The organism is Aeromonas sp. s11 (assembly GCF_040907945.1).
In the GTDB taxonomy this organism is placed as follows: Bacteria; Pseudomonadota; Gammaproteobacteria; order Enterobacterales; family Aeromonadaceae; genus Aeromonas; species Aeromonas veronii.
In genome coordinates, this window is sequence record NZ_JBFOCU010000023.1 from 1 (window position 1) to 112,994 (window position 112,994).

At 59.1% G+C, this 112,994-nt stretch carries 100 protein-coding genes and 7 tRNA genes; 58 read left to right on the forward strand and 49 right to left on the reverse strand.

Going from position 1 to position 112,994, the window contains the following annotated elements; all coding sequences use genetic code 11:
• Positions 1–108: 108 nt before the first annotated feature.
• From AB5Y84_RS04925 to AB5Y84_RS04955, 7 genes are all read left to right on the forward strand, one after another.
• Positions 109–1,140, forward strand: coding sequence for an IS630-like element ISAhy2 family transposase (locus AB5Y84_RS04925; RefSeq protein WP_001809438.1), 1,032 nt, complete (start codon positions 109–111; stop codon positions 1,138–1,140).
• 83 nt (positions 1,141–1,223) lie between these two features.
• Positions 1,224–3,536, forward strand: a complete 2,313-nt coding sequence (gene arcB, locus AB5Y84_RS04930; RefSeq protein WP_005339096.1) for an aerobic respiration two-component sensor histidine kinase ArcB — start codon at positions 1,224–1,226, stop codon at positions 3,534–3,536.
• Positions 3,537–3,587: 51 nt separating this feature from the next.
• On the forward strand, positions 3,588–4,952 hold the full coding sequence (gene dgt, locus AB5Y84_RS04935) for a dGTPase (protein ID WP_236296099.1): 1,365 nt from the start codon (positions 3,588–3,590) through the stop codon (positions 4,950–4,952).
• 315 nt (positions 4,953–5,267) lie between these two features.
• A complete protein-coding gene (locus tag AB5Y84_RS04940) occupies positions 5,268–5,471 on the forward strand; it encodes a hypothetical protein (RefSeq protein ID WP_005349248.1) in 204 nt (67 codons plus the stop codon).
• A 223-nt stretch (positions 5,472–5,694) separates the two neighbouring features.
• On the forward strand, positions 5,695–9,936 hold the full coding sequence (locus AB5Y84_RS04945) for a transporter substrate-binding domain-containing protein (protein WP_368176485.1): 4,242 nt from the start codon (positions 5,695–5,697) through the stop codon (positions 9,934–9,936).
• A complete protein-coding gene (locus AB5Y84_RS04950) occupies positions 9,917–11,128 on the forward strand; it encodes an EAL domain-containing protein (RefSeq protein WP_304520197.1) in 1,212 nt (403 codons plus the stop codon). Before AB5Y84_RS04945 ends, AB5Y84_RS04950 begins: the two co-directional genes overlap by 20 nt.
• 39 nt (positions 11,129–11,167) lie before the next feature.
• Positions 11,168–13,144 carry a methyl-accepting chemotaxis protein gene (locus tag AB5Y84_RS04955; protein ID WP_368176486.1) on the forward strand — a complete coding sequence of 659 codons (1,977 nt, stop codon included), beginning with the start codon at positions 11,168–11,170 and terminating at the stop codon, positions 13,142–13,144.
• 59 nt (positions 13,145–13,203) lie between these two features.
• On the opposite strand, the gene rfaH is transcribed toward AB5Y84_RS04955, so the two are convergent.
• The 4 genes from rfaH to metN form a co-directional block, all read right to left on the reverse strand.
• A complete protein-coding gene (gene rfaH, locus AB5Y84_RS04960) occupies positions 13,204–13,704 on the reverse strand; it encodes a transcription/translation regulatory transformer protein RfaH (RefSeq protein WP_005339074.1) in 501 nt (166 codons plus the stop codon).
• 96 nt (positions 13,705–13,800) lie between these two features.
• Complete coding sequence (gene metQ / locus AB5Y84_RS04965; RefSeq protein ID WP_005339072.1) at positions 13,801–14,601, reverse strand: methionine ABC transporter substrate-binding lipoprotein MetQ; 801 nt, start codon at positions 14,599–14,601, stop codon at positions 13,801–13,803.
• Between the two features lie 25 nt (positions 14,602–14,626).
• Positions 14,627–15,280, reverse strand: a complete 654-nt coding sequence (locus tag AB5Y84_RS04970; protein WP_005339070.1) for a methionine ABC transporter permease — start codon at positions 15,278–15,280, stop codon at positions 14,627–14,629.
• A complete protein-coding gene (metN, locus tag AB5Y84_RS04975; RefSeq protein WP_368176487.1) occupies positions 15,261–16,304 on the reverse strand; it encodes a methionine ABC transporter ATP-binding protein MetN in 1,044 nt (347 codons plus the stop codon). The genes AB5Y84_RS04970 and metN overlap by 20 nt, the downstream gene beginning before the upstream one ends.
• Positions 16,305–16,808: 504 nt before the next feature.
• Between metN and AB5Y84_RS04980 the strand changes: the two genes are divergently transcribed.
• The gene (locus tag AB5Y84_RS04980; protein WP_005339064.1) at positions 16,809–17,264 is read left to right on the forward strand and encodes a hypothetical protein; all 456 of its coding nucleotides are present in this window, start codon (positions 16,809–16,811) and stop codon (positions 17,262–17,264) included.
• Between the two features lie 104 nt (positions 17,265–17,368).
• On the opposite strand, the gene ppgK is transcribed toward AB5Y84_RS04980, so the two are convergent.
• Complete coding sequence (gene ppgK, locus AB5Y84_RS04985; protein ID WP_005339062.1) at positions 17,369–18,109, reverse strand: polyphosphate--glucose phosphotransferase; 741 nt, start codon at positions 18,107–18,109, stop codon at positions 17,369–17,371.
• 111 nt (positions 18,110–18,220) lie between these two features.
• Entirely contained in the window at positions 18,221–19,375 is a 1,155-nt protein-coding gene (queG, locus tag AB5Y84_RS04990) for a tRNA epoxyqueuosine(34) reductase QueG (protein WP_368176488.1), read from the reverse strand.
• Between the two features lie 60 nt (positions 19,376–19,435).
• On the opposite strand from queG, the gene AB5Y84_RS04995 reads away from it, so the two are divergent.
• The 11 genes from AB5Y84_RS04995 (at position 19,436) to AB5Y84_RS05045 (ending at position 30,241) form a co-directional block, all read left to right on the forward strand.
• Positions 19,436–20,947 (forward strand): NAD(P)H-hydrate dehydratase, encoded by a 1,512-nt coding sequence (locus tag AB5Y84_RS04995; protein ID WP_368176489.1) that lies wholly within the window; start codon positions 19,436–19,438, stop codon positions 20,945–20,947.
• A gap of 10 nt (positions 20,948–20,957) precedes the next feature.
• Positions 20,958–21,431 carry a tRNA (adenosine(37)-N6)-threonylcarbamoyltransferase complex ATPase subunit type 1 TsaE gene (gene tsaE / locus AB5Y84_RS05000; RefSeq protein ID WP_368176490.1) on the forward strand — a complete coding sequence of 158 codons (474 nt, stop codon included), beginning with the start codon at positions 20,958–20,960 and terminating at the stop codon, positions 21,429–21,431.
• 23 nt (positions 21,432–21,454) lie between these two features.
• Entirely contained in the window at positions 21,455–23,146 is a 1,692-nt protein-coding gene (locus AB5Y84_RS05005) for an N-acetylmuramoyl-L-alanine amidase (protein WP_368176491.1), read from the forward strand.
• 16 nt (positions 23,147–23,162) lie between these two features.
• Positions 23,163–23,342: a hypothetical protein gene (locus tag AB5Y84_RS05010; RefSeq protein ID WP_368176492.1), complete on the forward strand. Its 180-nt coding sequence runs from the start codon at positions 23,163–23,165 to the stop codon at positions 23,340–23,342.
• A gap of 3 nt (positions 23,343–23,345) precedes the next feature.
• Positions 23,346–25,211, forward strand: coding sequence for a DNA mismatch repair endonuclease MutL (gene mutL / locus AB5Y84_RS05015; RefSeq protein ID WP_368176493.1), 1,866 nt, complete (start codon positions 23,346–23,348; stop codon positions 25,209–25,211).
• Positions 25,201–26,130 (forward strand): tRNA (adenosine(37)-N6)-dimethylallyltransferase MiaA, encoded by a 930-nt coding sequence (gene miaA, locus AB5Y84_RS05020; protein WP_201906629.1) that lies wholly within the window; start codon positions 25,201–25,203, stop codon positions 26,128–26,130. The genes mutL and miaA overlap by 11 nt, the downstream gene beginning before the upstream one ends.
• A 72-nt stretch (positions 26,131–26,202) precedes the next feature.
• The gene (gene hfq, locus AB5Y84_RS05025) at positions 26,203–26,466 is read left to right on the forward strand and encodes an RNA chaperone Hfq (RefSeq protein ID WP_005339045.1); all 264 of its coding nucleotides are present in this window, start codon (positions 26,203–26,205) and stop codon (positions 26,464–26,466) included.
• Positions 26,467–26,529: 63 nt separating this feature from the next.
• The gene (gene hflX / locus AB5Y84_RS05030; RefSeq protein WP_368176494.1) at positions 26,530–27,816 is read left to right on the forward strand and encodes a ribosome rescue GTPase HflX; all 1,287 of its coding nucleotides are present in this window, start codon (positions 26,530–26,532) and stop codon (positions 27,814–27,816) included.
• Between the two features lie 91 nt (positions 27,817–27,907).
• The gene (hflK, locus tag AB5Y84_RS05035; RefSeq protein ID WP_005339041.1) at positions 27,908–29,059 is read left to right on the forward strand and encodes an FtsH protease activity modulator HflK; all 1,152 of its coding nucleotides are present in this window, start codon (positions 27,908–27,910) and stop codon (positions 29,057–29,059) included.
• Positions 29,060–29,062: 3 nt separating this feature from the next.
• Positions 29,063–29,947, forward strand: coding sequence for a protease modulator HflC (gene hflC, locus AB5Y84_RS05040; protein WP_005339038.1), 885 nt, complete (start codon positions 29,063–29,065; stop codon positions 29,945–29,947).
• Positions 29,948–30,052: 105 nt separating this feature from the next.
• Entirely contained in the window at positions 30,053–30,241 is a 189-nt protein-coding gene (locus AB5Y84_RS05045; protein ID WP_257691895.1) for a DUF2065 family protein, read from the forward strand.
• A gap of 81 nt (positions 30,242–30,322) precedes the next feature.
• Here the strand turns inward: AB5Y84_RS05045 and ispB are convergent, their stop codons facing one another.
• Positions 30,323–31,294: an octaprenyl diphosphate synthase gene (gene ispB, locus AB5Y84_RS05050; protein ID WP_368176495.1), complete on the reverse strand. Its 972-nt coding sequence runs from the start codon at positions 31,292–31,294 to the stop codon at positions 30,323–30,325.
• 242 nt (positions 31,295–31,536) lie between these two features.
• Here ispB and rplU point away from each other — a divergent pair, with 242 nt between their 5' ends.
• From rplU to AB5Y84_RS05070, 4 genes are all read left to right on the forward strand, one after another.
• Positions 31,537–31,848 carry a 50S ribosomal protein L21 gene (gene rplU / locus AB5Y84_RS05055; protein WP_005304210.1) on the forward strand — a complete coding sequence of 104 codons (312 nt, stop codon included), beginning with the start codon at positions 31,537–31,539 and terminating at the stop codon, positions 31,846–31,848.
• Positions 31,849–31,865: 17 nt separating this feature from the next.
• Positions 31,866–32,123, forward strand: a complete 258-nt coding sequence (gene rpmA / locus AB5Y84_RS05060; RefSeq protein WP_005339028.1) for a 50S ribosomal protein L27 — start codon at positions 31,866–31,868, stop codon at positions 32,121–32,123.
• A 200-nt stretch (positions 32,124–32,323) separates the two neighbouring features.
• Positions 32,324–33,526 carry an Obg family GTPase CgtA gene (gene cgtA / locus AB5Y84_RS05065; protein ID WP_005339026.1) on the forward strand — a complete coding sequence of 401 codons (1,203 nt, stop codon included), beginning with the start codon at positions 32,324–32,326 and terminating at the stop codon, positions 33,524–33,526.
• 366 nt (positions 33,527–33,892) lie between these two features.
• A complete protein-coding gene (locus AB5Y84_RS05070; RefSeq protein WP_368176496.1) occupies positions 33,893–35,263 on the forward strand; it encodes a YjiH family protein in 1,371 nt (456 codons plus the stop codon).
• An 84-nt stretch (positions 35,264–35,347) separates the two neighbouring features.
• Here the strand turns inward: AB5Y84_RS05070 and AB5Y84_RS05075 are convergent, their stop codons facing one another.
• Positions 35,348–35,686: a hypothetical protein gene (locus tag AB5Y84_RS05075; RefSeq protein ID WP_368176497.1), complete on the reverse strand. Its 339-nt coding sequence runs from the start codon at positions 35,684–35,686 to the stop codon at positions 35,348–35,350.
• Between the two features lie 305 nt (positions 35,687–35,991).
• On the opposite strand from AB5Y84_RS05075, the gene AB5Y84_RS05080 reads away from it, so the two are divergent.
• From AB5Y84_RS05080 to AB5Y84_RS05090, 3 genes are all read left to right on the forward strand, one after another.
• Positions 35,992–36,981: a luciferase-like monooxygenase gene (locus tag AB5Y84_RS05080; protein WP_368176498.1), complete on the forward strand. Its 990-nt coding sequence runs from the start codon at positions 35,992–35,994 to the stop codon at positions 36,979–36,981.
• A 3-nt stretch (positions 36,982–36,984) separates the two neighbouring features.
• Positions 36,985–37,431 carry a VOC family protein gene (locus AB5Y84_RS05085; RefSeq protein WP_323930780.1) on the forward strand — a complete coding sequence of 149 codons (447 nt, stop codon included), beginning with the start codon at positions 36,985–36,987 and terminating at the stop codon, positions 37,429–37,431.
• 123 nt (positions 37,432–37,554) lie between these two features.
• The gene (locus AB5Y84_RS05090) at positions 37,555–38,055 is read left to right on the forward strand and encodes a 2TM domain-containing protein (protein WP_064338711.1); all 501 of its coding nucleotides are present in this window, start codon (positions 37,555–37,557) and stop codon (positions 38,053–38,055) included.
• 119 nt (positions 38,056–38,174) lie between these two features.
• Here AB5Y84_RS05090 and AB5Y84_RS05095 read toward each other — a convergent pair whose 3' ends face one another.
• The 6 genes from AB5Y84_RS05095 to lptD are packed head-to-tail and all read right to left on the reverse strand — an operon-like array spanning position 38,175 to position 44,936.
• Entirely contained in the window at positions 38,175–38,996 is an 822-nt protein-coding gene (locus tag AB5Y84_RS05095; protein ID WP_005358331.1) for a symmetrical bis(5'-nucleosyl)-tetraphosphatase, read from the reverse strand.
• Between the two features lie 6 nt (positions 38,997–39,002).
• Complete coding sequence (gene apaG, locus AB5Y84_RS05100) at positions 39,003–39,365, reverse strand: Co2+/Mg2+ efflux protein ApaG (protein ID WP_368176499.1); 363 nt, start codon at positions 39,363–39,365, stop codon at positions 39,003–39,005.
• A gap of 4 nt (positions 39,366–39,369) precedes the next feature.
• Positions 39,370–40,182: a 16S rRNA (adenine(1518)-N(6)/adenine(1519)-N(6))-dimethyltransferase RsmA gene (gene rsmA, locus AB5Y84_RS05105; RefSeq protein WP_005339016.1), complete on the reverse strand. Its 813-nt coding sequence runs from the start codon at positions 40,180–40,182 to the stop codon at positions 39,370–39,372.
• Positions 40,172–41,167: a 4-hydroxythreonine-4-phosphate dehydrogenase PdxA gene (pdxA, locus tag AB5Y84_RS05110; RefSeq protein WP_368176500.1), complete on the reverse strand. Its 996-nt coding sequence runs from the start codon at positions 41,165–41,167 to the stop codon at positions 40,172–40,174. Before pdxA ends, rsmA begins: the two co-directional genes overlap by 11 nt.
• Positions 41,167–42,465: a peptidylprolyl isomerase SurA gene (surA, locus tag AB5Y84_RS05115; RefSeq protein ID WP_005349338.1), complete on the reverse strand. Its 1,299-nt coding sequence runs from the start codon at positions 42,463–42,465 to the stop codon at positions 41,167–41,169. Before surA ends, pdxA begins: the two co-directional genes overlap by 1 nt.
• Positions 42,466–42,491: 26 nt before the next feature.
• Positions 42,492–44,936, reverse strand: coding sequence for an LPS assembly protein LptD (gene lptD, locus AB5Y84_RS05120; RefSeq protein ID WP_368176501.1), 2,445 nt, complete (start codon positions 44,934–44,936; stop codon positions 42,492–42,494).
• Positions 44,937–45,110: 174 nt separating this feature from the next.
• On the opposite strand from lptD, the gene AB5Y84_RS05125 reads away from it, so the two are divergent.
• Genes AB5Y84_RS05125 through djlA form a run of 3 tightly spaced genes read left to right on the forward strand, consistent with a single transcriptional unit; the run spans position 45,111 to position 47,639 of the window.
• Complete coding sequence (locus tag AB5Y84_RS05125) at positions 45,111–46,121, forward strand: aminoglycoside phosphotransferase family protein (protein WP_368176502.1); 1,011 nt, start codon at positions 45,111–45,113, stop codon at positions 46,119–46,121.
• Positions 46,118–46,786, forward strand: coding sequence for an N-acetylmuramate alpha-1-phosphate uridylyltransferase MurU (gene murU, locus AB5Y84_RS05130; protein WP_368176503.1), 669 nt, complete (start codon positions 46,118–46,120; stop codon positions 46,784–46,786). Before AB5Y84_RS05125 ends, murU begins: the two co-directional genes overlap by 4 nt.
• Before the next feature lie 19 nt (positions 46,787–46,805).
• Positions 46,806–47,639, forward strand: a complete 834-nt coding sequence (gene djlA / locus AB5Y84_RS05135) for a co-chaperone DjlA (protein WP_108542563.1) — start codon at positions 46,806–46,808, stop codon at positions 47,637–47,639.
• Between the two features lie 81 nt (positions 47,640–47,720).
• On the opposite strand, the gene AB5Y84_RS05140 is transcribed toward djlA, so the two are convergent.
• On the reverse strand, positions 47,721–49,172 hold the full coding sequence (locus AB5Y84_RS05140; RefSeq protein ID WP_265774649.1) for an aminoacyl-histidine dipeptidase: 1,452 nt from the start codon (positions 49,170–49,172) through the stop codon (positions 47,721–47,723).
• Between the two features lie 947 nt (positions 49,173–50,119).
• On the opposite strand from AB5Y84_RS05140, the gene gpt reads away from it, so the two are divergent.
• The 5 genes from gpt (at position 50,120) to AB5Y84_RS05165 (ending at position 55,055) form a co-directional block, all read left to right on the forward strand.
• On the forward strand, positions 50,120–50,587 hold the full coding sequence (gpt, locus tag AB5Y84_RS05145; RefSeq protein ID WP_005339007.1) for a xanthine phosphoribosyltransferase: 468 nt from the start codon (positions 50,120–50,122) through the stop codon (positions 50,585–50,587).
• 172 nt (positions 50,588–50,759) lie between these two features.
• Positions 50,760–52,028 (forward strand): esterase FrsA, encoded by a 1,269-nt coding sequence (frsA, locus tag AB5Y84_RS05150; protein WP_368176504.1) that lies wholly within the window; start codon positions 50,760–50,762, stop codon positions 52,026–52,028.
• A gap of 62 nt (positions 52,029–52,090) precedes the next feature.
• A complete protein-coding gene (gene crl, locus AB5Y84_RS05155; RefSeq protein WP_005339003.1) occupies positions 52,091–52,483 on the forward strand; it encodes a sigma factor-binding protein Crl in 393 nt (130 codons plus the stop codon).
• A 180-nt stretch (positions 52,484–52,663) separates the two neighbouring features.
• A complete protein-coding gene (proB, locus tag AB5Y84_RS05160) occupies positions 52,664–53,767 on the forward strand; it encodes a glutamate 5-kinase (protein WP_279497509.1) in 1,104 nt (367 codons plus the stop codon).
• 34 nt (positions 53,768–53,801) lie between these two features.
• Positions 53,802–55,055 carry a glutamate-5-semialdehyde dehydrogenase gene (locus AB5Y84_RS05165; RefSeq protein WP_368176505.1) on the forward strand — a complete coding sequence of 418 codons (1,254 nt, stop codon included), beginning with the start codon at positions 53,802–53,804 and terminating at the stop codon, positions 55,053–55,055.
• A gap of 97 nt (positions 55,056–55,152) precedes the next feature.
• Here the strand turns inward: AB5Y84_RS05165 and AB5Y84_RS05170 are convergent, their stop codons facing one another.
• The 5 genes from AB5Y84_RS05170 to rsgA are packed head-to-tail and all read right to left on the reverse strand — an operon-like array spanning position 55,153 to position 57,987.
• A complete protein-coding gene (locus AB5Y84_RS05170) occupies positions 55,153–55,542 on the reverse strand; it encodes a hypothetical protein (RefSeq protein WP_368176506.1) in 390 nt (129 codons plus the stop codon).
• 2 nt (positions 55,543–55,544) lie between these two features.
• A complete protein-coding gene (locus AB5Y84_RS05175; RefSeq protein ID WP_005338984.1) occupies positions 55,545–55,796 on the reverse strand; it encodes a DUF2960 domain-containing protein in 252 nt (83 codons plus the stop codon).
• Positions 55,786–56,055: a VF530 family DNA-binding protein gene (locus AB5Y84_RS05180; RefSeq protein WP_005349372.1), complete on the reverse strand. Its 270-nt coding sequence runs from the start codon at positions 56,053–56,055 to the stop codon at positions 55,786–55,788. The genes AB5Y84_RS05175 and AB5Y84_RS05180 overlap by 11 nt, the downstream gene beginning before the upstream one ends.
• Complete coding sequence (gene asd, locus AB5Y84_RS05185) at positions 56,052–56,924, reverse strand: archaetidylserine decarboxylase (protein ID WP_368176507.1); 873 nt, start codon at positions 56,922–56,924, stop codon at positions 56,052–56,054. The genes AB5Y84_RS05180 and asd overlap by 4 nt, the downstream gene beginning before the upstream one ends.
• 28 nt (positions 56,925–56,952) lie before the next feature.
• A complete protein-coding gene (rsgA, locus tag AB5Y84_RS05190; protein WP_041202348.1) occupies positions 56,953–57,987 on the reverse strand; it encodes a small ribosomal subunit biogenesis GTPase RsgA in 1,035 nt (344 codons plus the stop codon).
• A gap of 91 nt (positions 57,988–58,078) precedes the next feature.
• Here rsgA and orn point away from each other — a divergent pair, with 91 nt between their 5' ends.
• From orn to AB5Y84_RS05230, 8 genes are all read left to right on the forward strand, one after another.
• Positions 58,079–58,624, forward strand: a complete 546-nt coding sequence (orn, locus tag AB5Y84_RS05195; RefSeq protein ID WP_042080584.1) for an oligoribonuclease — start codon at positions 58,079–58,081, stop codon at positions 58,622–58,624.
• A 178-nt stretch (positions 58,625–58,802) separates the two neighbouring features.
• A tRNA-Gly gene (locus AB5Y84_RS05200) sits at positions 58,803–58,878 on the forward strand.
• Between the two features lie 37 nt (positions 58,879–58,915).
• Positions 58,916–58,991 (forward strand) — tRNA-Gly (locus AB5Y84_RS05205).
• A gap of 33 nt (positions 58,992–59,024) precedes the next feature.
• Positions 59,025–59,100, forward strand: a tRNA-Gly gene (locus AB5Y84_RS05210).
• A gap of 25 nt (positions 59,101–59,125) precedes the next feature.
• Positions 59,126–59,201: transfer RNA gene (locus tag AB5Y84_RS05215), tRNA-Gly, on the forward strand.
• A gap of 24 nt (positions 59,202–59,225) precedes the next feature.
• Positions 59,226–59,301, forward strand: a tRNA-Gly gene (locus tag AB5Y84_RS05220).
• A gap of 24 nt (positions 59,302–59,325) precedes the next feature.
• Positions 59,326–59,401, forward strand: a tRNA-Gly gene (locus AB5Y84_RS05225).
• Positions 59,402–59,425: 24 nt separating this feature from the next.
• A tRNA-Gly gene (locus AB5Y84_RS05230) sits at positions 59,426–59,501 on the forward strand.
• A 239-nt stretch (positions 59,502–59,740) separates the two neighbouring features.
• Here the strand turns inward: AB5Y84_RS05230 and AB5Y84_RS05235 are convergent.
• From AB5Y84_RS05235 to AB5Y84_RS05245, 3 genes are all read right to left on the reverse strand, one after another.
• Positions 59,741–59,950 (reverse strand): cold-shock protein, encoded by a 210-nt coding sequence (locus AB5Y84_RS05235; RefSeq protein ID WP_005338972.1) that lies wholly within the window; start codon positions 59,948–59,950, stop codon positions 59,741–59,743.
• Between the two features lie 273 nt (positions 59,951–60,223).
• Positions 60,224–60,892, reverse strand: a complete 669-nt coding sequence (locus AB5Y84_RS05240; protein ID WP_368176508.1) for a LysM-like peptidoglycan-binding domain-containing protein — start codon at positions 60,890–60,892, stop codon at positions 60,224–60,226.
• A 99-nt stretch (positions 60,893–60,991) separates the two neighbouring features.
• Positions 60,992–63,094: a methyl-accepting chemotaxis protein gene (locus AB5Y84_RS05245; RefSeq protein WP_368176509.1), complete on the reverse strand. Its 2,103-nt coding sequence runs from the start codon at positions 63,092–63,094 to the stop codon at positions 60,992–60,994.
• 252 nt (positions 63,095–63,346) lie between these two features.
• Here AB5Y84_RS05245 and gltX point away from each other — a divergent pair, with 252 nt between their 5' ends.
• Positions 63,347–64,762: a glutamate--tRNA ligase gene (gltX, locus tag AB5Y84_RS05250; RefSeq protein WP_368176510.1), complete on the forward strand. Its 1,416-nt coding sequence runs from the start codon at positions 63,347–63,349 to the stop codon at positions 64,760–64,762.
• A gap of 168 nt (positions 64,763–64,930) precedes the next feature.
• Here the strand turns inward: gltX and AB5Y84_RS05255 are convergent, their stop codons facing one another.
• The 3 genes from AB5Y84_RS05255 to ettA form a co-directional block, all read right to left on the reverse strand.
• Positions 64,931–66,274 (reverse strand): NCS2 family permease, encoded by a 1,344-nt coding sequence (locus tag AB5Y84_RS05255; RefSeq protein WP_368176511.1) that lies wholly within the window; start codon positions 66,272–66,274, stop codon positions 64,931–64,933.
• 264 nt (positions 66,275–66,538) lie between these two features.
• The gene (locus AB5Y84_RS05260) at positions 66,539–66,868 is read right to left on the reverse strand and encodes a hypothetical protein (RefSeq protein ID WP_150390315.1); all 330 of its coding nucleotides are present in this window, start codon (positions 66,866–66,868) and stop codon (positions 66,539–66,541) included.
• Positions 66,869–66,961: 93 nt separating this feature from the next.
• The gene (ettA, locus tag AB5Y84_RS05265; RefSeq protein ID WP_368176512.1) at positions 66,962–68,629 is read right to left on the reverse strand and encodes an energy-dependent translational throttle protein EttA; all 1,668 of its coding nucleotides are present in this window, start codon (positions 68,627–68,629) and stop codon (positions 66,962–66,964) included.
• Between the two features lie 242 nt (positions 68,630–68,871).
• Between ettA and AB5Y84_RS05270 the strand changes: the two genes are divergently transcribed.
• Together AB5Y84_RS05270 and AB5Y84_RS05275 are read left to right on the forward strand one after the other, a co-directional pair.
• On the forward strand, positions 68,872–69,447 hold the full coding sequence (locus AB5Y84_RS05270) for a Crp/Fnr family transcriptional regulator (RefSeq protein ID WP_368176513.1): 576 nt from the start codon (positions 68,872–68,874) through the stop codon (positions 69,445–69,447).
• A 57-nt stretch (positions 69,448–69,504) separates the two neighbouring features.
• The gene (locus AB5Y84_RS05275; RefSeq protein WP_368176514.1) at positions 69,505–70,068 is read left to right on the forward strand and encodes a YgjV family protein; all 564 of its coding nucleotides are present in this window, start codon (positions 69,505–69,507) and stop codon (positions 70,066–70,068) included.
• 8 nt (positions 70,069–70,076) lie between these two features.
• On the opposite strand, the gene AB5Y84_RS05280 is transcribed toward AB5Y84_RS05275, so the two are convergent.
• The 5 genes from AB5Y84_RS05280 to AB5Y84_RS05300 form a co-directional block, all read right to left on the reverse strand.
• Complete coding sequence (locus tag AB5Y84_RS05280; RefSeq protein WP_368176515.1) at positions 70,077–70,931, reverse strand: lytic transglycosylase domain-containing protein; 855 nt, start codon at positions 70,929–70,931, stop codon at positions 70,077–70,079.
• A gap of 155 nt (positions 70,932–71,086) precedes the next feature.
• Positions 71,087–71,275 (reverse strand): hypothetical protein, encoded by a 189-nt coding sequence (locus tag AB5Y84_RS05285; RefSeq protein ID WP_043822919.1) that lies wholly within the window; start codon positions 71,273–71,275, stop codon positions 71,087–71,089.
• 204 nt (positions 71,276–71,479) lie between these two features.
• Positions 71,480–72,085 carry a DUF2076 domain-containing protein gene (locus AB5Y84_RS05290; RefSeq protein WP_368176516.1) on the reverse strand — a complete coding sequence of 202 codons (606 nt, stop codon included), beginning with the start codon at positions 72,083–72,085 and terminating at the stop codon, positions 71,480–71,482.
• 110 nt (positions 72,086–72,195) lie between these two features.
• Positions 72,196–73,209, reverse strand: a complete 1,014-nt coding sequence (locus AB5Y84_RS05295) for an NAD-dependent epimerase (RefSeq protein ID WP_368176517.1) — start codon at positions 73,207–73,209, stop codon at positions 72,196–72,198.
• Positions 73,206–74,585, reverse strand: a complete 1,380-nt coding sequence (locus tag AB5Y84_RS05300; protein ID WP_368176518.1) for a UDP-glucose/GDP-mannose dehydrogenase family protein — start codon at positions 74,583–74,585, stop codon at positions 73,206–73,208. Before AB5Y84_RS05300 ends, AB5Y84_RS05295 begins: the two co-directional genes overlap by 4 nt.
• 243 nt (positions 74,586–74,828) lie before the next feature.
• Between AB5Y84_RS05300 and AB5Y84_RS05305 the strand changes: the two genes are divergently transcribed.
• The gene (locus AB5Y84_RS05305; protein ID WP_005349421.1) at positions 74,829–75,440 is read left to right on the forward strand and encodes a YitT family protein; all 612 of its coding nucleotides are present in this window, start codon (positions 74,829–74,831) and stop codon (positions 75,438–75,440) included.
• A gap of 101 nt (positions 75,441–75,541) precedes the next feature.
• On the opposite strand, the gene AB5Y84_RS05310 is transcribed toward AB5Y84_RS05305, so the two are convergent.
• From AB5Y84_RS05310 to AB5Y84_RS05330, 5 genes are all read right to left on the reverse strand, one after another.
• On the reverse strand, positions 75,542–76,573 hold the full coding sequence (locus AB5Y84_RS05310) for an ABC transporter ATP-binding protein (RefSeq protein WP_368176519.1): 1,032 nt from the start codon (positions 76,571–76,573) through the stop codon (positions 75,542–75,544).
• On the reverse strand, positions 76,570–77,628 hold the full coding sequence (locus tag AB5Y84_RS05315; protein WP_368176520.1) for an ABC transporter ATP-binding protein: 1,059 nt from the start codon (positions 77,626–77,628) through the stop codon (positions 76,570–76,572). Before AB5Y84_RS05315 ends, AB5Y84_RS05310 begins: the two co-directional genes overlap by 4 nt.
• A 31-nt stretch (positions 77,629–77,659) precedes the next feature.
• The gene (locus tag AB5Y84_RS05320; RefSeq protein ID WP_064338688.1) at positions 77,660–79,477 is read right to left on the reverse strand and encodes an extracellular solute-binding protein; all 1,818 of its coding nucleotides are present in this window, start codon (positions 79,475–79,477) and stop codon (positions 77,660–77,662) included.
• A gap of 149 nt (positions 79,478–79,626) precedes the next feature.
• A complete protein-coding gene (locus AB5Y84_RS05325) occupies positions 79,627–80,670 on the reverse strand; it encodes an ABC transporter permease (protein WP_013724081.1) in 1,044 nt (347 codons plus the stop codon).
• Positions 80,671–80,672: 2 nt separating this feature from the next.
• Positions 80,673–81,698, reverse strand: coding sequence for an ABC transporter permease subunit (locus AB5Y84_RS05330; RefSeq protein ID WP_031227629.1), 1,026 nt, complete (start codon positions 81,696–81,698; stop codon positions 80,673–80,675).
• 739 nt (positions 81,699–82,437) lie between these two features.
• Between AB5Y84_RS05330 and AB5Y84_RS05335 the strand changes: the two genes are divergently transcribed.
• From AB5Y84_RS05335 to AB5Y84_RS05370, 8 genes are all read left to right on the forward strand, one after another.
• Positions 82,438–84,993, forward strand: coding sequence for a TonB-dependent receptor (locus AB5Y84_RS05335; RefSeq protein WP_368176521.1), 2,556 nt, complete (start codon positions 82,438–82,440; stop codon positions 84,991–84,993).
• A 108-nt stretch (positions 84,994–85,101) separates the two neighbouring features.
• Entirely contained in the window at positions 85,102–85,866 is a 765-nt protein-coding gene (locus AB5Y84_RS05340; RefSeq protein WP_076492826.1) for a DUF3450 domain-containing protein, read from the forward strand.
• On the forward strand, positions 85,863–87,236 hold the full coding sequence (locus tag AB5Y84_RS05345; RefSeq protein ID WP_005338937.1) for a MotA/TolQ/ExbB proton channel family protein: 1,374 nt from the start codon (positions 85,863–85,865) through the stop codon (positions 87,234–87,236). The genes AB5Y84_RS05340 and AB5Y84_RS05345 overlap by 4 nt, the downstream gene beginning before the upstream one ends.
• 10 nt (positions 87,237–87,246) lie before the next feature.
• On the forward strand, positions 87,247–87,774 hold the full coding sequence (locus tag AB5Y84_RS05350) for a MotA/TolQ/ExbB proton channel family protein (RefSeq protein WP_005338936.1): 528 nt from the start codon (positions 87,247–87,249) through the stop codon (positions 87,772–87,774).
• Positions 87,775–87,840: 66 nt separating this feature from the next.
• Positions 87,841–88,248, forward strand: coding sequence for a biopolymer transporter ExbD (locus AB5Y84_RS05355; RefSeq protein ID WP_005338933.1), 408 nt, complete (start codon positions 87,841–87,843; stop codon positions 88,246–88,248).
• A 16-nt stretch (positions 88,249–88,264) separates the two neighbouring features.
• Positions 88,265–88,900, forward strand: coding sequence for an energy transducer TonB (locus AB5Y84_RS05360; RefSeq protein WP_005343441.1), 636 nt, complete (start codon positions 88,265–88,267; stop codon positions 88,898–88,900).
• An 11-nt stretch (positions 88,901–88,911) separates the two neighbouring features.
• The gene (locus AB5Y84_RS05365; RefSeq protein ID WP_368176522.1) at positions 88,912–90,153 is read left to right on the forward strand and encodes a tetratricopeptide repeat protein; all 1,242 of its coding nucleotides are present in this window, start codon (positions 88,912–88,914) and stop codon (positions 90,151–90,153) included.
• A gap of 511 nt (positions 90,154–90,664) precedes the next feature.
• Complete coding sequence (locus AB5Y84_RS05370; RefSeq protein WP_005338927.1) at positions 90,665–91,585, forward strand: L,D-transpeptidase family protein; 921 nt, start codon at positions 90,665–90,667, stop codon at positions 91,583–91,585.
• Between the two features lie 91 nt (positions 91,586–91,676).
• Here the strand turns inward: AB5Y84_RS05370 and sppA are convergent, their stop codons facing one another.
• Positions 91,677–93,521, reverse strand: a complete 1,845-nt coding sequence (gene sppA, locus AB5Y84_RS05375) for a signal peptide peptidase SppA (RefSeq protein WP_368176523.1) — start codon at positions 93,519–93,521, stop codon at positions 91,677–91,679.
• Between the two features lie 208 nt (positions 93,522–93,729).
• Between sppA and AB5Y84_RS05380 the strand changes: the two genes are divergently transcribed.
• On the forward strand, positions 93,730–95,757 hold the full coding sequence (locus AB5Y84_RS05380; protein ID WP_368176524.1) for an FAD-dependent oxidoreductase: 2,028 nt from the start codon (positions 93,730–93,732) through the stop codon (positions 95,755–95,757).
• Between the two features lie 114 nt (positions 95,758–95,871).
• Positions 95,872–96,420, forward strand: a complete 549-nt coding sequence (locus AB5Y84_RS05385; RefSeq protein WP_236284857.1) for an NAD(P)H nitroreductase — start codon at positions 95,872–95,874, stop codon at positions 96,418–96,420.
• 381 nt (positions 96,421–96,801) lie between these two features.
• Here AB5Y84_RS05385 and AB5Y84_RS05390 read toward each other — a convergent pair whose 3' ends face one another.
• From AB5Y84_RS05390 to AB5Y84_RS05405, 4 genes are all read right to left on the reverse strand, one after another.
• A complete protein-coding gene (locus AB5Y84_RS05390; protein WP_368176525.1) occupies positions 96,802–97,356 on the reverse strand; it encodes a sugar O-acetyltransferase in 555 nt (184 codons plus the stop codon).
• 66 nt (positions 97,357–97,422) lie between these two features.
• Positions 97,423–98,400, reverse strand: a complete 978-nt coding sequence (locus tag AB5Y84_RS05395) for a D-2-hydroxyacid dehydrogenase family protein (RefSeq protein WP_368176526.1) — start codon at positions 98,398–98,400, stop codon at positions 97,423–97,425.
• Between the two features lie 202 nt (positions 98,401–98,602).
• A complete protein-coding gene (prmA, locus tag AB5Y84_RS05400) occupies positions 98,603–99,481 on the reverse strand; it encodes a 50S ribosomal protein L11 methyltransferase (RefSeq protein WP_368176527.1) in 879 nt (292 codons plus the stop codon).
• A gap of 537 nt (positions 99,482–100,018) precedes the next feature.
• Positions 100,019–101,035, reverse strand: a complete 1,017-nt coding sequence (locus tag AB5Y84_RS05405) for a zinc-binding alcohol dehydrogenase family protein (protein ID WP_368176528.1) — start codon at positions 101,033–101,035, stop codon at positions 100,019–100,021.
• Between the two features lie 100 nt (positions 101,036–101,135).
• Between AB5Y84_RS05405 and AB5Y84_RS05410 the strand changes: the two genes are divergently transcribed.
• Entirely contained in the window at positions 101,136–102,008 is an 873-nt protein-coding gene (locus AB5Y84_RS05410) for a LysR family transcriptional regulator (protein WP_005338917.1), read from the forward strand.
• Between the two features lies 1 nt (position 102,009).
• Here AB5Y84_RS05410 and AB5Y84_RS05415 read toward each other — a convergent pair whose 3' ends face one another.
• From AB5Y84_RS05415 to acs, 7 genes are all read right to left on the reverse strand, one after another.
• Positions 102,010–103,437 (reverse strand): PTS transporter subunit EIIC, encoded by a 1,428-nt coding sequence (locus AB5Y84_RS05415; protein WP_368176529.1) that lies wholly within the window; start codon positions 103,435–103,437, stop codon positions 102,010–102,012.
• Between the two features lie 89 nt (positions 103,438–103,526).
• Entirely contained in the window at positions 103,527–104,984 is a 1,458-nt protein-coding gene (panF, locus tag AB5Y84_RS05420) for a sodium/pantothenate symporter (RefSeq protein ID WP_368176530.1), read from the reverse strand.
• A complete protein-coding gene (locus AB5Y84_RS05425; RefSeq protein ID WP_005349483.1) occupies positions 104,974–105,237 on the reverse strand; it encodes a YhdT family protein in 264 nt (87 codons plus the stop codon). Before AB5Y84_RS05425 ends, panF begins: the two co-directional genes overlap by 11 nt.
• 207 nt (positions 105,238–105,444) lie before the next feature.
• Entirely contained in the window at positions 105,445–106,785 is a 1,341-nt protein-coding gene (gene accC / locus AB5Y84_RS05430) for an acetyl-CoA carboxylase biotin carboxylase subunit (protein ID WP_005338910.1), read from the reverse strand.
• A gap of 15 nt (positions 106,786–106,800) precedes the next feature.
• Positions 106,801–107,259, reverse strand: coding sequence for an acetyl-CoA carboxylase biotin carboxyl carrier protein (gene accB, locus AB5Y84_RS05435; protein WP_005338908.1), 459 nt, complete (start codon positions 107,257–107,259; stop codon positions 106,801–106,803).
• Positions 107,260–107,295: 36 nt separating this feature from the next.
• The gene (gene aroQ, locus AB5Y84_RS05440; protein ID WP_179903226.1) at positions 107,296–107,745 is read right to left on the reverse strand and encodes a type II 3-dehydroquinate dehydratase; all 450 of its coding nucleotides are present in this window, start codon (positions 107,743–107,745) and stop codon (positions 107,296–107,298) included.
• A 288-nt stretch (positions 107,746–108,033) separates the two neighbouring features.
• Positions 108,034–109,980 (reverse strand): acetate--CoA ligase, encoded by a 1,947-nt coding sequence (gene acs, locus AB5Y84_RS05445; protein WP_167556681.1) that lies wholly within the window; start codon positions 109,978–109,980, stop codon positions 108,034–108,036.
• Positions 109,981–110,147: 167 nt separating this feature from the next.
• Between acs and AB5Y84_RS05450 the strand changes: the two genes are divergently transcribed.
• Entirely contained in the window at positions 110,148–110,429 is a 282-nt protein-coding gene (locus AB5Y84_RS05450) for a hypothetical protein (protein ID WP_225315392.1), read from the forward strand.
• A gap of 57 nt (positions 110,430–110,486) precedes the next feature.
• Here the strand turns inward: AB5Y84_RS05450 and AB5Y84_RS05455 are convergent, their stop codons facing one another.
• Positions 110,487–112,895 carry an EAL domain-containing protein gene (locus AB5Y84_RS05455; RefSeq protein ID WP_227016222.1) on the reverse strand — a complete coding sequence of 803 codons (2,409 nt, stop codon included), beginning with the start codon at positions 112,893–112,895 and terminating at the stop codon, positions 110,487–110,489.
• Positions 112,896–112,994 lie beyond the last annotated feature (99 nt).

The following is a 112,994-nucleotide window of genomic DNA, read 5'->3' on the forward strand; positions in this document are numbered from 1 at the left end:
TAAATAGCTGTTCCGAATAGTAGATCACCGGAGGAAGGGAACTCAGTCCAGTTTGTGCGATCTGATTAGTCGCTAAACAAAACAAGCCACACCCAAAGGACTGAGTTGATGCCTATCCTACCACCTCTGCCACGACCACAACGGCGCCGCATTCACAAAATCATCCATGCCACCCGTGATAAAGGACATGCTCGTCGCTTGATGGCCATCTTGCTGTTACATGAAGGACGCACGATCACCGATGTTCATCACCTTACCGGCGCTGCGCGCTCGACCATCGGTCGTTGGCTTCGGTGGTATCGAGATGAAGGCATAGATGCGCTAGAAGCCTTACCGGCTGGCCGTGCCCCAGTCTTACCTATCGCCAAGATTGTCACCTTACTGGTGCTGCTCATGCAGTTTTCTCCGCAAGATTTTGGTTATCAGCGCAGCCGTTGGTGTACTGAACTATTGGCTATAAAAATCAATCGGTTAACAGGGCTCAATGTGGCAGCCTCCACGCTCCGCCGATGGTTACCTCGTATGGGCATTGTCTGGCGCAGGCCCGTGCCGACCTTGCGGATAAAAGACCCAGCCTATCAGGAAAAAATGGCGAATATCGACGCCGCGCTGGCCCGCTGTGATGCCGATAATCCGGTGTTTTATGAGGATGAAGTCGATATAGACCTCAATCCCAAATTAGGAGCCGACTGGATGTTCAGAGCGCAGCAAAAGCGGGTTGTCACACCGGGGCAGAATGCCAAGCATTATCTGGCAGGCGTTCTCCACGCAGGCAACGGAAGGGTACTTTACGTCAGCGGGATCAAGAAAAACTCATCGCTGTTTATTGCCATGCTGGAAAAGCTGCGCCACCACTACCGACGAGCCAAAACCATCACGTTGATCCTCGATAACTACATCATTCACAAAAGCAAACAGACCGAGCGATGGTTGAAGAAGAATCCCAAGTTCTGCCTGGTGTTCCAGCCAGTTTACAGCCCTTGGGTTAATCACATAGAACGGCTATGGCACAAGTTACATGAAACCATCACGCGCAATCATCAATGCAGAGGGATGGCAAACCTGCTGGCCCGAGTGAAACACTTCATGGATACCGTGTCTCCTTTCCCGGGGAATGGCTATGGCACAGCGAAGGTGTAGCACTATTGGGATCAGTTATTTAAGAAGAGTTCACTCGGTTGTGCTGGTATTCTGTACCGCGAATATCGGGGGAAAACAATAAGATGAAACAGATTAAATCCTGGGCGCAATATTATGTCGATCTGATGACCAAGCTGGGACTGGTGCGCTTTAGCATGTTCCTGGCGGCGGGCATTATCGTGCTGGCGGTCGCCATCCAGATGGGGGTGACCCTGTTCCTGCGCGGCAATATCGATGTGATCGACTTCGTTCGCTCGGTCTTTTTTGGCCTGCTGGTGACCCCCTGGGCGGTCTATTTTCTCTCCATCGTGGTGGATCAGCTGGAGGATTCCCGTCAGCGACTGAGCCGGATGGTGCGCAAGCTGCAAGATATGCGCGAGCGGGATCTGGAGCTCAATACCCAGCTGCAGGAGAACATCAGCCGCCTCAATGCCCAGATTGCCGAGACCAACCGGGCCGAGAGCCTGCGTCTGCAGGCCATCGAGGATCTCGAGAACGAGGTGTTCCAGCGAGAGAAAGCCCAGCTTCATCTGGGGGAGCGTACTGCCCTGCTGCGCTCCTTTATCGACTGCTCCCCCGATCTGGTCTACTACCGCAACGAGGATGAGCAGTTTTCCGGTTGCAACCGCGCCATGGAGGAGCTGACCGGCAAGGTGGAGGCCGAGCTGATCGGTCTGACCCCGTTCGATGTCTACAAGCAGGAGATCGCCAACAAGGTGGTGGAGACCGACAAGCAGGTCTTTGCCAGCAACGAGCCGCTCACCTACGAGCAGTGGCTAGAGTATCCCGATGGCCGCAAGGCTTACTTCGAGCTGCGCAAGGTGCCCTTCTTCGACCGCTTCGGCAAGCGACTCGGCCTGCTTGGTTTTGGCCGCGACATCACCGAGCGCAAGCAGTATCAGGACAAGCTTGAGAAGGCGAGTCGCGACAAGACGACCTTTATCTCCACCATCAGCCACGAGTTGCGCACCCCGCTCAACGGCATCGTGGGCTTAAGCCGGATGCTGATGGATACCCCCCTCGATCCCAAGCAGCATCAGCAGCTCAAGACCATTCACCTGAGTGCGGTGACCCTTGGCAATATCTTCAACGACATCATCGACTTGGACAAACTGGATCGCCGTCGTCTCGAAATTGCACCGACCCGTATCGACCTGCCTGCCTTCCTCGACGAGCTGGAGACCCTGTCGCGCATTCAGGCGGAGCAGAAGGGGCTCTATCTCCATTTCGATCGGGATGGTGACATGCCGCAATTTGTGATGGCTGACGGTACCCGCCTGCGTCAGGTGCTGTGGAATCTGGTGGGCAACGCGGTCAAGTTTACCGATGAGGGGGGCGTCACCGTGCGTTGTCTCTCCCATCCCGCCGATGAGCCGGGCAAGCTGGCCCTGCACTTTGAGGTGGAGGATACCGGTATCGGCATCCCGCGCGCCCAGCAGGAGAAGATCTTCGCCATGTACTATCAGGTGCAGGGCAAGAAACACGCCACCGGCACCGGCATTGGCCTCGCGGTCTCCCGTCAGCTGGTGCAGGCGATGGGCGGGCAGCTCTATGTGGACAGCGATCCGGGCGAAGGCTCCTGCTTCACCGCCGAGCTGGAGGTAGCTTGCGCCGAGCCAGTGTTGCCAGAGCAGGAGGAGGAGATGCCTTCCCTTGATATCCTGCTGGTGGAGGATGTGGAGCTTAACGTGACGGTGGCCTGCGCCCTGCTGGGCAAGCTGGGTCATCAGGTGCAGGTGGCACGGGACGGCACCCAGGCGTTGGCGATGGCCAATCCGGATGATTTCGACCTCATTTTGCTCGATATCCAGCTGCCGGACATGACCGGCTTCGATGTGGCGAAAACCCTGCTGGAGCGTTATGGCGACAGCCTGCCACCCATGGTGGCGCTCACCGCCAACTCCACCGGCGATCGCCAGTACTACCGAGATCACGGCATGCAGGATGTGATCAACAAGCCGCTTGGCTCCAAAGCGGTGCGGGAGGTGATTGGTCACCTGTTTGCCGATCTGGCCGAGGATGAAGCGGACGAGCAGGCTGATGCGGGCAATCAGGATGCCCTGCTGGATATCCCCTTCCTCACCGATTACGCCGATACCGTGGGTAAGCCGGTGCTGCTCTCCAGCGTCGATCTGTTCGAGAAGATGATGCCGGACTACATGGCAGTGCTCGACTCCAACATGATTGCCAAGGATCAAGCTGGGGTGGTGGAAGAGGCACACAAGATAAAAGGGGCGGCAGGCTCCATTGGCCTGCGCCGATTGCAGCAGACGGCACAGCTGATCCAGAGCCCGGATCATCCCGCCTGGTGGGAAAACGTGGAAGACTGGATTGAGACGCTGCGCCGGGAATATCCGGGCGATATTGCCCGTCTGCGGCGCTGGTTGCTGTCTTGAGGCTGGAGGTTGTCTTGAGTCTGATGGAAGTTGCTGGCAAGGAGCTGCGAGATGTATAGCCGTTTGATTACCCCCGTGCGCATCCACCCCTGGGGGGACGAGGAGCTGCTGGAGGCGACCGAGCAGGATCGCGCCCGTATCGTGCAGGCCGCGCCGGTGCGCCGGTTGCAGCAGAAGACCCAGGTCTTTCCGCTCGATGTGAAGGCCTCGGTGCGCAGTCGCCTTACCCACTCGCTGGAGGTGCAGGAGACCGGTCGCCAGATCAGCCGTCGTATTCTGGCCGCCTTGCCTGCCGGGATGGTCTGTGAAGGGGCCTTTATCAATCTGGTGGAGATGTCCTGCCTGCTTCATGACGTGGGCAACCCGCCGTTTGGCCACTTTGGCGAGCAGGTGATGAGCCAGTGGCTCGGCGAGATGCTCGATCTCCTCTATCAGCAGGCGCTGGCGCAGCCCCCCTCGGCCCAGTGGGCGGAATTGCGTCAGGACCTGCAACTGTTTGATGGCAACGCCCAGAGTCTGCGGCTGGTGCACAGCTTGCACGAGCTCAACCTGACGCTCGGACAACTGGCGGCGCTCTGCAAATACCCGCAGCAGCCGCAACCCGGGGTGAGCTATGGCCAGCATCATGGCTGGAGCAGCAAACGAGGCATCTTCTTTAGCGAGCAGCCGCTCTACAGTGCCCTCGGCCAGAGTCTGGGATTGGCCCCCGGCTGTCGCCATCCGCTGGTCTACATCATGGAGGCGGCCGATGACATCTCTTACTGCATCGCCGATCTGGAAGATGCGGTAGATCGGAGGATCCTGACTCAGGGTGAACTGCTGGCGGCACTGCGGGCCGCTGACCAGAGTGACTACATGGGCACCTTGCTGGATGAGGCGCTTGCCAGTGGTCGGGGCTTTTTCCCCCATTTTCGCCAGCAACTGACCCGGGATCTGGTGGCGTTGGCGGCGCAGAGCTATGTCAGCGAACATCAGGCCATTTTGCAGGGATCCTATCCGCAAGCGCTGCTGCATGGCCAGGCGCCGGCGGCGCGGGTGCTCGATATCCTCAAGCGGGTGGCCCGTGAGCTGGTCTTTATGCGCCCCGAGGTGGAAGCGCTTGAGCTGGAGGGGTATGCGGCGCTGCGCGGGGTGCTGACCAGTTATGCCTGTCTGTTGGCGCTGCCAGCGCCACAGTTTGCTCGTCTGCTGGCCGGGGAGGGGAGTCAGACGCTTTTCTTTGCGCGCCGCCTCTATCACCGCCTCTCGGCCCGCCATCTCAAGGCCTATCGATTGGCGATCGCCACCCCGGATCCGCGTTTTGCCTGCCAGAACGAGCAGGAGTGGTATTACCGGGTGCGGCTGCTGCTCGATTATGTCAGCGGCATGACGGATACCTATGTACTGGAAGAGTACCGGCTACTCTCGGGGATCTGATGCCCCAAGATCCCTGTCGGGCAGCATAAAATGCCGTAAAAACGTTTAAAAAGGAGTCGCAAGAGGCTTGTTTTAAATTCGGATATTTTTTAGACTTCTGCAACCTGTTCAACTTTTACCCGGTAAGGAGACGAAAATGCAACATCTGATGCTCAATATTGCATTCTCTCGCGGCACTGCGTGCGGCGTGAAATCTCGTGCTCTTTTACCGCGTGGCGTAAACAGGTAACCCCTGTCTTTTTATCACCCGCGGTTCGTCCCGCAGGGTGATATCCACTTTCTCCGGGAGAACCGCATGTTCAACTGGAGAATGTCATGTCTATCGAACTGGTTTTACTGCGCAGTGTTGAATCCCTGGTCCAGAGAAGGATTGCCCGAGTCGAGCGTCGTCTCGTGCAGGTCAATCTGTCGCCCGCCCTGCTCAGGGATATCGGGCTGGAAGGATATCAGGGTCAAATCGCCCTCGTTCGCGAGCGGGAGTATCAAACCGGCTTCCGCCTCGGGAATCGAATAACCTGATCGCGAAGGGGAGAATAAGATCCCCCTCGCTAGTGAAATGGCAGGCTGAATGCCTGCCATTTTTCCATCTTATGGTTGATTCCAAGTTCACATGTTGGTGACTCAGTATTATCCTCTCCGCCCTCTTTGTAACAGCTGCGATTGTTTTCTCGCCTTGCGTCGTCAGGATCTGCAAGATTAGAGGTGGCAGCCCTATCTGTTTTACTCATCAGGACAAGACCTTATGCCACTCCTTCGTCAGCTTTTTCTTCCCATTTTGCTGTTGTTTTCAGGCATGTTGGCTGTTGCGGCTCCCCAGCCGCAAGATGAGAGCACAAGTAACGAAATCTCTGCACAAAAGGAGCTGCTGGTCGGGGTTCCCCGTGGTGGTTATCCCCCTTTCATCTATCAACTCCCCAACCAGCGTTATGCCGGTCCGCTCAAGGAGTTGGCCTCGCGCATTGCAGCCGAAATGAGCGTGTCCCTGCGCTATATATCCTACAACTCCTACGTAGATGCCCAGATTGCTCTCCAAGGCGGCCAGATCGATGCATTAATCGGAGTCGAACGTAATGCTCTTGAGCTGAAGGGGATAAACCATATCGGCAGTATCGGTTCATATGCCCGCTCCATTTTAATGCATACCCCGGAGCAGCAATTGACCCTGGAGCAGGCGCGCAAGTTACGCTGGGTCTGTATTCGTGGTTTTGGCAGTTGTAATGAATTGGCTCGTTTGGGGATCTCTGATGTAACTGAGCTGGAGAGCCGCACTGAGGCGACCTATATGGTCAAGCTGGGCGCTGTCGATGCATATCTTGAGTTGGGTCCAATTGTTACCCTCAAGATGGAGAGAATGCCCGCGTCAATGGGGGTTGTCGCTCCAGGGTGGCTTTCTGGCAGCACGCTGACGATGGCGACCAGCTCCCGCCAGCCAGAGCTGAGCGAGAAGCTTTGGCATGCATATCAACAGATACCCGTTGCAGACTCACGATTACGGTTGCATCAGAAAGATGAACGCGCCAACGCTGGCCTTTTGCTGGAACCAGATGAAGCTAGTTGGCTGAAGCAGAGAAACAAGGTGATCAAGTTCGCCGTTGCCCCCGGATTTGCCGGCATCAGCGAAATCGATGACGAAGGTGAATTGCATGGCTATACGGCAGACCTGATGAAGTTGTTGAGTCTGCGCTCCGGGATCCGCTTTGAGCTGGTGTCGACAAATACCTGGCAGGAGTCACTTAAACTGCTGAAAGAGCACAAAGTGGACCTTATTCCCTTGATGACACCGCTCAAGGATCGTCAGTCCTTTGCCTCTTTTACCTCCTCCTATCTGAAGTTCGACAGCTATGTTGTAGCCAGACACGGTGCTCGCCCGCTGAAGTCGTTGGTCGAGCTGAAAGGGCGTCTGATTGGTGGTGTGACGGGTTCTTACGAAGCCTCTCTCATTCACGCGCTGGGCGCCAATATTATCGAAGTAGGCAAAGATGCCGATTTACTGACCTTGCTTGACACTGGGCGAGCCGAATATGTGCTGTTGACCATGACCAATCTGGGACAGCAGGCGATGAAGGGTTTCAATGATAAGTATCAGGTAGTGCTGAGCTCTCCCGAATTTTCCGTACCTATCAGTATGGCCGTCGACAATGCTCAGCCCGAGTTGCTCCGCATCATGGACAAGTTGCTGCTGACCATCACGGATGAGGAGTGGCAGCTGCTGGAGCGACGCTGGCTCAATGTGTCGGTCAATATCGAGTCTGATTACACCCTGATTTACAAGTGGTTGGCTATAGGGGGGGGCGCCTTGCTCGTCAGCGGTTTGCTGGTGATGCTCTGGGCTCGCAGTTTGCGTCGCCAGATTGCGCAGCGGAAAATCGCAGAGGACAAGCTGAACGAACAGTTGCTGTTTGTGCAGACCTTGCTCAACTCACTGCCAACCATGGTGGCGCTACGTGATAGCGAGCAGCGGATCACCTTGTGCAATCAGGCCTATCGCGATGCTTTCCTTGGTGCTGGCAGTAGCAGTGAGGAGCTGCAAAACATGCCAGAGACACTCAGAAACAGTGTGTTGGAAGAAGAGCGCCGGGTGTGGCAGACCGGACAGGATCTGGAGGGGGCAGGGAGCAACCTGCGAGCAGATGGCACGCCCTGCCATGTTATCTATGCCAAACGTCCTTATCGCGATCCCGATGGCAATATGCTGGGGGTGTTGACAGTACTGACCGATGTCAGCCGGATCAAAGAGGCGGAGGAGCGCGCCCGTCAGGCTGAAAATCGCCTTACCCAGATTACCGACAGCATGCCTGGGGTGGTCTATCAGTATTTGTGGCAAGGACCCGGCAAGGGGCGGTTTTTGTATGCTTCTCAGGGGGCCAGCGAGATCCTCGGGGCTTCCCGGCAGGATCTGTTCAATGCCGAATCGGGTGGTGAGGTGTTCGGCTTTACCGAAGAGGCGCTGCAGGATTTTGTCAGCAAGGTGGCCAATCATGCCGAGACTCTGGCGCCCCTCGATCTGGAGGTCAAGGTAGAGCGACCTGATGGAGATCGCTATCTGCAAGTGCGTGGCAACTTTGTCAGACAGGAGCAGCAGGCACTGATCCTTAACGGGGTGATTCAGGACATCACTGCCCTCAAGCAACAGGAATATGAGCTGCGCGAAGCTCGCGCCTATGCCGAGCAGGCGATGCAGGCTCGCAGCCGCTTTTTGGCAACCATGAGCCATGAGCTGCGCACTCCCATTTCAGGCATGCATGGCATGCTCGAATTGCTGCAAATGAGCGAGCTCAACGACGACCAGCGTTTTATGGTGCGCAATGTGGTCACCTCGACCAATAACCTGCTCTATCTGGTCAATGACATCCTCGATTTTTCCAAGATAGAAGCGGGTCAGTTGCAGTTGAATTACCAGAGCAGCCGGTTGCAAACGGTGATCTGCGATGCCATTCGTGGCCACGCGGCACTGGCTCATAACAAGGGGCTCAACGTGGTGCTTGAGTGGGAGCATCATGTGCCGGATTGGGCCGACATCGATGGGGTGCGTATCGGTCAGGTCATCTCCAACCTGCTCAATAATGCGGTGAAGTTTACCGAACAAGGGGGGATTACTATCCAGGTCAGCTACCTGAGCGAGCAACTGACCATCAGTGTCAGTGACACCGGTATCGGGATCGCCGAAGAGAAGCAGGCGCTGCTGTTCACGCCTTTTGAGCAGGTGGAGTCAGATATCAACCGTCGTTTTGGTGGCACCGGCTTGGGGTTGGCAATCTGTGAGCAGCTGGTATGCAAAATGGGGGGGGCACTGACACTGACCAGCAAGGCAGGGGAGGGCTCCTGCTTCCGCTTCACCGTGCCGCTAACCAATCCGCAGTGGGATCCCCCAGCTCTGGCTGACACAGAATGGTGGTTTTTCAGCGATGACACCAACCTCGAAGCGGCCATGGTACGGCAGGGGGCCAAGCTCAGGTACTTGGGGGCCAATGAGCTCAGTCGCTCACTGGAAGGGTTGCTGTTGGCCGATCAACGGTGGCTTGAGCAAGCGCTTGGGGGGGAATGGCAAAGCTGGCTGCAACACTCTGCGCTGAAGGGGATCATAGCGTCACCCGATGAGGCGTTACGGGGTCGGATTGGTGAACAGAAATGGTGGCGCCTGGGTCTATCCCCTCTCTATCCGGATCTTCTGCTGGAGAGCTGCCACGAATTGCTACAGGAGCGGGTCACACCAATCCTCCCTGCGCTTGCAGAGAAGCTGGGTGGCAAAGTATTGGTGGCTGATGATCATCCGGTCAATCGTGCCTTGCTGGCACGGCAGTTGGCCATTCTTGGTATCGAGGCTCAGGTTGTGGAAGATGGCGAGAAGGCTCTGCGGGCCTGGCAGGGACAGCAATTCTCCCTGCTGTTGACTGATTGCCATATGCCGGTGATGGATGGTTATGCCCTGACCAAGGCGCTGCGGGCTGCGGGAGTGACGGCCCCTATCATAGGGGTAACGGCAGATACGTCGGAAGAGGCGAGTGCTCGTATGGTAGAGGCAGGCATGAGTGACATGTTACTGAAGCCCTACCCGCTGGATATCTTGCGCCAGATGCTGGCCCATTGGCTGGCAGAGAAGACGCCAACCAGAAGCGCGGTTGCGCCCGTTGATAGGGCTACAGGCATGCAGGCTGAGCGCTGGTTGGCGCTGTTTGGTGACGAGCTGACCGCGCGAGTCATGGCGGTGGAGTATCTCGATTCCAACCGGCAGGATGGCGAGGCCATGATGGCAGCACTGATTTGTCATGATGCCAGCGCCTTGGTAGAGACCGCCCACCGGGTCAAGGGGGCTGCCCGAATGGTCGGGTTGGAGGAGCTTGCCAGCCAGGCCGCCATACTGGAATCGGCAGCGCGATTGAAGCGGCTCGACGAGCTCGACGATCTGGTCAGCACTGTGCAGAGGTTGATGACGGCGATTGCCCACGACATTGGATTATGGCTCGATGAAAAAAGCACAACATGAGTTGGTCATCATGGTCGTGGAAGACCATGGATTTCAGCGCAAGGCGCTGCTGCACCAGATCCGCAGCCTGGGTTACCCGAATCTGCTGGAAGCGGTCGATGGTGTCGAGGCGTTGGCGCTTAGCCAGCAACACAACGTCGATATCCTGTTTTGCGATCTGCGAATGCCCGGAATGGATGGCATGGCGCTGTTGCGCCGCCTGTCGCTGGGTGGTTTTCAGGGCGGCATTATCCTCTCCAGCGCGCTTGAGGGGGATGTGGTGGAAGCCGTATTGCGTATGAGTACCGCTTATGGCTTGCAGGTGCTCGGTCGCATAGAGAAACCCTCAACGCCGCAGCAGCTCCAGCGGCTTATCCAGGCTTGGTCACCCCGGCAGGAACCAGTCAGAGAAGAAGAGGGGCACAGAATAGGACTCGATGAGTTGCGTCGGGCGATCGAGCAAGATCAACTGCTGCCCTGGTATCAGCCCAAGGTGAGTTTTGCATCTGGCGAGTGGGTCGGGATGGAGGCGTTGGCCCGCTGGCAACACCCCGAGTTTGGCCTGATCCCGCCCGGGCGTTTTATTTCACTGGCGGAGAGCAACGGACTTATCGATCCGTTGACCGAGGTGATCATCAGCAAATCTCTGAGTGATGGCCATTTATGGGAGGAAACCGGGTTGTCACTCAATCTGTCGATGAACCTCTCCACCACCTCACTCATTGAAGGGGATCTTTGCAACTTATTGATTGATCAGTGCAAGCGCTGGAGTATCAATCCTGAGCTCATCACCCTCGAGGTGACTGAGAGCGCATTCGTGCAGGATCTGGGCAAGTCTCTGGAGGTGCTGACCCGGCTAAGGATGCATGGTTTTGGTCTCTCCATCGATGATTTTGGTACCGGCTACTCCTCGATGCAGCAGCTGGCACTGTTGCCGTTCACCGAACTCAAACTGGATCGCTCTTTCGTCGATCGCTGCCATGCCGATCCGTCACGTTTGGCTATCATCGAGTCCAGTATTGAGTTGGCCCGCAAGCTGGGGCTGAAGTCGGTGGCGGAAGGGGTAGAGGATGAGGCGACCTGGCGAGTGCTGGCTCAGCTCGGTTGTGACCTCTGTCAGGGATTTTTCTCTGCCCGCCCGATGCCGCGCAGTGAATTGGCTAATTGGCACCGGACTTGGCAAGATAGATTGCCTACACTGATATCTATCTGATTCTGTTGGCTGGATCCCTCCGTTTGAACAAGGATGTTCATGAAAATCTCAAGCAAGTTGCTGCTCAGCTTCGGTTTTATCAACCTGCTGATCCTGCTCTCCTCCACGCTGGTCTATTACCGGCTGACCCAGATCAATCAGGCCCAACACACCCTGCTGGAGCAGGCGCTGCCCGCTTTGCAGCGGGATGAGGCGAGCCAGAAGGCGCTGGTTACCACCGTTTCTGCCTTGCGTGGCTATCTGATCCTCGGCAAGGATCCGGCTCAGGCTTCCCGCCTCAAGCAGGAGTGGGAGTCGGCCTGGCAGGCCATTGCCCATCAGGCCTTCAGTCCGGCGCTCGCCAAGTCTCTCGAGACCTTCAAAAGCCATCAGGAGAAGGTGTGGACCATAGCTCAGAGCGAAGAGAATCTGCCCGCTCACACCCTGATGCTGCAGGAGGCAGGGCCGCTGGCGGAGGCGGCGCTCGATCAGTTGCAATCCTTTGCCAATGAAGAGGTTGGTACTCCGCAGGATCAACTCTCCGGCGATCGTCGCATGCTGCTCAAACAGGTGGGGGATGCCTACAACAGCCTCGCCAACGCCCTCTCTGCCCTGCGGGATTTTCTTATCTCAGGTGACCCCGAATACCGCAGCAAGTATCAGGATTACTACCAGTTTCATCAGCAGCGTGTGGCTGAGGTTAAACAGCAAGCCGCGCTCTTTACCGACACCCAGCAGAGCCTCTGGCAACTGTTTGAAGAGATGGCGACCCCTTTCTCCGAGCTGGTGGGGCAGGTGATCGAGAAACGCCAGGCGCCGGATTGGGATCAGGCAAACTACCTGATGGCCACCGACATCGAGCCGATGCAGTCCAGCCTCAGCGAGCAGCTGGTCCAGCAGGTGGAGAAAACCCGTGCTGAGGTGGATCAGATTTCGGCGCAGATGACTGGAGCCGGGAGGGCCATCAACCAGACTCTGCTGTTGGCTACCGGCAGCGCCATCGTGCTTGGCATGGTGGTCGCATGGCTCTTTAGTCGCCGTCTGACCCGTGACATTGCCTGTCTGGTGACCCGGGCGGGGCAGGTTGCGGATGGTCGGCTGGCGGCCGAGCCCTTGCCAATCACAGGGCAGGATGAGTTGGGAGAATTGACTGGCTCCATCAACCGGATGTCTGCCCAGTTACATCATCTGGTCGGGGAGTTGCAGGGCGCAGTGGGGCAGGTCGAGGTGGCCTGTCTCGATGTGGGCAGCACCACCAGAGCCATAGTGGTGGATCTGACGGAGCAGGATCAGCGGGTCGATGCGGTGGCGGCGGCTATCGATCAGATGTCAGTGAGCGCTCGTGATGTGGCTGGCAACATTGCCGGTGTGGCGGATGGAGCCCATCAGGTGCGGCAGCAGACCCGTCAGGGAGAGGCCGCGCTGACGCGAATGAGCGATACCATGCAGCAGATTGCCACCATGATTGGGCAGGCCAACGAAGCCATGGGGCTGTTGGAGCATCAGAGTGAACAGGTGGGGCAGATCACCGAGGTGATCGCCACTATAGCCGAGCAGACCAATCTGCTGGCACTCAATGCGGCGATAGAAGCGGCGCGGGCTGGCGAGCAGGGGCGCGGTTTTGCAGTGGTGGCTGACGAGGTACGCCAGCTGGCGACCCGTACCCATCAATCCACCGCCGAGATCAGCCAGACCATTGCGGCCATCTCCCAGCAGACTCGCCAGACGGTGAGTACCGTCAGCAGCGGTACCCGGTTGGTAGAACAAGGGCGGGATGCAGTCGGATTGGTGACCGATACCCTGAGTGCCATGAACCAGCTGGTGCAGTCGCTGTCGGGCCAGCTGGAGGCCATTTCGGTGGCAACCGAGCAGCAGTCGCGGGTGGCCGCCGAGGTATCCGGGACGGTCGATGACATTGCTGCGCTCAGTCGGCAATCTTGTCAGCGTAGTCAGCAGGGGGAGGAGATCGTAGCCAGACTGGCTGGTGATACCGGCAAGCTGAAGGCGGTCATCGCCCGCTTTGATCTTGATGCATGAGATGGCGGGATCATCCCGCCATTGCTATTGCCATTTACCGAGCCGTCTGGCCCGTGGGTTTAGTCCAGACGTCTGAAGGTGTGGTTGTCGAAGCTGCTGGTAGTCTCCCGGTTGAGCAGGCTGACCAGCAAAATCGCACGTTTCTCCCCATCCGGCTCCATATAGATGGCTTCGAAGCCGGCAAGCGGCCCCTCTTCAATCAGCACCTTGTCGCCCGAGCAGGGCAGGCTGGCGTAGCTGGCTCTCGCCTCGTCGCTATCATCGCGGCTCATCAGCTGATAGACCAGCTTGCTGCTGATGGGGGTCCATTCACTGCCAAAGTGGATGATCCGGCTGATGCCGCGGGTCGATTTCAGGGTGACCGGTGTCACCTCTTCCAAATCAACGAAGATAAACAGATAGTTGGGGAACATGGGTTCCCGTACCGGAACTCGCTTGCCCCGGCGCAGCTTCTCGATCTCCACCATGGGGTAATAGGATTCGATACCCTGGGCATCGAGGTGGGCGCGGGCGCGGGCCTCTTCTTTTGGCTTGCAGTAGGCCAGATACCATTTTTTCATGTTATGAGTATGTTCGTGTTGCCGTGCTCGCGGATATGATAGCGGCGCCAATAAAAAAGGCCACGCATTGCGTGGCCTTTTTTGCCGAGTGAGCAATTACCAACCTTTTACCAGGCCGCCTTTGAACAGCTCGAGACCTTTCTTGTAGACATCATCGGTCTGGAATGCTTGTACGAACTGTTTGACCTTCTCGTCATCCTTGTTGTTGTCACGGGCGACGATCAGGTTGACGTAGGGGGACTCTTTGTCCTCAACAAACAGGCCGTTCTCGGTCGGGGTCAGACCAATCTGACCGGCGAAGGTGTTGTTGATGATGGCCAAGTCCACGTCTTCCAGCGAGCGCGGCAGTTGGGCTGCTTCCAGCTCGACAATCTTGAAGTTGCGCGGGTTGCTGGCGATATCCAACACGGTCGCTTCCAGACCGGCACCATCCTTCAGGGTGATCAGACCCTGTTTGGCCAGCAGGATCAGCGAGCGACCCAGGTTGGTCGGATCGTTCGGTACCGCGATCTGGGCGCCATCTTGCAGCTCGCTCAGCGCCTTGATCTTCTTGGAGTAACCGGCAATCGGGTAGACGAAGGTGTTGCCAACCGGCACCAGCTTGAAGCCGCGATCACGCACCTGTGCATCCAGATAGGGTTTGTGCTGGAAGGCGTTGACGTCGATGCTGCCATCGTTCAGCGCCACGTTCGGGGTGACATAGTCGGAGAAGTTGACCACCTCGACTGTCAGACCGTATTTCTCTTTGGCGACCTTGGCAGCCACTTCAACCAGTTCGGTCTCGGGGCCGGCAATAGCGCCCACTTTCAGAACCTTGCTCTCTTCTTTTTGACCGCAACCGGCCAGAACCAGACCAGCCAGCAGGGCAGCCGCAACGGATTTGATGCCAAATTTCATAAAACCTCCTGTCAGAAATCGACGATTAACGATGATCACATTTGTTGACCAGGCGCTCACCCGCGCTCTGGATAAGTTGAACCAGTACTACCAGGATAACCACGGTCACCAGCATGACGGTCGGGTCAAAGCGCTGATAACCATAACGAATACCCACATCCCCCAGACCACCGCCACCGATGGCCCCGGCCATGGCCGAGTAGTTCACCAGAGTGACGAGGGTAATGGTGACACTGTTGAGGATGCCGGGCAGAGCCTCGGGCAGCAGCACCTTGGTGATGATTTGCAACGGCTTGGCGCCCATCGCCTTGGCCGCTTCCAGCAGGCCGTCCGGCACTTCCATCAGGGCCCCTTCCACCAGACGGGCAATGAAAGGGATGCAACCGACGGTCAGCGGCACGATGGCAGCGATGGTGCCGATACTGGTGCCGACAATCAGCCGGGTCAGCGGAATGATGGCGACCAGCAGGATGATAAAGGGCACCGAGCGACCCACGTTGACCACCATACCCAGAGTACGGTTGAGCAAGGGGTTGGCCAGGATCTGGCCAGCCTTGGTCACATGCAGTGCCACGCCGAGCGGCAGACCCAGCAGGCAGCCGAACAGAGCGGAGGCAAACACCATGATCAGGGTGTCGCCCAGGGCCGTGATGAGCAGATTAATCATGGCTTCGGACATAACCCATTACCTCCAGCTGAATGTGGTTGTCGATGAGAAACTGCTGGGTCGCCTCGCACTGGGCTTCATCCCCGAACAGCTCGGCCAGCAGGAAACCGAATTTGACGCCGCCGGCGTATTCGATGTCTGCGCTCAGAATGCTGATGTCGATATTGAAACGGCGGCTCGCCTCGGAGATCAGCGGCGTATCGACCGTGCTGCCGGTAAAGCCAAGCTTCACCAGCGGGTAGCTGCCCGGCACCCGCTCCGCACTCATCCGATCCTGATACTCCTGCGGTACCTCCAGATGGATGGTGGAGTGGATGAAGTCACGGGCCAGCTGGGTCTTGGCGTTGCTGAAGAACCAGGCCACTTCGCCCTGTTCGATCAGACGGCCATCGCTGATGATGGCCACTTCGTCACAGATCCCCTTCACCACATCCATCTCGTGGGTGATGAGCAGGATGGTGAGCCCCAGCTTGACGTTGATCTCCTTGAGCAGGGTCAGGATCGAGCGGGTGGTCTGCGGGTCGAGGGCCGAGGTGGCCTCGTCACAAAGCAGTACCTTGGGGGCCGGTGCCAGTGCGCGGGCAATGGCGACGCGCTGCTTCTGACCGCCGGAAAGCTCGGACGGATAGGCCTGGGCACGGGCTTCCAGCCCGACCAGCGCCAGCAGCTCGGCAACCCGTTGCTGGATCTTCTCTTTGTTCCAGCCTGCCAGCTCCAGCGGAAAGGCGATGTTGGCAAACACGGTGCGGGAGGCAAGCAGGTTGAAGTGCTGGAAAATCATCCCGATCTGGCGGCGAGCCTGGGTCAGATCCCGTTCGCTCAGGGCGACCAGATCCTGGCCATCAACGATGACTTGTCCTTCTGTCGGGCGCTCCAGCAGGTTGACACAACGAATGAGGGTACTCTTGCCGGCACCGGAGGCACCGATCACCCCGAAAATTTTGCCTTGGGGTACATGCAGACTCACATCACGCAGGGCGTGCACGGCGTCACTGCCTGTACCGTAGACTTTGTTGAGACCGATCAACTTAATCATGGATTCTTCCGTGCTAACAGCCTTAAAGCACAGGGCGCTACAGGCGGGGAAATTGGGCAGAGGTTCCACTGGGTTACTCTGTCATCATGGAGGATGATGCTAAGATGTCTGGATGGCCATGTCAACGCATGTTTTTACGTCTAGACGTCTAAAAAAGTGATAAGGATTTCTGTCAGGCGGATAACGATCAGGATGGTATTGTTGCTCTTCCAGATCCTGTTTCGTCCCTGCGGCAGATAACCGAATTAAAGATGGTTTATGCCGGGTAAGGCTGGTTTTATTAGTGTGTCAGCTCGTTTCTGTTCACATCTGCTGTCTAGCTTAATGCTCCTCCATCGTTACACAAATTGCTGCACAAATCGTTCCCTATTCGTGACCGGATCACCTGATCGCCACTTTGTCGGCGTCAACCTTGATGCAGCGCAAGGAGGGCTCGGATAGGGATTGGGTCGGTGGCGCCGGTTTTTTATACTGATGTTGTCGACAAGCATGGAGGGCAGTGCGATGAGATTCCAACAGATCAAAGAGTTGCTGCACTATCTTGAACAGGTTCATCACCAGCTCGGGCTCTGTTACGGGCGTTTGACCAGTCAGGTGGACAGCGAACGGAGCCGGATGTTGCTGGTCTATCTGCAAGGGCGTGAGGATGCGGCCAGTGCCCATCTGCACGAATATGCCGCTCAGTTGGGAGATGCAGTCAGGGAGACCTGGCTGAACCAGAGTTTCAGCGAGGATATGCTGCCTGCCATTACCCGCTTCGAGCTGCCGGCATCAGTTCAGACCCAGGATATCGTCACTCAGGTATGCCGCTGGGAAGAGCAGCTGGTGGGCGAGCTGAGCCATCTGGCCCGGGAGTGCCCGACACCGGCCACCACCGCCTTGCTCGAGAATCTGGCCAGGCTGGAGCAGACCCGCTTGACCCGACTGGTGCACGGGGTGCATCGACTCGACGACATGTAGCGGGTGATAAGCACCAAACACGCAAGATGACCGCAAAACAAAAGGGCCCGGCAGCAGTGCCGGGCCCTTTCCATTGGTATCTGCTGACTTGCAGTGAGCGTCGGTCAGCCCTGCTGCTCGGCCGCGTAGAGAGCGGCCCCGATAATGCCCGCCTGATTGAGGCTGGCCGCCGGAATGAGTGGCGCCCGGGTCTCGATGCGATCGACAAACTTATCCAGCTTGGCTGCGCTGCCGCCCCCCAGAATGAAGAGGTCGGGGGAGAAGAGAAACTCGAGGCGCGCCAGATACTTGTTGAAGCGCTTGCCCCAGCGGTTCCAGGAGAGATCTTCCCGTTTGCGCGCCGCATCGGAGCAGTAGTGCTCGGCGACCATTCCTTCCAGCATCAGATGGCCCAGCTCGGTGTTGGGCAGCAGATGGCCGTTGACGAAGATGGCGGTGCCGATGCCGGTGCCGACCGTGATGAGGATGATGACCCCCTTGCGATCCTTGCCGGCGCCAAAGCGCATCTCGGCCAGACCGGCTGCATCGGCATCATTCAGCACATAGCAGGGCTTGCCGGTGACATCGGCAAACAGATGCTCGGCATCGGTTTCGATCCAGCTCTTGTCGATGTTGGCGGCACTCTTGGCAACCCCGTTGTGTATGGTGGCAGGAAAACCGCAGCCCACCGGTCCTTTCCAGTCGAAATGTTCGACCAGCGCCTTGAGGGTATGGGCGATGGCTGCCGGGGTGGCCGGTTGCGGTGTGGCAATGCGATGGCGCTCGCCAATCAATTCGCCGGTTTTGGTATCGACCAGACAGCCCTTGATCCCTGAGCCTCCAATATCCACTCCCAACATATGCATCTGTGTTGTCCTTGTTGTGTGCCGACCAGTTTGCAGTGACCACGCTGTTATGGGCACTGCAGGTCGGCAGAGCATGAAAAAAGTGCTGCAATCCGGCAAGGGGCAGATCACTTATGCGTGATCCGACAGACCTTTTTCGATGCTGCGGATCAGCAAACGGGTCTTCTTGTTCTCTTCATCCTGACGCCGGGCAAGGGTGGCCAGCGCCCATTCGATATGTTCGGCCACCATGGGCTCGGCGGTGGTCAGCGCCAGTTGCAGGGCGGCGATTACCTCGGGGATCGCCGGACCATTGCCAAGGGCGACTGCCAGATTGCGGCGCCAGCGCTGGTAACCGATGCGGCGGATCGGGCTCCCTTCGGTTTGTTTGAGGAAATCGCTCTCGCTCCAGCACCACAGCGCCAGCAGGGGGGGGCGGTGCAGGCTGGGGCGGGGGCTAAAATCGGGTTCCGGGCTGGCATCTGCGTAGCGATTCCAGGGGCAGATGAGCTGGCAGTCGTCGCAGCCGTAGATGCGGTTGCCCATCAGGGGCCTGAACTCTTCCGGAATAGGGCCGTCATTCTCGATGGTGAGATAGGAGATGCAGCGGCGGCCATCTACCACATAGGGGGCGACAATGGCGCCGGTCGGGCAGATGTTGATGCAGGCGACACACTTGCCGCACAGCTCCTTCTCCACTGGCTGGTCGAGCGGCAGCGGCAGATTGAGCAACAGCTCACCGAGAAAGAAGAAGGAGCCGGCCGATTCGTTGAGCAGCAGTGAGTGTTTGCCAACCCAGCCTAGGCCCGCCTTGGCTGCCAGCGGCCGCTCGAGGATGGGGGCGGAGTCAACGAAGGGGCGCCACTCACCCAAGGTCTCTTCAGTGCCTTGAAACAGCTCGGCGCAGCGCGCTTCGATGCGATCACCCAGCTGTTTGAGCCGGTTGCGCAGCACCTTGTGGTAGTCACGGCCGAGGGCATAGCGGCTGATATAGCCGAGGGTCGGATCGCGCAGGGTGGCAGCAAAGCCTGCCTCGAACGGCAGGTAGTTCATCCGCACCGACAACACCCGCACCGTGCCCGGCAGCAGCTCGTGGGCGCGTGCCCGCATCATGCCGTGACGTGCCATGTAATCCATGCTGCCGTGATAGCCCGCATCCAGCCAGGCCTGCAATCTCGGCTCTTCGATACGCAGATCGGTGTCGGTGATGCCCGCCTGGTCAAAACCTAGCTCCCGTGCCCAGAGCTTGATATCGTGGGCCAGCTGGTGGAAGTCAGGTGCGCTCATGCGGCTTGGCCTGGCTGGCGTTTGCTGGCGTGGGTCGATTGATAAGAGGCGGGAGCCGTCATGGTAGAGATCATCAGGGGCGCGTTGGGCACAAAAGAGGGGGGCAGTTTACCACAGGGGCTGTGGCAGACTGAACAGATCCGCGCACTGGAGCGCAACTGGGCCGCGCGAGCGGGGCAACCTCTCTATGCCCTGATGGAGCGAGCCGGTGCCGCGCTCCGCACCTATGCCACTCTGCATTGGCCCGACAGTCGCTGCTGGTGGATCTTCGTCGGCCCCGGTAATAACGGCGGTGATGGCTATGTGCTGGCCCGCCTTGCCCGCCAGATTGGCATCGAGGTGGTGGTGATTGCCGCCAGAGCACCCGACCAACTGAAGGGGGATGCCAGACGGGCCGCCGATGAGTGGCTGGCGGCCGGTGGCCGGGTCTGGCTGGCCGAGCAGTTTGATAAGGACCAGCACTCCACCCCGGATCTGGTGGTCGATGCCCTGCTTGGCACCGGCGTCAACACGTCCCTCTCGCCACTACTGACAAAGATCGTCGCAACAATCAATGGCTTGACTGTGCCCGTGCTGGCGGTGGATCTCCCCTCCGGCCTCAACGGCGATACCGGCCGTGCCATGGGGGCCGTGGTGCAGGCCACTCGCACCCTCACCTTTATCGGTATCAAGCAAGGGATGCTCACCGGCGACGGGGTGGATTGCGTCGGCCAGCTCGACTGTGATCCCCTTGGCGTGACGCCTGATGACACTATGCTGCCCGCCGCCTGGCGTATCGATTATCCGCTGCTCTGCACGCAGCTGACCCCGCGCCCGCGCGCTTCCCACAAGGGCTCTTATGGCAAGGTGCTGCTGGTGGGGGGCAATCGCGGCATGCAGGGGGCCATTGTGCTGGCGGCCCGCGCCTGCCTGCGGGCGGGGGCCGGGCTGGTGCGGGTGTGTCAGCATCCGGAGCATCCGCCGGTCAGCCTCTATCAACCCGAGCTGATGAGCCTCACCAGCGTTGATGACGAGGGGTGGGCGTCGGTGCGGGTCATTGGCCCTGGGCTAGGTCAGGATGAGTGGGGAAGCGCGCAAATCGCCCGTTATCTCACCGACCGGCTGCCACTGGTTTTGGACGCCGATGGATTGAATTGGCTGGCGCAATCTCCCCGCCATCAGGATAATTGGGTGCTCACGCCCCATCCCGGCGAAGCAGCGCGCCTGCTGGGATGCTCCATTGCCGAGATTGAAACCGACCGGTTTGCCGCCGTGCAGGCGCTGCAGCGGCGTTATGGCGGTGTGGTGTTGTTAAAAGGGGCGGGAACACTTATTTATGACGGCGAGCGGGTCGCTCTCTGTTGTGAAGGCAACCCAGGCATGGCAAGTGGCGGCATGGGCGATCTGTTATCTGGTATAATCGCCGCCCTTTTGGCCCAGGGCTGGTCTGCCACCATGGCAAGCTGGCTGGGCGCCGTGATCCACGGCGAGGCTGCAGATCAGGCCGCCGCCGCCGGCGAGCGGGGCATGCTGGCGTCAGGCTTGCTGCCCTTGATCCGCAAACTGGTTAATCCCGACACCATTACAAGTTAAAAAGAAGAACATGGCAAAACAGTTGATGATGACACTGCCGGACGAGGCAGCAACCGTGGCACTGGGTGGCCGTCTGGCACAGGCCTGCCAGCAGGCGACCACAGTGTTTTTGCATGGCACGCTTGGCGCCGGTAAAACCACTCTGACCCGCGGCTGGGTGCAGGGCCTTGGCCATCAGGGCAAGGTAAAAAGCCCGACTTACACCCTGGTCGAACCCTATGAGCTCGAGGGCTGGCAGGTCTACCATTTTGATCTCTATCGCCTGGCTGATCCGGAAGAGCTGGAATTCATGGGCATTCGGGACTATTTTGCCGCCAACACTCTCTGTCTGGTGGAGTGGTCCGAGAAGGGCGAGGGCTGGTTACCGGCTCCCGACCTGGAAATTACCCTCACCTATGTAGGCGAGCAGCGCGAGGTTCTGATAGAGGCTCGCACTGCTATTGGCGAAGCCATTCTGGAACGGTTGTCATCTACGTGCGCTTGATCCTTGTTATTGCTCTCTCTTTGATGGCGTTACCCTCTTGGGCGAATCAGCTCAAGAGCGTACGAATCTGGCCATCACCGGATAACACCCGGGTGGTGCTCGATATGAGCAGCGCTCCCAATTACAACTACTTCACCCTCACCGGCCCGGATCGGCTGGTGATCGATCTGAAAGGGGCGAGCAACGCCGCCAATCTGGCCCGGATCGAGAACAACAGCGAACTGGTGCGCAAGATCCGCCAGAGCACTCCGCTGGAGAAGGGCGGTCTGCGACTGGTGATGGATCTCAGCTCCGCCATCAAGCCGGTGGTCTTTCCGCTGGCGCCAGCCGGGCCCTATGGCCACCGTCTGGTCATCGATCTGCCTTATGAAGAGAAGCGCTCGGCGGCAGCAGTGCAATCCACGCCTGTCGGTGGCAAGGGCAAAGGGGTGGTGATTGCCATCGACCCGGGCCACGGCGGGGAAGACCCGGGCTCCATCGGCCCGCGCCGTACCTATGAAAAACGGGTGACGCTGGCGGTCTCCCAGAAGCTGGCGGCACTGATCGACCGCGAGCCGGGGATGCGCGCCGTGATGACCCGTCGTGGCGACTACTTTGTTGACCTCAACAAGCGCTCCGAGATTGCCCGCAAGGCCAAGGCGGATCTGCTGGTCTCTATCCATGCAGACAGTTTTCATAACTCGACCCCGCGCGGTGCCTCGGTCTGGGTCTTGTCGACCAACCGTGCCAACCGCGAGATGGGCAGCTGGCTGGAGAAGCAGGAGAAGCAGGGCGAGTTGTTGGGCGGTGTCGGTAAGGTGTTGGCGGAATCCGATCCCAACCCCTATCTGGCGCAGACCTTCCTCGACCTCTCCATGGACAAGTCCCGTGCCGAAGGGTATGACGTCAGCCGCCAGATCCTGCGCTCCATGGGCAAGGTTGCCCGACTGCATAAGAAGGCGCCGGAGCATGCCAGTCTGGCTGTGCTGAAGGCGCCGGATATTCCCTCGGTGCTGGTGGAAACAGGCTTTATCTCCAACCATGCGGAAGAGAAGCTGCTGGCTACCGCCAGCTATCAGGACCAGCTGGCCCGCGCCATCTTCGAGGGGATCCGCAACTACTACCGCGCCCACCCGACCAAGGGGGCCATGCTGACCGGCAAGGGGCAGGTGAGCCAACCTGCTGCGACCACTCGCCCTGCACCGGTAGCCCGGCAGCCGGTGAGCCAGCCCAGGCAGGCACAGTCCCAGCCGGTAGTGACCAACAAGATGCCCGCCACTGCCCGCGACGGCGGTGCTGGGAGCGGCTCTGGCGTCGGGGTGATCAAGCCTTACTCGGCGGCAGCGCAGGAGAGCGGTGCACCGGTCAGCAGTGTGGGGGACTATGACAAATCGCGGATGCTCCGCCATGTGGTCAAACGGGGCGAGAGCCTCTCCCGCCTTGCCGAGAAGCATGGGGTGAGTCAGTCTACTTTGGTGGAGATCAACCAGCTGCGCAGCCGGGATATTCAGATCGGTCAGACTATCTATATTCCCCAGCAAGGGCAGAGCCGCGCTGCTGCTCCCGTTCGCAGTGACGACAAGTCGCAGATGATCCGCCATGTGGTCAAGCGGGGCGAGAGTCTCTCCCGCCTTGCCGAGAAACATGGGGTGAGTCAGGCTCGGCTGGTAGAGATCAACAAGCTCAAGTCGCGGAATATTCAGGTAGGGCAGGTGCTCTACATTCCGCAAAACTGACGCGCGGGAGCGGGTGATGCCGCTCCCGCTGTTAGCGAATACCATCAGCAAGATTGAAATGCAGGAGTCAGCGATGCCGATCCGTATATTCCCCCCGATTCTGGCCAACCAGATTCCGGTTGGTGGAGAGGTGGTGGAGCGTCCCTCCTGGAGCCTTAAGAGACTGACCATCAGCAAGATTGAAATTCAGGAGTAAATGATGCCGATCCGTATTTTGCCACCCATTCTGGCCAACCAGATTGCAGCCGGAGAGGTGGTGGAGCGGCCCTCTTCTGTGGTGAAAGAGCTGGTGGAAAACAGCCTGGATGCGGGGGCCGACCGGGTCGAGATCGACATCGACAAGGGGGGCGCCAAGCTGATCCGCATCCGTGACAACGGCTGTGGCGTCGCCAAAGACGAGCTGGTGCTGGCGCTGTCGCGTCATGCGACCTCCAAGGTGGCCACGCTGGACGATCTGGAAGGGATCAACAGCCTCGGTTTTCGTGGCGAGGCGCTCGCCTCCATCAGCTCGGTCTCCCGTCTCACCTTCACCTCTCGTACTGCAGATCAGTCCGAAGCCTGGCAAGCCCAGGCGGAAGGGCGCGAAATGAGCGTCACCATCAAGCCGGCGGCCCATCCGGTGGGCACCACGGTGGAGGTGGTGGATCTCTTCTTCAATACCCCCGCGCGGCGCAAGTTCATGCGCAGCGAAAAGACCGAGTTTGCCCATATCGACGAGCTGGTGCGCCGCATCGCGCTCTCCCGCTTCGATGCCACCCTGATCCTGCGCCACAATGGCAAGGTGGTGCGCCAGTACAAGGCCGCCAATACCGTGCCGGAGCAGGAGCGTCGCCTCGCCGCCGTTTGCGGCACCCCTTTCATGCACCATGCGCTGGCGGTGGAGAGCGAGCACAGCGACGTGCGTCTGTGGGGCTGGCTGGCGACTCCGGAGGGGGCAAGACCGCAAAACGATCTGCAATACACCTATGTCAACGGCCGGATGATGCGCGACAAGCTCATCAATCACGCCATTCGTCAGGCCTATGACGAGCTGCTGCCTCCCGATCGCTTCGCCGCTTATGTGCTCTATATCGAGCTGGATCCCCGTCAGGTGGATGTCAACGTCCACCCGGCCAAGCATGAGGTGCGCTTCCATCAGGCGCGACTGATCCACGACTTTATCTTTCAGGCGCTGTTTACTGCGCTGCGCCGCGAAGGAGTCAGCGCCGCTCATCAGGACGAGCCGTTGGCCGAAACTCTGGTCGAGTTGCCGGTCAGTCCGCAGATTGAATATCCCGGTCAGGCGCCACGCCCAGAGTGGTACGGTGCCGAGCACAGCTACCGGGCACCTGCACAGGTGCGGGAGGGGGGAGGTGGGGCTGGCCGAGCCAGCAATTATCAACCGCCCGAGCCCCCAAGCCGGGAGGCGATGCGCGGCATGGGCGTTCTGCTTACTACGCTGCCTATCGCAGCTGAGGCTGCTCCTGCGCAGCCCACTGATCCAGTGCCGTCACCCAGACAGGGGGGATGTCGCGCCCTGACACTGGTGGAGCAGGCCTACCTGTTGATCGAGCGGGATAATCAGCTGGCGCTGCTCTCGCTGGTACGCGCCGAGCGGGTGCTGCTGCGCCATTGGCTGCTGGAGACCTGGGGTCAGGGGCTGGCGGCCCAGCCACTGTTGCTGCCGGTCTCCTTCAAGCTGCCGAAGAATTTGATCGCGCTGGTGACCGAGCAGGAGCGTTTGCTGAAACGGATGGGGCTGGAGTTGAAAAGCGGGGGGCGCGACACCATGATCCTGACTCGGGTGCCGGCTCTGCTGCGCCAGACCGATCTGGTTCGTCTGTTACCCGAATTGCTGCAAATTATCGAGGGCGGATCTGACAGTGATGCTGGTCAGCAGGCTGAAGTATTATGCCAATGGCTGGTGGAGCAGGGGATAAGTCGCGAGAAGATATACGATTTTTCAACTGCCAGTCGTCTGCTGACGGAACTTGTGACCGATTTCAGTGACCAACTGGCAGACATTCGCATGGTGCGCCCCCTTTCGCTGGCGACCGTGCTGGAGGAGTTTGAACATGGCGAGTGACTTGCCGACCGCAATTTTTCTGATGGGGCCGACGGCCTCCGGCAAGACGGATCTCGCCATTGAACTGTGCCAGGCATTGCCTTGCGACATCATCAGCGTCGATTCGGCGCTGATCTATCGTGGCATGGATATAGGTACGGCCAAGCCGACTGCCGATGAGCTGGCGCGGGCCCCGCACCGGCTGATCGACATTCTTGACCCGGCCTTGAGCTATTCGGCAGCCGATTTTTGCAAGGATGCCCTGCGGGAGATGAAAGAGATCGCCGACCGTGGCCGCATTCCGCTGCTGGTAGGCGGCACCATGCTCTATTTCAAGGCGCTGCTGGAGGGATTGTCCCCGCTGCCCTCCGCCGATCCCGCCATTCGAGCCGGGATTGAGGAAGAGGCTGCCCGCCTCGGTTGGCAGGCGCTGCACGATGAGCTGGTACGCATCGACCCGGTGGCCGGAGCGCGAATTCACCCCAATGACCCGCAGCGACTCTCCCGGGCACTGGAGGTCTACCGCATCAGCGGCAAGACCCTTACCGAGCTGACGCAGGTGCAGGGGGAGGGCTTGCCCTATCGGGTGCAGCAGTTTGCCATCGCCCCGAGTGATCGTGCCGTGCTGCATCAGCGTATCGAACAGCGCTTTGACAAGATGCTGCAAGGTGGCTTTGAACAGGAGGTTCGTGCGCTGATGGCGCGCGGCGATCTGCACCCGGATCTCCCCTCCATTCGCTGTGTGGGTTATCGCCAAATGTGGGACTACCTGTGCGGTGAAGTGGGGTATGATGAGATGCGTTATCGTGGCATTGTTGCCACACGCCAATTGGCAAAACGACAGATGACCTGGTTGCGCGGCTGGCCCGACGTGACCTGGTTGGAATCTGGTGAGTCTGGCAATCTCGACCGCGTGCTTGCTCGCGCTGGTGCGGCTTGACACTCCCTGTATAATCAGGTTGTTATATTGATATTCGGTGTTTAAAAACAACAAACTATAAGGAAAAGAAAAATGGCTAAGGGGCAATCTCTCCAAGACCCGTTTTTGAATGCGCTGCGCCGTGAGCGGATTCCTGTTTCTATCTATTTGGTGAACGGCATCAAACTGCAAGGTCAGATCGAGTCTTTTGACCAGTTTGTTATCCTGCTGAAAAACACCGTGAGCCAGATGGTTTACAAGCACGCCATCTCGACTGTCGTACCGGCCCGTGCCGTCAATCATCACCAGCCCACTCCGGGTGGCGCGGCTGATGAACAGGGTGATGCCGAGGCGTGATATCCCTGGGCGAGTCGACTCGCCAACTCAGATTCATCATGATTCCTGTTAAGGAGCAAGCGCTTGTTTGACCGTTATGAAGCTGGCGAACAGGCCGTTCTGGTGCATGTCAACTTCAGTGATGAGGGTGAGCGGGAGGATCTGGAAGAGCTCAAGATGTTGGTGAGCTCGGCCGGAGTCAATGCGCTGGGGGTAATTACCACCAGTCGCAGTGCGCCCAGTGCCAAATTTTTTGTCGGCAGTGGCAAGGCTGAAGAGATCGCGTCCCAAGTCCAGATGCTGGATGCCGACGTCGTCATCTTCAACCATGCCCTGACCCCTGCCCAGGAGCGCAACCTGGAGCGTCTGTTCCAGTGCCGGGTGGTGGATCGAACCGGCCTGATCCTCGATATCTTTGCCCAGCGCGCCCGAACCCACGAAGGTAAACTGCAGGTCGAACTGGCCCAGTTGCGCCATCTTTCCACTCGTCTGGTGCGAGGCTGGACCCACCTTGAGCGTCAAAAGGGCGGGATCGGTCTGCGTGGTCCGGGTGAAACTCAGCTTGAAACTGACCGACGTCTGCTGCGGGAACGCATCAAGGCGATTTTGCGTCGGCTCGACAAGGTGGCCAAGCAGCGGGAGCAGGGACGCCGTGCCCGCAACCGCAACGAAGTGCCGACGGTGTCACTGGTTGGTTATACCAACGCCGGAAAGTCCACTTTGTTCAACCAACTTACAGCTGCCAGCGTGTATGCTGCCGACCAATTGTTCGCAACTCTGGATCCTACCCTGCGTAAACTGGTGATCCGGGATGTGGGTGATGTGATTTTGGCGGATACAGTTGGATTTATTCGACACTTGCCCCATGATCTGGTCGCGGCCTTCAAGGCTACCCTGCAGGAGACCCGTGAAGCGGATCTGCTGCTGCATGTGGTGGACTGTGCCGATGAGCAGATGCAGGAGAATATCGACTCCGTGCAGCAGGTGTTGGCCGAGATCGAAGCCGATGACAGGCCCCAGCTGATGATCTGCAACAAGATCGACAAGCTGGCGGATCGTCCGGCAGGTCTGGAGCGAGATGACGAGGGGCGCCCGTTGCGCGTCTGGTTGTCGGCCCAGACTGGTGAAGGTTGTGAGCATCTGCTTACGGCGCTGACCGAATTGCTGGCTGGCTCCATGGTGCATCACACCCTGCAGTTGCCTCCTTCTGCCGCGAGATTGCGCAGTGTGCTCTATCAGCTGAAAGGGATTGAGCAGGAAGGTTTTAGCGAGGAGGGGGATTTCGTGCTGGAAGTCCGCTTGCAAGTGGCCGACTGGAACCGCCTCGTGAAACAGGAAGGTGAGAGTTTACAACGCTTTATCAGGCATTGATTCGTTGATGAAGATGAACCCTTAGGGGCTTCTCAACGTATGATGGCCCGGTAGAGATGATATCCATCCGCATGTATTAATGGAGACGCTGATGGCTTGGAATGAGCCTGGTAACAACGGCAAAGACCGTGACCCTTGGGGGAATAACGGCAAGAATCAGGGACCCCCTGATCTGGATGAAATGCTGCGCAAAGTGAGTCGCCGTTTCGGTGGCTTGTTTGGTGGCGGCAAATCTGGCGGCGATGTAGGTCGCTTTGGTATCTCCATCGCGCTGGTTGTGGCTGTGGTGGTGTGGGTCGTCAGCGGCTTCTACACCATTCGCGAAGCGGAGCGTGGTGCCGTGCTGCGGTTTGGCAAGTTTTCCCATATTGTCGAGCCGGGCCTGCGCTGGAAGCCGACCTTTATCGATCAGGTGATCCCCGTGGACGTCGAGTCCGTGCGCTCCCTGCCTGCCTCCGGTTTCATGCTGACTCAGGATGAGAACGTGGTACGGGTCGAGATGGACGTGCAGTACCGTGTGGTCAATCCCGAGCAGTATCTGTTCAGCGTGACCAATGCCGACGAGAGTCTGGGTCAGGCCACCGATAGCGCTCTGCGCTACGTGGTGGGTCATACCCGGATGGATGACGTGCTGACTACCGGTCGTGAGAAGGTGCGTCAGGAGACCTGGCAGGTGATCGATGGCATCATCGAGCCCTACCAGATGGGTCTGCAGATCGTCGACGTCAACTTCCTGCCGGCGCGTCCGCCGGAAGAGGTGAAAGACGCGTTTGATGACGCCATCTCCGCTCAGGAAGATGAGCAGCGTTTCATTCGTGAAGCAGAAGCCTATGCCCGTGAAGTGGAGCCCAAGGCCCGTGGCCAGGTGAAGCGTCTGGAGCAGGAAGCGGAAGCTTACAAATCCCAGATCGTGTTGAAAGCCCAGGGTGAAGTTGCTCGCTTCAACGAGCTGCTGCCCCAGTATCTGGCTGCCCCCGAGCTGACCCGTGAGCGTATCTATCTGGAAACCATGGAAGAGCTCTATCAGCAGGCCAACAAGGTGGTGGTCGACATGCCGGCTGGCAACAACAGCATGATCTACCTGCCGCTCGACAAGCTGTCTGGCAAGCCGAAGGCTGCCCAGTCTGATCGTGCCACTGTCGCTCCGGTCACAGAGCAGGTCCCCGTTTCCAACGAGGGTGCCAACTCTACGCCGACAATGCCGCTGCGTAGCGGTGACCGCTTCAGCTCAGGGAGAAACTGATAGATGAAAAAGCTAGCTATTGGTGCAATCGCTGTCGCGGCCATGGTCTGCTTCTCCTCTGTCTTTATCGTTGATGAAGGTCAGAAGGGGATTGTCGTGCAGTTTGGCAAGGTGAAGCGGGTTGACTCCGGTGAGCCCCGCCTCTATGAGCCGGGCCTGCACTTCAAGGTGCCGCTCATCGACCAGGTTCGCAAGATGGATGCCCGCATCCAGACCATTGACAGCCAGGCCGACCGTTTTGTCACCTCCGAGAAGAAAGACCTGATCATCGACTCCTACGTGAAGTGGAAGATCGAGGACTTCTCCAAGTACTACCTGGCAACCGGTGGTGGCAACAAGCTGCAGGCGGAAGATCTGCTCAAGCGCAAGATCAATAACGGTCTGCGTTCCGAGATCGGTAACCGCACCATCAAGGACATCGTCTCCGGTGAGCGCAGTACCGTGATGGAAGATGCCCTGAAGAAGATGGCGCGCTCCTCCGAGCTCGGCATCAAGGTGGTGGATGTGCGGATCAAGCAGATCAACCTGCCGGTGGAAGTCTCCAACTCCATTTACCAGCGGATGCGTGCCGAGCGAACCGCAGTTGCCCGTGAGCACCGCTCTCAGGGTCGCGAGAAGGCTGAAATCCTGCGTGCCGATATCGACCGCAAGGTAACCGTCATGATCGCTGACGCCGAGAGTAACGCTCGCCAGCTGCGCGGTGAAGGGGATGCGGAAGCCGCCAAGATCTATGCCGACAGCTACAAGAAAGACCCCGAGTTTTTCAGCTTCGTGCGTAGCATGGAGGCCTATCGCAAGAGCTTTGCCGGTGGCAACGACCTGATGGTGTTGAAGCCGGACAGCGAGTTCTTCCGTTACCTCAAGTCTCCTCACGGCACCAAGCAGTAATCGCCACGAGGTCACATTCAAAGGGTCTGCATTGTCAGACCCTTTTGTTTTTGGTGCCAATGCCAGCCGTCGACCCGGGTGGCTGGTTGCATTGAAGGAGGTCGGATGCTGACATCCATGCTGATGGGGTTTGGATTGCTGCTGTTGTTCGAGGGGCTAGGCCCGTTGTTGATGCCCAGGGCATGGCAGCAGATGTTGCGGCTGCTGAGCGATCAGCCACCGGAGCAGTTGCGCCGTATCGGCGGCTCGTTAGTGGTTGCGGGTAGCGTGATCCTCTGGATGCTGAGTCGCTGAGTCTGGCGCAATGCACTGTCCAGCAGATAGCAGACAATAAAAAAGAGGCCGAAGGCCTCTTTTTTCATGCATGACGTTTACTCAGGCACTGCGCTGCACGGCCATGTGGGTCAGTGTTTCCAGCGCCTGTTTGTGCGGGGAGTCCGGCAGGATGGCGAGGGCGGCAATGGCCTTGTCGGCCTCTTCTCTGGCACGCATGCGGGAGTACTCCAGCGCGCCAGTGCGGTCGAGAATGCCGAGGATCTGCTCAAGATGCTCCATGCCGTTGCGGTGCTCGATGGCATCGCGCACCAGCTGGCGCTCTTCCGGCGTGCCCACTTCCATGGCGCGCAGCAGCGGCAGGGTCGGTTTGCCTTCGGCCAGATCGTCGCCGACGTTCTTACCCATCTCTTCGCTCTGGGAGCAGTAGTCCATCACGTCATCGATGATCTGGAACGCGGTGCCCAGATACTTGCCGTAATCGGTCATGGCCTGTTCGACGGGCTCGGGCTGATGAGTCAGCACGGCTGCAAGACGAGTGGCGGCCTCGAACAGCTTGGCGGTCTTGCAGTAGATGACCGTCATGTAGCTCTCTTCGGTGGTATCCGGGTCGTTGCAGTTCATCAGCTGCAACACTTCTCCTTCGGCGATGGTGTTGGTGGCATCCGAGAGGATCTCCATCACCCGCAGGTTGGAGAGTTCGGCCATCATCTGAAAGGAGCGGCTATAGAGGTAGTCACCGACCAGCACGCTGGCGGCATTGCCAAACATGGCGTTGGCGGTCTCCCGGCCGCGGCGCAGGTCGGATTCGTCGACCACGTCGTCATGCAGCAGGGTAGAGGTGTGAATGAATTCGATGATGGCGGCCAGTTTCAGGTGATCCTCACCCTCATAGCCCAGCGCACGCGCAGCCATCACGGTCAGCATGGGGCGCATCCGTTTCCCGCCGGCGCTGACAATGTAGAAACCCAGCTGATTAATCAGACTAACGTCGGACTGGAGTCGGGCCAGGATCAGTTCATTGACCGCCGTCATGTCGGCGGCACAGAGCGCACGGATAGTCTGTTGGTCCATAAGTCTCGTAACGTGACAGCAGCAATAACTGCGATTTTAGTAATGGCAGGGATTCTACACGATTTCACAATGGGTTACAGTTAGGCGTTTATCCACGGCGGCAGATATGCGCACAAAATAAACTTTTTGCTAAATTGGCCTTGCCTGAGCAGATCGATTTGCGTAGAATGCCCGCCCATTGTTATAGGTTTTTGCGCATGTCTAGCCTTGAGCAAAAGACATGCCTTTACGGAGTTAATCAAATGTACGCGGTATTCCAAAGCGGCGGAAAACAACACCGTGTGGCCGAAGGTCAAATCGTTCGTCTGGAAAAGCTGAACGTTGAGACTGGCGCTACCATCGACTTCAACGAAGTTCTGATGGTTGCTGCAGGCGACACTTTTAAAGTAGGTGCTCCTTTCGTTGAAGGTGGCAAGGTTGTAGCTGAAGTTGTGGCTCACGGCCGTGGCGAGAAAGTGACTATCGTCAAGTTCCGTCGTCGTAAGCACCATCGTAAGCAAGCGGGCCACCGTCAGTGGTTCACTGAAGTCAAAATCACTGGCATCAGCGCTTAATTAGAGGAGTCCGATAAATGGCACACAAAAAAGCTGGCGGTTCATCCCGCAACGGTCGCGATTCTGAAGCTAAACGCCTGGGCGTGAAGCGTTTCGGCGGCGAAACAGTTCTGGCTGGCAGCATCATCGTTCGTCAACGTGGTACCAAGTTCCACGCTGGCACCAACGTTGGTCTGGGCAAGGATCACACCCTGTTCGCTACCGCGACTGGTAAAATCCTGTTCGAAGTTAAAGGTCCGCTGAATCGTAAGTACGTTAGCATCGTTGCTGAGTAATTACGGACCGCAAGGATCCGAAGCCCCGCCAACAGGCGGGGCTTTTGTTTTTCTGACGTCTTTCTGATGTCGTTGACGAAAAAACGGAACGCAGCTGACTTTGGCTCTGACGGGCATGATTGGCAAGATGCGTATCGCCCGCAGGGGTCTGTACCACTATAATTGCGTATCGGTTTTTCGAATTAAGGTGACGGTTACCTATGAAGTTTGTTGATGAAGTCCAGATTCGAGTCGATGCCGGTGACGGTGGTAACGGTTGTGTAAGCTTTCGCCGTGAAAAATATATTCCCAACGGTGGTCCGGATGGCGGTGACGGCGGTGACGGTGGCGACGTATATCTGATCGCCGACGAGAACCTCAATACCCTGATCGACTACCGTTTCGAGCGTTTCCATGCTGCCGAGCGCGGTGAGAATGGCCAGAGCGCCAACTGTACCGGTCGCCGCGGCAAGGACAAGATCCTGCGTGTGCCTGTCGGTACCCGGGCGACCGATGAGGATACCGGTGAACTGCTGGGGGATCTGACCCACCACGAGCAGAAGCTGCTGGTTGCCAAAGGTGGTTTCCACGGTCTGGGCAACACCCGCTTCAAGAGCTCCGTCAACCGTGCTCCCCGCCAGAAGAGTAACGGTACTCCGGGTGAAGTGCGTACCCTGAAGCTGGAGCTGCTGCTGCTGGCCGATGTCGGTATGCTAGGTCTGCCCAACGCCGGCAAGTCTACCTTTATTCGCGCCGTGTCTGCGGCTCGCCCGAAAGTGGCTGACTACCCCTTCACTACCCTGGTACCGAACCTGGGTGTGGTGCGTGGTGAGAACTCCCGCTCCTTCGTGATCGCCGATATCCCGGGCCTGATCGAAGGCGCTGCCGAAGGTGCAGGTCTGGGTATCCGCTTCCTGAAACACCTCGAGCGTTGCCGCGTGCTGATCCACCTGGTGGATATCTGCCCGGTTGATGGCTCCGATCCTGCTGAAAATGCCGTGACCATCGTCAAGGAGCTGGAGAAGTACAGCCCGGAACTGGCTGGCAAGCCGCGCTGGTTGGTGTTCAACAAGATGGACCTGATCCTGGAAGAAGAAGCCCAGGAGGTGATGGATCGCGTCAAGGCGGCCCTGAACCACGAAGGTCCGGTCTATGCTATCACTGCCATCAGCAAGGAAGGCACCAAGAAGGTCTGCTACGACATTCTGGATCTGCTGGATACCATGCCCCGTCAGCTGGCGGAAGATGCCAAAGACGCCATCGAGAAGGTGGAGTTCAAGTGGGACGACTACCACAAGAACCAGTTGGCCAAGGCTGAAGCGGAAGCACTGGCTGCCTCTCTTGCCTTCGATGAAGGGCTTGATGATGACGATTGGGATGACGACGAAGATGATGGCGTTGAAGTCATCTACGTCCGTGACTGATCCCCGTCACTCTCATTGAAAACCGGAGCCTGAACAGGCTCCGGTTTTTTTATGTCTATCGAGCAGCAACGCATTAGGTATATTTGTGATGTCACTTATTGCCTGCTACTGATAACCGATTATACTGCCCACCAAAATTAACAATAGCGAAACAATCATCTGGCGATGTCGATTGAATCGATATGCGCCGCTGTATCTCATTGTTTTAATGGAAGGTTTGCCTGTGGAAATATTTATGCGCAAATTTCAGCATTAAGGGCTTGTTTGTGCATTTTTTTAGAGTATTCTTGCGCCCGCTTTGCCGGTTAATGCATGAATACGCAGGTTGGCCGGGCTAGGGAAAAGTAACATTAGGGCAGTCATATCATGTTGGAAAAGAGTCTCGAAGCACCTGCGGTCAATACTCGCCGTAACTTGTTGATGTTTCTGGTTCCGTCACTTATCGGGATCCTGTTGTTCATGACGCCGGTCGTCTATGACGGTAACGTCACCATCCCGGTGGCCGTGCTGGCCAAGTTGGTGCAGCGTGTTTTTGCCGATTATCTGGTCGCCATGGTCAGTGCGGTGATCACCACCACCATGCTGATGACGGTGATTGCCTGGTTGTTCAAGCCGGCGATTCTGGTGCGTCGTCCTTTCCTCAACAGCTTGTTCAATGTCTCCCCTTTCTGGGCCTGCGTGCGGGTATTGGGCGGTATCTTCGTGCTGCTGACCTTCTTCCAGGTGGGGCCAGAGGTGCTTTACTCCGGCGCAACCGGTGGACTGGTGCTCAACGATCTGCTGCCGGTGCTGTTCTCTGTCTTCATTTTTGCCGGCCTGCTGCTGCCGTTGCTGCTCGATTTCGGGCTGCTGGAATTTGTCGGCACCATGATGACCCGCATCATGCGTCCGGTGTTCCGGTTGCCGGGTCGCTCCGCAGTGGACTGCTTTGCCTCCTGGCTTGGCGATGGCAGCGTTGGCATCCTGCTGACCAGCAAGCAGTACGAAGGGAAGTTCTATACCCAGCGTGAAGCCGCGGTGATTGGCACCACCTTCTCTGCCGTCTCCATCACCTTCTGTCTGGTGGTGATCTCCCAGGTGAAGCTGGAGCACATGTTCGTCCCCTTCTACCTGACCGTCTGTCTGGCGGGGGTGGTTGCCGCCATCGTGGTGCCGCGTCTGCCGCCGCTCTGCTGGAAGAAGGACATCTATGCCGATGGCACTCCCCTGTGCCGCAAGCAGGAAGCAGTGCCGCCCCAGCACAGCGTAATGAGCTATGGTTTCGAGCGTGCGCTGACCAAGGCTGACAGCATGACTGATCTCGGTGCCGTCGCGCGGGAAGGGGTGAAGAATGCACTGGATATGGTGTTTGGCGTGCTGCCGGTGGTGATGGCGATCGGTACCTGCGCCCTGATGCTGGCCGAACATACCCCTATCTTCAACTGGCTTGGCGCCCCGTTTGTCCCCTTGCTGGAGCTGCTGCAACTGCCGGAGGCGGAAGCGGCGTCCAAGACCATCATGGTCGGTTTTGCCGACATGTTCATTCCGGCGGTGCTGGCCTCGACCATCGAGAGCGACATGACCCGCTTCGTGATTGCCGCCATGTCGGTGACCCAGCTGATCTATATGTCGGAAGTGGGCGCCCTGCTGCTGGGCAGCAAGATCCCGGTCAAGTTGTGGGAGCTGTTCGTTATCTTCCTGCTGCGCACTCTGGTTACCTTGCCGGTTATTGCCGGGGTGGCACACCTGCTGTTCTAAGAGCGCAGCGCAGTGAAAAACGGTCAACCTCGGTTGACCGTTTTCTTTTTCGCAGTGACGGGAGAGAGTACTCCTTCGGTTGGCTCAGCCTGTAGTGACAGGACACTGGATAGTCAGCGAGTGGACCGTGTTGGCGATGCTATAGGGCTTGGCAGCTTGGTAGATTTTCTTCTCGTCGTCATAGCTTCCCCCCATATACTGGGTGCTGTAGAGCGTCTGCTGGCGACGGTCGGTCTCCTTGTAACCTTGTGGGCAGGTCTGGTTGGCCTGCTGGAAGCAGGCTTTCATGCTGCTGCACTCGATGTAAAAGCCGCGCTGGCTGGGATTGGCAAGGTGCACCGGGGTGACGGTGGGGGCGGGAGGAGACAACAGGGCGCAACCGGAGAGCGTCAGCGCGCCCAGCAGAACGAGATGTTTTGACATAGATAACCTGAACAGTGTGGTGTGACAAAGAGTGAGGGGGAGTCTGTTGCTCCCCCTTCGCTATAGGGGCACCGTTATAACCAGCCTGGGGCGCTCAGGCCAGCCCGCAAATGTAAGAAAATATGATCCACCCCCGGGCTTGCGCGGCCAGCAAAATGAGCATTCAAACAATACTTGCCTGAGATTTGTTCCGTTCGATTGCTGCCGCTTGGCAGGCAGAGTGTGGCAGGAGATAGTGATTCATTCAGGTATCCCGTGCTACATTGCCCCACTTGTTACTGGCCTGTAAATCAATGGAGTGACCCATGTCTGCCATCCCCTATTCCGTGCTCGATCTGGTGCCTGTTGCCGAAGGTTCCGTGCCTGCCGAGTCATTTCGCCGTTCGCGGGATCTTGCCCGCCATGCCGAGGGTTGGGGTTACCAGCGCTACTGGCTGGCCGAACATCACAACATGCCGGGCATTGCCAGTGCCGCCACCTCGGTGCTGATCGGCCATCTGGCCGAAGCCACCACCACCCTGCGGATCGGCGCGGGTGGCATCATGTTGCCGAACCACTCGCCGCTGGTGATTGCCGAACAGTTTGGCACTTTGGCTTCGCTCTATCCGGATCGCATCGATCTCGGCCTTGGTCGCGCCCCCGGGACCGATCAACGCACCATGCGGGCGCTGCGGCGAATGCGCAGCGGCGAGGTGGATGATTTTCCGGCCGATGTGCGCGAGTTGATGAGCTACTTTGGCGACGAGATTGGCGCGGTGCAGGCGGTACCCGGGCAGGGGCTGCATCTGCCCATCTGGCTGCTGGGCTCCAGCCTCTACAGTGCCCAATTGGCTGCGGCGATGGGTTTGCCGTTCGGGTTTGCCTCCCATTTTGCTCCCGCCATGTTGCTGCAGGCGTTGGAGACCTATCGTAGCCAGTATCGCCCCTCTGCTCGTTGGCCCAAGCCCCATGCGGTGGTCTGCATCAACATGATCGCCGCCGACAGCGAGCAGGAGGCCCGCTTCCAGTTCACTACCGTGCAGCAGCAGTTCTTGCGCCTTCATCGCGGTGATGCGGGCAAGCTGCCCGCGCCGGTCGTCCAGCTTGGCGACGAGTGGGCGCCCCGTGAGCTGATGGCGATGGAGCAGACCCTGGCTCGCTCTCTGGTGGGCGACCCTGAGCTGGTTCGTCACGGCCTCAAGGCGCTGCTGGCGGAAACCCGTGCCGATGAGCTGATGTTCAATGGTCCTATCGTCGATCATCAGGCCCGACTGCGCTCCTTTGAAATTGCCGCCGAGCTGATGCAGAGCCTGTAAGCCATGACGAACCCTACTGTCGCGGTGGATGAGGTGTATTGGAATCCCATGGTACCGGAGCTGTCGGTTACCGATCTGGCTCGATCTCTGGTTTTCTATACCGGTTTGTTGGGCTTCTCGGTCCGCTATCGGCGCGATGACCCTCCTTTTGCTTATCTTGAACAGCAACAGGTACAACTGATGCTGGAGCAGGTACATCCGGCGGGTTGGCAGGTCGGGGCGCTGGAGCCACCGTTCGGTCGGGGAATCAATCTGCAGATGGAGCTGACCGAGATCCAGCCGCTACTCGACCGCTTGCAGGCTGCCGGGATTGCACTTTTCCGGCAGCCCACTGAGGTCTGGTATCCAGTGGGCGAGATGCTGGCCGGGCAGCGCGAATTTTTGCTGCAGGATCCCGATGGTTATCTGTTACGGTTTGTGCAATCTCTGGGGGAACGAGCGGCTGGCTGACAAGATCAAAATCTTAACCATCTGATTTTAAAGGACTGTCAGATGTATGTCGGCTATCTGTCGTGTCACCTTTCGCGGCGTAAGCCCTATGCTGGCCCTGTCAATTACCACAAGGAGTTCGAGATGATCGTCAGGAAGTTGAGATTGCAACGGGGTTGGTCTCAGGATCAGTTGGCAACGTTGACTGGTTTGAGTGTCCGCACTATCCAGCGGATCGAGCAGGGGCAGCAACCCGGACTGGAATCTCTCAAGGCCCTGGCCGCCGTCTTTGAACTCGATGTGGCTCAACTGGATGGATCAGAGCAACAGGAGCGCGAGATGAGAGGAAGTGACACTATGGGTCAGGATGCGGTGCAGGTATCGGCAGAGGAGCGGTCGGCAATGCGCTATGTGGAGGAGCTCAAGGGCTTCTATCACCATGTCGCCAGCTATGTGGTGGTGATCTGCGGGCTGTTTGTCATCAACTACCTGAGCAATCCGGAGTACATCTGGGCATGGTGGCCAACCCTGGGTTGGGGGCTGGGACTTGCCTCCCATGCTGTTCGGGTGTTTCAGCCCTTCAAGCTGTTTGGCCCCGAGTGGGAGCGGCGCCAGATCGAGAAGCGGCTGGGGCGCAAGTTGTAACTTCATTCGCCGGAAAACAGGAAGCCTAAAACAGCAAGCCCGGCAGATTGCCGGGCTTTGTGATTGGAGCGGGTTGTGGCCATTCGTGCGGCAGCGACCGCCAGAGTGCTGCGTCCCCCCTAGCTGGCGTGAACCGGGCAGGGGGTGGCGATCAGGGCATCATCCTCGTAGCGCCACAGGGTGAGGCTGTTGCCCCAGACACAGCCGGTATCGAGCGCCTTGATATCGCTCTTGCCAGTGTTGCCCATCAGGGCTGCCCAGTGGCCGAACACCAGAATGGGGTCGTCCACATGGTGTTCACGCTGTTCGAACCAGGGACGCAGCCCCGGGGTCGACTCCTTGGGCCCCTTCTTGCATTTGAAGTCGAGACGACCGTCGAAATAGCAGAAGCGCATCCGGGTGAAGGTGTTGATGATGTAGCGGTAGCGGTCGATCCCGACCAGATCATCTTTCCAGCCATCGGGCTGGTCGCCATACATGTTGTGCAGCAGCCAGCTGTACTGGTCACCGCGCAGCAGGCTCTCTACCTCGCGGGCGCAGTTGCGGGCGGTGCGGACATCCCATGCGGGGGAGATCCCGGCATGCACCATCATGATGGGCAGATCCGGATGTTCGGCCAGCAGCGGGCGGTGGCGCAGCCACTCCAGCAGTTCATCCCGATCCGGGGCATCCATCAGGCTTTGCAGCTTGTCTTTCTTCTTGAGCGGTGCAACGCCATCGGCGACCGCCAGCAGGTGCAGGTCATGGTTGCCGAGCACGGTGACGGCGCGGTTGCCCAGCCCTTTGACAAAACGCAGGGTATTGAGGGAGTCCGGGCCGCGGGCGACCAGATCGCCGCAGAGCCAGAGCACGTCATTTTCGGGATCGAACGCGGCAAGATCCAGCAGACGGCGCAAGTCGTCGTAACAGCCCTGGATGTCACCGACAAAACAGTTCGCCATGAAACCTCAGTTGATAATATTGGGGATGGCCAGCGTGAAGGGGGCGATGGGCGCCTCAAACTGCTGACCAGAGCCATCTTGCAGGGTATAGCTCCCTTCCATCACCCCAAGCGGGGTATCCAGCGGCACGCCGCTCTGGTAGCGGTAGGTCTCACCTTCGGCAATGACGGGTTGTTCCCCGACCACGCCCGGGCCTGCCACTTCCTGCATCTTGCCATTGGCATCGGTGATGAGCCAGCGCCGATGCAGCAGTTGCACCGGGCCTGGCCCCAGATTCTCAATCTCGATCAGATAGTGAAACTGGTAAGGGTCTTTGGAGCCCGCCACATACACGGGGTATGGGCGGATCTCGATGTGCGGGAGTGCCACAGGATCAGGCCTGTTGCTGATCCGCCAGCCAGTTGGCGATCATGACAAACTGCTCGAGGGAGAGATTCTCCGGGCGCAGGTTGCCATCGATACCAAGCTCGGTCAGCTGGGCGTCGGTGATGAAGTTGGAGAAGCTGTTGCGGATGGTCTTGCGACGCTGGCCAAAGCCCTCGGTACAGACGCGATTCAGACAACGAATGTCTTTTGCGACTATGGTCGGATTCTTGTGCGGGATCAGGCGAACTACGGCAGAGTCCACTTTCGGCGCCGGTTTGAAGGCGCCCGGGCCCACTTCCAGCACAGGCACTACCTGACAGTAGTACTGGGTCATCACGCTCAGACGGCCGTAAGCCTTGCTGCCCGGGCCGGCGGCCAGACGCAACACCACTTCCTTTTGCAGCATGAAGTGCATGTCTTCAACCCGGTCGGCAAATTCGCACAGGTGGAAGATGAGCGGGGTGGAGATGTTGTAGGGCAGGTTGCCGAAGATCCGCAGCGGCCCCTTGCCTTCACCCATCAGGGTGCCGAAGTCGAAACGCATGGCATCCGCTTCGATGACGGTCAGCTTGTCTTTGAGAGTCGGGTGCTCGCGCAGGCGAGCTGCCAGGTCCCGGTCAAGCTCGACCACGGTCATTTTGTCCATCTGGGCGGCAACCGGCTCGGTCAGCGCGGCCAGACCCGGACCGATCTCCACCAGATTCTGACCCGGCTGCGGGTTGATGGCGGCGACGATCTGATCGATCACATACCGGTCGTGCAAGAAGTTCTGACCGAAACGCTTACGGGCCGTGTGGCCCATGTGCACCTTACTGCTCATATCTTTTTTTCTCTACCATCTTGATGGCGTGGTTAATCGCGGTGACAAGGCTGCCCGAATCCGCCAGGCCCTTGCCTGCCAGATCCAGCGCGGTGCCGTGATCCACCGAAGTGCGGATGAAGGGAAGCCCCAGAGTGATATTGACCGAACTGCCGAAGCCCTTGTATTTGAGCACTGGCAGCCCCTGGTCGTGGTACATGGCGAGTACCGCATCCGCATCCTTGAGGTATTTCTCCTGGAACAGGGTGTCGGCCGGCAACGGGCCGACCAGATCGATCCCTTCCTGGCGCAGGGTGGCCAGGGCGGGTTCGATCACGTCAATCTCTTCACGTCCGAGATGGCCACCTTCCCCTGCATGGGGGTTGAGGCCGCAGACGTAAATACGGGGTTTGGCGATACCAAACTTGGTGGCGAGATCCTCGTTGAGGATCCGGATCACCTTGCCGAGGCGATCCTCGGTGATGGCCATCGCTACATAGGCCAGCGGAATATGGGTAGTCGCCAGTGCGACCCGCAGCCCCTCGGTTGCCAGCATCATTACAACATCGGCGGTGTTGGATTGCTGGGCAAAGAACTCGGTGTGGCCGCTGAACGAGACCCCTGCCTGGTTGATGATCCCCTTGTGCACCGGCCCGGTCACCACGGCGGCAAATTCGCCGCTCATGTTGCCATCGCAGGCACGCTGCAGGGTCGCCAGCACATAGGCGCCATTGCCTTCGTTCAGCTCGCCCGGCACCACGGGGGCGCCGAGGGTGACCGGACAGACGGTCAGGGTGCCCGCCCGCTGCGGATGAGCAGGGGCGGTTGCGTCATAGGGCTCAAGCTCGATGGGCAGCCCCAGCAGGGCTGCCCGCTCGCACAGCAGCGCCGGATCGGCGATCACCACCAACTGGTGGGGCCAATCCTGCTGGGCAATCTGCAGCACCAGATCCGGGCCGATCCCGGCCGGTTCGCCCGGGGTAACGGCAAGGCGACGGCAGCTCATCAGCTACCGGCTCCTTCGATCTGGATGTAGGCCTCGTCACGCAGCTCATCCAGCCACGCCTGGGACTCTTCCACGAAGCGGCGATTGTAGATCAGCTGGTAGGCGCGCTGCTCCTGAGCCTTGTCGGTCGCATCCTGGCTGCGGCGATCTTCCACCTGCACGATGTGCCAGCCGTGGCTGGTACGGAACGGGGCACTGATCTGGCCCGGTTGCAGACGGTTGACCATGTCGCGGAACTCGGGGACATAGACGTTGGGATCAGACCAGCCCAGTTCGCCACCCTGCACCGCAGAGCCCGGATCTTCGGAGTACTTCTCCGCCATGCTGGCGAAGCTTGCCTTGCCGCTCTTGATGTCGTGCAGAATGCCATCCAGCATCCCCTTGGCTTTCTCTTCGCTCAGGATGATGGAGGGCTTGATCAGGATATGACGGGCCTTCACCTCGGTCTGCATCACTTGCTGCTGACCCTTGGTGTCGAACACCTTGACGATGTGCAGGCCGGCACCGGAGCGCAGCGGGCCGACGATGTCGCCCTTCTTGGCACCCTGTACCGCTTCCGCCATCAGGGTCGGCATCTCTTGCGGGCTCATCCAGCCCCAGTCGCCCCCTTCCAGCGCCTTGGGACCGTTACTCTCGGCAATGGCCAGTTTGCGGAAGTCGGCACCTTGCTTGAGGGCGGCCAGAATGCGCTCGATCTTGCTCTTGGCGGCATCCAGCTGGGCGGCGGTGGGGTTGTCCGGCAGGGCAATCTGGATATGGCCGACATGGTATTCGTTCTGCTGTTGACCCTGTTTCTTCAGGATCTCTACCACCTGCTTCACTTCCTGCTCGGAGATGTTGATACGGCGGCGCACCTGGTTGCGGCGCACCTCGTTCATCAGGATCTCGCGGCGAACCTCTTCCCGATATTGGGCATAGGTCATCCCTTCACGGGCGAGCTGGGCCCGCAGCTGATCCAGGGTCATCTTGTTGTCGGCAGCGATGCCCTGAATAGCCTGTTCCAGCTGGGTGTCGCTGATCTTCAGCCCCTGGCGCTCCGCCAGTTGCAGCTGCAGGCTCTCCTGGATCAGCCGATCCAGCGCCTGTTTGCGCAGGGTGGCATCGTCAGGCAGGGACTGGCCGCTCTCCTGGGCGGAGAGTTTTACCTTGTTGACCAGTGCGTCCTGTTGGCTGGACAGCACCACGTCCTTGTTGACCACGGCCAGAACCTTGTCCATCAGCTCGGGCGCAGCCAGTGCGGCCTGGCTCATGGCGCCGAACATTCCCGCGGTCAGCAGGGCAATCAGGGTCTTTTTCATATCCATCTCTCAAGGCTGGGCCAGCATCATTGCTGGCCTTTCAGATTAAACGGGCGAACATAGGGCAACAGCTCGGTATCCAGGGTGACGCTGCGGCCACCGGTACCCACGCTGCCAAGTCCCTTCATTTCAAACTGCAGACCAATGACTTTTTCCGAAGTGGGTTTCAGGGTGACGTTGTCCGGCTGATTGTGCCACTCCAGGCTCATGTTGATGCTCCAGCAGCAGGAGTCGTATTTGACACCGATCTTGCGGTCAATGTTCACATCCTGCTTGATGTCACGGTAGTAACCGCCATACATCTGCCACTGATCGGCGATCGGCGCCATCATCACCAGACCCGCCTGGCTCAGATCTTCTGCCAGCGCCGTGTTGGTCGGATAGCGATAGTCCAGGTTGCCATCCTTGATGTAGCGGTAGTTGACCTGAGTGGTCAGCTTGCCGGTTCGGTACTCGACTGCACCGTTGCCAGCCGTAAATTCACCCTCGGAGGTATCGTACTGGGTCCCCGCGTGGGCAAACCACTCATCGGTGATCCGGGCATCCCCCTCGAACGAGAGCAGGGAGCGGGCGTTGGTGCTTTCCGGATTTGAAGGGTAGAGGCGCACCTTGGGTGGTGTCATTTCGAAGGCCTGGGCCACCGCCAGACGCAACCGTTCATCACCCACATTGTCATAGACCCGGCTGGTCAGGCCAACGGTGACCCGATTGGCATCGCTGATGCGGTCGAGACCGGCAAAGCGGCGGTCACTGAACAGGCTGTAGTAGTCCTGACGGGTGGTGGTGGAGTCGTAGATCCCGATCTCGTCCTGATTTTTGTAAGGGATATAGAGGTACTGGAACTCGGGTTCCAGGGTTTGGGTGCCCTTGCCATCATACCAGTCGAGCGGCCGATCGAAGTTGACGCCCCCCTTGAGGCGGAAGGAGGGCAGAGTACGGGTAATAGTGCCCTCTTTCAGGGTCAGCTGTTTGCTGTCTGCATCGGTGAAGCGGCTGCGGTCCTGGCTAACCAGATTATCGGGTACCTCCTGGTTGTAGGAGGTAAACATCAGCTTGTACTGACTGGTCAGGTAGTAACCCGGTGCATCCACCAGGGGCACGGTCAGGGTTGGTGCCAGATGCAGGCGGGTGGCGGTATAGCGCTCACCTGCTTGCAAAGTGTCGGCACTTCCACTGTCATAGCCAAACTTGGTCAGTTCACTGTTCCAGGCCAGATCGAACCACTTGCCCTGCTGATAGTAGTTGTAGTCAATACGCGGCAGCATCTCGTGGGGCAGCAGCGCATATGGGCTCAGGATTTGGTAGCGGCGCACCTCGGAGGTGAGGTTCCAGTTGTGCTGGTAGTAGCCGGCGGTAAAGGATTGCTGCAACTGACTGTCGACCTGAGTGCCCACTTGCGGGCTGAAGTCGTTGAAGTAGTTGTAGTCCTTGTCGCGCACCTGGGTGTAGTCGATACCAAAACGCAGGCTGCCATCCATCAGGGTGGAGCCGTGTCGGACGTTCATCAGGTAGCGATGGCCATCGGACAGGCCAGCCAGACTCGGATTGCTCGGGCTGTACTGCTTGTCATCCGTCAGATTTTCAAAATAGAGGGTGCCGGTGTGGGCGGGGTCCGGCATGTAGCGGAACTCCACCTGTTCCATCAGGCCGCGTTTATCCATAAAACGGGAGGTGATGGTGGCATCGTAGTTGGGAGCTATGTTCCAGTAGAAGGGCTGGGTGATATCCATGCCGTTGCTGGAGCTCTGCTTGTAGCCCGGGTAGAGCAGACCGGTCTTCCGCTCATCCTTGATGGGGAAGTTGATATAGGGGAAGTAGAACACCGGGTAGTCATAGAGCCAGAGGCTGGCGTTCCAGGCTTCGCCGAACACCTCTTTCTGGTCGATGTCGATACTGCCCGCCTTGAGGGTCCACACTTCCTGACCGGGGGGGCAGGTGGTGTACTGGGCACCCTCCATGGTGATGTTCTGGTTGTTGTTGGTCATCACCACTCGCTTGGCAAAGCCGCGCACCGGTGAGCCATGCACCTGATACTTGCCCTCTTCCAGTTCGGAGTTCTTGGTATCCAGGTTGGATTTGAGGGTCTTGTCGCTGGTGACGGTCACCTGACCGTCGTTGTAATAGATGTTGCCGATGGCGATGACATCCCGGCTCTTCTGATCGAGCTGGGCATAGTCGGAGTCAAACTTGCGAACACCCTGACGAACCTTGACGTCGCCTTCATAGACGGCGGTGCCGCCCTGTTTGGCCTCGAGACGGTCAGCATCAACCTCGACCGGCTGTGCGTTGGCATCCTGATCCGATGCAGGCTTCTCTATCTTGGGAACATAGTCATAGCAGAGACTATCGAGAATGCCGGTGGCTGGCGGCGCTTCGAACGGGGCCGCCTGCACCATCATAGAGGTGAGTGCGGGGGCCAGGCTGATAGTCAGGGCGATGGGATAGCGGTACCCCAGTGTCCATTTTGTCATGTGAAAGACTCGTGCAATCCGTGATAGATACGGTTGATCCAAGGCATGCATTTTACGACAGGTTTCATCGAGTTGACATTGCATGTCATTGCTTTATGTTAGCCGGCAATGATAAAGCATTATTGCGGCCAGGGCTAACAGCCAAGTGCTGCTTTCCACCTTGGTCCTCTACTTATGCACGATCGCGATTCCCTGCTATTGCAGTGGGCACGCCGTATTTCCGGTGATGCCAATCTTCAGTTGACCCTCATTTCCGGTGATGCCAGCTTCCGCCGCTACTATCGCGGTGGTGGTCTGGTGTGGGTGGATGCCAATCCGAAAACCGAAAAAAATCATGAATTTGTTCGTAACGCGGCCGCCTTGCAGGCGCGTCAGCTGTTGGCGCCAGAGGTGAAGGCGGTGGACTACGAACAGGGGCTGCTGGCGGTCAGTGATCTGGGCGATACCCAGCTGATCAGCTGCCTGAACGAGCACAACGTGCTGGCCTGGTATGGCAAGGCGATTGATTTGCTGCCCCGCCTGGGGGCGGTTGAACTGGCGCTTGAACCCTTCGATGCGGCTTTTATGGCGCGGGAGAACAGCATTTTCCCCGAGTGGCTGCTGGGTCATCATCTGCAACTGACCCTGAGCCATGAAGAGCAGCAACTGCTGGACGAGACCTTTGCCTGCCTCACCGCCTGCAATCTGGCCCAGCCGCAAGGTGTGATGCATAGAGATTTCCACAGTCGCAACCTGATGGTGTGTGGCGGAGACACTCCTGATAGCAGCGAACTCGCCATCATCGATTTTCAGGATATGGTCATCGGCCCGCTCACCTATGATCTGGTTTCCCTGCTGAAAGATTGCTACGTACGCTGGCCGGACGCGGTGATCGAGCAGGGGATGCAATACGGTTTTGCCACTCTGCAGCATGCGGGACTGCTTGGCGAGCGCGACTACGCCAGTTTCCGCCGCGATGCCGACCTGACCGGTATGCAGCGCCACCTCAAAGCGGCGGGACTTTTCACTCGGCTCTATCATCGCGACGGCAAGTCCGGCTATCTCAAGGATATTCCCCGCACCCTCGGCTACGTGGTGGATGTCTGTCGCACTCATGGTAGTGCCTATCCTGTACTGGCCCGTTTTGGTCAGTGGCTGGAGCAGGTGGTGTTGCCGGGGATCGCCAATGCAGGGGTAAAACCATGAAGGCGATGATCCTAGCCGCTGGCCGTGGCGAGCGGATGCGCCCGCTGACCGACCTGCTGCCCAAGCCACTGTTGGCGGTGGGGGGAAAACCGCTCATCGTTCATCACATCGAAAAACTCAAAGCCGCTGGCGTGACCGAGCTGGTGATCAACCACGCCTGGCTCGGCCACAAGCTGGTCGAGAGCTTTGGTGATGGCAGTGCGCTTGGCGTGACCATCCACTGGTCAGCCGAGGAGAGCGCGCTGGAGACCGCGGGCGGAATCGTGCAGGCGCTGCCACTACTGGGGGCAGACCCTTTTCTGGTCATCAACGGCGATACCTGGCTCGATCTCGATTATCACACTCTGGTCAGTCAGCCCCTTGGCGATGATTTGGCCCACCTTTGGCTGGTGCCCAATCCGCCCCAGCACCCGAACGGGGATTTTGCCCTGCAAGAAGGGCGAGTCGTGGATACGCCAGCGTTTACCTTCAGCGGGGTCGGACTATATGATCCGGCGGCCTTTGCCGGTCTCGCGGGCGGCGCCCGCAAGCTGGCGCCCCTGCTGCGTGACTGGATGGCGCAAGGGCGGGTGGGCGGCAGCCTGCTCGCTGGCGAGTGGCGTGATATCGGCACGGTCGACCGTCTGCGCGAGCTGGATGACCAGCTCCAGGCCCGCACTCATTAACTTCAAGAGGTCTTGAACCATGCGTATTTGGGGTAAGGTGCTGGGCGCCTTCTTCGGTTTTCTGCTCGGCAATATCATCGGCGCCCTGATTGGCCTCTGGATCGGCCACCGTTTCGACCGTGGCATGGGGTTGCAGGGGGCGTTTCGTCGCGGCCCGAGTCAGGAGCAGCAAGCAGTCTTTTTCCATGCCACCTTCTCGGTGATGGGTCACATCGCCAAGTCCAGCGGCCAGGTGACCGAGCAGGAGATCCGGGTTGCCTCCAACCTGATGGATCGGATGCGGCTGGTGGGTGAACAGCGTGCCCGGGCGCAGGAGTCGTTTCGTCTCGGTAAGGAGGCCGACTTCCCGCTGCGCGAAACCCTGGCCGAGTTCCGCCGTGCCAGTCTGGGGCAGCGCGATATTCTGCGCTTCTTCCTCGAGGTACAACTGCAGGCGGCCTTTGCAGATGGTCGGGTAGAGGAGGGCGAGCGCGCCATTCTGCACACCATTGCCGACGAGCTGGGTTTCAGCCGCATCGAGCTGGCTCGCATTCTGGCAATGGCCGAGGCGCAGATGAACTTCTTCAATCAGGCTCATGGCCAGTATCAGGGGGGCCATTCCGGTGGTCAGCAGTATCGGCAGGCGGCACCCTCTGCGGATCGCCTCAAGAATGCCTACCAGCTGCTGGGTGTGAGCGAGAGCGACAGCGATCAGGATATCAAGCGCGCCTACCGCAAGGAGATGAGCAAACATCACCCGGACAAGCTGGCTGCCAAGGGGTTGCCGCCGGAGATGATGGAGATGGCCAAGGAGAAGACCCAGGAGATCCAGCAAGCCTGGGAGTGGATCCGCGAGGCCCGCGGCATCCGGTAAGCGCCAACGTCAGGTTGGAACAGACAATAAAAAGCCCCGCAGCAGTGCGGGGCTTTGCTTTGCCGTGTGGCGTAGGCCGGGTTATTTGGCCGGAATCGCTTCCAGCACGTGCACCAGCAGTTGCCAGAAACGCTCGACCGCCGGGATATGTACCTTCTCGTCAGGGGAGTGGGCACCGCGGATGGTCGGGCCGAAGGAGACCATGTCCCACTCCGGATAGGCGCTCTTGAACAGACCGCACTCGAGGCCGGCGTGGATCACCATCACGTTGGGCATGGTGCCGAACAGGGTCTGGTAGCTATTGCGTACCAGCGCCATGACGGGGGAGTCCACGTTCGGCGCCCAACCCGGGTAGGCACCGGTGAATTCGCAGCTGGCGCCTGCCAGGGTGAACAGGGAGCGGGTCATCTGCTCGATGCTCTCGCGGCCGGAGTCGATCAGGGAGCGGATCAGGCACTGGACGTACACTTCGCCATCCTGAGTCTTGATGACCCCCAGGTTGGTAGAGGTTTCGGTCACGCCGGGCATGGCATCGCTCATGCGCATCACGCCGTTCGGGCAGGCCATCAGGGCATCCAGCAGGCGCTGTTGCAGGGAGACGCTCATCAGCTTGGCCGGTTTGGCGGCGCTGTTGACCAGCACGGTCAGGTTCGGCTCGGTGGCGGCCAGTTCGGTCTGGTAGATCCCGGTGTAGCGGTCAACCAGCGCCTTGAACTCGTTTACGCTGGCAGCGGGCACCAGCAGGGTGGCGCGGGCTTCGCGCGGGATGGCGTTGCGCAGGGTGCCGCCGTGGATCTCGGCCAGACGCACACCCAGCGGCTCGGCTGCTTTGAGCAGACGCACCAGCAGCTTGTTAGCGTTGCCACGACCGCGATGGATATCGCAACCGGAGTGGCCGCCACGCAGCCCTTTCACGGCCAGCTCGAATGCTTCGCCTTCGCTGGCGTCAACCAGCTCGAGCGGGAAGCGGATATTGGCATCCACACCGCCAGCGCAGCCCATATAGACTTCGCCATCCTCTTCGGAGTCGGTGTTGAGCAAAATTTCGCCCTCCAGCCAGCCCGCTTCCAGACCGAATGCGCCGGTCATGCCGGTCTCTTCGTCTGTGGTCAGCAGCACTTCCAGCGGACCGTGCTTGATGGTCTTGTCAGCCAGCACAGCCAGGCAACCGGCCATACCGATGCCGTTGTCGGCACCCAGGGTGGTGCCACGGGCCGTGACCCACTCGCCATCTATATAGGCATCGATGGGATCGGTCGCGAAGTCGTGTTTGGTGTCGGCGTTGGCCTGCGGCACCATGTCGATGTGGGCCTGCAGTACCACGGCTTTGCGGTTTTCCATCCCCGGGGTGGCCGGTTTCTTGATGATGATGTTGCCGACCTTGTCCTGCTTGACCGCCAGACCTTCCCCTTGAGCCCATTGGATGATCCAGGCGCTCAGTTTGGCTTCATGTTTGGAAGGGTGGGGAATGGAGCAGATCTGTTCGAAGAAATGCCAAATCAGTTTGGGAGAGAGAGAGCTAAGCTGTGCCACGTCGGGACTCCTTACCAGCACGGAATTAACAGGGCCCCATCAGCGGGCCGGGGAAGAGGATAACGATAATACAGTCAATCACACAAAAATGTGAGCAATCAGCGCAAATCGCAGGCAGCTTGTGCTGGCTGATGGCAACCAGGCAGTACGATCGTCAGGTTCGGACGACGCTGACCGATATAAAAGAAAATGTGTGACCGATCTCACAAAAATATTGAATTTAACGCACCGACTGGTAAATTAGCTCCCGTGGTTCGCCACCCGTCAGGATGACGATGAAAGCCTCCAGGGAACCGAAGCAAAGCAAGTGCGCCTCCATGGAACCGAGTGTTCGTTCAAGGATTTGAGCCCGCATTAAAGGTACGTAACTTGTTAAGCAATCAGGAGTTTCAATATGCCAGGCAGCAACTCAACCTATTGGTTTGCCCCTTCTTTGTATACCCAGGGTTTCAGCTACCCTAACCCCTTCGTCACTCGTCGCTAAGACGAGCTGCCCAACCAGGCAGAGGCGAGAAAGCAGCAGGTGCGTGAGGTAAATCCTCCCCCTGCTATTTTTTTATCTGCGATTTGCCGCACAGCCCATTTGGACTCGGCAGCAGGGACGGCAGGTTAGTCGTTTGGCGCTCTAGATGTGCCGAATGGAGAGGGTGATGCCGATTTTTCCTGTTTTTGGCATACGTTTGCCAGGCATTTTCTCTGCAAACGGTGCTATCATATCGGCCCAACAGCCTGTCCGCGGTTTGGACACATCATCTAACCGATCGCCGGATAAGCCCATCTTGCTTCCATTGTTATCAGATTTGCTGCCGAGGCTTAGCCCTGAGGCAGCCGAAGTGCAATCTGAATTCAGTCGGGCAAGGGCCGCCATTTACTGGCATCCGCAGGGATAATTGCGGATGTTGTTATTTTAAGTGATTGTTTTTAAATAACTATTCGAGATCGATAACATGCCGAAAAAGTTCTATGTGTCGTGGGACAACCTGCAACGTGAAGCTCGCCGTCTGGCCCGTCGTCAGCTGCCTGTCAGCCAGTGGAAAGGTATCATCGCGGTCAGCCGTGGTGGTCTGGTGCCCGCAGCCCTGATGGCCCGTGAACTTGGCATTCGTAATGTGGAAACCCTCTGCATCTCCAGCTATGACCATGACAGCCAGCGCGAGCTGGTGGTCGTGAAGGCTGCCACCACCGCCGGTGACGGCGAAGGCTGGCTGGTGGTGGAAGATCTGGTGGACACCGGCACTACCGCCAAGGCGATCCGCGAGCTCTATCCGAAAGCCAAGTTTATCGCGATTTTCGCCAAGCCGATGGGCGAAGCGCTGCTGGACGATTTCGAAGTGGCGATCCCGCAGGATACCTGGATCGAACAGCCGTGGGATATGGCACTGGAGTTCGCCACACCGATCTGCGACGAAAAGTAACGGGATCGGGATGTGACGCTCGCTGCGTCCATTGGTCGCAACCGGCAATAATGGTTTCACAGGGCTCCAATTCGGAGCCCTGTTTTTTTGTGTATCAATCTGTTGCAGGGTGGCTGATGGGCAGTAAAAGTGGTTAAGATGAGCTATTGCCTGATATGAATGGGATACTATCTTGGACTTGAACGAAGACCTAAACCTGACCGAACAGCTCTTTACCCGCGTCAAGAAGGTATTGGAAACATCCGAGATCTCCAACTCCAGTCCGGCTGATCTGGCGCAAGCCGAGTCAGACGAGATGTTTATCGATGGCTCCATGTCAAAGAGCTGGTATCGCCTGCTGCGCCGCCCCTCCTGGACTTGGCAGGGGGCTGATCCCATCGAAGTGGAGCAGACCTTGGCCCGTATCGCCATGGCGACCGGCGAGCGCACCCATGACTGCTATCTCGATACCATCAAGGGCTATGTGCCCGGCAACTGGATCTACGAGTGGAGCCAGGTGGCTGGCAACTATTTCAAGCAGGGCCGAGAACTGCGCGAGAAGGGTGATCCTTCTGGCGCCTTGAAACAGCTGCTCAAGGCGGTGCGCTACTACTCCATCGCCAGCTATCCCCATCTCAAGGATGACGAGCTGGCGGATCAGGCCCAGCTACTTGGCAACATGGCCTATCGCGAGGCGGGTCGCCTGTTCAAGGTGCCGCTCAAAGAGATCCAGGTGCCTTTTCGCGGCAAGCATATTCAGGGTTATCTCCACCTGCCGACGACCGAAAAACCGGTGCCGCTGGTGATCATCAGCGGCGGGATCGACTCCCTGCAGCTCGATTTCCTCAACTTCTATCTCAAACGGCTCGAGCCCAACGGCATCGGCATGCTCTCCCTCGATATGCCCGGGGTCGGCTATGCCGAGCATTGGCCGCTGGTGCAGGATACCAGCCGCCTCCATCAGGCGGTGCTCCATTACCTCTCCGAAGTGGCCTGGGTCGATCATCAGCGTATCGCCATGGTGGGGATGCGTCTGGCGGGCAATATCGCGGCCAGACTGGCCTTTATCGAACCGTTCAAGCTGCGCACCGTGGTTTGTGTCGGCGCCGGTGTCAATCAGGTGTTTACCAATCAGGAGCTGTTTGCCAAGTGTCCGCGCATGATGCGGGATAGTCTGGCCAACCGGTTGGGGGCTGATGCGGCGCAGTGGGATGGCATGCGTACCAAGTGCCAGGTATTTTCACTTAAAACACAAGGATTACTGGGGACTCGCACCTCTGTGCCGATATTGAGTATTGGACACAAGCGAGATTTTATTTGTCCCGAGCAGGATGTACGGGCATTGGCGGCGGCCAGTCGTAACGGTAAGGCCATCGTATTCGACAAACAGCCTTTGCTGGAGGTGTATGACAAGGCGCTGGACGAAATCGTCGAGTGGCTGAAACAGCATTTGTGTACCTGATATTGCGCTAAAGAACTGACGCCATCCCGAGGTGGCGCGGCTTGTTTAACAGGGAGGTTAACATGTCTGAAAGAGTGACCTACAAGCGACTGCTGAGGCAGTTTGCTGCCATTGGCCCCTATTTGCGCGAAGATCTCTGCGAAGAGGGGCGTTATCGTTTCGACTGCCTGTCGGTCTGTGTCAGCGCCAAGCCGGCGCCGGACAAACGGGAGTTCTGGGGCTGGTGGCTGGTGCTGGAGCAGGACGATCACCATTTCCGTTACCACTATCAGCTCGGTTTCTACAATGCTGATGGTGAGTGGCTGGACAAGCCGATCCCCAAGAAGCACCAGGTAGAAGTGGAGCGGACCCTCAACCGTTTCTACAAGCTCATCAGCGACAAACTGACGGCTCTGGAGTGTCAGTTAGCGCCAGCGGATCAGGTCACCAATGAGTTGACCGTGACCGCTGCTTGATCCCTGATGCCCGGCGAGCAGCATCCCGCTGTTTGCCGGGCCATCAGTCAGCCATCTCCTCTTCCGACCGCAATCATCCGGGCCTTTGCTTCATCTCCTCACCCCCGGCGTTAATTGCCTTGCAGGGCACCATGGCCGTGGGTATAAAGATATTCCTTACTTTTTAGCCTTTATGCTCCCATGGAAAACAGAACCATAGTCGTCAAGTTGGGCACCAGCGTGCTCACAGGGGGGTCTTCCCAGCTCAATCGTGCCCATATGGTCGAGCTGGTCAGACAGTGTGCGGCCTTGCACCGTCACGGCCATCGGGTCGTGGTCGTCACATCAGGGGCTATCGCCGCCGGGCGTGAACATCTGGGTCACCCGCCACTGGCGCCAACCCTGCCCAACAAGCAGATGCTGGCGGCGGTTGGTCAGACCCAGCTGATTCGGGTATGGCAGGATCTGTTCAACCTCTACGGTCTGCATATCGGCCAGATGCTGCTGACCCGCGCCGATCTGGAAGATCGGGAGCGCTACCTCAACGCCCGCGACACCATGCGCACCCTGCTCGATCACCGCATTATTCCGGTGATCAACGAAAACGATGCGGTGGCGACCGCCGAGATCAAGGTCGGCGACAACGACAACCTCTCCGCACGGGCCGCCATTCTGGCGGATGCGGATCTGCTGATCCTGCTGACAGATCAGAAGGGGCTCTTTACCGCCGATCCGCGCACCAATCCGGATGCCCAGTTGATCGAAGAAGTGCAGACCATCGACGATACCCTGCGCTCGCTGGCAGGTGACAGTGTCAGTGGCCTCGGCACCGGCGGCATGGCTACCAAGCTGCAGGCCGCCGATGTGGCGCGCCGCGCCGGCGTCAACGTGGTGATCGCGACCGGCCAGATGCCGGAGGTGATTGGCCGTCTTGCCAAGGGTGAGCGGATTGGCACCCTGTTTCCCGCGCTGGCGTCCCCGCTGGAAGGACGCAAGAGCTGGATCCTGGCAGGCCCACCTCCTCACGGCGAAGTGCATGTGGATCCGGGCGCAGTGGCCGCCATGAAGGAGAAAGGCTCCAGCCTGCTGCCCAAGGGGATTGTGGCAGTCAAGGGCGATTTCATTCGGGGCGATGTGGTGCGTATTCTTGATCCCAAAGGCGCCGAGTTGGCGCGCGGTATCTGCCGTTACGACCATCTGGAGCTGGATAAACTGCGCGGCGTCCACTCGGATCAGATTGAGCAGGTACTGGGCTATGGATATGGTTCAGTAGCCATCCATCGAGACGATATGGTGCTGCTCTAATCAGGGCGGCACAGCATGAACAAAGGGAAATGAGATGAGTCTGGAGAAAATGGGGCAGGCGGCCCGAGAAGCCGCCTATCAGCTAGCTACCATCAGCACGGCGCAGAAGAATCGGGCGCTGGCCGCCATCGCCGACGAGCTGGAGGCGCGCAGTGAGCAGATCCTCGCCGCCAATGCGAAAGATATCGCCGCCGGCCGTGAGGCAGGCTTGTCAGAAGCCATGCTGGATCGCCTGCTGCTCAATCCGGCCCGGCTGGCCGGGATTGTGGCGGATGTGCGCAAGGTGATCACGCTGGATGATCCGGTCGGTGCCGAAATGGATAGCCGGGTGCTGGAGAGTGGCCTGCGGCTCTCCCGTCGTCGGGTGCCCATCGGGGTTATCGGCGTCATCTACGAGGCGCGCCCCAACGTCACCATCGACATCGCCAGCCTCTGCCTCAAGACTGGCAACGCCAGCATATTGCGTGGCGGGCGCGAGACCTTCCACTCCAATCTGGAGCTGGTGCGGGTGATCCAGCATGCGCTGGCGGCCTCCGGTCTGCCCGAGGCGGCGGTGCAGTACATCGACAACCCGGATCGGGCGCTGGTCGGCGAGTTGCTGCGTCTCGACCGCTATGTGGACATGATCATCCCCCGTGGCGGTGCCGGCCTGCACAAGATGTGCAAGGAGAACAGCTCCATTCCGGTCATCATCGGCGGGTTCGGTATCAGCCATATTTTCGTCGACGAGAGTGCCGATCTGGTGCGCTCTCTGGCGGTTATCGACAACGCCAAGGTGCAACGCCCCTCCGCCTGCAATGCCCTCGATACCCTGCTGGTGCACGAGAAAGTCGCTTCGGCTTTCCTGCCGCAGCTGGTGACGCTGATGAACGAGCGCAAGGTGACGCTGGTGGCCGCGCCCAATGCCATGACGCTGCTGACTGGCGCCGACAACTTGTGCGAGGCAGGGCCGGAGGATTTCGATACCGAGTGGCTCGGGCTGACGCTGGGGGTCAAGTTGGTGGCAGACGTCAACGAAGCGCTGGCCCATATGCGCGAGCATAACGCCGGCCACTCCGATGCCATCCTGACCAACGATCTGGGCAATGCCGAGCGTTTCGTCAATGGCGCCGGTTCGGCGGCTGTCTATGTCAACGCCTCCACCCGTTTCACCGATGGTGGCCAGTTTGGTCTGGGCGCTGAAGTGGCGGTGTCGACCCAGATGCTGCACGCCCGTGGCCCCATGGGGCTGACCGAGCTCACCAGCTACAAGTGGGTAGGGCAGGCCGATTACCTCAGCCGCGCCTGATAACCGGTTGTGTCAGATACAAAAATGCCGACCACAGGGTCGGCATTTTTGTTCGCGTGCATCGCACCGATACCACGCTGTGCGCTATTCCTCGGGGTTATTCCCCGTGATAGAGCGCCTTGTCACCGGACTTGAGCACATAATCCTTCCAGGGGAAGAGGATGTAGTCGCCACCCTGCCACGACCAGTTGCCCTCCACACCTTGACGGGTCAGCAGGTGCTGCTCGCCGCTTGGCAGATGCAATTCGGCCTGCGTCTGGTCGGCATTGAACATCACGAAGGCGCTGCTGGTCTGGCTGGCATCGGTCGGATTGAGCCGGATACCCTCTTCAAACAGGCGCACACATTTGCCAGTCAGCGCTGACCACTGATAGCCCGCACTGCCGATACAGCCGTGGCTGTCGCGATCGCCGCCCACCAGATGTTGTTCCGGTGTACTGCATGCCGCCAGCAGCAGAGAGGCGGCCATCAGAGTCAAGGTGCGCATGGTTACTCCTGAAGATCCCGTTCGATGACGATGTTGGAGAATCCCAACTCTTTGAAGTAGTTCTCCTGATAATCCTTCACGCTTTTCTTGTCGCGGCGACAAACCTGAGCCAGCTGGGCCTCCATGGCGTGAAAACTGGTGAGATCCAGCCCTTCGGCAGCTGCGATGGCATCGTAGATGCTGCGGAACTTGTCGTTCGCGTAGCCGATCTCTTTGGCCTGTTTTTTATAGGTGTACGTAATCTTAAAGGCCATCTTGCCCTTCCTTCTTCGATTTGGCTTGCTTGCGCTGGACGTAGAGGTAGAGGCTTTCGACCTTCTCCCGAGCCCAAGGGGTCTTGCGCAAGAACTTCAGGCTGGACTTGATGCTGGGATTATCGGTGAAGCAGCGGATATTGATCTGCTGCCCCAGCTCTTCCCAGCCATAGTGCTCGACCAGTGCGGTGACGATGGCTTCCAGCGTCAGCCCGTGCAGCGGGTTGTTTTTCTGCGAGGCGTTCGGTTGCTCGCTCATGCCTGCTCCGCCAGCTTGGCAAAGGGCTGACCCATGCGGGTAGTGACCCCGTTGGCCAGATGGGGCTCGAAACCGGCCAGCATGCCCGGTCCAAACAGGCAGACCACGGTGCTGCCCAGCTTGAACAGGCCCATTTCGGCGCCTTTTTGCAGGGTAATGGCCTCGTCGCCGGTGTAGTCCCAGCGCACCACCTTCTTCTCTTTGGTCGGCGCAATGTTACCGGCCCAGATGGTTTCGATGCTGGCCACGATAGTGGCACCGACCAGCACCAGCGCCATGGGGCCGTGCGGGGTTCGGAAGGTGGCGACCACCCGCTCGTTGCGGGCAAACAGGTTAGGCACGTTTTCGGCGGTGAGCGGGTTGACGGAGAAGAGATCCCCCGGCACGAACACCATGCTCTCGAGCACGCCGTCCAGCGGCATGTGGATGCGGTGGTAATCCTTGGGCGCCAGATAGATGGTGGCGAAGTCGCCATCCTTGAACGGCGCAACCAGATCCTCATAGCCGCCCAGCAGCTCGCGGGCGCTGTAGTCGTGGCCCTTGGCCTGGATGATGCGACCCTGCTGGATCGGGCCGAGCTGGCTGACGGTGCCATCCACCGGCAGCGCCAGAGTCATGGCATCTTCTACCAGGGGGCGGATACCGGGCTTGAGCTCGCGGGTGAAGAACTCGTTGAAGCTCTTGTAGTGGGCCGGGCTCTCGTGCAGCGCCTCACTCATGTCGACCTGATACTGCTTGATAAAGGCCTCGATCACTTTGGTGGTGATGTTGCCCGCTTCGGCGGCGGCAAACTTGCCGATCAGACGGGAGAGGGCGTGCTTGGGCAGACAGTATTGACCGGCAATTTTCAGGTTGTCAGTAATGCTCATGTTCATCATCAACGTAGGTTTATTAGGGTCACAGGCGCGCTTGCTGGCGACCGTGACGGGCTTCCTGCATGGTTTCCAGGATGCGGTGATAGTTGTGGAAGCGATCGGCGCTGATGGCGCCCGCGTCGACCGCGGCGCGCAGGGCACAGCCGGGATCGTCCTTGTGGGTACAGTCGCGGAACTTGCAGCCACCCAGATAGTCACGGAATTCGACGAAGCACCAGGTGATGCGGTCGGCCTCCAGATGCCAGAGGGCGAACTCGCGGATCCCGGGGGAGTCGATGAGATCGCCACCGCTCGGGAAGTGGTAGAGCCGCGCCGTGGTGGTGGTGTGCTGGCCGAGTCCCGAGTTTTCGGAGATCTCGCCGGTGAGTACATCCAGCCCCGGCATCAGGGCGTTGGTGAGCGACGACTTGCCCACTCCGGACTGGCCAACGAAGATGCTGATCTTGTCGGTCAGGGCTGCCTTGAGTTCATCCAGCCCTTCGCCGCTCTCGCAGCTCACCAGCAGCACCTCGTAATTGAGCTTGCGGTAGGTTTCGAGCTGGCTTTCGATGCGCGCTCTGGCGGCATCATCGAGCATATCGACCTTGTTCAGCACGATGAGGGGGCGGATCTCCACATCCTCGGCGGCCACCAGATAGCGGTCGACGATGTTGGTGGAGAACTCGGGCATCACCGCCGAGACGATGATGATCTGGTCGATATTGGCGGCGATGGGTTTGACACCGTCGTAGAAGTCCGGTCGGGTCAGTACCGAGTGGCGTGGATGCACCGCCTCGATGACGCCCGCTGTCGCGGCATTGAGGCCGGGACGCCACACCACCTTGTCGCCACAGACCAGACTGCTGATGCTGCTGCGCCGCAGGTTGCTGCGGTGGATGGTGCCATCGACCGCTTCCACGTCTGCGTGCTGACCAAAACGGCTGATCACCACCCCTTCGATGGCGGGGCCAAACAGGGTGTCATCCACCACTGTGGTGTGATCTTTTTGCAGCCGCCGTTCGCGGTTGGCCTGGACGCGCCTTTGTTGACCCAGATTGAGTTTTGCTTTCTTTGCCACTCGATTCGCCAGTTTATGAACAGATCCAAAGCCAGTATGATACATGCAAATTGGCAAAATTCCGCCATTCCTCCCAATAGAGAGAGCAATCATGACAGTCAGCGCGCAGAACCTGGTATGGATCGACATGGAGATGACGGGTCTCGACCCCGAAGAGAACGTGGTACTGGAGATTGCCACCATAGTCACCGACAAGGATCTGAACGTACTGGCCGAAGGGCCGGTCATCGCCATTCATCAGAGTGATGAAGAGCTGGCCAAGATGGACGACTGGAACGTCAACACCCATACCAAGAGCGGTCTGGTCGCTCGGGTCAAGGCGAGTCAGCACGATGAGGCGAAAGCCATTGCCGAGACCCTCGAGTTCATTCGCCAGTGGGTGCCGGAGCGAACCAGCCCGCTGTGCGGCAACAGCATCGGTCAGGATCGCCGCTTCATGGTCAAGCACATGGCCGAGCTGGAAGCCTTCTTCCACTACCGCAACGTCGACGTCAGCACCATCAAGGAGCTGGTACGCCGCTGGCAGCCGGAGTTGCTGGATCAGTTCAAGAAGAGCGGCACCCACCAGGCGCTGGACGATATCCGCGAATCCATCGCCGAGCTGCAGTTCTATCGCAGCCACGTCTTCAAGATCTGATTCCCCGGCAAGGGTTTGTCATACTCTGGCTGCTAAAATCGACAGTTCGGCCAGCTTTTGAGCGAACGCGCGCAACCAGACAAAAAAGCCCTTGCAATTGGAATGACTGCTCTTATAATTCGGCTCCCGTACAGTAGCGCAAGCAACCAAATGCTGTACGGCCTGTTTTAAGGTAGTTGCGGGAATAGCTCAGTTGGTAGAGCACGACCTTGCCAAGGTCGGGGTCGCGAGTTCGAGTCTCGTTTCCCGCTCCAAAAATCTGATGATGACACTGGTGCAAACCAGCCCGATGCGGGAATAGCTCAGTTGGTAGAGCACGACCTTGCCAAGGTCGGGGTCGCGAGTTCGAGTCTCGTTTCCCGCTCCAATCATCAGCCAGCCTCAAGACAACCAAATTGTTGCGGGAATAGCTCAGTTGGTAGAGCACGACCTTGCCAAGGTCGGGGTCGCGAGTTCGAGTCTCGTTTCCCGCTCCAAAAAATTTGTAAGTGATATTCCGATGCGGGAATAGCTCAGTTGGTAGAGCACGACCTTGCCAAGGTCGGGGTCGCGAGTTCGAGTCTCGTTTCCCGCTCCAATCACTTGCAGATGACATTCTGTTGCGGGAATAGCTCAGTTGGTAGAGCACGACCTTGCCAAGGTCGGGGTCGCGAGTTCGAGTCTCGTTTCCCGCTCCAAACATTTGTAAGTGACATTCCGTTGCGGGAATAGCTCAGTTGGTAGAGCACGACCTTGCCAAGGTCGGGGTCGCGAGTTCGAGTCTCGTTTCCCGCTCCAATCACTTGTAAATGACATTCTGTTGCGGGAATAGCTCAGTTGGTAGAGCACGACCTTGCCAAGGTCGGGGTCGCGAGTTCGAGTCTCGTTTCCCGCTCCAATCTCTCTTCGAAGTTTTCATAATCCCTTTGAATTGCCCTTCACATCGCGTTGCGATGCTTTGTCGTATCTGGCGTTTACTAGGCGCGTCTCTACCACCTCCTGCCAACAGGAAGGCGATGTGGGCTCATGGTGCGGATTGTACGAGGCAAGCGGTTGTGACAGGTGGTGGGGGGCGAGAATTGCGGGCAAAAAAGAGGAGGGGCCTTGGCTCCTCCTGCATGATTCACTGGCGCGGGCTTAAACCAGAGTAACGTTTTCAGCCTGAGGGCCTTTTTTACCCTGGGTCACAGTGAACTGGACTTTTTGACCTTCAGCCAGGGTTTTGAAACCGGTGCTCTGGATGGAGGAGAAGTGAACGAATACGTCCGGACCCTGGGATTGTTCAATAAAGCCAAAACCCTTGGTTTCGTTGAACCATTTTACCTGGCCGGTGCGAATGTCAGACATGTGCTAAATCCTATCAATAACAAAATGAAACTAAGCCCGTGCTGGGCTGCATTTGCCTTGCAAGCAGGGGTTGGCTCATGACTGACCACGTCTCTTTGTCCCAGTAGCACGCAGAACAATCCCTGTCTAAAGCACAAACGATTGTACGTTAGCGCCGATCCTTGTCAATTTGACCCCTTTCGTTTTTTGAACAAGCTAAAAATATTGTGAAGTCAGTAGCTTATTTGAAGATATTTGACTGAAAAAAACGGGAGGCCAGCGCCTCCCGTTTTGTTATTCCTTGAGGGCGAACCCTTCGCCTTGCCGGTCGTAGCGGTAGACTGCCTGACCGTAGGAGCGGATCTCCACCCGCTGGATGCGGCGGGTGTCGTCCACCAGGATGAAGATAGAACGGCCCGATTGCAGGCGGGTCAGGGGACGATCCGGCCCCTCGATGGCGATCAGGCGGCTCAGCTCGGCACCCGGCAACTCGAATTTACGCCAGATGGAGTAGAGGGTCTCACCCGCCTGCACATCGTGTTGCAGCCAGGTGCCGTTGACCTTCTCTTCGACCGGCTTGGCTGTCGCGGGCGCACCGCCTGCCGCGCCACTGCCGACAGTTAGAGCTTGAGCAGGCACGGCCAGCGGCACTTCCAGTGAGCCGGAAGGGGCGGCTTTGGGGGCGGATGGTGCCGGCTCCCAGGCCAGTACCAGCAACCAGAGCGGGATCAGGAGCAGCAGACCTATGGTGTTTTTGCGGGGCAGCGGGCTGGACAGCTTGAATTTGCCTGCTTTGGCATCCTGGCGGCGTTGGCCGAGGTTGCTCATCCCTTGGCCAAAACGTTGGCGCAGGGACAGGGTCGCGGCATTGATGCGATGGAGCAGGGATCCTTGTGATTCGTCTTGGCGACGCTGCTGGGCTCGTCTGTTATGGCCTCGTGGGCGACGGTCCGGGGTGGGCACGGCATTTACCTCTCACTACATTGCCTGCCATCAGGCAAATTCGTCGCCTATGGTAAACGGACTCGCCCCCGAGGGGGAGAGTCCTGATGCGGAAAATTATCAGCTGAGACGAAATTGACCCAATAATTGCTGCAATTTGTCGGCCGCCTGACGCAATGCCTGACTGGCTTTGGCCGTTTCGGTCGCATCCTGAGCAATGTCGTTGGCCAGTGCGTTGGTTTTTGACAGGTTGCCGGAGACGGTTTCTGAGACCGAGCTCTGCTCTTCGGCGGCGGAGGCGATCTGATAGGTCATGTCGTTGATGGTGGAGATGGCCTGGTAGATGCTGCCAAGCGCCTCTTCCGCCAGATCCGCCTCGCCCACCGCCTGATGGGTCAGCTGCTGGCTCTGGGTGATGGCGTTGACTGCATTGGTGGAGCTGAGGCGGATCTTCTCTATCAACTCCTGGGTGTTCTGCACCGCCTGCTGGGTATTGCCCGCCAGTTTGCGCACTTCGTCGGCGACTACCGCAAAGCCGCGGCCCTGTTCGCCAGCCCGTGCAGCCTCGATGGCGGCGTTGAGGGCCAGCAGGTTGGTCTGATCGGCAATCCCCTGAATGACGGTGAGGATGCTGGTGATCTGGGCGCTGTCGTGGGCCAGCCCTTCCACCACTTCGGCCCCTTTCCCGGCTTCCGCCGCGACCTTGTGCATCGACTGGATCACCTGCTGGAAGCGCTCCTTGCCCTGATCGGCCGCGCTTTGCGCCTGTTTGGCCGAGTCGGCGGTGTTGTTGGCGTGGGTGGCGACCTCCTGACTGACGTAGGACATCTCCTGTACCGCGGTCAGCATCTGCTCCATCTCCGCCTGATGGTGCTGCAGGTTGTTGTCGGTCTGACCGGCGATGCGGTCGGTATCACCGGCATGGCGATTCACTTCGCTTGCCGTTTTCAGCACATCTCCGAGCAGCCCTTGCAGCTTGTCGATAAAGCGGTTGATCCCCTTGGCGAGATCCCCCAGCTCGTCGACAGATCGGGTTGCGAGGCGCTTGGTGAGATCCCCTTCACCATCGGCGATGTCATCCACCAGGCTGACCATCTGACGGATGGGGCCAGTGATGCTGCGGGCAATCACCAGCATGGTGGCCAGCGCCAGCACCAGTACGATAACGGCGCCCACCAATTGCTGGGTCATGGCGGCCTGGTTCATGTCGCTCAGCTGGCTTTCCAGTTGATCGGCCCCCGCCAGCACCACCTTGTAGGGCAGGGTGACGATGATGGCCCAGTTGCGGCTCATTCCCGGAACAGAGATTGGTACAGAAATACGCAGATTGTCGTTGAGCTCTTCACGTTGCTCCTGCTGTTGCAGGTACTGTTTCCAGTTGTTGCCCAACAACTCTTTGGCATGCTTACCCAGCATATTGTCATTGCCGCTGGTACCTGTAATCACACCAGCTGCGCTGACGATCAGGGTCTCCCCTTGGCCATCATAGATGTTGTTGTTGAGGCTCTTGGCCTGCTGGTTAAGGGCAGTAACCTCAAGATCGACGCCGATGATCCCCTTGAAGTCTCCGTCAATAAACAGTGGGGATGAGATGGTACTCAGCATGACTTGCTTGCCATTGACATCAAATACATAGGGATCGATAAGGCATGCACTTTTATGCTGTTGGGGGCAACTGTAATAGTCGTTGGCTGGGTTACCGAAGCTGTCGGTATCCGTTTTGGTAATGGAGTAAAGCAGGTCTGTGCCTATAGACCCCCCATCACGGTAGTAATAGGGAACAAACCGGCCATTACTGTCACTGCCCAGCTCCTTCTGGCCGACATAATTACTATCTTGCTCGTCCAGTGCATTGGGCTCAAATCCCGCCAAGACGCCATATATCTGAGGGTCTGTGGTCAACGTCTTTTTCATTAGCGCAACAACATTGGGGCGCGTCAGTGGTAGCTCCTTGGAAATGGCCAGTTGAACCACTCCTGCAAGTTGTTGGTCATATGCCAATGCCTTTTGTAGCAGTTGGGTGATGGTGGCCGCTTCGGCGCGGGCATTGGCGCTGACCTTCTGCCAGGCCTCCTGCTGCAGCGCTTCACGGCTGGAGCTGATGGTGAGTTGTTGAGTCTGCTGACCCGAGTATTGGTTGAGCAGGATCAGGATGACCAAGGCGGTGGTCATGGCGATCCCAGCCATCACTAGAATGCGATTCTGGATAGAACGGAACTGCATCGTCTCTTCCTTTTTAGTAGCGGTGTTATTTGGATATCGACCGAAGCCGACAGTGGTTGTAGCAAATAGGAAATAGAACTTCTGTTTTGCGATCCCCTTCAAATATCAGGCGGCAAGCGCCCCGCCAGTAAATTTAATCCCCTACTTTAGCCCGCAATGGTGTCATGGTTTTCCCATCCGTGATTGTCGGTGCTAAAATGCGACGGTTTTTTCTAACGAATTGGCCCAAGGCCCTCTACACAAGGCTTAAAGATGAAAGTCAAAACCCGTTTTGCTCCCAGCCCGACCGGCTTTTTGCATGTCGGCGGTGCCCGTACCGCACTCTATTCCTGGTTGTTTGCAAAGAACCAGGGCGGTGAGTTCGTGCTGCGTATTGAGGATACCGACCTGGAACGTTCCACTCAGGAGGCGATCGACGCCATCATTGAGGGCATGGAATGGCTGGAGCTGAACTGGGATGAGGGTCCCTACTACCAGACCAAGCGCTTCGACCGCTACAACGGTTTGATCGACGAGATGCTGGCCGATGGCCGCGCCTACAAGTGCTACTGCTCCAAAGAGCGTCTGGAAGCGCTGCGCGAAGGCCAGATGGCCAACGGCGAGAAGCCCCGTTATGACGGCAAGTGCCGCGACCACGCCCACGAGCACCCGGCCGATGCACCGCACGTCATCCGCTTCCGCAACCCGACCGAAGGCTCTGTGGTGTTCGATGACCACGTCCGTGGCCGCATCGAGTTTGCCAACACCGAGCTGGACGATCTGATTATCCGCCGTACCGACGGCGCGCCGACCTACAACTTCTGCGTAGTGGTCGATGACTGGGATATGGAGATCACCCACGTGGTGCGTGGTGAAGACCACATCAACAACACCCCGCGCCAGATCAACATCTACAAGGCACTGAATGCGCCGGTACCTGAGTTTGCCCACGTCTCCATGATCCTGGGTGACGACGGCGCCAAGCTCTCCAAGCGCCACGGTGCCGTTTCTGTGATGCAGTACCGCGACGACGGCTACCTGCCGGAAGCGCTGCTGAACTATCTGGTACGTCTGGGCTGGTCCCACGGCGATCAGGAGATCTTCAGCCTGGAAGAGATGATCAAGCTGTTCAGTCTGGATGCCATCTCCAAGTCCGCCTCAGCCTTCAACACCGACAAGCTGCTGTGGCTGAACAACCACTACATGCGCAGCCTGGAGCCGGCTTATGTGGCCAAGCATCTGGCATGGCACATGGAAAACCAGAATATCGACACCAGCAATGGCCCGGCGCTGGCCGAGGTAGTCACCCTGCTGGCCGAGCGCTGCAACACCCTGGTTGAGATGGCCGCCCAGAGCCGCTATCTGTTCGAAGATTTTGAGGCGATCGACGAAGCGGCTGCCAAGAAGCATCTGCGTGGCGTCGCTGCCGAGCCGCTGGCTCTGGCCAAGACCAAGCTGGCTGCACTGGATAGCTGGACCACCGAAGCGCTGCACGAGCTGATTGAAGCGACCGCCGCCGAGCTGGGTCAGGGCATGGGCAAGGTTGGTATGCCGCTGCGTGTGGCCGTCACCGGTCTGGGCCAATCCCCTGCCATCGATGCCGTGATGGCGCTGGTAGGCAAAGAGCGTGTACTGGCGCGTATTGACCGTGCGCTGGCGTACATCGAAGCCCGTATGGCTGCCGAGTAAGTTGTGCAAGAGTGGGCGAGGCGATAGCCGAGCCTGCCCTTTGTCCGATAGAAAAAATCCGAAACCACAGGTTTCGGATTTTTTTATGGCCAGCGCACAGGCCGAAAATACTTTGGATAAAAAAATGCCAGTCAGCTGACTGGCATTTTTATTGGGACAGAGTGCCACTTAGTGGCTGTCGACCCAGACGAACTTGAGCACGAACAGCAGGGCAACCACCAGCACGCAGGGGTTGATTTCGCGCCAGCGGCCGGTGCCCGCTTTCATCACGCAGTAGGAGATAAAGCCCACGGCGATCCCCTCGGTGATGGAGAAGCTGAACGGCATCATCACCGCGGTCATAAAGGCCGGTACCGCTTCGGTCAGATCTTCCCACTTCACCCGGGTCAGCTCGGAGCACATCAGCACGCCCACATAGATAAGGGCGCCCGCGGCGGCATAGGCCGGCACCATGGCGGCGACCGGAGAGAAGAAGATCGCCAGCAGGAACAGCAGGCCGACCACGATGGCGGTCAGACCGGTGCGGCCGCCAACGGCGACGCCGGAGCTGCTCTCGATGAAGGCGGTAACCGAGGAGGTGCCCATGAAAGCGCCGCCGACGGAGCTCACGCTATCGACCATCAGCGCCTGTTTCATGCGCGGGAAGTGGCCCTTGTCATCGGCCAGCTTGGCGCGGTTGGTGACGCCGATCAGGGTGCCGGAGGAGTCGAACAGGTTGACCAGCATAAAGGAGAAGATGATCCCGGCGAGGCTGATATCGAGCGAGCCCACCAGATCCAGCTGGCCGAACACCGGCTCGATGCTGGGGGGCATGGAGACAAAGCCCTTGAAGGTGACATCGCCAAACAGCCAGCCCAGACCGGTAGTGACCACGATGGCGATCAGCACGGCGGAGTGGACGCCGCGGGCGGAGAAGATGCAGATCAGGAAGAAACCGAGCAGACCCAGCAGGCAGGGCAGGGAGGTGAGATTGCCCACGGTCACCATAGTCGCGGGGCTGGCCACCACGATCCCGGCGTTGTGCAGGCCGAGCAGGGCGATCAGCAGACCGATACCGGCGGTGATGCCAACCCGCAGGGTGAGCGGGATGTTGCCGATCAGCCAATAACGCACCCGCAGCAGGGTGAGGATCAACAGACCCATGGCGCCCCAGAAGATGGTGCCCATGCCCACTTGCCAGGAGTAGCCCATACCTGCAACCACCACGAAGGCGAAGAAGGCATTGAGGCCCATGGCGGGGGCCAGCGCGATCGGCAGGTTGGCCAACAGGCCCATCAGGATGCTGCCGATACCGGCGATGAGGCAGGTGGTGACGAACACGGCCTGGGTGTCCATGCCCGCCGCAGAGAGGATCTGCGGGTTGACGAACACGATATAGACCATGGTCAGGAAGGTGGTGATACCGGCGATCACTTCGGTGCGGGCGGTAGTGCCATGGCCTTGCAGGGCAAACAGGCGCTCAAGCAATCCTTGCCCGGCGGCCTGATTGGCAGCTTGGTGTTGTTGATTCATGTTGGATTCCAATAGGTGACGTGAAATAAGCAGCAGGGGAACGGGCTATCCCATCCATGCGGGGTAAATTGCCCTGTTTCTGGCGGTTAAGTAACCAGACTCGTCCTGATACCGTGACAGCGCGCACATTTTTACACAGGCGGCGCCGTTTACAAACCCCGGATCTGCGAAGCAGATCAATGAATAGAGTAAAAATTCAAACGTTTGCTTTTTGAGCATTAAAAAAGGTTCTCAGCAGAGAACCTTTTATCGAAAATTGGGGGCTTAGAGGGTTTTGAAGTAGCGCTCGACCAGCTGGGCCAGTACCGAGTCGAGCCGGTCTTGAACCTCACCCAGTTCGTGGCCGAAGCGGCGCAGAAAGAGGCTTGCCTGCTCTTCGGTTAGCTTGCGCCCCTCGATAAAGAACTCCTGCTCCGGCAGTTGCTTGTCGTAGCGGGGGATCAGCACCCAGCTCACCAGCTCGGGCTCCACAGCGGCAAAAATCTTGGCGGCAGCAGCACAGAAGGTCTCTATGTGCTCCTTGCCATCCGGCCCGAGGCAACCCGGTTCAACCCGGATCTGGATGGTGAGTTTTTTCTCTATGGGGGTCGTCATCGTGCTACATCCATGCAAAGGCATCCGTCTAGGATTGTAAGTCAAAAGGCAAGAGAAAGGGGAGCCGAAGCTCCCCTCAACACGCAGTCAGCCTTATTTGGCGATGCGCTTGTACTTGGCGCGATGGGGCTGGATCGCCTCGGCGCCGTAGGTCTTCTTCTTCCACTCTTCGTATTCGGTAAAGTTACCTTCGAAGAACTCGATCTTGCCCTCATCCTGATAGTCCAGGATGTGAGTGGCAATACGGTCGAGGAACCAGCGGTCGTGGGAGATGACCATGGCACAACCCGGGAACTCCAGCAGGGCGTTCTCGAGGGCGCGCAGGGTTTCGATATCCAGATCGTTGGTCGGTTCATCCAGCAGCAGCACGTTGCCGCCGGTCTGCAGCAGCTTGGCCAGATGCAGACGACCGCGCTCACCACCGGAGAGTTCGCCAACCCGCTTCTGCTGGTCGGAACCCTTGAAGTTGAAGCGGCCGATATAGGCGCGGCTCGGGAACTCGTAGTTGCCGATGCGCAGGATATCCTGACCATCAGCGACCTCTTCGAATACCGTCTTCTTGTCATCCATGCTGTCGCGGAACTGATCGACAGAGGCCAGTACCACGGTTTCACCCAGGGTGATGGAGCCGGAATCCGGCTGCTCCTGACCCGACATCATGCGGAACAGGGTCGACTTACCGGCACCGTTCGGGCCGATAATGCCGACGATGGCACCCTTCGGAATGGCAAACGACAGATCGTCGATCAACACCCGATCACCATAGGATTTGCGCAGGTTGGCCACTTCCACCACCTTGTCGCCGAGGCGCGGTCCGGGCGGAATGAACAGCTCGTTGGTCTCGTTGCGCTTCTGGTAGTCGTTGGTGTTGAGCTCTTCGAAGCGAGCCATACGGGCCTTGGACTTGGCCTGACGCCCTTTCGGGTTTTGACGAACCCACTCCAGCTCTTTCTCGATGGACTTGCGACGGGCCGCTTCGGAACTTGCTTCCTGCGCCAGACGGGCGTCCTTCTGCTCCAGCCAGGAGGAGTAGTTGCCTTCCCACGGGATACCTTCGCCGCGGTCCAGCTCCAGGATCCAGCCTGCCACGTTGTCGAGGAAGTAACGGTCGTGGGTGATGGCCACAACAGTGCCTTCGTAGTCGTGCAGGAAGCGTTCCAGCCAGGCCACGGATTCCGCATCCAGGTGGTTGGTTGGTTCGTCCAGCAGCAGCATGTCCGGCTTTTCCAGCAGCAGACGGCACAGTGCCACACGGCGGCGCTCACCACCGGAGAGGTGCTTGATCTTGGCATCCCAGGCCGGCAGGCGCAGGGCATCGGCCGCGCGCTCCAGCTGGTTTTCCATGTTGTGACCGCCCTGGGCCTGGATGATGGCTTCCAGCTCGCCCTGTTCGCGGGCCAGTTTGTCAAAGTCGGCCTCCGGGTCGGCGTAGGCCGCATAGACCTCGTCCAGACGGGCCATGGCGCGCTTCACCTCGCCAACGGCCTCTTCGACCGCTTCGCGTACGGTCTGCTCCGGCTCCAGCTTCGGCTCCTGCGGCAGGTAGCCGATCTTGATGCCGGGCTGCGGACGGGCTTCCCCTTCGATCTCGGTGTCGATGCCCGCCATGATGCGCAGCAGGGTCGATTTACCGGCGCCGTTCAGACCCAGCACGCCGATCTTGGCGCCCGGGAAGAAGCTCAAGGAGATGTTCTTGAGAATATGACGCTTGGGCGGCACTACCTTGCCGACCCGGTTCATGGTGTAAATAAATTGAGCCATTGGCTAATTCTCTTCCTTTTCAGCAGGTTAATGTCTTGGCATTAACAGACTGATGTCGTGGTGGGGCCAGGTCGACACAGGTCAACCGGGTTCCAAAAAACCTGTCGATTGTAAACCAACGGACGAGGGGGGGCAAAGGTGGCACCCGGCTGTGTCCCCCCTTTGCCGCAGCGGTCACGCCTTGCTGCATCAGCCGTGCAATTTGGGCATGATGTGGGCTGCCGTTTTGTTCCGGAGCCGTCATGAAACCATCCCCTCAAGTCCCCTCACTGGCCGCCTTTCTCTGCACTATGGGATTGGACGCCGCACTGAGCGAAGCCATCAGCCTGCGCTTGCCACGGCAGACGCTGCGCGCCGGTCAGGTGCTGCTGGCGCAAGGGGACAAACAGGAGGCTGCCTTCTATATCGAAACGGGCATCGCCCGTGCATGCCATTACACCCGGGACGGACAGGAGCGCTGCAAGGAGTTCTACTTCGAGGGGGAGCTCTGCCTGCTCTATGACAGCTGGCTCACTGTGTCGCCCGCCCGCTACCAGCTGGAGGCGCTGACGGAGCAGCAGGTGGTGCGGGTACCGCTCACCCTGCTGGATGAGCCCGCCTGGCAGCCGGTCTGCATGGCCCTGCTGCGTCAGCAGCTCGGTTACAAGGAGCGCAAGGAGGCTTTTTTGCTGCTCCACTCCCCCGAAGAGCGTTATCGGGAGCTCTGCCACACCTTCCCCCACTGGCCGGCGCGGCTCACTCAGGTGCAGCTCGCCAACTACATCGGCATCACACCGGTCACTCTGTCACGGATCCGCAGGCGCATTAACACGGGTTAATGCTGCTCTCCGACCATCCCCTCATGCTGCGCCATCCAAATGACGGACGAGGGGTGGATGATGTCGCTGTTTCTGTGGTCGCAACTGGTGGTGAGTCTGGCCTTGTTGCTCGATCTGTTGTCGTTTCAGTTGCGGGATCGCCGCAGGATCCTGGCCTGTCTGGCCCTCTCCTGCGCCCTCAATGCCGGTCACTTTGCCCTGCTCGGGCAGTGGTCTGCCGCCAGCCTGTTGCTGCTGGCCAGCATGCGCTTTCTGGTCAGCATCTGGCTGGTTCGCCGCATCTTGATGTGGTTTTTCATGGGGTTGGCCTGTGCGGCAGCGCTGGCGACCTATCAGGGCCTGCTCTCATTGATCGGGCTGCTGGCGAGCCTGCTGCAAACCCGGGCCGCGTTTTGCCCGGATGATCGCCTGTTGCGGCGCTGGATGCTGCTCGGCACCCTCTGCTGGTTGGCCAACAACCTGCTGGTGGGCTCTCCGGTCGCCGCGCTGATGGAGGGGCTGTTTCTGGTCAGCAATCTGGTGGGTTACTACCGTCACTATGGCTTCGACTATTGGGGGCGTGGCCGCCACAGTGGCCGCAGAAAGAGGCGTGTGCCGCCGTCCGATCGGGCGAGCTCCTGACCTCCCGCTCAGGGCTGCTTGTGGCCAGCGAAGTAGAGCACCCGTTTCACATACTCCCGGGTCTCGTCATAGGGGGGGATCCCGCCATAGCGTTCCACCGCTTTTTCCCCGGCATTGTAGGCTGCCGAGATCAGTACCCAGTCGCCATCGAAGCGGCGATCCAGCCATTTGAGATAACTCACGCCACCCTTGATGTTCTGGGCTGGATCGAATGGCCGGGTTACCCCGAACCGTTGCTGGGTTTCGGGGATCAGCTGCATCAGCCCCTGAGCATTCTTGGGTGAAACGGCGCGGCTGTTGAGATTGGATTCGGCGATGGCAATCGCCAGTACCAGCCGGGCATCCACCTTATGGTGTTTGGCGGCGTGACGCAGCATGGTGACCAGCTTCTGTTTGCCCGGTGACTGGCGTGCCAGATATGCCTCGACATTGAACGGTGTGCTGGGCAAGGCGGAATAACTCCCTTGTCCGCCGCGCATGCCGACACCGCACTGATCGCCCATGGGGGCATTGCCGACCCGCGGGTTGTAGTAGCGGCTGGCCTGCTGGTTGCCCAGGCGCATCGCCATGGCGAGATAACTGTTGGCCAGCTTGGCGCTGCGCACCGAGGCAGGGCCGGTGGCGAGCAGGCTGCCGATCCGGAAATATCCTTCAGGGTTGCCGGTGCTGGCGGCGACACAGTAGAGGGCGATGGCCTTTTGCAGATTGCCGTGTTGCTGGGCCACTTGACCCTGCTTGATCGCCGTCAGCGCCTTGGGGGCCTGTCTGAAATCCCTGCCTTGTGCCATCGCCCGCGGCGTACCTGCCAGTAACAACGACAAAAAAAGCAGCAAAAACAGCCCGTTTTCGCTGATGTGCCTCATGGGTTATCTCCTGTTTGAGTACAGAAGATATAGAGGAACATGGCTGCTATCGCCACGAACCCAGTGGATCCTGTTGTTATAGCGTGGAGATTTCAGAGAGCAAAACGGTATGGAACTAACGGCATCTCGACCGTTTCACACCATTTTTCATCCGGTTAGAAGTCGTGGTGATACTCCTGCTCATCCAGCACGGCGGGAGGAAGCGCGCGATAGAAGCTGCCAATTTCGCTGACAACCCAGAGCGAAAGCAGGGCCAGCAGGCTGAGCAGAGGAAGCAGAGAGTGGCTCTGGGTCAGGGCATAGGCCGCAATGGCGGCACCGGTCAAAAGCAGGGTTCGGATCATGAGGTGGCTCCTTGTCGTCATGGGGGTGTTGCGTGGCCACGGACAGAGCGCCTGGGGTCGGGATTTGTTCCCGGGTGGCACGAAGCGCGCTGAGTATATCGCGTCATGCCGCTGCCGATCCGTGGTGTCATCACACTTTCCATAGTCATGGGTTTCGTATCGAGTTGGGCCCCGCCAGATGCGGGGCCAGTAATGGTTTGACGGTCAGAAGAAACCGCCGTTGTTATCGTCACTGTCGGCCCAGCCGCCACTCAGGTTATCGTCGTCGAGAAAATTGCTGCCAGCATAGGGAGGTGAATCCCAGCCGTCCCAGCGCACCGGTTCCGCATCGACCGGATTGGCGATGGGCGCTGGCTCTATGATGTCGATGATCTCCTCGGGGCGGTTGTTGTGAAACAGTCCGCCGATCATATCGGCCAGCATCACGCCACCGGCCATACCGGCGGCGGTTTGCAGGGCGCCGCCCAAAAAGGAGCTGGTACGGGATGCTGGCTGGGCAGGAGCGGATGCCGGTGGCGGCGTAAAGCGCGGAGGAGGGCTGCTTTCGCTACCAAACAGGCCGGAGAGAAAACTGCCGCTGCTCGGGGCGCTCTGGCTGGCTTCCAGCTCCTTGACCCGCTCGTTGAGGCGGGTAAGGGCTGCCTGCTGAATTAGCAGCGCCTGGGCCATGTAGTAGGGGGCATCGGGCTGCTGGGCCAGATGCTGGCGGATCAGCTGATCCGCTTGTGGGTCTCGCTTGCTATCCCTGGCTTGCGCTTGCTTGAGGCGGTCGAACAGTCCATCGATCAGACCCTGTTCCTGTGATTGCATCTCAAATCCTCGCTATGGTGCGCAGACAGTGCGTTTAGCCATCCTAAAACCCGCGGGGCATCAGTGGTATCTGATTAACTCATCAATGACCGAGGGGTTACCCGCGCTCGTCAGCGGTCGGGCTGGTAGTAGTCGAGATACCAGCGGACAAACTCGGCAACACCTTGCTTGAGAGGTGTAGCGGGGCGCCGGCCGGTGAGGATGTGCAGCGGTTCGCTGTCGGCCCAGGTGGCGTGCATGTCACCTGCCTGCATCGGCTGCATCCGCTTGATGGCGGGTTTGCCGATGGCCTCTTCCAGCGCCTCGATAAAATCGAGCAGCTGTACCGGCTGGCCGTTACCGATATTGAGGATGCGGTAGGGGGCTGCGCTCTCGGCCGCGCTCTGCTCGCTGGCGTGCCAATCGGGATTGGGGCGGGGCGGCTGGTCGGCCACGGCTAGGATCCCCGCGACGATGTCGTCGATAAAGGTGAAGTCGCGGCTGAGATCGCCGTGGTTATATATGTCGATAGGCTCTCCCGCGAGGATGGCGCGAGTGAACTTGATTATGGCCATGTCGGGGCGGCCCCAGGGGCCGTAGACGGTAAAGAAGCGCAGCCCTGTGGTGGGCAGGCCATAGAGCGCCGAATAGGCGTGGGCCATCAGCTCGCCGCTCTTCTTGGTGGCGGCGTAGAGGGAGACCGGGTGATCCACCTGCTGCGCGGTGGAGTAGGGCATCTGATCCCCCATGCCATAGACCGAGCTGGAGGAGGCGTATATCAGGTGCTGAATCCCGTGGTGACGACACCCCTCCAGCACCGTCAGCATGCCGGTAAGGTTGCTGTCGGCATAGGCGAACGGATTGTCGATGGAGTAACGCACCCCCGCCTGTGCCCCCAGATGGATCACCCGCTCGAAACCGTGACGGGCAAAGAGAGCCGCCATCGCCTCGCGATCCGCCAGATCAAGCCGCTCGAAGTGAAAATGGGGGAAACTGGCCAGTTGGGCCAGCCGCGCCTCTTTGAGGCTCACCTCGTAGTAGTCGTTGAGGTTGTCGATCCCCACCACCTGATGGCCTGCGCTGCATAGCTGGCTGGCTATATGAAAACCGATAAAACCGGCGACGCCGGTGACCAGATAGATCATTGCTGGGTCTCCGGATTGCAGTTCGCATTGGCTGGCTGCTTTTTGGCGGGTAGATGTGGCCGCCCGATGGCGTGATAGTCAAACCCGAGCTCGCTGAGCTGGCGCGGGTCATAGAGGTTGCGGCCATCGATGATGACGGGCTGGTTGAGCAGCGCTTTCAGCTGCTGGAAATCGGGGGCGCGAAACGCCTGCCACTCGGTACAGATGAGCAGAGCATCGGCCCCTTCCAGTGCAGATTCCTGAGTCGGGCAGAGCAGCAGATCCGGCCGCTCGCCGTAAAGCTCATGGGCGCGCCCCATCGCTTTGGGATCAAAGGCCTGCACCCGGCCACCGGCAGCCCAGATGGCGGCCAGCAGCGGGCGGCTCGGCGCATCGCGCATGTCGTCGGTGCCGGGTTTGAACGCCAGCCCCCACAAGGCGAAGGTGCGGCCGCGCAGATCCGAGCCGAAGCGGGTCAGCAGGGTTTGCGCCATCTTCTGTTGCTGGCGCTGGTTGACCTGCTCTACCGCCGCCAGCAGCGGGGCGTCGCAGCCGACACTCGCCGCGGTATGGCGCAACGACTTGATATCTTTGGGGAAGCAGGAGCCGCCGTAGCCGCAGCCCGGGTAGATAAAGTGGTAACCGATGCGGGGATCGGACCCCATCCCCTGGCGCACCGCCTCGATATCGGCCCCCAGTTGCTCGGCGAGGGCTGCCATCTCGTTCATAAAGGAGATCTTGGTGGCCAGCATGGCGTTGGCGGCGTATTTGGTGAGCTCGGCGCTGCGCAGATCCATCACCACGATCCGGTCGTGATTGCGGTTGAAGGGGGCGTAGAGGGCACGCAACTGCTCAAGCGCCCGCTCGCTGTCACAGCCGATGATGATGCGATCCGGCCGCATGCAGTCGTTGACCGCCGCTCCCTCCTTGAGAAACTCGGGGTTGGCCGCCACCTCGCAGGTGAGGGTCTGCCCACGTTCGGCCAACTGTAGCTCAATATGTTCCCTTACTTGCTGCGCCGTGCCGACCGGTACTGTGCTCTTGGTCACCACCAGCTTGGGGCGGCTCATCAGTCGGCCTATGGTGTCGGCCACCGCCAGCACATGTTGCAGGTCGGCCGAGCCATCCTCGTCAGCCGGGGTGCCCACGGCGATCAGCAGCAGGTCGGCGTGTGCCACACCAATGGCGGGATCGACCGTGAAGCTCAAGCGGCCGCTGGCCAGATGACTCTCGACCAGCGGGGCCAGCCCCGGTTCGTAGAAGGGGATCTGCCCCAGCCTGAGGGCGGCGATCCGCTCGTCATCCACATCCACGCAGCAGACCTGATGGCCCACCTCGGCCAGAACGGCGGCCTGCACCAGCCCGACATAGCCTGTGCCAAAAATGGTGACCTTCATGAAAAGTGCCTCGTGCTGTGAATGGGGGGATGGCGCGCTTAAACCGCGGCATGCTGCATCTTGGTGCAGCGAGTGTCAATGCCAGATGACAGGCACCAGAATGGGGCGTTCAGCCTGACTGTTGTGATCCTTTTCACAAAAAATAGACTGGACCCCATAACGAAGCCCTGTGGACAGGGCTCGCAGCCCGCCCGCAACGGCAGGCGACAGACACTCTCTCTTTACTTCGCTTGGATACAGGTTATGGACAACACCTCGATTCGCACTGCTCATCCTATTTATGAGGATGTGCTGGCCCTGCTGACGGCGGCCGGCTTTGTTTCCCTCGGCATCTTTCTGTTTCATCAGGTTGGTCTGCTCACTGGCGGCACCGCCGGGCTGGCGCTGTTGTTGCAAAAGGTGACCGGTATCAGCTTCGGCCTGCTGTTTTTCGGCATCAACCTGCCCTTCTATGCGCTGGCATGGCTGCGAATGGGGCCACGTTTTACCTTCAACACCTTTGTCTCGGTGGCGGCGGTCTCCTACATGACCGATCACCTCAACGGGGTACTGCAGATCGGCAAGATAGAGCCGCTCTATGCGGCGCTGATCGGCGGCACCCTGATTGGTATGGGGCTGCTCATCATGTTCCGTCACAAGTCGAGTCTGGGAGGCTTCAACATTCTGGCGCTCTTTATTCAGGATCGCTTTGGCATTCGGGCGGGTAAGCTGCAGATGGGGCTCGATTGCGCCATTGTTGTCGCCTCGTTTTTCGTGGTGCAGCCCTGGATCCTGGCGCTCTCCATCGTGGCGGCGGTTATCTGTAATCTGGTGTTGACACTCAACCACAAGCCGGGCCGTTACCAGATTGCCTGACGAGCAGCGGCCGTGACGCGATAAGACAAGCGTGACCCGATAGCACGAGGCGGCCTGATGGCCGCCTCGTCTGTTTCTACCCTGGTGTTTGTTCGCTGCACCTAGCTTGCCTGCTCCAGCCTGCTGTCGCCGCTTATAGCGTTGCCGCTGATGGCGTGACTACCGACGGCGAGCGGGGTGTGACAGGCCACCTGATGATGGGACTCATCACACGCCTCAAGCCTTGGCACCTTGCTTTTGCACAGCTCGGTCGCATGGGGGCAGCGCTGGTGGAAGTGGCAGCCGCTTGGCGGCGAGATGGGGGAGGGCACATCGCCGGTCAGCAGAATGCGCTGGCTGCGCCTGCGTGGATCCGGCACCGGAATGGCGGAGATCAGTGCCTGGGTATAGGGGTGACGTGGCGCCAGATAGAGCGACTGGGCATCCGCCAGTTCGACGATCCGTCCCAGATACATCACCGCGATGCGATCCGAGATGTGTTTGACCACCGACAGATCGTGGGCGATGAAGATGATGGAGAGGTTCATCTCCCGCTGCAGGCTGAGCAGCAGGTTGACGATCTGCGACTGCACCGAGACATCGAGGGCCGAGACCGCCTCGTCGCACACCAGCAGCTTGGGCTTGAGGGCGATGGCGCGGGCGATGCCGATACGCTGGCGCTGACCGCCGGAAAACTCGTGGGGGTAGCGATCCACCGCGCTGCCCGGCAGGCCCACTTTTGCCAGCAACTCCTGCACCCAGGCGCGCCGCTGCTCTGTGTTGCCTTTACCGTGGATGATGAAGGGTTCTTCCAAAATCTGGCCCACGGTGTGGCGGCTGTTGAGGGATTCTGCCGGGTCCTGAAACACCATCTGCATCTCTTGGCGCAGGGAGCGCATCTCCTTCGGGCTGAGGGCGGTGATATCGCGCCCCTCGAAGGTGATGGTGCCCGCGGTCGGCTCGAACAGCTTGAGCAGGCTGCGCCCGAGGGTGGACTTGCCGCAGCCCGACTCACCCACCAGCCCCAGCGTCTCCCCCTGTTTCAGGTCGAAGCTGATGCCATCCACCGCGTGAACCGTATATTGCTTGCGCAGGAACCCGCCTCCCAGCCGGAAGTGCTGTTTCAGATCCCTGACCGATAACAGAGTGCTCATACGGTCAACTCCTTCCAGTAGTGACAGGCGACATGGTGGCGCGGATTGAGTTGCTCCACCGCCGGAATGGCGCTGATACAGAGATCGGTCGCATGGGGGCAGCGGTTGGAGAAGCGGCAGCCAGCGGGCATTTCGTGCAGGGCCGGTACCTGTCCCTTGATGGTCTTGAGCAGGCTCTTGGGCTCATCCTCGAGGCGCGGGATCGAGCTCATCAAGCCGTGTGTATAGGGGTGACGGGGGTGGTCAAACAGCTCGAACACATCGGCCTGCTCTACCGCCCGTCCGGCATACATCACCACCACTTCGTCGCACAGCTCAGCCACCACCCCGAGATCGTGGGTAATAAAGATGATGGCCATCCCGGTCTGGGCCTGCAGCTCTTTCATCAGTTCGAGGATCTGGGCCTGAATGGTGACATCCAGCGCCGTGGTCGGCTCGTCACATATCAGCAGGTCTGGCTCGCAGGAGAGCGCCATGGCGATCATCACCCGTTGGCGCATACCGCCGGAGAGGTTGTGGGGATAGACCGCAAAGCGCTGGGCCGGTTCCGGGATCCCCACCTTCTGCAGCATGGCGATGGCCGCGGCTTTGCGCTGGGCCTTGTCATACTCGGGGCGATGGAGGCGAAACACCTCCATCAGTTGCTCCCCCACCGTCTGCACCGGGTTGAGGGCCGTCATCGGCTCCTGAAAGATCATCGAGATGCGGTTGCCGCGCACCTTGTACATCTGATCCGGCGCAAGCGACAGCAGCTCCTCCCCCTGAAAGCGGATGGAACCGGCGACCACTTGGCCATGGGGTTTGGGCAGCAGCCCCATGATGGCGAGTGAAGTGACACTCTTGCCACAGCCGGACTCGCCGACGATCCCCAGCGTCTGACCGGGGGCCACCTTGAAGCTGACCCCGTCGAGCACCTTGATCTTGCCGTCATCGACGGCGAACTCCACCTCGAGATTGCTTACCTCAAGAATCGAGGCTTGGTGCTGGCCGTGATCAACGGCGAACTCCCCCCCGTTATCCGGTACGTCAAGAATGGGGGCCTGAGTGTTGGGCATAACGGCTGCTCCCTTCGCAATGGCCTGAATATCAATGACGTGCATAGGTCTTGTCGAGCAGGTTGATGGGCGCCAGCGCCTCCCCTGCCTCCTTGGCGTTGCGGGTCTCTTCCTTCACCTTGGGATCGAGCCAGAGCAGACCGCCGCTACTGTGAGGATAACCATCCATCGGCCAGTAGAGCAGATCCGGTGTGTTCTTGGTGGCAGGCACCTCCGGCAGCATCACATAACGCCAGCTGCTGGCCCGCACATAGTTGAGCTGCACCCCGGGCACGAAGATGGCGAGATCATAGATGCGCTGCTGGATCTGCTGGGAGAGCTTGGCCCGTTTGGCCATGTCGAATTCGACGTTGTAGGCGTCGATCAGCGCGTCCAGCTCCTTGTCCGCTACGTTGAACAGGTTGTTGGTCTGCGGCTTGTTGGCGTTGGCGGAGTGGAAAAACTCCCAATATTGCGGATAGAGACCGCCGCCGCCCCAACCGAGCCAGGCCGCTTCGTGTTTCTTCTCCAGCATCACCTTGAAGCCGGTGGCGCCATCCACCAGATTGAGCTCTAGATCCAGACCCGCTTTCTTGGCCTCCTCTTTCAGCACGGTCAGTCGCTTGGAGTGCTCCTGACTGGTGTAGGTGAGCGCCAGCGTCAGCCGCTCACCCTTCTCATTTTGCAGGATGCCGTCCGGCCCCGGCTTGTTGTAGCCGCCCTTGGCAAAGTACTCCCGCGCCTTGCCAATGTCATAAGCCCGCTCCGGCAGCGTGATGTCAGTGAACTCGCCAAAGCCCGAGTCGAAGGTGGTGGCTCTGTCGTAGTCGCCGCGCAGCACGGTCTCGATCATCTTGTCGATGTTGAAGGCGTGCTGGATGCCGAGGCGCACGTTTACGTCCGCCAGCTTGGGGTTGGCCACATTGAGGTGCACCCCCTGACCGCCCTGTTTGGTATCGGTCATGGCCATTACCTTCTGCACGTAGCCTTTTTTGTACTCCGGGGTGACCGCTTTTTCATGCCACCAGTTGGGCAGGATCATCTCGAAGGTATCGATCTCCCCTTTCAGGAAGTGGCGGAAGGCGATGTTGTGGTCGCGGATCACCTGCACCTTGATGGTGTCAATGTTGAATCTGTGCTGGTTATAGCGATCATCCTTTGCCCACCAATCCTTCTGCTTGCTGAAGGTGACCGATTTGCCCTTCTTGACGTCGCTGATCACGTAGGGACCTGTGGTGGGCACCACGGCCCAGTTGTACTGCTTCACCCAGTTGGGGGTCAGCTTGTAGTAGTGCTTGGGCTGGGGCCACAGCTCGGTGGTGTTGAGCAGGTCCATCTTGGCCTTGCGGTTGCCCGCTTTGACCATAATGGTGTGATCATCGATCTTCTCTACCGCTACCACTTCAGTGGTGTAGTAGTTGTTGAACCAGGGCCCCTTGATGTGTTTGGAGCGCATCATCTCGTAGCCGAAGGTGTAGTCATCGGCATTGACCGGCTTGCCATCCGACCATTTGGCGCGGGGATCCAGCTTGAAGTAGACTGTCTGGCTGTCTGGCGCGATGGCCCAGTGGGTCGCCAGCGAGGGGATGGGGTTGCCGGTATTGGGATGGAAGCTGATGAGTCGCAACTGGTTATCGAGAATAAAGGAACGGAACGATCCGTTGGAGTCAGGCCCCACGGTGCGAAACGTCAGCGGAAAGCTCTCCACAAACATATTGAGGCTGCCGCCCGACAGCGCCTTGGGGGAGGCGAACACAGGATCCGTGTCGTTGGTCTCCCATTTGAGATCCGCGGGCAGGCTGGCCGCCCAGACCCAGGATCCGTTTACCAGCACAAAGAGAGCACCTATCCATTTGATTTTATTTTTCATGTTTGACTTCCAGGTCCGGCCCCTGCACTGGGGGTCTTGATTGATAACGGGATTATCCCTTGCTCCCGGGACCGCCGATGGCGGCGGCCCGTCCTTCATTAATCACTGTTCGTTATCCGGCGCCTGCTGATGCGCTGGCATCGGCTGGCTTATTGGTAACGGGTAAATTTACGCGGATCGAACGCCTCGCGGATCGCCTCGCCGATAAAGGAGACCATGATCAGCACCAGACTCACCGCGGCCACCACCGAGCTGACGATCCAGATGGCATCCAGATTGTTGATGCCCTGGGAGAGCAGCTCCCCCCAGCTCGGGGTCGGCGGTGCCAGCCCGAAGCCCAGATAGTCGAGTGCCGTCAGGGTGGAGATATTGCCCACCACGGCGAACGGCGCCAGGGTGACGATCATCATCAGGGTGTTGGGCAGGATGTGGTTGAAGATGATCCGCCCGGTGGTCGCCCCTTGCGCCCGCGCCGCCATCACATAGTCCCGCGCCCGCTCCTTGTAGGTGAGGGTGCGCATATACCAGGTGATCCCCATCCAGCCGAACAGCACGTTGATGGCGACAAACAGGCCGAAGTTGGGCTTGGCCAGCGACACCAGGATCATGATGACGTAGAGAAACGGCACCTGGGACCAGATCTCGATAAAGCGTTGCAGGATGAGATCAAAGCGGCCGCCGAGAAAGCCCATCAGGCAGCCGATGGTGACCCCGATGGCGTAACTGGCCGCCAGCGCGATAAAGGCAAAGCCGATGGCGATGCGAAAGCCGTAAACCAGTCGCGCCAGCACGTCGCGGCCGCTGGTGTCGGTACCGAGGAAGTGGCGCTCGGCTGCGCTGGGGGCGTAAGGCGGGTAGGCATCCTCCTTGAAATCCTGCTCGTAGGGGTTCCAGGGTACCGGCGGCAGCAGTACCCAGTCGCCCTGGCCCTCTGCGGCAAACTTGGCCTTGAGCTGGCGGTAGTTGGTTTCGTACTCGTAATCGAGCCCGAACTGCTGGCCGGGGATCACATCGCCATAGGTGGGGAAGTGCAACTGTCCCTGATAGCTCACCATCAGTGCCCGGCTGTTGACCAGCAGCTCCGCCAGCAGGGAGAGCAGCACCAGGGTGGTGAAGATGATGAAGGAGTAGTAGCCGCGCTTGATCGACTTGAAGCGCTTGAGTTTTTTCAAGGTAACCGGATTGAGCTTCATGGTCAGTCTCCAAACCGCACGCGCGGATCAACAAGGGCAACACAGATATCGGAGACGATATTGCCAATCAGCATCAGCATGGAGGTGATGGCCAGAATGCCCATGACGGTGGGGTAGTCCCGCTCGACGATAGCCTCGTAACCGAGCAGGCCGATGCCGTCGATGTTGAAGATGGTCTCGATGAGGAAGGAGCCGCCAAAGAAAACGGTGAGCACAGACCCCAGGTGGCTGGCGATGGGGATCAGGCTGTTGCGCATGGCATGGTCGGTGACCGCTTTGCGAAACGGCAGTCCCTTGGCCACGGCGGTACGCACATAATCAGCCGACAGGTTCTCCATCAGGCTGTTTTTCATGGTCATGGTGAGGATGGCGAAATCGCCGATGGCGTAGGCGATAAGCGGCAGCAGGGCGTGGGCAAAGACAGTGCGGATCTGATCCCAGCTGCTCTCCATGTACTCAAAGTCGTCTCCCGGAAAACCACCCATCGGCAGCCACTCCAGATGGAAGGCGAAGACGGTGATGAGGAAGATCCCCACCACGTAGGCGGGCAGGGCATAGGCCATGTAGATAAGCATGGAGCTTAACGAGTCGAAGCGGCTGTTGTGCCTGAGCGCCTTGGCCACCCCGAGCGGAATGGAGACCGCATAGCTCAGCAGAAAGGTTGCCAGTCCGAAGAAGGCGGTAACGGGGAGCCGCTCCTTGATGAGATCCCACACCGGCTCGTAGTAGCGGGTTGATTCGCCCAGATCCAGCACCGCCAGCTTCTGCAGCCACTCCCAGTAGGCGACCAGCATCGGCTTGTCGAGCCCATAGAAGGCCTTGAGCTCCTCGATCTGTTCATCGGAGAGGGCCTGCGCCCCCTTGCTGCCACTGGAGCGGCCAGATTCATTCTGGGATACCTGGGCTTGCAGCAGCATGCGTTCGACCGGACCGCCCGGTACGAAACGGGTGATGGTGAAGACGAGCAGGGTGATACCGAGAAACGTCGGGATGATCAAAAGCATCCGGCGTAGGAAATACGACAGCATGGTGGAACCTCGTCCTTGTTGTTCTTTTTTTGCGGCCAGTCAAATCCGGTGACGGGCCTGTCCTTCCTGGCATTACGCGCTGGATTGGTTGCCAAACAGCAGACAATCCGCTTGGCCACTGTAAAAGCTCTGCAACAAAAATCAAGTACAAGGAAATGGAAAACTGGGACAAATGACCCGCTGAGACCAAAAGCACCGAAAAATGACGTTTTTATCTGAAAAGTGAAAATCAAAACAAAACGCTACTGCTCAACATTATTTTAAAAAATATAAACAGCTGTTTGCTTGAGCTTTAAATGTTTTTAACTTGTTGATTGGTAATGCTTTTGTTTTGGGGGTGAAATTGAAGGAAAACGATATCATCTCGACGACTTTAACTGTTATCCCCATGGGAGCGGTCAGGTTCAACCCTCATGAAGTTAGTGTTTTATTCTTATTAAGGCCGATAAATCAAAATAAGATATAAACGGACAGCACGTTAACTAATAAGTTCATCAATTTTTAATTCAGCGCCATTTACGCCATTTAACAATATTTTTACATTGCGTGAATTGTTTTTGGCAGAATTATTCACTAATTATGCCGGTCAAAATTAATACACTCCGCTTATTCTACGCCTGACCTCGCCATACCCCTGCTCCATTGACGTCGCTAGTCAAAGATTGATAAGCCTTACACATCGCTCCAAAGAGGGCGGTATCAGGAAGCAAACAATAAACAACCAGGAAGGATATAAGCGATGCTTAGGAAGAGCAGAATCTCTGCTGCGATTGCGTTCGCCTTGGCGAGCCTTGCGGCGGCCCCATCCGTATCTGCCGAAGAAGGGCAGAACGTCGAAAAACTGCAGAAAATCAAAGTCACTGGCTCCCGTATCTCCCGTGTTGATGTTGAGGGGGCGACTCCGGTCGTCTCTGTCAGCAAGGCCCAAATTGAACAGTCTGGTCAGCAGACTGTGGCCGATTATCTGAAACAGGCCTCCTATAACTCCTTTGGTGGTTTCTCCCCATCCTCCGGTAGTTCCGCCCAATCACAAGCCACAGTAGGGCTGCGTGGTCTTGGTGAAGATCGCACGCTGGTGCTGCTTAATGGCAAGCGTATCGCCGGTTCTCCCTCCATGGGCGGCACTGCCATCAACCTCAACACCATCCCCATGGCGGCGGTTGAGCTGGTGGAAGTGAACCTGGACGGTGGCTCCGCCCTGTATGGCTCTGATGCCATCGGCGGCGTTATCAACGTGATCCTCAAAGAGGGTTTCGAAGGGCTGACTTTCCAGGGACGTATTGGTTCACCGACCGAAGAGGGTGGTGACGAGCAGAGTGGTTCCATCGTTAGCGGCATCTCGGGTGAGAAAGGCTCCCTGATGATGGTCTACGAGCACGATGTGAAAGACGAGATCTATTACAAGGATCGCGACTATCTGGCGAAAGAGGGGGCTACTGCTCCGAGTCTCTATGGCCGCAATATCAAGGGAGTGGATGCCACTACCGGCAAGACGGTTACCCGTACCCTGAAGGGTGTTGACTGTGAAGGTACCGGCACCGGTTTCGTCACCAAGGGCACGGCTTGCCGCTTCGACTTTGCTCAAGTCGCTGCCAAGACTGCCTCTCGTACCCGCGACACCGTCTACCTCAACGGTCGCTACCATATCAACGACAATGTGGATTTCGTGCCACAGATGATTGGTTCTCGCGTCACCAGTTTTGGTCGTTTCGCGCCAGCTGCCGGTGCCTTCACCGTGGATGGTTCCACCCCTGAAAGCGCAGCAGTTCTGTCTGCCAACAACTTCAGCACCGCCAAGGCTGCGACCGTTTACTACCGCTTTAACAACGTTGGTCCCCGTGACAACGATGTGACTGACTTGACCGGTACCCTGAACCTGGGTTTTGAAGGGGTGGTGCCGACCGAAGCAGTAGGCGATCTGGAATGGAATGCTGGTTACATGTATTCCAAAACAGATAACCAGAGCACCGGCAATGGTTATGTCTTGGCCCCCGCCGTGGAAACTCAGGTCAATACCGGCAAGTTTGTTAATGGCAGCTTCTCTGATGCGGCGACCAAGGATCTCTCCTATACCACCAGCCGCAATTCCAAGATGGACTTCTTCCAGTGGTACGGCGGTGTAGGTTGGGATATGGGCGAACTGCCCGCTGGCCCGGTCAGCTGGTATCTTGGGGCCGAGTATAACGATTGGGTTTACTCCGATACCTATGACAGCCAGTCCGAAGCGGGTAACGTACTGGGTTCATCCGGTAACTCCGGTGGTGGTGTGCGCGATGTGTTTGCCACCTATATCGAGAGTCTGATCCCCATCACCGAGCAGATCGAGCTGAACCTGGCGGGTCGTTATGACAAGTACAGCGACTTTGGCAGCGCCTTCTCGCCCAAAGCGAGTCTGCGTTATCAACCGCTCGACCAGCTGATGTTCCGTACCTCCTGGTCCCAGTCTTTCCGCGCGCCGGGTCTTAACGATCTCTATGCGGCGGATGCCCAGTCAGCGGACTTTGCCAAGGACTATGTCTACTGCCAGGCCAATGGCATTGCCAACTGTTCCGAAGCGCAGTACGAGACAACACGTCAATCCAACAAGAACCTGAAGGAAGAGACGGCTGACACCTTTACCATCGGTGCTGCTTACAACCCGCTGGACAACCTGAACCTGTCGCTCGATTACTACTACATCAAGATTGATGACGTGATCCAGCTGGCTAACACCCAGACCCAGTTCTATCAGGAGCTCAATACCGGCAGCAACCCGAACGTCATCCGTGATGCCAACGGCGATGTCGAGAAGGTCTATGCCGGCATGGTCAACTTGGGGCAGCTCAAGACCAGTGGTATCGACTTCAAGGCGGACTACAAGTACGACTTCAACTCCTTCACCCTGCGTTACGACTTTGGCAGCAGCTACATCCTGAAATATGAGGAAGGTCTGTTTGCTGGTGGCCCAATGGTCGACAAGAAGGGCTGGAATGGCAAACCCGACTTCCGCTTCAACTCCGGGATCGGTGCCAACTTCCCGCAGCTGTGGAATCTGGATACCTACCTGAGCACCAACTATATCGACTCCCAGAGTCAGGACTATGTGGATGACAAGGAAGAGGGCCATATCGCTTCCAACACAATCTGGAACCTGAACGTGGCGGTTGATACCAGCTGGAATGCCAAGATCCAGACCGGTGTGAAGAACATGTTCAACCGCGGGCCTTCCCTGTCCAACGATGGTTTCACTTACGATGAATACCTCTACGGCATCGACGGTCGCGTCTACTACATCGACTACACCCAGAAGTTCTAATCAACCCTGTTGATATACAACCTCAGCCGGCCCGGTCGGGCCGGCTGTGCCCAACGTCCAAGGAAGTTACGGAGATAGGGTAATCCTATGAAGACAAGGACCATTACAATGAAGAAAGCGCTCCTTGGCAGCCTGGTTTCGGCCGCCTTGTTGACCAGCTTCAATCTGAGTGCCGCCACTGCCGGTCAGGCCGTGGACGCTCAAGCCGCCACCGACAACGCATCCAAAGTTTCCCAGCAGAAGATCGACAGCTATGCCGAATCTGCCGAATCCGCACTGGCTCAGTACAAGGCCGCCCTGCGTCAGGTCGACAGTCTGCGCACCTACAACGAGCAGGTGAGCAAGATGGTCGAGTCCCAGAGCGCCGAGCTAGCGTCGATGCAAAAGCAGATCGCCCAGATCGACCAGACCAGCACCGAAGTGGTGCCGCTGATGCTCAAGATGATCGACTCCCTCGAGCAGTTTGTGGCGCTGGATCTGCCGTTCCAGAAGGTCGAGCGCGAGGACCGCGTGGCGGCTCTGACCGACCTGATGAACCGGGCCGATGTCACCATCTCCGAGAAATACCGCAAGATCCTGGAGGCCTACCAGATCGAGGAGGGCTTCAGCCGCACCATCGAGGCCTACAAGGCGAGCCTGGACAAGGATGGCAGCGAGAAGACCTACGAGTTCCTGCGTGTTGGCCGCATCGCGCTGCTTTACCAGTCCCCGGATGGTCAGGAGACCGGCATGTGGAACAAGCAGACCCGCCAGTGGGAAGAGTTGCCCCAGGAGTATCGCAGTGCGGTTGAACAGGGCCTTCGCATCGCCAAGAAGCAGGCGCCTCCCGCGCTGATCAAGCTGCCGGTTCAAACTGCGGAGAAAGCATCATGAAAGGAATCAAACTTGCTATTGCCTCCCTGATTGCGGGAGCAACCCTGGTCACCCTGCCGGTGACCGCGGCCGAAAAACCGGTGGATCTCAATGCGCTGCTGAACCAGGTCAAGGCCTCCAGCCTGAGCGAATCCCAACTCAACAAGGAGCGGGAAGCCCGCTTCCTGGCTGACAAGAACGAGCAGGGGGCGCTGCTGGCCAAGGCCAAGGCCGAGCTGGCAGCCGAAACCGCCAAGGGCGAGCAGCTCAAGGCGACCTTTGATGCCAACGACAAGCAACTGACCGAGCTGACTGAAACCCTGCGCCAGCGTTCCGGCAACATGGGCGAGATGTTTGGTGTGCTGCGTCAGTTTGCCGGTGAGTTCAAGGGGATCTTCAACGCCTCCGCCCGTCGGGTCGAGCATCCGGAGCAATCCGCCCTGCTGACCCGTCTGGCCGAGAGTAAAGAGCTCCCCTCCAGCGACGATCTGGAAGCGTTCTGGACCACCACCCTCAGCCGCATGGTGGACGGTGGCAAGGTGAGCCAGATCCCGGCGACTGTGGTCTACGGCGAAGGCAACCAGGCCGAGAAGACGGTCACCCAGATCGGTGAGTTCAACACTGTCTCCGAAGGCAAGTACCTCACCTTCGTGCCGGAGACCGGCAAGTTCGAGCAACTCTCCCGTCAACCGGAGAAGAGCGTGCTGGCTCCCATCGCCGAGTTTGAACAGGGCGGTGACGGGGTCAAGCCCATCTTTATCGACCCGTCTCGCGGCGTGATCCTCTCCCTGTTGGTGCAGTCACCGACCCTCAAGGAGCGTATCGATCAGGGTGGTTCCGTGGGTTATGTGATCCTGGCATTGGGGGTCATCGGTACCCTGCTGGCCATCTTCTGCGGTATCCGCCTGTCGCTGATCGGCTCGTCCATGCGCAAGCAGCTGAAATCCGATCAGATCATCAAGGGCAACCCCATTGGTGACATGCTGGGGGCCTACCAGAACCATCGCGGTGACAACATCGAGGATCTGGAGTCCAAGCTCGACGAGATCATCCTGCGCAACGTGCCCAAGTTCGAGAAGGGCATCAGCCTCATCAAGCTGATCGCCTCCGTCGCGCCGCTGCTGGGCCTGCTCGGTACCGTAGTGGGGATGATTGCCACCTTCCAGGCCATCACTCTGTTTGGTACCGGCGATCCCAAGCTGATGGCGGGCGGTATCTCCGAGGCGCTGGTGACCACCATGCAGGGTCTGGTCGTCGCGGTGCCCATGCTGTTCCTCTACACCATTGTGCAGACCCAGAGCCGTCGTCTGATCCAGGTGCTGGAAGAGCAGAGCGCCGGTTTCGTGGCCCGTTATCAGGAACGTCTGCACGCCTCCAAAGCCGCAGCGTAAGGAGTCACCCATGTGGTTCTGGTTGATTGAAGAAGTCGAGTCGGTCCGCCGGTTTTTGGGATTGGGGGGCGATGTACTGGTCGCCCTGTTCTTCCTGACCCTGATGATGTGGGCCCTGTTGCTGGAGCGCTGGTTCTACTTCATGGCGGTCTACCCCAAGCAGGTGAAGCAGACCAAGGCGACCTGGCTGGCCCGCACCGATCATCTCTCCTGGTCTGCCAAGCAGATCCGGCGCGAGCTGGTCTCACGGGTCGCCATGGCGGTGGACAAGGGGATGCCGGTCATCAAGGTGTTGATCGCTCTCTGCCCGTTGATGGGGCTGCTCGGGACCGTGGTGGGGATGGTGCAAGTGTTTGACACCCTGGCCATCACCGGTACCGGTTCGCCGCGGGCGATGGCATCGGGGATCTCCAAGGCAACGGTACCGACCATGGCGGGCATGATTGCCGCCCTTTCCGGCCTGTTTTTTGTCAACCAGCTCGATCACAAGGCCAAACTGGCGGTGCAAAAGCTGGAAGACAACCTGAAACACGGTTGATGCAGGATGCATACCCCCGCGAGGCATGGCCTGCCGGGGGCACAGAACAAGCAAGGAGTTTCTGCTATGAGAAAACGTTACAGCGACAGCGGTGCTGACGAGGCGGCTATCGATTTGACCCCCATGCTGGACATAGTGTTCATCATGCTGATCTTCTTCATCGTCACCACCTCCTTCGTCAAGGAGTCCGGTGTCGAGATCAACCGTCCCAGTGCCAGCACGGCCGAGACGGTGAAGAAGGGCAATATCATGGTCGCGGTGCGCGAAAACGGTCAGGTCTGGGTCGACAAGCGGGTGGTCGAGGTGGGGGCAGTACGCGCCAACATCGAGCGGCTACGGGCCGAAAACCCGGAGAGCGCCGTGGTGATCCAGGCCGATAACGAATCCCGTTCCGGTCTGGTGGTGCAGGTCATGGATCAGATCCGCATGGCCGGTGTCCAGAACATCTCCATCGCGGCAGACAAGAGCAGCTGATGCCGGAGAGAGACCTATGAGATACCTGATATCGTTGGCGGTCTCCTGTGTGGTGGTGTTCTTTCTGTTTCTGGGAATGAACAAGCTGATCACACCGGATCACCGGGAGCTGGTGGAGAAGGATGACGTCACCATGACCGATTTCATCCGCCTCAAGCCCCAGGAGACCCTGCAAGAGAAACAGCGGGAGCTGCCCAAACCGCCGCCGCCCAAGCGTCCACCGCCGCCTCCCGAGATGGAAGTGGCCAGCACGGATCGGCCGAAGATGGAGAGCGCGCCGATGGACATGCCCAAGCTCGACATCCCGGTCAATATCGGTGGTGGCAACGCGCTGGGTGCCTATAGCACCGGCGGCGGTGGTGGCGGCGTTGGTGGCAACAACGGCGCCATTCCGCTGGCAACCTTCGAGCCCATGATGCCCCGCAAGGCGGCGCTGGCGGGGTTGGCCTCCGGCAAGGTGCTGGTGGAGTTCACCGTCACCGAGCGCGGCACCGTCAGCAACGTGCGGATCGTCAAGGAAGAGCCGCGCAGTTATGACCTCGGCAAAGAGGCGCGCAAAACCATCGCCAAGTGGACGTTCAAACCGGCCATGGTGGATGGCAAGCCGCAGGCGAGCCGGATGCAACAAGAGATCGAGTTTGCGGTCAACTAAGGAAGGTGGCGATGAACAAGTTACACAAGATGATCCTCGCCCCGGTCGCCATGGCGGTGCTGCTCAGCACCGCCAGTTGGGCCGCCGAGCAGCCGGCCCTGTCGGATCGGGCCTATCGGGCGGTCAACAAGGCGCAGGAGCTGATCACCGAGAAGAAATACGGCGAGGCCAATGCCAAGCTGCAAGACGCGCTTTCCGGCGCGGGCGAGCGGGTCTACGACAAGGGGGTCATATTGCAGACTCTCGGTTTCGTAGCTGCCCAGCAGGAGAAATACGGTCAGGCGACCAAGTACTTTGCCGATGCCATCGCGACAGGCGGCCTGCCGCCACCGGTGGCACAGCAGGTGCGCTACAACCTGGCCCAGCTCTATATTGCGGAGGGCAATTATCAGGGGTCGATCAAGACCATGAAGGAGTGGTTTGCCAACCAGGGCAAGGATGACAAGCCCAACTCCCATGCCTATATCACGCTGGCCAACGCCCACGTGCAGCTCAAGCAGTACCGTGACGCGATTCCGGCGGTGGATCAGGCGATCAAGCTGTCGGCAGGTAAAGCGCCGGAGTCCTGGTATCTGCTGAAGATGGGCGCTCACTACGAGCTGAAACAGTACAAACCGGCGACCGAGGTGCTGACCTCTCTGGTCAACATGTTCCCGGAGAAGAAGAAGTACTGGACCCAGCTGTCGGCCATGCATATGCAGGCAGGCAACGATGCCAAGGCGCTGGCTGCGCTGGAGTCGGCCTATAACCTCGGCATGTTGACCGAGGCCGCCGAGCTGCAGCGCCTCGCCAACTACCTCGCCTTCACCGGTATTCCCCATCGCGCCGCCCGGGTGATGGAGAAGGGGATGAAGGACGGGGTGATTGAGCAGAGCGCCAGCAACTACAAGACCCTGGCCAACTATTGGCATCAGGCCAAGGAGCTGGATCCGGCCATCGACACCCTGGCCAAATCCTACCAGCTGGCCCCGAGTGCCGATCTGCAGCTGAAAATGGCGCGCATGATGATCCAGAGCAAACGCTATCAGGATCTGGTGGCGCTGGCCGCCAAACCGGCAGCCAATGCAAATGGTGAACAGCGTGCGGATCTCAAGTTCCTGACCGGGGTCGCCTATTTTGAGCAACAAAAGCCGAAGGAGGCCCTCAACGCCTTCACTCAGGCGGCTAAGAATGGCAACGTCAGCGGTCGGGCATCTCCGTGGATCAGCTTCCTCAAAGAGCAGAGTGGTGCTGGGGAAGCTGCCGTCCAGTAATTCCAATGACAACTACCTGTAGTCCCTTTTATGGTTGCCTGGTGGCTCCATTAACCGCTCTTCGGAGCGGTTTTTTTATAGCTGAAACCGGCACCGGCGGGTGGCCGACGCACGGTTTTATCCCTCTCCATGCCAATAAATAGCCTCCCTCGACATTGGTCTATCTCTCCCGATGTGGCAAACGTTTCAGCTAGGGCTGCAACCGTGACACAAGGTGGCGCAGCGTTGTGGTTGACGAGGGCTCGGGTGGCTCGCTGCCAGGCGGGCTGTGCCATTCATCTTTCTCTTTGCTGTGACTTGCCAGTGTGGCTTTTGCCCTGTTGATAAGCGTCACACCGAAAACGGCTACTTTTAACAAGAAAAGCAACATATGGAAGTTGAAATTTTGGCCGACTCAGGAAAGAATGCGCGCTCGGTTATTGGCGTCGTGGGGCAGGTTGACCCGCCACCGGCAGACCGAGGATGAGACGGCCCCCGGCCCATTTGGTACAGGAAACCACACAGGAATTTTATGAATCCCCTTCGCACTGCCGCTTCGGCCCTTTTATGCACATTTGCGCTGGTCAGCCAGCAGGCTGCCGCTGTCGAGTACCGTCTGCCTGCGGCCAACAGTCGCCTGATCGGTGAAAACCAGGAATACGTGGTGCCTGCGGACAACCGTCCGCTGGAGCAGATCGCTGCTGACTTCCAGCTGGGTCTGACCAACATCATGGAAGCCAACCCGGGCGTTGATCCCTATCTGCCGAAAGCGGGTAGCACCCTGATCATCCCTCATCAGCTGATCCTGCCCAACGCGCCCCGCGAAGGGATCGTCATCAACGTTGCCGAGATGCGTCTCTACTACTACCCGAAAGGGAAGAACGTGGTGGAAGTGCTGCCCATCGGCATCGGTCAGCTGGGGGTAAACACCCCGGAGAACTGGATCACCAAGGTAGAGCGCAAACGCGCCAACCCGACCTGGACCCCGACCGAGAACATCCGTCGTCGCTATGCCGCCCAGGGCAAGACCCTGCCGGCAGTATGGCCAGCCGGTCCGGATAACCCCATGGGTCTGCACGCCTTATATATCGGCAACCTCTATGCCATCCACGGCACCAATGCCACCTTCGGTATCGGTCTGCGGGTGAGCAGCGGTTGCGTCCGTCTGCGCGCTGACGACATCAAGTATCTGTTCGACAACGTGCCGGTCGGCACCCGCGTCCAGTTCGTCAACCAGCCGGTCAAGACCACGGTCGAGCCGGATGGCGGTCGCTACATGGAAGTACACGAGCCGCTGTCGCGCACCGAGGAGGAGTTCAACTCCACCGCCTCCGTGCCGCTCCCGATGACACCGGCTATCACCCGCTTCATCGCCCACGCCGAGTCTGACTCCAACGTGGTCAAGCAGGTGCTGGAACAGCGTACCGGTATGCCGACCCGCCTCAATCCATGATTGAGCAAGTTGGCGGTGCCGCGCGCACTGACTGAATAAAGAAAACGGCGACCAGATGGTCGCCGTTTTTTATGGGGGAGTCACCGCTTGCTTACTGCACGCAGACCGGGCAGAAGGCGTAGGTGCCTTGCGGATCGTTGAAGCGGGTAAGCGGGTCGAGACTGCGGTTCACTTCCACCAAGGCCTTGCCAAATCCTGCCGGCAGCCAGCTTTGCAACTGGGGGGCCAGCACGCGGGCACTGCTGTCAAACAGCTGGCGCAGGAACTTGTCCTTGGTGGACTCCTCCTGCTCGATGGGGGTCACCTGCCACTCCTTGAGGTTGGCCAGTTCGGCGGCGGCCTTGATGGCGTCATCCAGATTGCCGAACTCGTCCACCAGACCCAGGGCCTTGGCATCCTCACCAGTCCAGACCCGACCTTCGGCCGCTTTCTCGGCCTCTTCCGGGCTCAGACCACGGCCCTTGCTCACCAGACCGATGAAGCGCTGGTAGGTATCTTCCACGCTCAGCTGGATGGCCTGACCGACGTGATCCGGCAGGGCGCGGGTCGGGCCGACGCCAACGTAATCTGTGGTGCCAACCCCGTCGGTATGCACCCCGAACTGGGCCAACGCCTTGTCGATGGTGGCAAACATGCCGAACACCCCGATGGAGCCGGTGAGGGTGGTGGGGGAGGCGAAGATCTTGTCCGCATCGGCGGAGATCCAGTAGCCACCGGAGGCGGCATAGCTGCCCATGGAGACCACTACCGGCTTGCCAGCCTGTTTCAGGGCCAGCAGCTCGGCGCGGATCTGCTCGGCGGCGAAGGCGCTGCCGCCGGGGCTGTCGACCCGCAGGACCACGGCTTTAACCTTGTCATCGCGACGGGCATCGGCCAGCAGGTCGGAGAGGCTATCACCGCCTATGGTACCGGCAGGCTGTACGCCATCCATGATGGCGCCGCTGGCGACCACCAGACCCACCTCATCCTTGCCGCTCTGGGGATATTGTTCCGGAATGGCAGCCAGATACTCTTTCAGGCCGACCCCTTTCCAGCCGTGGTCGTCCGCTTCACCCACCTCTTTAATGACCGCCTGGGTCATCTCGTCGCGGGTGGCCAGCTGATCCACCAGACCGTTGTCGAGGGCGTAGTTGGCGGCATTGCCACCAGCTTTGCGCAGCAGCTCGAGGAAGCGATCCTTGCCTGGCGCGACCGCCTCGGGTTCGATCTCCCGCTGCTCGGCTACGTCAGCCACATAGGATTGCCACAGCTGATCCAGCCAGCGCTGGTTTGCTTCTTTGCTCTCGGGGGACATCTCGTCGCGGGTATAGGGTTCGACGAAGGATTTGTAGGTACCGACCTTGAATACATGCGGGGTGATGTTGAGCTTCTCCAGCGCCGACTTGAAGTAGGTCTGGTAGACACCAAGCCCCTCGATCACCACGGCGCCGCTCTGGTTGAGCAGCACGTGATCGGCGTGGGCCGCCAGCAGGTATTGCCCCTGAGTGTAGAAGTCAGCCATGGCGATCACCGGTTTGCCGCTCTCCCGGAAGGAGTCGATGGCGCTCGCCACCTCCTGCAGTTTGGTGAAGTTGGCACCCTGCAGCCCTTGCGGTTTGATCACCAGCGCCTTGATGCGCTCGTCATCCTTGGCACTCTTGATGGCCCACAGCAGGTCGGAGAGAACGATCTCGATCGGCTGCTCGTCGCTGCTGTCCATCTGGCGCAGCAGTTGTACGGTGGGATCTGTCTGGGAGCGTTGCTCCACCAGCACGCCGTTGAGATTGAGGGTCAGTGCCCCTTCGATGGGCGCCTTGGGCGCCTCTTTCTGGCTGACGCTGAAGACGATGACCAGCACTACGATGAGAAACAGCAGATTGACCAGCATCAGCCGGGTGAAATTGAGCAGGCGCCACAGGCTGCGGAACAACCAACCCAGACCTTTGAAAATAGACATAGTCGCGTTATCGCCCTGTTAATGGGTAGAGAAGAGCCATTATTAACCAGTTGCGGGCGAAATTGCCATTTCCGACTGGCGGATCCCGCCTATCTTCGTTCAGGGCACGGCTGTTCGCTGAAAAATTGTCCAAACATTTGTTTGAAAAAGAATTTTCGATTCTTTACTCTAGCCTCAGTTTGATAACAAAAAATTAACTGGAGGCATCGTGAGCCGCTATCCGACCCTGCTGACCCCGCTCGACCTTGGTTTTACCCAGCTGCGCAATCGCGTGTTGATGGGCTCCATGCATACCGGCCTCGAAGAGGAGAAGGGCGGTTTTGACAAGCTGGCCGCCTTTTATGCCGAGCGCGCCCGTGGTGGTGTTGGCCTTATCGTCACCGGCGGCATTGCCCCCAACCTGCGCGGTCGGCTGGTGCCTCACGGCTCCCAGCTAAGCTTCCCCTGGCAGGTGAGCAAGCACAAGAAGGTGACCAGCGCCGTGCATCAGGAGGGGGGCAAGATAGCGCTGCAGATCCTCCATGCCGGTCGTTACGCCTATCATCCGTTCAGTCTGGCCCCGAGCTCCCTCAAGGCCCCCATTTCCCCGTTCAAGCCGCGCGCCATGAGCGAGCGGCAGATCCGCGGCACCATCCGCGACTTCGCGGCTACAGCAGCGTTGGCCAAGGCGGCCGGTTATGACGGCGTCGAGGTGATGGGCTCGGAAGGCTATCTCATCAACCAGTTCATCTGCGAGCGTACCAACAAACGTACCGATGGCTGGGGCGGCAGCAGCGAAAACCGGATGCGCTTTCCGGTGGAGATTGTCCGCGCCATCCGCGAGCGGGTCGGCACCGATTTCATCATTATCTTCCGCCTCTCCATGCTGGATCTGGTGGAGCAGGGCTCAACCCTGGAAGAGGTGATTGCGCTCGGCAAAGCGCTGGAAGCGGTGGGGGTGACCCTCATCAACACCGGTATCGGTTGGCACGAAGCGCGTATTCCAACCATTGCCACCAGTGTGCCGCGCGGCGCCTTCAGCTGGGTGACTGCCGAGCTGAAAAAACACCTCAAGGTGCCCCTCATTACCACCAACCGTATCAACACCCCCGAGGTGGCCGAGCGGATTCTGGCGGGTGGCGAGGCGGATATGGTCTCCATGGCGCGCCCTTTCCTGGCGGACCCGGAGTTTGTCATCAAGGCGGCCGAGAACCGGGCGGACGAGATCAACACCTGCATCGCCTGCAACCAGGCCTGCCTCGACCATGTGTTCAAGCAGAAGCGCGCCTCCTGTCTGGTCAATCCCCGCGCCTGTTTCGAGACCGAGCTTACCTTTGGCCGCGTGCCCCAGCCCAAAAAGCTGGCGGTGGTGGGGGCGGGCCCGGCCGGGCTGGCGTTTGCCTGTTACGCTGCCGAGCGCGGTCATCAGGTGAACCTGTTCGATCAGGCCAGCGAAATCGGCGGCCAGTTCAACTTCGCCAAGCAGATCCCGGGTAAGGAGGAGTTTCACGAGACTCTGCGCTATTTCGCCAAACGGCTGGAGAAGTGCGGTGTCGAGCTTTACCTTGGTCAGCGCCAGAGTGCCGAGAGCCTGCTCGGCGGCGGTTTTGACGAGGTGATCCTTGCTACCGGTATTCGTCCGCGCACCCCCAATATTCCGGGCATCGAACATCCCAAGGTGATGAGTTATCTCGATGTATTGCGGGATCACAAACCGGTCGGCCAGACGGTGGCGGTGATCGGTGCCGGCGGCATCGGCTTCGATGTAGCTGAGTATCTGGTAGAGAAGAAAGTGGAGATGGATGCCGATGGGCACCGTGATCACTGGCTCAAGGAGTGGGGCATCGACAAACAGCTTGGCGAGCGCGGTGGCCTCACTGCTCCTGAAATCGACGCCCCCGAGCGCCAGATCTGGCTGCTCCAGCGCAAGGAGAGCAAGGTGGGGGACGGACTTGGCAAGACCACCGGCTGGATCCACCGTACCGTGCTCAAGAACCGCAAGGTGCAGATGCTCTCCGGGGTGCAATATCTGGGGATCGATGACGAGGGCTTGCACATTCAGGTGGGCGAGAGCAAGCAGTGTCTGCCGGTGGATCAGGTGATCGTCTGCGCCGGGCAGGAGCCCCTCAAGGAGCTGCAGGCCGGGTTGCAGGCGGCAGGCAAGCCGGTGCATATCATCGGCGGAGCCGACGTGGCTGCCGAGCTGGATGCCAAACGTGCCATCCGGCAAGGGGCCGAGCTGGCTGCGATCATCTAGCAAGCCGCGTCCTCTTGCCCTTTTTAGTGCGATAAACCCCTGAGCCTCAGGGGTTTTCTTCATTCGGTGCTGTGCTAAGGTAGCGCCATCATTGCCCCAGAGAAGGAATTGCCCATGGATGCCCTCACCCTGTTGCTCAATCGCCACTCCTGTGGCCGTCTCGCCGATCCTGCCCCGAGCGGCGAGGTACTCGACAATATCCTCAAGGCGGGCTTGCGCGCGCCGGATCATGGCACCCTGACCCCTTGGCAGTTCATTCTGTTTGAAGGAGAGGGGCGCGAGCGGCTGGGCAAGCTGTTGGCGGACGCCGCCCGTGCCCGTGGCGAAGATGAAGAGAGCATCAAGAAGTGCAACGAAGCGCCGCTGCGGGCACCCTTGGTCGTCGCCGTGGCAACCCGTTATCAGGATCACCCCAAGGTGCCGAAACTGGAGCAGGAGCTCTCTGCCGGTTGTGCCCTGATGGCGATGCAGATGGCGGCGCAGGCACAGGGCTTCAACGGTATCTGGCGCTCCGGCTGGTTTATCTTCGATGAGCAGATCAACAAGGGATTGGGACTGGCGGCAGAGGATCAGCTGGTGGGTTTCCTCTATCTCGGTACCCCCATGCTGGAAGCACGCAAACTGCGCGAACTGCCGCTCGATGAGTTTGTCCGCCGTTTCTGACTTTTCGGCCACGTTGCGGTTGAGAGAAGCAAAGCCTCGAGAAATCGGGGCTTTTCTGTTTAACCGTGAATAGTAACCAGAGAAATTGGGGAAAATAAATGGCTCAAAGAGGCTTCGCGCGCCATAGCAGGTAATTATTTAAATAGTGCGATGTACCTCGCAATCCTGTTGTATTTCACTATGTAAAACGTTTGCGCATTCGCTAATATCTCCCTGCCAGTTTAGAAGGGCACTCCTTCTAATTTTTCTGCGATGAGAGTCGCAATTCCGTAGCACCTTTTAACAGCCCAACGTCTTCGTGACATTGGGCTTTATTTTTTATGGGGTGTCGGGGCTGTTGTGAGTTGATGGCGGTATCGGCATACAACCCGGTTGGCTGCCTTATGCTCTGTTTTTGGCTGGCAGGATCCGGGCCGGGTTGCCGACTACCCGAGCACCGGCCGGTACATCTCTGGTGACTACGGCACCCGCGCCGACGATCGCCTCCCGCCCTATGGTGACGCCGGGCAGCAAGATGGCGCCGCCCCCAATCCAGACCTTATCTTCAATGGTGACCGGCAGCGCCGTCTCAGTGCCCTGAATCCGTTCGTCGGCCTCCAGTGCATGGGCTGCGGTATAGATCTGCACGTTTGGCCCAATCATCACATGGGCGCCGATGCGAATGGGGGCATTGTCCAGCAGGGTGGCCCTCATATTGATGTAGGAGTCCTTGCACAGGTGGATGTGGCGGCCATAGGTGCAGTAGAGGGGCGGGCAGATAAAGGCATTCTCTGCCAGTTCGCCAATCAGCTCCGCCAGTAGTGCCCGCTGCTCTGTCTCCTCTTCCGCCTGATTGAAACGGCGATAGCGCTGGGCCGCCTCCCGGCGCAACTGGGCCAGCTCGGGTGCCATGCAGTTGTACGGTTGGCTGCTAATCATCTTCTGGTATTCGATCATGAAGGTTGCTTTCCTTTATCTGCCAGGGATTTGGATATTGGCGCCAATACGGCAGAAGTAACGTGATCATCCACCCGATATGGGCAGAACCAGGTTGGCAGGTCTGCCTTCGGCAAAGGTCAGCACATTCTCGAACGCCACGCGAAAGTAGAGTTCGTAGCTGTTTTGCTCCACATAGCCGAGATGAGGTGTCGCCAATACGTTGGGCAGACGCAGCAGGGGCTCGTTTTGTAGTGTCGCCGGCTCGATGTCAAATACATCGAGCGCGGCCCGTTTCTCAGGATGGTTACTGAGCTCTGCATAGAGGGCGCCCGGCTCGATAAGTTCGGCACGGCTGGTATTGACCAGCAGAGCGTCAACTTTCATGCGGGCCAGGTCTGCTCGGGTAACAGCGCCGCGGGTTGCCTCGCTCAGGCGCAGATGCAGCGTGAGGATATCGGCTTGACTGAAGAGAGCCTCCTTGCTGGAGGCGCAGGCATAGCCATCCAGCTCGGCCTGCCTGCGCGAAGCCTCACTGCCCCATATCAGTACCGACATGCCAAATGCCTTGCCATAGCGGGCGATCCGCTGGCCTATCTTGCCGTAGCCCCAGATGCCGAGCGTCAGCCCATGCAGCGTGCGTCCCAAACCGAGGTCACCAGATTGCTGCCATTGGCCTTGGCTTAACGCCTGGCTGTAAACAGGTATATGGCGGGAGGCTGCCATGATGAGCGCCCAGCAGAGCTCGGCGGGAGCAATAGGGCTGCCGATCCCTTCTGCCACGGCAACGCCGTACTGCTGGCATAGTGTCGGGTCGATATGCTGGCTGACTTTGCCGGTCTGGCTGATGAGTTTAAGGGTGGGAAGCTGTATCAGCAGCTGTTCGTCGATGCGGGTACGCTCGCGGGTCAGCACCAGTGCTTCCATTCCTTCCAGCAGGGCGGCAAGGCGCGTTGTATCGGGTTCGCTCTGGTTGAGGATGGTGACGTCATGACCCGCCAGCAGGGCAAAGCAGGGGAGGTGGCGCACCTGATCCTGATAGTCATCCAGAATGGCAATCCGCATAAGAAATCCTTCTCGGTTGCGTTGGCTCGGACCGCTATCTTACCGGAATAAAAGGTGTCTGTTGTTTTCAAACGAACACAATCAGAAGGGAGGGCGATCAAACCCATGTCCACGGACCGGGAAGAGCCCGACAGGCCAAAACAATCAGGGCCCCCGAATGGGAGCCCTGATGGCATGAGGTTGGCGTCTATGTTGCCCGCGCTTAGCCGTGCTTGCGGCCGGAGAGGCGGCACCACTCCTCCTTGACTGCGGTCGAGTCCATCTCGAACCACTGGCCGTAGATGGTTTCCAGCTCCGGGGCCTGGCTCTCCAGCACGCCGGAGAGGGCCATCAGGCTGCCCGCTTTGCCGTGGCCGGCGATCAGCGGAGCCAGTTCGCGCAGCGGGCCGGCCAGGATGTTGGCGACCACCACGTCCGCTTCGACGTCTTGTGGCTGGTCGGCTGGCAGATAGAGCTCAATCTGGTCGGCGACGCCGTTGCGCGCGGCGTTGTCGCGGCTGGCCTGAATGGCCTGCGGGTCGATGTCGATGCCGATGACGCGGGCGGCTCCCAGTTTCAGGGCGGCGATGCCGAGAATGCCGGAGCCGCAACCAAAATCGACCACGGTTTTACCGGTCAGATCCAGCCCGTCCAGCCACTGCAGACAAAGCGCGGTGGTGGGGTGGGTACCGGTACCGAAGGCTAGACCCGGATCCAGCATGACGTTGACCGCATCGGGGTTCGGCACATCGCGCCAGCTCGGGCAGATCCAGAGGCGCTCGCCAAACTGCATGGGGTGGAAGTGATCCATCCACTCGCGCACCCAATCCTTGTCCTCCAGCTGCTCGACCTTGTAGCCGACATTTTCGCCGAAGATCTGCTGGAAGAAGGCGATGGTGGGGGCCGGATCGGTTTCGGCATCGAACAGCCCCATCACTTCGGTCTCGCCCCAGAGCGGGGTTTCACCGGGCATGGGTTCGTAGACGGGCACATCCTTGGCATCCATAAAGGTCACAGCCTGGGCTCCACGCCCCAGCAGCATGTTGCTCACCTTGTCTGCGGTCTTTGCAGTGGCGTTGATTCGAATTTGTATCCAGGGCATGGCGTCGACTCTTCATAAATGTGAAACCGCGAGATTCTACCATCATGGGGCAGTGCTGTCGTGGTTTGCCCATGACGTGGAGGGATACGGGGGCTTTTGCCGGATTGGCACGGTTCCTGTATTGCTCTATGCAGGCGAAGACGACCGGTTTTCGCTGAACGCTTTGCTCAAGTTCCGTCATCTTTCACTGCCACCTTCGGGTGGCATTTTTTTATCTGCACTTGTTTGCCTGGTAAACAGTCTGCCAGACAAAAAAAGAGCAAGGTTGGCACCTTGCTCAAGGATGGGCTGACGCTGTTTTGGCGCATTCATGCTGCTGTTGGCACGCCAGATGCAAAGACTAATATGTCCTGCATAAGGATATGTGTGTGATTGTTACCCCAATGTTCAGGTATTCAGGCCATTTCTCACGAAATGGCCTCTTTTTTGGCTGATTGTCGGATGTTGGCCTGCCACAGGCTGTCATGAGTGCCGCTGATTGTGCCCGTTTGGGGCATCTCCTTGGTGAACTTATCCCATCATGGTGCGTTGGAGGGCTTAGTTGGCAAAGCCGCTCATGTCGATCACCAGCTTGCCTACCATGCGGCCCGCCTCGACCTCGGCATGGGCCTGAGCCAGCGTGACCGGGGTCAGTGATGGGATGGTGCTGGTCAGGGTGGTCTGCAATACCCCTTCATCGACCAGTGCCGCTACCCGGCCGAGCAGGCGGTGCTGCTCGATCATGTCTGGCGTCTGGAACAGGGAGCGGGTGAACATGAACTCCTGGCTGAAGGTGACGCTCTTGCTCTTGAGCAGGGAGAGATCCCACGGCTCGCTCGATTCGGCGATGGTGCAGATATGGCCAAACGGACGGATCAGCCCCGCCATGGTGGCCCAGTGTTCGGCGGTGGCGTTGGTGCAGAAGATGGCATCGACCTGAGTGATGCCAAGGGCGGTCAGCTCCTCCTGCAACTTGTGGTGGTTTACGACCTGATGGGCGCCCATCTCGAGGCACCACTCGCGGCTCTCGGGGCGGGAGGCGGTCGCAATCACCTCCATGCCAGTGAGCTGGCGGGCCAGCTGGATGGCGATGGAGCCCACGCCACCGGCGCCGCCGATGATCAGCAGTTTGCCACGGCTTTCGCGGTTAAGAGCGAAGCGCTCGAACAGGGTCTCCCAGGCGGTGATGGCGGTGAGCGGCAGGGCGGCGGCCTCCACATCGCTCAAGCTGGTGGGGGCGATCGCGGCGATGCGCTCATCCACCAGTTGCAGGGCGCTGTTGCTGCCCGGGCGGCTGATGTCGCCGGCATACCAGACCCGGTCGCCTGTCTTGAACAGGGTCACTTCGCTTCCGGTGGCGATCACTTCCCCCACCGCATCCCAGCCCAGCACCCGGGGCGAGCTTTCAATTTTGGCCTTGGGGGAGCGCACCTTGGTATCCACCGGATTGACGGAGGTGGCAGTAACCCGGACCAGCAGATCCCGCGGACCCGGAACCGGATCGGGCAGGTTGGCGGCGATGAAGCAGTCGGGGTGGTCGCTTGGCAGATAGTGAGTCAGGGCAATGGCTTTCATGGTTTTTCCTTTCAAATCGCTGTGTTCGGGATTGCCACTCACTCTAGTCTGGTTGATTATCAAGATTAAGATGGGTAATCGGTAAAGACTGTTTGAATATATGAACAATGTCGATCTGGAGTTGATGGGGCTGTTCGCCACCGTGGTGGAGCAGGGGAGCTTTACCCGGGCCGCCGAGCTGCTTGGTATGCCCAAGTCATCGGTGAGCCAGAAGATCTCGCGGCTCGAATCCCAACTCGGGGTGCGGCTGTTGCAGCGAACCACTCGCAGGTTGAGCCTGACGCCGCAGGGGGAGCTCTATGTGGAGCACTGTCAGGGGCTGCTGGCTCTGGCCCGCAGCGCCAATCTGGCGATGGCACGGCTGCGCTCGGCCCCGGCGGGGCGGGTGCGGATTACTGCCCCCGAGGCGACCGGTACTCTATTGCTTGGCCGGATCCTCGCCGAGTTTCGCGCCCTCTATCCCGAGGTGGTGCTGGAACTGACCCTGAGCGATGAACAGCTCGATCTGGTGGGGGAAGGTTATGATTTGGCGCTGCGGGCGGCGCCGCTGAAAGACTCCAGCCTCATCTGCCGGCGTATCGGTGAGGTGGCGCGCCATCTGGTGGCGGCGCCCGCCTATCTGGCGGCCCACGGCATGCCACAACAGTTGAGCGAGCTGGGCCGTTATGCCTGTCTGGTGCACTCGGCCATGCCGGTGTGGCCATTGCAGGAGGGCGGCTGGCGGCCACAGGGGGCCTGTGTCAGCAATAGCTTGCTGGCGCTGCGGGAGATGGCACTCCATGACGGGGGGATTGCCCTGTTGCCCCACCATGTCTGTGAAGGGGATTTGGCGGCGGGGCGGCTGCAGAAGGTGTTGCCGGATCAGCCCATTCCGGCCAACCCGTTCTACCTAATCTATCCGAGTCGGGAGCATCTGGCCCCCGCCCTGCGCACCCTGATGGATTTCGTGGCCGAGCGGTTGCCGTTTGCCTGAGTTACCAACTGCTCTGGCTGGCCGACTCCTGATTGGGTTTGAGGCCGATGGGGACCGACTGGCGCTCCGCCAGCATGCGGATCTGTCCTTCAATCAGGCTGGCGCTGGGGCCCAGCACCAGCACCAGCTGGTGGTCGTTGAGCTGGATCCAGGAGAGGCAGCCCAGGCCCAGCAGGCGAGATTCATCCACCAGTGAAATATCGCGCACCCGCAGGCTGAGGCGGGTGATACAGACACTCATCGCCACCAGATTGTCCATCCCGCCCAGCACCTTGAGGTACTGGATCGCCAGCATCTGCGGGTCTGAGGGGGCAACGCTGGCAAGGCGCGGATGCTCCACCGCGATGGGCTTGCTCGGCATGCTGAGGGGGGCACGCTCCAGCAGTTGATAGAACAGCAGGGTGTAGGCGACGAAGAACAGGATACCGACCGGAATGAGCCAGAAGCTGTGCTCCCCAGCCTGATAGCTCAGCACCAGATCCAGCAGACCGGCGGAGAAGTAACTGCCCACCTTGATCCCCAGCCCGCTACAGACCGCCAGCGACAGTCCGGTCAGCAGGGCGTGGGCGAGAAACAGCCAGGGGGCGGTAAAGGCGAACAGAAACTCGATAGGCTCTGTGATACCCACCAGTGCCGAGGTGAGCGCCAGGGTGAGCAGCAGCCCGCCTTGTGGCAGCCGCTGCATCCGCTGGCGGTGCAGCCAGATGGCAAAACAGGCGCCCGGCAGGCCGAACATGATGATGGGGTAAAGACCGGCCACATACCCTTCATGAAGGGGTTGGGCGGTGGCCAGCGCCTGCAGGTTGCTCTCGCCAAGGCCGATGACGCTGCCCAATACCTGATGGAGCCCGAGCGGGATCAGCAGTCGGTTGAGGGTGCCGTAGCAGAAGGCGCCAAACGGCGTGGTGAGCAGCTCGGAGGTGAGCAGGGTCAGCCCGCGCTCCAGTGGCGGCCACAGCAGCGAGAGGGGGATGGCGATCAGCAGGCAGGCCAAGGCCGACACCAGCAGGCTGGGAAACTCCCCCCTGGCGATCTGCAGCCAGCGGGGCAGCGTTTGCTGGTGAACCCAGGGATAGATGATGGCGGTGGTGAGCCCCGCCAGCAGACCGCAGATCATGTCGGCGTGCAGGTTGGGGGCCAGCGTATTGAAAGCTGTGCTGAGCAGCAGGAAGTTGACCGCCCCCGCCAGCGTCTGTCCGCCCAGCTCCTGCCGACTCAGGCCAAAGGCGATCGCCACCGCATAGATGAGCGGCATCTGGCTGAAGATCGCCTGACCGGTGAGGGAGAGCACCGCCAAATCGAGCACGTCGGGTTGCCCAAGCCGGTAGATCAACGCCGCCATCGGCAGGATGGAGACGGGCAGCAGCAGGGCATAACCGAGCCGCTGCAGGGCTTGAGTAACGACTTGTCGAGTGGCTTTAACGGGCATACAGCGGCTACGTTCTGTGACTTGGCGCACAGTTTAACCGGAAAACACCTATTTGGGGATAGTTTTGGAACCCCTAATTTATATTTTTATTATTTCTGCCCGAAAAGCTCGTGCACTTCCCGCGAGGGCGGTGCCGTCAGCAGGCTGACCGTGATAAAGACCACCAGCGCTAGCGTGAGGCTTGGCACGATGGCGTGCAGGCCAGCCAGCTTGATCCCCCACTGACTGAGCACCCCATAGCTGACGATGCCGCTGACCATGCTGGCCAGTGCGCCCGGGCCGTTGGCCCGCGACCAGTAGAGGCCGAGCACCAGCGGCCAGAGGAACACAGCCTGCAGACCGCCAAAGGCGAGCAGGTTGAGCCAGATGATCATCTCGGGCGGTTGCAGCGCCGCCAGCAGCACCAGGGTGCCCAAGATCAGGGTGCAGAGCAGGGAGAGGCGCGGAATGCGCACTTCCAGCTTCTCCTGCTTTGGACTCAGATAGTTGAGATAGAGATCTTTCACCAGAGTGGCGGAAGCCTGGATCAGCTGGGAGTCGATGGTGGACATGATGGCTGCCATCGGCGCCGCCAGAAAGACCCCGGCCAGCCAAGGGGGCAGCACTTCCATCATCAGGGAGGGCATGATCTTGTCCGGGCTGTCCATGCCCGGCAGGATGGCGCGGCCAAGGGCGCCCGCCAGATGCATGCCAAACATCAGCAGGGCGCTGACTACGGTGCCGATCAGAATGCCGCGATGGAGCGCCTTGCTGTCGCGATAGCCAAAGCAGCGCAGCGCCGAGTGGGGCAGCCCCACCACCCCGACACAGACTAGGATCCAGAAGCTCAGCATAAAGGGCTGGGTCAACATGTCGCCGGCCCCTTGCGGGCTTACCAGCTTGGGATCGATCTCCCTGAGCTGGTGGATAAGGTTCGGCAGGCCGTCACCGGCAATCAAAATCCCCGCCAGCAAGGCGCCGGTGCCGATCAGCATGATGATCCCCTGCAGGGCATCAGTCATCACCACCGCGCGGAAGCCGCCGATGATAGTGTAGAGCAGTACGCAGCTGGCAAACAGCATCAACCCCTGCTGGTAGGAGAGGCCGGTAGCGGTCTCCAGCAGGCGGGCGCCGCCGATAAACTGCACCACCATGGTCGCGATAAAGGCGAGGATGATAGTAACGGAGCCGAGGATCACCACCGCCTTGCTCTGATAGCGGGCCCACAGCATGTCGTTGATGGTCACCGCATTGACCCGGCGGGCGATGATGGCGAACTTCTTGCCAAGCACCCCCAGAGTGAGCCAGACGGTGGGCAGCTGGATCATCGCCAGCAACACCCAGCCCAGACCGATCTTGTAGGCCGCGCCCGGCCCGCCGATAAAGGAGGAGGCCGAGGTGTAGGTGGCCACTAGCGTCATCGCCAGCACCAGCCCGCCCATGCTGCGGTTGCCGATGAAGTACTCCTGCACGAAGTTGCCTTCTGCGCGATGGCGGCTGGCCCAGAAACCCACCCCCAGCACCAGCACCAGATAGATGACGAGCGGCAGCATCAACTCAAGATTCATGGGATGACTCCTTGCCGGAAGGGGAGTGGGTATCGAGGGGGATCTCCACAAACAGCCGGTTCACCATCAGGGCGCAGAGCAGAATGAACAGCAGCGGCATCACCATGCAGCTGAGCAGGAACCACAACGGCAGCCCCCACAACTCCAGCTGGAGCGGGATAAAATAGGCGGTGCCATACCAGGCAAAGAAGTAGAACAGGGTCAGCAGCAGGCAGAAAGCTGCTTCCCGGCGGGCGAGAGCAAAACGGTTCACCTTGGCCTCCGACAAATTTGAGGGGCGCAAGGATAACAAAAAAGGGCCATGTCGCCATGGCCCTTTTTCAGCAGAGGCTCCTTGCGGAGCAGACTTCCACCGGAAGTCCGGTCTCTATCAGCGATCCTTACAGACCTAACTTCTTGTGCAGGTAGTGGGCGTTGGTACTGCCACCGTGCAATGTCATCGGGTCTCTATCAGCGATCCTTACAGACCCAACTTCTTGTGCAGGTAGTGGATATTGGTGCCACCGTGCTGGAAGTTTTCGTCTTTCATGATCTCTTTTTGCAGCGGTACGTTGGTCTTGATCCCTTCCACCACCAGCTCGTCCAGCGCATGACGCATGCGGGCGATGGCAATGTCACGATTCTCGCCGTAGCAGATCAGCTTGCCGATCATCGAATCGTAGTGGGGCGGTACCTTGTAACCGGCATAGATGTGGGAGTCCCAACGCACGCCCAGACCACCCGGCGCGTGGAAGCGCTGCACCAGACCCGGAGAGGGCATGAAGGTGGCCGGATCTTCGGCGTTGATCCGGCACTCGATGGCATGGCCACGGATGCGGATATCCTGCTGGGTGATCGACAGGGGCTGACCGGCGGCGATGCGCAGCTGCTCCTTGATCAGATCGATACCGGTGACCATCTCGGTGACCGGATGTTCAACCTGAATACGGGTGTTCATTTCGATGAAATAGAACTCGCCGTTCTCGTACAGGAACTCGAAAGTACCCGCACCGCGGTAGCCGATCTCGATACAGGCGCGCACACAGCGCTCGCCGATGAACTTGCGCATTTCGGCGGTGATGCCGGGTGCCGGCGCCTCTTCCACCACTTTCTGGTGGCGACGCTGCATGGAGCAGTCACGCTCGCCCAGATAGAGGGCGTTGCCCTGGCCGTCTGCCAACACCTGAATTTCGATGTGGCGCGGGTTTTCCAGGTACTTCTCCATGTAGACCATGTCGTTCTTGAAGAACTGGCCTGCTTCGGATTTGGTCAGGGCGATGGCGCCCGCCAGTTCCGCTTCATTGCGCACCACGCGCATACCGCGACCACCACCGCCACCGGCAGCCTTGATGATCACCGGATAGCCGATGCGCTTGGCAATGGCGGCGTTGTGCTTGGCGTCGTTGTCGACGGGGCCGTCAGAGCCCGGTACACACGGTACGCCCGCTTTCTTCATCGCTTCGATGGCGGAGACCTTGTCACCCATCAGGCGAATGGTCTCGGCGCGCGGGCCGATGAAGATGAAGCCGGATTTTTCGACCACTTCGGCGAAATCGGCGTTCTCGGAGAGGAAGCCGTAACCCGGGTGGATGGCCACGGCACCGGTTACCTCGGCGGCGGCGATGATGGCCGGGACGTTGAGGTAGGATTCAGTACTGGCCGGTCTGCCGATACAGATGGATTCGTCGGCCAGCAGCACATGTTTGAGCTCCCGGTCGGCGGTGGAGTGAACGGCCACTGTCTTGATCCCGAGCTCTTTACAGGCGCGCAGGATCCGCAGGGCAATTTCACCGCGGTTGGCGATGACTACTTTGTCCAACATGGGTGGCGATTTCCCTTATTCGATGATGAACAGTGGCTCGTCAAATTCGACGGCCTGACCATTTTCAACCAGGATCGCTTTGATCACACCGGCCTTGTCAGACTCGATTTGGTTCATCATTTTCATGGCTTCGACGATGCACAGGGTGTCGCCGACATTGACTTGCTGACCCACTTCCGCGAACGGCTTGGCATCCGGGCTGGAGGAGCGGTAGAAGGAGCCAACCATCGGGGAGCGCATCAGGTGACCGCTCGGGGCGGCATCTGCGGCCGGTGCGGCGGCAACCGGGGCGGCAGCGGCAGGTGCGGCAACCGGAGCGGCTTGCTGCATCATCATCTGCGGCATGGCGGTGGTCACCTGACCGGAGAAGTTGCGGCTGATGCGAACGGACTCTTCACCTTCGGAGATCTCCAGTTCGGCGATGCCGGACTCTTCAACCAGTTCAATCAGCTTCTTGATTTTGCGGATATCCATTAGCATTCTCTTTCTTCTTTATCTGATCAGTGATTATCAAGCCGCGCGCAGATGGCGCACGGCCGCGGTTAAAGCGAATTGGTAGCCATCGGCCCCCAGACCACAAATGACCCCTTTGGCGACATCAGACAGATAGGAGTGATGACGGAACGGCTCCCTGGCATGGACGTTTGACAGGTGAACCTCGATAAAAGGGATGGCGACACCCAGCAGCGCATCGCGAATGGCGACGCTGGTGTGGGTGAAGGCGGCTGGATTGATGATGATAAAATCCACCTGGCCCATGGCCTGATGGATGCGGCCGACCAACTCATGTTCGGCATTGGATTGCAGATGTTCCAGAGTGACACCGAGTTCGCTGGCGTTAAGCTTCAGATCGGCGACGATCTCATCAAGCGTCTTGCTGCCGTAGATACCCGGTTCCCGTTTGCCCAGCAGATTCAGGTTTGGTCCGTTGAGCAGGAGAATTCGGTGATTTTGCGACATATTGAGTACATCCTCGATGATAATGCTGCTATCTATCAGCTATCTTGTGGACTACCAGAAATCTAGCCATTTTCTGCGCAAATCGGTGTGCCCTGGCACACAGATTTCGCAATTATATTGATTTCGTGAAAATTAGCAGCATTTTACTGGTCTAATCTCTACATCTGGCTATTTATTGCACGTTTCGACCTGAGATACTTTGTCGCTGCCACCTTGCTGTTTGCTGGCGGATAAGAAACGATAAAGCCGGCACAGGGCCGGCTTTATTGAGCAACAAACGAAGCGGGATCAGGCAGCTTCCGACTTCTCGCGAATGAGTTTGTCTACTACGCCCGGATCCGCGAGGGTGGAGATATCCCCCAAGCTGTCGGTTTCGCCAGTGGCGATCTTGCGCAAGATGCGGCGCATGATCTTGCCGGAACGGGTCTTCGGCAACCCCTCCGCCCAGTGAATGACATCCGGCGTGGCGATGGCACCGATCTCCTTGCGCACCCACTCCTTCACCTCTTTGTGCAGCTCACGGCTCGGCTCTTCTCCGGCGATCAGGGTGACATAGGCATAGATACCCTGACCCTTGATCTCGTGAGGAACCCCCACCACAGCGGCTTCGGCTATCTTGGGATGGGCCACCAGCGCCGATTCAATTTCGGCGGTACCCATGCGGTGGCCGGAGACGTTCAGTACATCATCCACCCGACCGGTGATCCAGTAGTAGCCGTCCTCGTCGCGACGGGCACCGTCGCCAGTGAAGTAGCGGCCCGGGAAGGTGGAGAAGTAGGTCTGCTCGAAGCGCTCGTGATCGCCGAATACGGTGCGCATCTGGCCCGGCCAGGAGTCGGTGATCACCAGGTTACCCTCGGTGGCACCTTCCAGCGGTTCGCCCATGTTGTCGACCAGTGCAGGTTGCACCCCGAAGAAGGGACGAGTCGCCGAGCCCGGTTTCAGGTCGGTGACGCCGGGCAGCGGCGTAATCAGGATGCCGCCGGTCTCGGTTTGCCACCAGGTATCGACAATGGGGCAGCGCTCATCGCCAATGGTGCGGTAGTACCACTCCCAGGCTTCCGGGTTGATGGGTTCACCCACCGAACCCATGATGCGCAGGCTCTGGCGGGAGGTGCCGGTGACCGCTTCGTTACCCTTGGCCATCAGGGCGCGGATGGCGGTAGGGGCGGTATAGAGGATGGTGACCTGGTGCTTGTCCACCACCTGACTCATGCGGTTGGTGGCCGGGTAGTTGGGCACCCCTTCGAACATGATGGTGGTGGCACCATTGGCGAGCGGCCCGTAGACCAGATAGGAGTGGCCGGTGACCCAGCCCACATCGGCGGTACACCAGTAGATATCCTCTTCGTGGTAGTCGAACACATATTTGAAGGTGAGACTGGCATAAACTAGATAGCCGCCTGTGGTGTGCAGCACCCCCTTGGGTTTGCCGGTGGAGCCGGAGGTATAGAGGATAAAGAGCGGATCTTCGGCGTTCATCGCCTCGGGCGGGCAGTCGCTGCTGACGGTGGCGGTCGCTTCGTGCCACCAGATGTCGCGGTGGTTGTGCCAGGCGACATTGCCGCCGGTGCGCTTGAGCACGATCACCTTGTTGACCTGGGTTTCCGGGTTGGTGAGCGCTTCATCCACATTCTTCTTGAGTGGCACCGGACGGCCGCCACGCAGTCCCTCGTCGGCGGTGATCACGATGCGCGAGCCCGAGTCGATGATGCGGCCAGCCAGCGCTTCCGGCGAGAAGCCGCCGAATACGATGCTGTGTACTGCGCCGATGCGGGTACAGGCCAGCATGGCGATGGCGGCTTCGGGCACCATGGGCATATAGAGGCAGACCACGTCGCCGCGGTGAACCCCTTGTGCTTTCAATACGTTGGCAAACTTGCACACTTCGCTGTGCAGTTCGCGGTAAGTGAGTTTACGATCTTCGGCGGGGTTGTCCCCTTCCCAGATGATGGCGACCTTGTCACCCCGTTCGGCGAGATGGCGATCGAGACAGTTGGCAGAGACGTTGAGCTGGCCATCTTCAAACCACTTGATGGAGACATGGCCCGGATCGTAGGAGGTGTTCTTGACCTTGGTATAGGGTTTCATCCAGTCGAGAATTTTTCCCTGCTCTCCCCAGAAGGTATCGGGATCCTCGACGGAGGCCTGATACATGGCGGCGTAGTCGCCCTTGTCTAGCAGTGCATTGCTGCTGATGTGGGGTTTGACCGGGTAGACCTTGCTCTCGCTCATCACTCACTCCTTTGAATAGATCTTTTAATGGTTTCTTAACAACTTATACCTTTGGTTGCGGGGGGCAATTAGACTTTTGGATAGGCGGCAACAGTTGGTTACAGGACAAAGAGTGACAATTAATTGGTGATTGAGTAAAAGGGGGCCGTGTCGATTAATTGGAGGTCATGATGTTTTCTCTGTTGCTCTGTGCATCCCTCTGGCAGTTTGATGCGCCAGTGCCCGCTGGCGAACCTCCGAAAGAGTTTGCGATCACCCATCAGGAGGCCTCACCCGCGCTGCGGGATCGGGTGGCCGATCAGCTTGGTCATGCATGGCAGGCCAAAGAGCCTGGTACCAGACTTACCTTCAGCGAGCCAGCCCCCCGTTATGCTGGCGAATCACCGCTGACGCGCATGCTCAATGATCGTGATGATGGTTGGGAATCCCGCTTGCAGATCGAGTGGTAATCCGGTCGGCAGCCAGGAGGCGGATGCCTCCCGGCTGGTGATGATGATTGCCTGCCGCTATGAGACGTAGCGTTGATGCAGGCGATCTCCCATATGTTCGACATGCAGTGGTTTGCTGAACAGATAGCCCTGTCCTTCGCCGCAGTTGAGTGATTGCAAGAAGGCGTGTTGTGCCTTGGTTTCAATCCCTTCGGCGGTGACCTCCATATCCAGACTGTCGGCCAGATTGATGATGGTGCGGCAGAGCTCCCGACTGTTCTTGTCTTCCGGTAATGCCTGCACAAACGCCCGGTCGATCTTGATGCGATCGATCGGCAGGGTCTTGAGCAGACTCAGTGACGAGAAGCCGGTGCCAAAGTCATCGATGGCAATCTGCACGCCGAGATTTTTCAGGCGGGTAAAGAGATCCAGACTCTGTTCGACCCGCTGGATGATGCTCTCCGTCACCTCGATCTCCAGCCGTTCTGGCGGAAATCCTGTCTCGGCCAGAATAGCGGCGACTCGTTCAACGTAGCCCGGGGAGCGCATCTCCCGCACCGACACATTGACCGACAAGCGAGGCACCGGCAGTCCGGCGGCCAGCCAGTTTTGTCCCTGCTCGCAGGCGTTGCGCATCACCCACTCCCCAATTTTCTCGATCAGGCCGCACTCCTCCGCCACCGGAATAAAACGGGTCGGCGCTATCATTCCCTCATTCGGATGCTGCCAGCGCAGCAGGGCTTCCAGTCCGCTCAGGTGGCCGTTGGCCAGATTGGTCATGGGTTGATAGAAGATGCAGAGCTGTTCGAGCTCAAGGGCCTTGAGCAGACCCTGCTCAATCTGCATCCGCTCGCGGGCTCGAGCCGCCATGCAGGGGGTATAGAACTGGAATCCGTTGCGCCCCTGACTTTTCGCCTCGTACATGGCGCTGTCGGCGGCGCTGACCAGGGTTTCCGGGCTGTCTGCATGATCCGGATAGATGGCGATACCGATACTTGCCGAGATCGCCACCAGCTCATGGGCCAGCTCAACCGGTTCACGCAACACGGTCAGCAGGGTATTGGCCAGGGTTGCCAGCTCGTCAGGCTCCTCCAGATAGGGGATCAGCACCAGAAACTCGTCTCCCCCGAGGCGGGTCGCCAGATCGTTGTGCTGCAGGCAGCCGCGGATCCGCTCTGCCAGCCGCTTGAGCAGCTCATCGCCAACTCCGTGGCCCAAGCTGTCGTTGATCAGCTTGAAGCCATCCAGATCGATAAAGAGCAGCCCCAACCGTTTGCGATTGAGCTGCGCGGTTTTCAGCTCAAGGGCCAGCCGCTCCTGCAACAGATGACGATTGCCCAGCTCGGTCAGGGGATCGTGATAGGCAAGGTGATTCAGTTCGGCCTCCACCTTGCGAATGGCGCTGATGTCGGAGAGGGCGATCACATAGTGAGTAGTGTTGTTGAAGTTGTCATAGACAGCGCTGATCTGCTGCCAGGAGGAGAAGTAGCTGCCATCCTTGCGCAGACAAACCATCTCGCCATGCCAGGCGTTGTTGCCGGGGCGCAGGTGATACCAGGGATAGTCGAGGTCGGTGTAGCGCCTGGGATGCATGATGATATCCGGGGTGCGGCCTATCACCTCCTCGGCATTGTATTGGGTCAGCATGGTGAAGGCCGGGTTGACCGACAGAATATGGTGCTCGCTGTCGAGGATGATGATCCCCTCGGCCGTGGTATCGAATACCACGTTGGCCTGATGGAGCCGCTCCTCCTGACGGCGGCGGGCGGTGGCATTGTGAATGACTCCCATGACCCGGTGGCCGACCGACTCGGTGGCGGGGACATGGTCGGCATGAATATCGACCCAGTGGCGCTCGTTGAGCGCGGTGAGGTAGCTCAGGGTGAGATGGATGGGGTCATGACTTTGCAGGGCGGCCTTGAGCTGGCTGCCGGATTCCGGTTCAAAACAGTCGACGAACGCTTGCAGCCCGCCGTGGAACTGGTTGGCCTCGATGCCCAGCAGCGGCTCAATCTGGCCGTCGAACAGCAGTCTGTCCTCCGCCACGTGCCATTCCCACACCCCGATTTGGGCTGCTCGCATTGCCAGCTGCAGCCGTTGTTCGGTTTCGTACTGCTCGGTGATGTCCCGCACGATGGCGAGGATACCGTTCAGTTCCCCTTTCTCATCACGCATCGGGCTGTAGGTGGCCTGAAAGCGGCGGGAGCTATTGTCGTACGCCGCGGTTTGGCCCGTGATGGCGATATCCACGTAGGGCATGCCGCTTCGCATGATCTGCTGAAACATGGGCTCCAGGGTCGGGGCCAGCTTGGGAACCACCTCTCTGAGGTGCTTGCCCTGATGCTCCTCGATGCTTTTGCCATTGATGTCGGCCAGCACCTGATTGACTTTACGGTAGCGAAATTCGCAGTCAAAGACGCCGATGCCCAGAGGGGCATTATCCATCAGCTGTTCCAGGACGGTGTGATCTGACAGCTGGGTCAACATTGCCTCGGTGTCGGCGTTGAAAAGCTTCCCATCCATGATGACCTCGGCATTGATTGTTTTATCACTTTCATCAGTTGTCAGTATGGCACGAACTGTTTG

What these genes read in the sequence shown, in the direction of transcription:
- AB5Y84_RS04925 (WP_001809438.1), top strand. Translation starts at nt 109, where the DNA reads ATGCCTATCCTACCACCTCTGCCACGACCACAACGGCGCCGCATTCAC.
- arcB (WP_005339096.1), top strand. Translation starts at nt 1,224, where the DNA reads ATGAAACAGATTAAATCCTGGGCGCAATATTATGTCGATCTGATGACC.
- dgt (WP_236296099.1), top strand. Translation starts at nt 3,588, where the DNA reads ATGTATAGCCGTTTGATTACCCCCGTGCGCATCCACCCCTGGGGGGAC.
- AB5Y84_RS04940 (WP_005349248.1), top strand. Translation starts at nt 5,268, where the DNA reads ATGTCTATCGAACTGGTTTTACTGCGCAGTGTTGAATCCCTGGTCCAG.
- AB5Y84_RS04945 (WP_368176485.1), top strand. Translation starts at nt 5,695, where the DNA reads ATGCCACTCCTTCGTCAGCTTTTTCTTCCCATTTTGCTGTTGTTTTCA.
- AB5Y84_RS04950 (WP_304520197.1), top strand. Translation starts at nt 9,917, where the DNA reads ATGAAAAAAGCACAACATGAGTTGGTCATCATGGTCGTGGAAGACCAT.
- AB5Y84_RS04955 (WP_368176486.1), top strand. Translation starts at nt 11,168, where the DNA reads ATGAAAATCTCAAGCAAGTTGCTGCTCAGCTTCGGTTTTATCAACCTG.
- rfaH (WP_005339074.1), bottom strand. Translation starts at nt 13,704, where the DNA reads ATGAAAAAATGGTATCTGGCCTACTGCAAGCCAAAAGAAGAGGCCCGC.
- metQ (WP_005339072.1), bottom strand. Translation starts at nt 14,601, where the DNA reads ATGAAATTTGGCATCAAATCCGTTGCGGCTGCCCTGCTGGCTGGTCTG.
- AB5Y84_RS04970 (WP_005339070.1), bottom strand. Translation starts at nt 15,280, where the DNA reads ATGTCCGAAGCCATGATTAATCTGCTCATCACGGCCCTGGGCGACACC.
- metN (WP_368176487.1), bottom strand. Translation starts at nt 16,304, where the DNA reads ATGATTAAGTTGATCGGTCTCAACAAAGTCTACGGTACAGGCAGTGAC.
- AB5Y84_RS04980 (WP_005339064.1), top strand. Translation starts at nt 16,809, where the DNA reads ATGAGATTCCAACAGATCAAAGAGTTGCTGCACTATCTTGAACAGGTT.
- ppgK (WP_005339062.1), bottom strand. Translation starts at nt 18,109, where the DNA reads ATGCATATGTTGGGAGTGGATATTGGAGGCTCAGGGATCAAGGGCTGT.
- queG (WP_368176488.1), bottom strand. Translation starts at nt 19,375, where the DNA reads ATGAGCGCACCTGACTTCCACCAGCTGGCCCACGATATCAAGCTCTGG.
- AB5Y84_RS04995 (WP_368176489.1), top strand. Translation starts at nt 19,436, where the DNA reads ATGGTAGAGATCATCAGGGGCGCGTTGGGCACAAAAGAGGGGGGCAGT.
- tsaE (WP_368176490.1), top strand. Translation starts at nt 20,958, where the DNA reads ATGGCAAAACAGTTGATGATGACACTGCCGGACGAGGCAGCAACCGTG.
- AB5Y84_RS05005 (WP_368176491.1), top strand. Translation starts at nt 21,455, where the DNA reads ATGGCGTTACCCTCTTGGGCGAATCAGCTCAAGAGCGTACGAATCTGG.
- AB5Y84_RS05010 (WP_368176492.1), top strand. Translation starts at nt 23,163, where the DNA reads ATGCCGCTCCCGCTGTTAGCGAATACCATCAGCAAGATTGAAATGCAG.
- mutL (WP_368176493.1), top strand. Translation starts at nt 23,346, where the DNA reads ATGCCGATCCGTATTTTGCCACCCATTCTGGCCAACCAGATTGCAGCC.
- miaA (WP_201906629.1), top strand. Translation starts at nt 25,201, where the DNA reads ATGGCGAGTGACTTGCCGACCGCAATTTTTCTGATGGGGCCGACGGCC.
- hfq (WP_005339045.1), top strand. Translation starts at nt 26,203, where the DNA reads ATGGCTAAGGGGCAATCTCTCCAAGACCCGTTTTTGAATGCGCTGCGC.
- hflK (WP_005339041.1), top strand. Translation starts at nt 27,908, where the DNA reads ATGGCTTGGAATGAGCCTGGTAACAACGGCAAAGACCGTGACCCTTGG.
- hflC (WP_005339038.1), top strand. Translation starts at nt 29,063, where the DNA reads ATGAAAAAGCTAGCTATTGGTGCAATCGCTGTCGCGGCCATGGTCTGC.
- AB5Y84_RS05045 (WP_257691895.1), top strand. Translation starts at nt 30,053, where the DNA reads ATGCTGACATCCATGCTGATGGGGTTTGGATTGCTGCTGTTGTTCGAG.
- ispB (WP_368176495.1), bottom strand. Translation starts at nt 31,294, where the DNA reads ATGGACCAACAGACTATCCGTGCGCTCTGTGCCGCCGACATGACGGCG.
- rplU (WP_005304210.1), top strand. Translation starts at nt 31,537, where the DNA reads ATGTACGCGGTATTCCAAAGCGGCGGAAAACAACACCGTGTGGCCGAA.
- rpmA (WP_005339028.1), top strand. Translation starts at nt 31,866, where the DNA reads ATGGCACACAAAAAAGCTGGCGGTTCATCCCGCAACGGTCGCGATTCT.
- cgtA (WP_005339026.1), top strand. Translation starts at nt 32,324, where the DNA reads ATGAAGTTTGTTGATGAAGTCCAGATTCGAGTCGATGCCGGTGACGGT.
- AB5Y84_RS05070 (WP_368176496.1), top strand. Translation starts at nt 33,893, where the DNA reads ATGTTGGAAAAGAGTCTCGAAGCACCTGCGGTCAATACTCGCCGTAAC.
- AB5Y84_RS05075 (WP_368176497.1), bottom strand. Translation starts at nt 35,686, where the DNA reads ATGTCAAAACATCTCGTTCTGCTGGGCGCGCTGACGCTCTCCGGTTGC.
- AB5Y84_RS05080 (WP_368176498.1), top strand. Translation starts at nt 35,992, where the DNA reads ATGTCTGCCATCCCCTATTCCGTGCTCGATCTGGTGCCTGTTGCCGAA.
- AB5Y84_RS05085 (WP_323930780.1), top strand. Translation starts at nt 36,985, where the DNA reads ATGACGAACCCTACTGTCGCGGTGGATGAGGTGTATTGGAATCCCATG.
- AB5Y84_RS05090 (WP_064338711.1), top strand. Translation starts at nt 37,555, where the DNA reads ATGATCGTCAGGAAGTTGAGATTGCAACGGGGTTGGTCTCAGGATCAG.
- AB5Y84_RS05095 (WP_005358331.1), bottom strand. Translation starts at nt 38,996, where the DNA reads ATGGCGAACTGTTTTGTCGGTGACATCCAGGGCTGTTACGACGACTTG.
- rsmA (WP_005339016.1), bottom strand. Translation starts at nt 40,182, where the DNA reads ATGAGCAGTAAGGTGCACATGGGCCACACGGCCCGTAAGCGTTTCGGT.
- pdxA (WP_368176500.1), bottom strand. Translation starts at nt 41,167, where the DNA reads ATGAGCTGCCGTCGCCTTGCCGTTACCCCGGGCGAACCGGCCGGGATC.
- surA (WP_005349338.1), bottom strand. Translation starts at nt 42,465, where the DNA reads ATGAAAAAGACCCTGATTGCCCTGCTGACCGCGGGAATGTTCGGCGCC.
- lptD (WP_368176501.1), bottom strand. Translation starts at nt 44,936, where the DNA reads ATGACAAAATGGACACTGGGGTACCGCTATCCCATCGCCCTGACTATC.
- AB5Y84_RS05125 (WP_368176502.1), top strand. Translation starts at nt 45,111, where the DNA reads ATGCACGATCGCGATTCCCTGCTATTGCAGTGGGCACGCCGTATTTCC.
- murU (WP_368176503.1), top strand. Translation starts at nt 46,118, where the DNA reads ATGAAGGCGATGATCCTAGCCGCTGGCCGTGGCGAGCGGATGCGCCCG.
- djlA (WP_108542563.1), top strand. Translation starts at nt 46,806, where the DNA reads ATGCGTATTTGGGGTAAGGTGCTGGGCGCCTTCTTCGGTTTTCTGCTC.
- gpt (WP_005339007.1), top strand. Translation starts at nt 50,120, where the DNA reads ATGCCGAAAAAGTTCTATGTGTCGTGGGACAACCTGCAACGTGAAGCT.
- crl (WP_005339003.1), top strand. Translation starts at nt 52,091, where the DNA reads ATGTCTGAAAGAGTGACCTACAAGCGACTGCTGAGGCAGTTTGCTGCC.
- proB (WP_279497509.1), top strand. Translation starts at nt 52,664, where the DNA reads ATGGAAAACAGAACCATAGTCGTCAAGTTGGGCACCAGCGTGCTCACA.
- AB5Y84_RS05165 (WP_368176505.1), top strand. Translation starts at nt 53,802, where the DNA reads ATGAGTCTGGAGAAAATGGGGCAGGCGGCCCGAGAAGCCGCCTATCAG.
- AB5Y84_RS05170 (WP_368176506.1), bottom strand. Translation starts at nt 55,542, where the DNA reads ATGCGCACCTTGACTCTGATGGCCGCCTCTCTGCTGCTGGCGGCATGC.
- AB5Y84_RS05175 (WP_005338984.1), bottom strand. Translation starts at nt 55,796, where the DNA reads ATGGCCTTTAAGATTACGTACACCTATAAAAAACAGGCCAAAGAGATC.
- AB5Y84_RS05180 (WP_005349372.1), bottom strand. Translation starts at nt 56,055, where the DNA reads ATGAGCGAGCAACCGAACGCCTCGCAGAAAAACAACCCGCTGCACGGG.
- asd (WP_368176507.1), bottom strand. Translation starts at nt 56,924, where the DNA reads ATGAGCATTACTGACAACCTGAAAATTGCCGGTCAATACTGTCTGCCC.
- orn (WP_042080584.1), top strand. Translation starts at nt 58,079, where the DNA reads ATGACAGTCAGCGCGCAGAACCTGGTATGGATCGACATGGAGATGACG.
- AB5Y84_RS05235 (WP_005338972.1), bottom strand. Translation starts at nt 59,950, where the DNA reads ATGTCTGACATTCGCACCGGCCAGGTAAAATGGTTCAACGAAACCAAG.
- AB5Y84_RS05245 (WP_368176509.1), bottom strand. Translation starts at nt 63,094, where the DNA reads ATGCAGTTCCGTTCTATCCAGAATCGCATTCTAGTGATGGCTGGGATC.
- gltX (WP_368176510.1), top strand. Translation starts at nt 63,347, where the DNA reads ATGAAAGTCAAAACCCGTTTTGCTCCCAGCCCGACCGGCTTTTTGCAT.
- AB5Y84_RS05255 (WP_368176511.1), bottom strand. Translation starts at nt 66,274, where the DNA reads ATGAATCAACAACACCAAGCTGCCAATCAGGCCGCCGGGCAAGGATTG.
- AB5Y84_RS05260 (WP_150390315.1), bottom strand. Translation starts at nt 66,868, where the DNA reads ATGACGACCCCCATAGAGAAAAAACTCACCATCCAGATCCGGGTTGAA.
- ettA (WP_368176512.1), bottom strand. Translation starts at nt 68,629, where the DNA reads ATGGCTCAATTTATTTACACCATGAACCGGGTCGGCAAGGTAGTGCCG.
- AB5Y84_RS05270 (WP_368176513.1), top strand. Translation starts at nt 68,872, where the DNA reads ATGAAACCATCCCCTCAAGTCCCCTCACTGGCCGCCTTTCTCTGCACT.
- AB5Y84_RS05275 (WP_368176514.1), top strand. Translation starts at nt 69,505, where the DNA reads ATGATGTCGCTGTTTCTGTGGTCGCAACTGGTGGTGAGTCTGGCCTTG.
- AB5Y84_RS05280 (WP_368176515.1), bottom strand. Translation starts at nt 70,931, where the DNA reads ATGAGGCACATCAGCGAAAACGGGCTGTTTTTGCTGCTTTTTTTGTCG.
- AB5Y84_RS05285 (WP_043822919.1), bottom strand. Translation starts at nt 71,275, where the DNA reads ATGATCCGAACCCTGCTTTTGACCGGTGCCGCCATTGCGGCCTATGCC.
- AB5Y84_RS05290 (WP_368176516.1), bottom strand. Translation starts at nt 72,085, where the DNA reads ATGCAATCACAGGAACAGGGTCTGATCGATGGACTGTTCGACCGCCTC.
- AB5Y84_RS05295 (WP_368176517.1), bottom strand. Translation starts at nt 73,209, where the DNA reads ATGATCTATCTGGTCACCGGCGTCGCCGGTTTTATCGGTTTTCATATA.
- AB5Y84_RS05300 (WP_368176518.1), bottom strand. Translation starts at nt 74,585, where the DNA reads ATGAAGGTCACCATTTTTGGCACAGGCTATGTCGGGCTGGTGCAGGCC.
- AB5Y84_RS05305 (WP_005349421.1), top strand. Translation starts at nt 74,829, where the DNA reads ATGGACAACACCTCGATTCGCACTGCTCATCCTATTTATGAGGATGTG.
- AB5Y84_RS05310 (WP_368176519.1), bottom strand. Translation starts at nt 76,573, where the DNA reads ATGAGCACTCTGTTATCGGTCAGGGATCTGAAACAGCACTTCCGGCTG.
- AB5Y84_RS05315 (WP_368176520.1), bottom strand. Translation starts at nt 77,628, where the DNA reads ATGCCCAACACTCAGGCCCCCATTCTTGACGTACCGGATAACGGGGGG.
- AB5Y84_RS05320 (WP_064338688.1), bottom strand. Translation starts at nt 79,477, where the DNA reads ATGAAAAATAAAATCAAATGGATAGGTGCTCTCTTTGTGCTGGTAAAC.
- AB5Y84_RS05325 (WP_013724081.1), bottom strand. Translation starts at nt 80,670, where the DNA reads ATGAAGCTCAATCCGGTTACCTTGAAAAAACTCAAGCGCTTCAAGTCG.
- AB5Y84_RS05330 (WP_031227629.1), bottom strand. Translation starts at nt 81,698, where the DNA reads ATGCTGTCGTATTTCCTACGCCGGATGCTTTTGATCATCCCGACGTTT.
- AB5Y84_RS05335 (WP_368176521.1), top strand. Translation starts at nt 82,438, where the DNA reads ATGCTTAGGAAGAGCAGAATCTCTGCTGCGATTGCGTTCGCCTTGGCG.
- AB5Y84_RS05340 (WP_076492826.1), top strand. Translation starts at nt 85,102, where the DNA reads ATGAAGAAAGCGCTCCTTGGCAGCCTGGTTTCGGCCGCCTTGTTGACC.
- AB5Y84_RS05345 (WP_005338937.1), top strand. Translation starts at nt 85,863, where the DNA reads ATGAAAGGAATCAAACTTGCTATTGCCTCCCTGATTGCGGGAGCAACC.
- AB5Y84_RS05350 (WP_005338936.1), top strand. Translation starts at nt 87,247, where the DNA reads ATGTGGTTCTGGTTGATTGAAGAAGTCGAGTCGGTCCGCCGGTTTTTG.
- AB5Y84_RS05355 (WP_005338933.1), top strand. Translation starts at nt 87,841, where the DNA reads ATGAGAAAACGTTACAGCGACAGCGGTGCTGACGAGGCGGCTATCGAT.
- AB5Y84_RS05360 (WP_005343441.1), top strand. Translation starts at nt 88,265, where the DNA reads ATGAGATACCTGATATCGTTGGCGGTCTCCTGTGTGGTGGTGTTCTTT.
- AB5Y84_RS05365 (WP_368176522.1), top strand. Translation starts at nt 88,912, where the DNA reads ATGAACAAGTTACACAAGATGATCCTCGCCCCGGTCGCCATGGCGGTG.
- AB5Y84_RS05370 (WP_005338927.1), top strand. Translation starts at nt 90,665, where the DNA reads ATGAATCCCCTTCGCACTGCCGCTTCGGCCCTTTTATGCACATTTGCG.
- sppA (WP_368176523.1), bottom strand. Translation starts at nt 93,521, where the DNA reads ATGTCTATTTTCAAAGGTCTGGGTTGGTTGTTCCGCAGCCTGTGGCGC.
- AB5Y84_RS05385 (WP_236284857.1), top strand. Translation starts at nt 95,872, where the DNA reads ATGGATGCCCTCACCCTGTTGCTCAATCGCCACTCCTGTGGCCGTCTC.
- AB5Y84_RS05390 (WP_368176525.1), bottom strand. Translation starts at nt 97,356, where the DNA reads ATGATCGAATACCAGAAGATGATTAGCAGCCAACCGTACAACTGCATG.
- AB5Y84_RS05395 (WP_368176526.1), bottom strand. Translation starts at nt 98,400, where the DNA reads ATGCGGATTGCCATTCTGGATGACTATCAGGATCAGGTGCGCCACCTC.
- prmA (WP_368176527.1), bottom strand. Translation starts at nt 99,481, where the DNA reads ATGCCCTGGATACAAATTCGAATCAACGCCACTGCAAAGACCGCAGAC.
- AB5Y84_RS05405 (WP_368176528.1), bottom strand. Translation starts at nt 101,035, where the DNA reads ATGAAAGCCATTGCCCTGACTCACTATCTGCCAAGCGACCACCCCGAC.
- AB5Y84_RS05410 (WP_005338917.1), top strand. Translation starts at nt 101,136, where the DNA reads ATGAACAATGTCGATCTGGAGTTGATGGGGCTGTTCGCCACCGTGGTG.
- AB5Y84_RS05415 (WP_368176529.1), bottom strand. Translation starts at nt 103,437, where the DNA reads ATGCCCGTTAAAGCCACTCGACAAGTCGTTACTCAAGCCCTGCAGCGG.
- panF (WP_368176530.1), bottom strand. Translation starts at nt 104,984, where the DNA reads ATGAATCTTGAGTTGATGCTGCCGCTCGTCATCTATCTGGTGCTGGTG.
- accC (WP_005338910.1), bottom strand. Translation starts at nt 106,785, where the DNA reads ATGTTGGACAAAGTAGTCATCGCCAACCGCGGTGAAATTGCCCTGCGG.
- accB (WP_005338908.1), bottom strand. Translation starts at nt 107,259, where the DNA reads ATGGATATCCGCAAAATCAAGAAGCTGATTGAACTGGTTGAAGAGTCC.
- aroQ (WP_179903226.1), bottom strand. Translation starts at nt 107,745, where the DNA reads ATGTCGCAAAATCACCGAATTCTCCTGCTCAACGGACCAAACCTGAAT.
- acs (WP_167556681.1), bottom strand. Translation starts at nt 109,980, where the DNA reads ATGAGCGAGAGCAAGGTCTACCCGGTCAAACCCCACATCAGCAGCAAT.
- AB5Y84_RS05450 (WP_225315392.1), top strand. Translation starts at nt 110,148, where the DNA reads ATGATGTTTTCTCTGTTGCTCTGTGCATCCCTCTGGCAGTTTGATGCG.
- AB5Y84_RS05455 (WP_227016222.1), bottom strand. Translation starts at nt 112,895, where the DNA reads ATGTTGACCCAGCTGTCAGATCACACCGTCCTGGAACAGCTGATGGAT.